Genomic DNA, 115,343 nt, shown 5'->3' on the forward strand with positions numbered 1-115,343 from the left:
TGGCCAATATTTATTGAAATATTATTATTCATGTTAATGGGTAGTGTTGATACCCTAATGCTTAGTAAGTATTCTGATCATGCAGTAGCCGCTGTAGGTGTTGCGTCTCAAGTCATGGGCTTAGTTACATTATTATTTGGTTTTGTAACTGCAGGTACATCAATATTAGTTGCTCAATATTTAGGTGCAAAAAATGAGTATAAAGCAAAAGAAGTTTTTACAGTATCTATGATTGCAAACTTTGGGATCGGTATCATCATTAGTATTTTATTATTCTTTTTTTCTTCCTACATTTTAAAATGGATGGGTCTAGATCCAGACTTAATCGTAAGAGGAAATTCATTTTTAGAAATCGTTGGTGCATTCATGTTCGTTCAAGCAATTATGATGACGATTTCGGCAACTTTACGTAGTTATGGTTTCACGAAAGATATGATGAAAGTCACTATTTTAATGAATATACTAAATGCAATCGGAAATTATTTTGTCATTTTTGGTCCTTTTGGTTTACCAGTTCTTGGTGAAGCAGGTGTAGCATGGTCTACTTCAATCGCAAGGATTATCTGTACAATACTAATTATTTATATTTTCATGAAAAGGATTGGCTTTATTTCATTTAAAAAAGTCCTACAATCTAAACCAATTCAGCACTCGAAAAATTTATTTAAAATCGGCGTGCCTGCGGCTGGAGAAAATATTTCATATAATGCCTCTCAAATCGTTATTACGATCTTTATTACAATGATTGGAACTGAGGCTCTGACAACTAAGGTATATGCACAAAATATTATGATGTTTATCTTCTTATTTTCAGTAGCAATTGGGCAAGGTGAACAAATTATAATAGGAAGACTAGTTGGTGCGAGAGATTTAAAAACCGCATATGAACACTGTATCCGCAGCCTAAAATTAGGAATCTGTATTTCGACTTTAATGGCTATTATCGCATCTTTATTCTCTAAACCGTTATTTTCAATCTTTACTGATAATGAACAAATTATCCACACAGGAACATTACTTTTAATTTGTACAATTATTCTCGAACCTGGTCGAGCTTTTAATTTAATCGTAATCAGTTCTTTACGTGCAGCTGGAGACGTGAAATTCCCCGTCATGATGGGCATTATATCAATGTGGGGCATTAGTATTCCGATCGCATACATACTAGGAGTTCACTTTAACCTTGGACTCATAGGCGTATGGATTGCATTTATTGCAGATGAATGGATACGTGGATTACTCATGCTTTGGAGATGGCGTTCAAAAAAGTGGGAATCAGCCTCATTCGTACAGAGTGAATCGGTAAGCGAAACCGTTCCTGCTTCAAGTTAATTTATTAAAAAAAGTAGAAATTGATATCATCTCAATTTCTACTTTTTTATGTTTTATTCTTCTTCTTTTAGTGATTGATCAAATGCTGCAGATACTTTTTCAAATTCTTCTTCTGTCTCAATATCAAAGAACTCGCCACTTTCTTCTACTCTTAAGAAGAAAACATCAATATCTTCATCACTCTCTTGTTCTACATCTTCAACTAAGCCAACTGCTATGTATTCTACACCTTCAATGTCAAGTGCACCTAGTACTTCATAGTCTTGTTCTTGATCATCTTCATAGCTTAATGTTAGGATTTCGCCTACTTCAATTTTTTCCATGGATTATTGTCCTCTCTATTTCTAGATTCATTTTACATAAAGTAAATCTAATCTTTATGTTCCCTAAGTGTATCAGATTCATACGAAAAGCTTAAATTTTATTTAGTGATTGTACTATTTGAATTCCATAGAGTTCCCAATACTGTATTCTAACGTACGACTTTCCCCATGTTCTGTTTGATAAGAAATTCTTATGAACGTATCTTCAAAAGCCTTTCTTATTTGTTCTTCACTAACTCCTTTTGAATAATACACAATTTCTCGATGATATGTTGAACTATCTCCCATTTTATAATAATTCCCAAACCAATAACGTTCTCCATCGATCGAATTGATTCTATATTTCCAAATAGTATGTTCTGGAATATTAACGTTTCGATAAGTAATTTGATTAGAATTTTTCATTTCAAAATAAAATACGATCTTCTTAAAATCATGAATTGAAGGATTATTTAATCCCATCGTACCCACTGCACTATATTCATTTTTCGTTAATTCTCTAACAATTATGTCCATTTTAATTTTCGGTTCGTAAGGTATATTGCTACATGAAGTTAATAAAACCAATTGAAAAAAAATAATAAAAGATGCGATGATTTCATTTATTTTTTTCAATTTAAACCCTCCTAATAAAAGTTTTTTTAAAAATGTAAAATTCTTAGCATTTTCTTTATCTCACATTAATATCTTTATAAAAACAAAGATTGTTATGAATCTATGAGTTTATTCATTTGGACAAGTTATGAAATCTATAAATATTGATTCAATCTATATTTTAGGAGGATATGTTAATGGCAAATTCAGTAATGATTCAAGAACAAACAGTCTCTAAGAAACAAACAAAATTGAGTTTATTTTTTAACCGTTTCACAAAATCAACTCTTCAAGAAAGTTCCCAAACGGCAATATTACATAACGAACTTCGAAACTTACAAAAGCAATTAGAATATAAAGAAATCAATTTTATCCATGCTGAACCTGAATATATTGATGTTGCTATTATGGAGCTTGAAGCAATTCGTTTAAAATATAGTATTACTGTAAGACAATTAAAAGACATTGTATCTCAAAAAGAAAAAAAATTCTCTGAGGCATAAAACGACAATCATATTGATTGCCGTTTTTTATTGAGTAAAGAGGTTTGAATCTTATTAAATACGAAAACAGAGACAAAAAGTTATACTGTCTCTGTTTTATCATTGGGTTTCATATTATTTAGTTTTCTCGTTCACTTTAAAATCAATTGGCGAGCTAATGTTATATTCTATTTGAACATTTTTACCATTCTTAACTGTTTCTACATAAAAGTCTGTCTTACCGTTTAATATGTAGTAACCATAAGGCAAGCGTTTTGTATCCATGATTTTCTTCATAAAATCAACATATTCTTTCGGGTCATCACCACTATAGCCCCCGCTCCCTACTTTGTATTCTTCTCGTAAAGGTCTTCCTTTTACAATTGTTGTTTTCACTAAAGGTTGATTCATCCCATACACAATATCATAATTTCTCGTTTTCTCTTTAAGATTAAAATAAAACGGTGATTCAGCATGATAAATTGTGACTTGCTCTTCATTTCCTACATATTCAAGTTCCAAATAGATTTTAACCTTTTCATCATTTGCATATTCTTGTTTTTCAGAAACAATGCGATAAATAAAATCCTTTACTCTTACCTCAGAATGATTATTCATTACATTGTAATTATCCAAAACTGACTCTTTTTTCTTTGTTTCCTGATTTGTTGAACAGCTTGATAATATAAAAATAAACACCACTGTTAATAACATAAATAATTTTTTCATACAGAACCCCCTCGTGATTACTTGCTACAATATTTTAATTGTATGATTCTGTTAAAAAAGATGATTTGATTTCATTAACAGAGCCAATTAAAAATATATAGTCTAATCAATTTCTAATTTTAGCAGAATAGAAAATATTCTAAAGGTACTTTCAACCTATTAAATAAATGGCCTCAATAAAAAAACACTTCTTCTTATTGAAAAAGTGTTTCGCTAAATCTTTATGAACTAATCTCATATCTTGTTTGATAATTTTTACGCCTTTTTGCAAATGAAACAAATAAAGTTAAGCATGGCAGAATCCATAAAAATATCGCATATGGTATATAGTCAAACAAATCCATATTAACAACGGTGCTACTCATAATGGCAAGTACATTCCAAGGGATCATTGCTGGAAAAAGCAAAGTTGTATCGCTCATAATTCGTGCCAGTTCTTCTTTACTATATTTATTTGACCAATGTGAAAGGAATGAACGACCAGTAAGAATAATTGGCATCGTTTGATTCCCGGCTATTATACAAATAAGCAGAGATGCAATTACAGTTTTAAAAGAATCTGACATCAAAGATGTTGATGATGAGAGCCATTTATCCAAGATGGGTTGAATTACATTTAAGTCTTCCAATAATGCATTATAAACGCCAGCAATTGCAATGAACAGTAGTAAACTATACATATGAATTAGACCTCCGCCTAATCCCTCAATTCCATACCAAAGTGCATGTACTTTCTCAGAAATAGAAATACCATGAAACATAGCTATAAAACTACTAGATAAAATACTGATAACATAAGAAATGATAATGTTTAATCTGAATAAAACAAGCAAGACTAACAGAATTGGCGGTATAAAATGAAGGAATGAGATTTTCTGTACGATCTCTAGTTCACTATGTATGACTGAAAGATTACTTCCATACCTAACATCCATCATGCTAAAAAACAATCCTGTCACTAAGATTGCTAAGATGGAAGTTAAAAGCAATGCTTTCCCTTGTTTTTTAACAGTTGTTTCTAATATATTGGCTAGCAATTGATGAGCACTTGAAAATGGTGAAGTTCGGTCTCCAACAAATGCCCCTGAAATAACAGCACCAGCCGTAATTTCTAAAGGTAAATGTAATAAAATTGCAGTACTCATTAAAGGTACACCTAAAGCACTTAATGTTCCGATTGATGAGCCGAGTATCATTGAAAAAATCATTGTTGTAAGAAAACAAAAAACAAAAAAATGATGTGGATTAATCGCTTGTAATGTAACAGAAACCATCGAGTTAATCGTACCAGACAAAAACCAAGACGGTAGCAAAAAGCTAATTAAAAATAAAATCATTAATACAATTTTTACTTTTCCGATTCCTTTATATCCTACTTTCAACATACGCTTAACATCATAACCTTTTTTTACGCTTAAATAGATTAAGAAAATTAGCCCGGGTAAAATACCAAAGACAAGTGAAAAATGTAATAAAACGGAAGTAATGATTCCAGATAATGTAATAAAAATAAGTAAACTTGCTTGCGTTACAGAGTATTGCTCCATTAAGTCTCCTTCTTTCAAAAAGCTTGCTTCCTTTATTATAATGATTGGAATGAATGCTTGTAAATTTTACAACGATTAAAATTCAATTAAAAAACACTAAATGCTTCTTCTATTCCTTATGCGAAAACTAAAAATAGAATTAGACAGAAAAAGTAGCCGACATGTAGAAATAGAAAAACGACTACACTCTTTATTTTTCTATACAGTAGCATGTACTTCAATACTAAACAATGTCCAAAAAGAATTAAAATTGATATTACCCATCCATATAAAAAAGCTTGTAGTAAATAAACATTCATACCGAATTTTTCACTATTTCTTGTTAGAGCTTCACGTAAAAAAGCAATGATATAAAATACCGACCAGTAATTAAAAAAAGCTACAATTACCAGCAAAAAAAGTATGGTTTGCGCATAGTGTCCGATCAACCATTTAAAAATCTTTCTTGACCACACATTTATCGCACCAGTTTTTTTGATCAATACAATCACTTCCTTTAAGCCTTAGCAAAGTTGTATTTTGGATTCCATTGAACAAAAAACTTATCTTATCGATTGATTTAACGAAAATATGATTCTATCAAATTTTAAAATGATGATATATCTATATCATCACGTAACGGCTTTATGAAAACTTAGACCCAACTTCTAAATTATATGTACTTAATACTGCACCATTCGATGTAATGTAAAATTTTTTTACAAAGCTAAAAAAAACAAATGATTGAAACGAAAACACATAATTTTCAACAAGAAAACCATCCTATTTAATGGAGGTGTGATGATGTCTGAACCAATACAATCTGGAAGCAAAAAACTACCTGATTTTAATGAATTGAATGATCGTTTGATTGCGGAACCTTCTAATACAGGACCAACATTAGTCATAAAAACCAATTTAGATCCAAAAGACTCAACTACCGATAATCCATATTTCCAACATGAGTCAAAATCAAGTAAGAAGCAATTTGAAGACTATTTTGAACAGTAAAGACAAAAATAAGCTGGCTACCAGCTTATTTTTTTTGATTAAAGCAGATTGAATTAATCGGAGTAGAACGTACATACTAAGAAAAATATGGGAATTTTTTGGCTCAAGAATTAGGAGGGATAGAATATGAGGACAGAAGAAAGACTTTCTATTTTCGCATTAGGTGGTGTAAATGAAATTGGAAAAAATATGTATGCCATTCAATATGCAGATGAAATACTTATTATTGATTGTGGTGGGAAATTTCCCGATGAAAGTTTATTGGGCATTGATCTGATCATTCCAGATATAACTTACTTACACCAAAATAAAGAGAAAATAAAAGGACTAATTGTCACACATGGACATGAGGATCATATTGGTGGTATTCCATACATATTAAAACAATTGAATTTGCCTATTTATGCTTCACCCTTAACACTTGGATTAATTGAAATTAAATTAAAAGAACATGGCCTGTTAAGTGATACAGAATTAAACATCATTCAATCTGATACTGTCCTCCAATTTAATGAAATTGGTGTAACTTTTTTCAAAACTAATCATAGTATCCCTGATTGCCTCGGTATTGTATTTCATACCCCTGAGGGAGTTGTTGTTCATACAGGTGACTTCAAGTTCGATTTAACGCCGGTTAATAATCAATACCCTGATATTCACAAAATGGCTGACATTGGAAGTAAAGGCGTATTACTATTGTTATCTGAAAGTACAAATGCCGAAAGACCAGGTTCTACTCCTTCAGAACGAATGGTTGGTGAACATATTGAAGAAGCATTTCATAGAGCAAAACGAAAAGTCATCATCTCAACCTTTGCTTCAAATGTCCATCGTGTTCAGCAAATTGTAGATGCCTCTATAAAGACGAATAGAAAGCTTGCGTTACTTGGAAGAAGCATGGTAAATGTTGTAACAGTTGCAATGGAAAAAGACTATTTAAGAATTCCTGAAGGTATGCTAATCGATGCACAAGAAATTCATCGTCTTGCACCAGAAAACGTTACGATTCTTTGTACAGGAAGCCAAGGTGAGCCTCTTGCAGCACTTGCTCGATTAGCAAGCTCAAGTTATCGAGATGTAGAAGTTCTTCCTGAAGATACTGTCATATTTGCCGCATCACCTATTCCGGGAAACGAACGAAATGTATCTCGAATTATTGATAATTTATACACCCTTGGGGCAAATGTAATTTATGGATCAGGTAGTTCAACAGGTATGCATGTTTCAGGCCATGCATATCAAGAAGAATTAAAACTAATGCTTACATTAATGAAACCAAAGTACTTTATCCCAATACATGGAGAGTTTAGAATGCTTCATCATCATAGTGCATTAGCAGAATCAGTTGGAGTAGAGAAGTCGAATATTTTTATCATCAAAAATGGTGATGTAGTAGATATCCAAAACTCTGTCGCATCCCAAACTAGAAAAATTCCTTCTGGTAATATTTATGTTGATGGAATGGGCATTGGAGATGTAGGTAATATTGTCCTCAGAGACCGCAAGCAATTGTCAGAAGACGGAATGCTCGTCATCGTGATTACCATCAGTAAAATTGAGAAGAAAATTATCTCTGGTCCAGATACAATTTCTCGTGGCTTTGTTTACGCGCGCGATTCTGAAAGCCTTATTAGAGAGGTCAATAAGCTTGCCAGCGATACTGTGAATGATTTACTTGATGCGAATACTCTTCAGTGGAATGTGATGAAACAAAATATAAAAAGATCCATTGGACAATTTTTATTTACAAAAACTAAAAGAAAGCCAATGATTCTCCCAATCATCATTGAAATATAAAAAAGAACTCCCTTGGATGTATTCCTTAAGGGAGTTTTTACTTTTTATGTTCTTTTAACTTAGATATAACTTCTAATAAGGTAAGATTCTCTTGTTTAAAATAATCATTCATCGGGCAAATTGTGCTTGCTAAACGATTTAAAACAAAAGGTATTGTAAATGTTTCAATTTTTAAATCCTCTGTTATTTCATCCCAATATAGAGGAGTGGCAACTGTAGCTCCCTCTCTCCCTCTTGCAGAGTATGGACAAATAATTGTTTTCCCTTTGGCATGCTGTACATAATCAATATAAAGTCTTGTTCCCCGATTTTTCTTAAACCGTTCAATTGTAAAATCATCTGGAAATTTCTCGATTAAATAATTCGCAATAAAACTAGTAAAGATCCTCGTTTCATCATAAGTTAATGAATGCTGTTTGATTGGGATATGAATTTGAATTCCTTTACTCCCAGATACCTTTGGATAGCTTTTAATCTGAAATGAATCAAAAATTAGTCTCATTTCCATTGCTGCCTTAATTGCTAATGGAAATGCCTCTTTATTTGGTGGGTCTAAATCAAATACAATTTCAGTTGGATCATTACTATCAAATGTTTGAAAGGGAATGTGAAATTCAATCGCTAGTTGATTCCCTAGCCAAAGAAGCGTTGAAACATCATTACAAATAATATAATTATTACCTTCTTGCTCCTTTGTTACGATAAAGCTTGGAGCATAGTCTGGACTATTCTTTTGAAAAAAAGACTCTCCTGGTACTCCATGTGGATACCTTATTGTAGTTAGCAATTTATTTTCTAAAAATGGAATCATATATGGAGAAATTTGGGCTAAGTATGAAAGATAGCCTTCTTTTGACAGAAGCGGGACACTCCAAATTGTCTTATCAAGGCTTGTCATAGTTAACTCAATATCTAGTGGCATATTCTTTAAAATTAAATGATCCCAAGTACAATCCTCCCATGAGTGCTGAAGTTGAAAAGATTTAAATGAAGGATCAATTAAACGATGATTTTCAAGCCCTTTAAAGTCCAGTTCAATGCAGATCCCTGGGTCAACAAATATCGTTTTTTTTTCTATATTTTTCTGATTATCAATAATCGCTTTTTTCAAAATTTCTTTTTCATTTTGATTTAAACCGTTTGTAAATGATCCGATTTCGATGATGTCATTGTGTATTTTTATACCAACAATAAAATAGTCTTTGTCTGATTGAAAACCTAAAATAAAGAAATAGCCACTATAAATAGTGTCATTATTTTTAGGAAATTGCTCTAATAAAAGTGTATGGTTCATAATGTAACTTCCTTTAATTTGTGAACTTGCATGTTTTTGGCTCTTGGTTAACAAAAGCTTGGATACTCGGTTGCCGTAATGAGTGACCTTCTGTCCATTCAATAAATTGTACTTTTACCGTTAATAAAGGATCTATCCATTGAATTTCTTTCACCCGCTTAGGTTGATTAGAAAACGGATTTTTTTCAATTTTTATTGCTTCAATGACTTTCGTTAGCTGTTTCCATTCAGCATGAGTCAGTTTTCCTGTTCCGACATGTCCGATATACCAAAATCGATCATCGTCATCATACAAACCGACTAGAATAGAATTCACGATGCCTGATCGATATGTAACCCCACCAATGACAGCTATAATATCTTTATAATTTTTTATTTTTTGCCAATCATTATTTTTTCCATCGATGATATATCGACTATTGAGTTTTTTGCAAACAATCCCTTCTAAACCATGCTGTTTTGACACCTCAAATAAAGCTTGATTATCGGTGTTAATCGGTACGACTTGAATCTGTTTGTTTGGTGTAATCACTGAAGAAAGTAACTCAAGTCTTTCCTTCAAGGATTTATCATTAACCCATTCACCGTTATAGTACAAAATATCAAAAATCATATAATATATTGGTACAGCTTCCATGACAAATTTCACTCGATCTAATCGTCTAATTCCATCTCTACGCATAACCTCATGAAAAGAAGGGTTTCCATTTTGATCTAAAGCAATGACTTCCCCATCTAAAATAATTGAATCGGCATTTGTATAAGAACGAATATTTGTTAACTCTGGAAAAGTATTTGTCCGCTCATTAAGTTTTCGATTATAAAGTTTGGTTTCCTCACCATTCCAGTAAGATAAGATTCTAACTCCATCCCACTTGATTTGTGATATCCAGTCTTGACCTTCAGGAATAGTATTTGAAGAAACTGGCTCGAATGGATGAATTGGAATGAGCTCCATTTAACTTGTAGCCTTCTTTGGTGCTCGCGTTTTTTTCGGTGCCGGCGTTTTCGTCGGAGTAGCTTGTCCTTTCGTTCGATCAATGCTAGCTTGTAATGCAGACATCAGATCAACTACATTTTTTTGTTCTGCTGCTGGCTGCTCTTGTTCAGTAGCAATATAGTCATTACTTTGTACTTTTTGATTAATTAACTGTTCTAAAGCTGTTCGGTAAGTGTCAGTATAATTCTCTGGATTAAATGTTGTTGTTAATTGCTCCACTAACATCATGCCTGCTTGAAGTTCCCGTTCAGATAATCCAGCTTTTTCAGGTACACCTCCAGGAATTCCTTCAATTGCTCTAATTTCATCTGGAAAATGTAAGGTTTCCAAAATAATTGCATTTTTATATGGACGAATAGCAGATAAATGTTGTTTACTTCTAATGGTTATTTTTGCAAGGCCAATCTTCTTACTTTTTTTCAATATTTCTGAAAGCAGAGCATAGGCTTTTGTCCCTCCCGAGTCGGGGCCAATATAATATGTTTTATCAAAATAGACTGGATCAATTTCAGCCAACTTAACAAAGTCTATAATCGAAACTGTTTTTAATTCAAACTCTTCTTTTAGCTTATTTATTTCCTCTTCTTTTATTTCAACAACTCTACCATTAGGTGTTTCAAATACTTTAATAATTTCATCAGAAGTTACATCGTCATCACAACTTGCTACCTTCTTATATGAAATAGGTGTTTTACAATCTTTATGATATTGACGAAATTTCAAATCCTTATCTTCAACAGCTGAAAATAGCTTAACTGGAATCGTAACTAATCCCATACTAATCGTGCCTTTCCATACGGTATGCATATCCTCACACCCCTTTTCATTTTTTATTATCTTTTGTTAAATGAAATGGTTTAATTCAACAAGTCGATTAGTATAAATTAATGTTTTAAAAAGTAGAATACAAAAGAATGTTAAAAAGAATAGGAAGTGTATTTTATTCAATGGAAAAGGATTTCACAGAGTTAGCAACGAGTAATTTTCATTATATGCCAATCACATCTGTATCAAGTGGAAAAGGCTCCTCACTTGCAGCTGATTTGTTTTACGAAACAATCCAAATCGTTAATATTTGTCTATTTGGCAATCCTGATGTTTCAAATGAATGGGTATTAATTGATGCTGGAATGCCAAAATCTGCCGCAAAAATAAAGGAATTAGCTGAAGAAAGATTTGGTAAACAACATAAACCAAAAGCGATTATTTTAACACACGGACACTTTGATCATGTCGGAGCAGTCACTGAACTTGTAAATGATTGGAATGTTCCAGTTTATGCCCATTCGTTAGAACTACCCTTTTTAACTGGTGAAACAAATTATCCTGAACCTGATGGATCAGTCGAAGGTGGCATGATTGCAAAATTGTCACCATTAATTTCCGAATGAAGCAATAAATTTAAAAAATTATGTACATTCTTTACCTGAAAATGGTGAAATTCCACATATGCCAGGTTGGAAATGGATTCATACTCCTGGTCATACACCTGGACATGTCTCATTTTTTAGAGATAAAGATAAACTACTAATCGTTGGTGATGCTTTTGTCACTGTAAGGCAAGACGAATTATATAATGTACTCATGCAAAAACAAGAGCTGAACGGTCCACCGAGATACTTTACAACAAATTGGATAGATGCTTGGAATTCAATAAAAAAACTCGAGGCATTAAATCCTTCAATTGCAGTAACTGGACATGGGTCACCTATGTTTGGTAAAGAGCTTGAAACCAATTTACATAATTTAGTGATAAATTTTGAAAGTATCGCAAAGCCAGATTATGGTCGTTACGTTTAATGAAAAAACTCCCTTAACTTTAGGGAGTTTTTCATTTTTGTTTTTTTATTTTAGCTATTCAAATCATATAAGCCAGAAGCATGTTCATTTGGCATATCTGGTAATTCAGGAACCGGGAATCCTTCAGGTGGATCCGTAACCATTAATTCCCCACCATTTCTACTTGGTGTTTGTCCATTAAAAATTTCTCCGATACGAGTTTGATCAAGTCTGAAATTGAACTGAGCATTATGATATCCCATTTCTACATACTTTCTACACTCAGGATACTTATTTATATCATAATTCGGTACAGGGAATAATTTACCCCAGTTTACTCCAAGTGTTTCCAAAGCTTTTGCAAATGCGTTTTGATGCGCATTATCACGTACAATTAAAAAACCTAAAGTTTCCCTCAAAGTTTGGTTAGAACTCATTTCATAAATTCTAGTTTTTTCTAAGACTCCCGTTGATTCAACTATAAGGTTATTTAATAAATCTGCAATTAAATTCCCATGACTATACACCCATGAGCCATTCCAAGGATTCCCACCAGCATCTACCGGTAAAGAAGCTTGGGCACCAGAAATAAAATGGTGAGGATTAGCATGTTTAACAGCTTCATCAAGCGGTGCACCATCTTGTCCTGCATTTCCCGGAGTAGATATGCCTGCACCGTTTAAAAGTTGATTGATTGTGTTTTGAACAAGTTCAACATGACTAATCTCCTCTAAAAATACACCTCTGATTAAATCACGATACTGCTTTGCTTTCCCTCTAAAATTTGAACTCTGAAAAAAGTATTGCATCATTGTTCTCATTTCACCGAATTGTCCACCTAATGTTTCTTGAAGCACTTTTGCCGCTGCAGGATCTGGTTTATCAGGTTTGATGATATTGATTAATTCTTCTTTGTAATAATACATTTATATGTTTACCTCTGTTCCTAATAATTTTGTTAACAAAATTATAATATGTAGTACAGTCTTATTTATCCGAGCAATAAATGGGAATTAATTTGTAAGAGCAATTGCTAATCAGTTTGTGATTTTATAGCTTAGGGTAAAATAATTGAAGAAAATACAGTTAAAAGGAAGATTCGAATGTGAAAAGAGAAAATACTTCAGAATATAGAAAACAAAATTTTTGGTCAGGGATACTGTTTGGACTTGGTATGGTTGCATTCATTGATGAAACAGCATTCCACCAACTACTTCATTGGCATCATTTTTATGACAAATCAACAACCTCCATTGGTCTTATTTCAGATGGGTTATTTCATGCCTTTAGTTGGTTTTCTACAATTTGGTCATTATTTCTACTTGCAGATTTACGTAGAAAAAAAGCTTTTTGGCTTAAACGGTGGATTGGCGGACTATTTCTCGGAGCAGGTCTTTTTCAACTTTATGACGGGACAGTTCAACATAAATTCATGAAGCTACATCAAATTCGTTATCATGTTGAAATACTTCCATATGATTTGACATGGAATATTACTGCCTTGATGATGGTTATTTTTGGTTTGGTGATTGTACTTAGAACAAGAAAATCTGAAGGTATGATTAAAAATGAATCATAGCCATGTAGTCCATTCACAAGTTGGGTTATTCTCCGTGGATCATTCTTACTGGATTATTTTTAATGTTAATGATTTACTGTTATGCTGCGTTTTTCGGTGGAAGCATTCATAAAAAATGGCCAAAATATCGTTATATCACATGGTTTTCAGGATTAACGTGTATCGCAATTGCTTTAGTAGGGCCACTTGCACATTCCTCTCATATAAATTTTGTTTCTCATATGTATGCTCATTTATTGTTAGGAATGCTTGCGCCATTATTTATTGCACTTTCTTTTCCTATCACACTTTTATTACGCACGATTAAGGTACAGCACGCACGTTACATATCTAGATTGTTAAAAAGTGAAATCGTGGTTTTTTTAAGTAACCCAATCATCGCATCACTGCTCAACATTGGAGGGTTGTGGATTCTTTATACTACCAATTTATATAGTTTGATGCATCAACATACACTACTTCATCTATTCGTCCATATTCACATTTTTCTAGCTGGGTATTTATTTACAATTTCAATCATTTATTTTGATCCAACACCACACCGCTATCTTTTCCCTTATCGTTCAATATGCATGATTCTATTTTTAGCCGGTCACGATATTTTATCTAAATATATTTTCATTCATCCTCCTAACTTTGTCCCAATTGAACAATCGCAAGTTGGTGGGAAAGTAATGTATTACGGTGGTGATTTAGTTGATTTGATCATTATTTTTATCCTTTGCCTTCAATGGTATAAAACATCCAATCAAAGAATTTTACTAATAAAAGGCCAAACAAATTAATGGTCAGATTTGGTATAAATAATTCCTCCTCTAGTGACAAAAAGTAATACTACATTCCTAAAGGAGGACTCGTATGAACAGAATTTTACTAACATTAACGACATTAATGCTCACATTACTGTTATCGATAAATGCATTTGCAGCTTCAGATTCAACAAATTTAGATCAAAGCTACGAAAAAAACAACAAACGTATTAATAGAGACTTTGATCATGATTTCTATGATCCAAATCATGTGATGGATGACAAAGATAACATATTAAATAACACGAAAAATGAATTTAACGACATGAAAAATGATGTAAATCGTAATGTAAATGAGTTGAATAATGGAACAATGAATAACAATGGTACATCAGATACAAACCGTTATTACGAAAGAACTGTTACGCCAAAACCTGTTGGAAATACATTAAATCCTGCAGACGATGATGTTCATATGAATTATGGTTGGTTAGGATTCCTAGCATTAGCAGCTCTACTTGGATTAATAGCATATTTTATGTTCCGAAGAAAAGAAAGAGTCGACTAATGTTAAAACCTTATTGGATTAGCCCAATAAGGTTTTTTAGATGTTTTAATAAATTAAGAAAGTTGTACATTTTCATAATGCTCAACTGTCGGGAATGGATCATAAAAATGATGTAATAATTTCCTCCATTCCTGATATTCCAGAGATTGTCTAAATCCAATTGTATGGTCTTCTAACGTATTCCACTTAACTAATAAAATATATTTCCCTTTAACTTCGATACATTTTTGCAATTCATGTCCTACATAACCATTCATTGAAGAAATGATTTTGGATGCTTTTTTAAATGCATCCTCATATTCTTCTTCCATCCCAGGTTTAACTGTCAATATACAGGCTTCTAAAATCATATCATTTCTCCTTTCATCGAAATTCAAAGTAAAGTTAATTTTTTTGAATGAAATCTTTATAAGTACTAATTTTCTTCTCTAACATGTTGTTTGTTTCTTCTAATGTTTTTAGCTGATTTTCAATTGAAATTTTATGTTCTTCTAACAATTTTAATCTTGCTAAAGAAGTTTGTTCTCCTTGAGTAAACAAATATGCATATTCTTTAATTTTCGAGATTGGCATTTGTGTTTCCTTTAATTTTAGAACAAACTGTAACCATTGGACGTGGTTAGTATGATATATTCTTTCTCCATTTTCATTTCGATCTGGAAGAATGATTTTTTCCTTTTCATAATAACGAAGCGTATGAGTACTAATTCCTAACATTTGAGATACTTCACTTATTGAATACACAAAAAACCTCCATCATTTTAAAATGAAACTCCAAAAAGATATATTGACTTAGAGTTTACTCTAACCAGTATAATAAATCCGTATCCGTTAGACAATTAATTTTATACAATATAAAAAATTCAGGAGGAAATAAAATGAAAAAATATACTGTTATTACAGGAGCTAGTTCAGGAATTGGATATGAAACTGCTCTTGCATTTGCTGAACGTGGAAAAAACTTAGTGATTGTTGCTCGTAGAACTGAAGAATTGGAGAAGTTAAAATTAGAAGTTAAAAAATTAAATGCTGACTTAGATGTAATCATTCATCCAACTGACTTATCTATCTCTCAAAATGCACATAAGCTATACGACAGCTTAAAGAATTTAGAAATCGAAACATGGATTAATAATGCAGGATTTGGGAACTTTGCATCAGTCGGTGATCAAAATTTAAATAAAATTGAAACAATGCTCCATTTGAATATTGAAGCATTGACAATCCTATCATCACTTTTCGTTCGCGATTATAGTTCTGTTGCGGGTACTCAGATTATTAATGTTTCCTCTGGAGGAGGATACACAATTGTAGGCGATGCGGTTACTTATTGTGCCACAAAGTTTTATGTAAGTGCATTTACTGAAGGACTTTCACACGAATTAAAGAGAAACGGTGCAAAAATGCAAGCGAAAGTATTAGCTCCTGCAGCGACTGAAACTGAATTCGCAAAAGTTTCCTATGATTTAGACCATGATGTTAACTACGAAGGGCTAATTCCTAAATACCATACAGCAAAAGAAATGGCAGGATTTATGCTTGATTTATATGATAGCGAAAAAGTAGTTGGAATCGTAGATGGTGTATCATACGAATTCGAATTAAAGGATCCTATCTATCCTCACGTTGTGAGAATGAGAGACTAAAAATAAAAGCTCAGAGTTCGTACTCTGAGCTTTTATTACATATATCAATTTTTTATAATGAGATTTCTCCCAACTAAATTTGCAGAAATCGGTTGTACCCCTAACTCTCTAACCCAAATAGATAATTGACCAATATGGTGAATTTCATGGGCAATAATATGCCTCACAATTTCACCTTTTGTGTACTCCCTTTTTGCCCATGATGCTTTTGCTGGAGTAACATCCATTTCACTCGACCATAATTGTAAAAATTGCTTACATTCTATTTGTAGCTCATTTGATAATTCTCTTACACTTTCTACTGTTTTATATTTATCAAAATCGAATTCGACATCTGGTTTTCCTTGAATACATCTGATCCAACTGTACTCTACATCTATAATATGAAGAAGTGTATGAAGTATATTGCCAATCCCACCAACACGTTCTTTTAACAATTCTTCATTCGGTAAAGTTTCACACAACTCCAACCACTCATTTCTTACTTGCCAATTATATTCAAAAAATGTATACATTTGTAATCTCCATTCATCTAAAGTGGGTTACCCGAAGCGACATGCCAATGTAGATGTTTCGAATCTTGGTAATTTCCAAGATTTGTTAAAACTCTACATGCTCCAGCATCTGAATTCACTTTCTCTGCTACAATTTTTATAACACTAAACATTTCTAGTAACAAATCTTGATCCTCTTCTTCGATCGTCAACAATGAAGAAATATGTTTTTTTGGTATGACAACAATATGTATTGGATAAAAAGGCTTCGTATGGTGATATGCTACTACTCTCTCTGTCTCATGAACAATGTTTACTTTGGTTTTACCACTTAATACTTCCTCACAATAAAAATCATTTCCGATTTTAATCCCCTCACTTCTTAAAAGATCACTATACAGGTTTATTCTTTCTATTTAAGAAAATACCTACTAAGGAATACATTCTAAAAGTGTACTAAAAATACTCTATTAAATTAACATATGACCTCCATCAATATGAAGAACGGTCCCCGTCACAAAATGATTCTTGATTAAATAATAAACACCCGAGGCAACGTCTTTTGCTTTGCCTACTTTCTCTACTGGGAGTTTACTAGCCATTCCTTCGTAAAATTGATTACGTGCTTCGTCCGACATTTTGCTACGCGATGGAGTATCAATGATGCCGGGTGAGATGACATTCACTCTAATTGGTGCAAGCTCTAGCGCTAATGTTTGACCAAGGCTGGCAACCGCTGCATTGACTGAGCCCAATACTGCTGAACCAACCATTGCTTTATAGGCAACGATGCCTGAGAATAATGTAATCGATCCGTCTTTTGTAAGATGCGGCGCACCGTATTTAACACATAAATACTGTCCCCAAAATTTATTATTAAACAATTGTCTGGCTACATCGACTTCTGTTTCAAGAAATAATCCACTTGTTGTTTCCGCAGCAGTGATGACTAGATGGTCAATCTGCCCTATTTTCTCAAAGAATGTTTTTACTTGAATCTCGTCTGTCACATCTAGCGTAAAAATAGTAATTTCTCCTTGCAAAGAGTCCTTCGCTTCTTTTAGCTTTTTTTCTGAACGACTAGCAATAATCACCTCTGCTCCTTTTTCTAAAGTAAGCCTGGCTGTTTCCAACCCAATACCTGAGCTACCTCCAATAATAACAATTCGTTTATTCGTTAACATCCATCATTCCCCCTATATAAATAGTCTTTTTTACTTAAAACATATTGTAATTCTAAAAAAACTACCCAACAAGAAGTGATATTTTATTCATATAGTTACTTTTTTGATAGTTTTGTATTATTAAAGGTCTCCAAAGAATAAAAAAAATGGAACATTTCTGTTCCATTTCAGTTTATAGACAAAGTACCAAAACTAAGAGATTTAGACTTAAATCGTAAGGCCAAAGCGCTTTAATTCAACAAATATTCCTTTTAAGCTTTTTCCTTTTTCAGTTAAGGTATATTCAACGCGAGGAGGTACTTCTGGGTAAACCTTTCTTTTTACAATTCCTTTTACCTCTAATTCCCTCAGACGAAGCGAAAGCGTCTTTGGACTAATCCCTTCTACCGACCTCATTAAGTCACTGAATCTTAGTGTTCCATCAATTAGTAAGTCTCTAATAATTAAAAAAGTCCACTTTGTCCCGATTACATCAAGAGTTTTAGCAATTGGACATTGAACTCCAATTTCTCCTTTAGTTAAAACAACAGGTTCTAATGTACTCATACATACTCTCCTATTTTTTTATTATTTTGGCTCTGTTAAAAAAGAATGTTGATTTCCATTCCAGGTACTTCGCTTTCCATGGGACGTGACGACCCTGAGCCTCCGGGTTCACACGATGTGGATCATGCATGCGTTACGACAGGACGTCGTGGTTTTTGCATGCCTACCTTGCTTGGCCTCCGGGGTCTCAAGTTTCCCGCATCTCCCATAGGAGTTTTCGCACCTTCCTTTCCAATTACACTCGAACCAGCTATTCTCATTTCATACTCTTAATGTATTTAGCTATAATCAACAATTAATAATAACAGAGCCATTATTTTATATAAAAATATTCACCATTTACTATTTACGATAAATTAGTTACTTTCAAAACACAATAAAAAAACCCACTTATGAATGTCATAAATGGGTTTTAAAGTCTTATAGTTTTTCGTAAGCCGCTTGATATTTCTGAATATCTCCTGCGCCCATAAAAATTAATACACTGTTTTTATGGTTTTGAAGATCAGCAATATTATCATCAGTTAATAGTTGAGCACCTTTAATTTTGCTTGAAAGGTCTTGGATTGTTAACGTTCCTTTTTCTTCTCTAGCAGATCCAAAAATATCACATAAATATACTTTATCTGCTTTTTCTAAAGTTCCAGCAAACTCAGTTAAAAATTTGCTTGTACGTGTAAATGTATGAGGTTGGAATACTGCAACAATTTCCCTATCAGGGTATTTTTGACGTGCTGCTTGGATCGTTGCCTGGATTTCAGTTGGGTGATGTGCATAATCATCAATTAGCACTTGATCCCCAAATCTTTTTTCACTAAAGCGACGTTTTACTCCACCGTATGTTAATAATCTTGCTTTAATAATTTCCACTTCTATCTCTTCATAATGACATAATGCAATTACAGCTAATGCATTAAGTATACTATGGTCACCATATCCTGTGATATCAAATGTCGCATAGTACGTATTACGAACAAACACATCAAATGTTGTACCATTCGTATGTTTTTCAATATTACGTGCTTGGAAATCATTATCTTCATTAAATCCATAATACATTACTGGCACTTTTGTATAAATTCTTTGAAGATGCTCGTCATCACCACATGCAATGATACCTTTTTTAACTTGATCAGCCATTTGTTGAAATGCATCAAATACATCGTCTACACTTTTATAATAATCTGGGTGGTCAAAGTCAATATTTGTCATGATGCAATAATCCGGATGATATGAAAGAAAATGACGACGATATTCACAAGCTTCGAATACAAAATATTCACTATCTTTCTCACCTTTACCAGTTCCATCTCCAATTAAGAAAGATGTTGGGCGCGCACCAGAAACAACATGCGCAAGTAAACCTGTTGTTGAGGTTTTGCCATGTGCTCCAGTAATAGCTACACTAGTAAATTTCTCCATAAATTCACCTAAGAATTTATGGTAACGAGCCATTGGAATTCCTTTTTCAATAGCAGTAGCAATTTCTTCATGAGTGTCAGGAAACGCATTACCTGCTATCACAAATTGGCCTTCATTAATGTTTTCTTTATCAAATGGTAAAATCGTAATATTTTTTTTTCGTAACTCATTTTCAGTGAAAAAGTGCTTCTCTTGATCTGATCCTTGAACATTAAAACCAGAGTCATGTAAGATTTGTGCTAATGCACTCATTCCAGTACCTTTAATTCCTACAAAATGGTAAACTGTCATATTAAAAGAACCTCCAAAATCGATCACTAATACAACGGCCTATCTCTTAGACAGTATATGTGTGAATAAAAGAAATGGCATCATTATTTTTTCAATTTGATGCAGTAATAAATCGCCGAGTCTAGTTATTGTTTTATTGATAACTAACTTATATTTTTACGCAAATAGTATTATAACACTTTACAAGCTATCCGACTATTCCTTTTCAGTTACACTAAAAGGAAATAGATGGGAAAAATTACTTAACCGTCAAGAAATACTTACACTATGAAACTGATAATCAGGTACTAATTCCTCAATCTCTACGTTTCATCTCTACTTTTTCAAGTCTAGTGTTTTCACGTAATTTACGCCCAGCTTTCGCTTGTGGTACTCCATTAAGCTCCACATTATCACCTGTAAAACCAATATTTACTTTTAGTAAACTTCCACCAACACCATATAAATTTACTGGCACACCTTGTTTTTCAAAGGCTAAAATTCTATCCACAGTAAAACCACCACTTACGACGATTTGGACATGTTGATAGCCTTCTTTATCTAGCGCCTCACGTAAAGCAAAAATTAATGGCGGATTTACACCTCTTGGATCAAATGTACCTAATAGTTCTGGGTTCGCGATAAAATATTGATCAATCATTGTTTTAGATGTATCAACACGAACAGCCTTTAATTTATTACCAAATTCTCGAGCCACTTTTAGCGCATCGTTTATGACATCATTATTATAGTCTACTAAGACAATTAAATCATCTTGCGGATAGACCTCAGTATATGCACGTGCAGCTTCCACTACATCTCCGTTATACATTTGAATTAATGCGTGTGGCATTGTACCCATACCTTCATTGCCCCACCATTCGTTCATTGCATGGGTCGCTTGTGCAGTAGCGCCACCTATAAAGGCAGCGTAACCATCACCAGCTTGTGTTGTAAAGTGGTCATCACGATCACCCATAAAGATAATCGGTTTCTTTATACCGGCTGATTTTGCTGAATGTTTTACATTATATACATTTGTTGCTACAGATGTACGTCTTGCTAAGATGCCATCAATAATTCCTTCTAGGAAGCCAAAATCAGCGTATTTACCTTGTACCGTTAATACCGTCTCAAACGGTTCTATTTTATCTCCATCTTTTAACGAATGTACAATTAGTTCCTCAGGATGGTCAGCAAATGTTTGTAATAGAGCAATAGCCTCATCTGTTCCACATAATACAGCATTTTCTCTTTGAAAAAATTGCATTGCAACTTCAGTTTCTGGCTTTTGTTTTCTAATAATCTCTCTCGTTTTTAAGAAATAAACTGCAGAAAACCATCCTTCACCAATACGCTCGTCGAATTTAAATGTTTGATTCGTTAAACGATTTATTTTACCTTTTAATTTTAAATCTAATTCTTTTTCCATGAATCTTCACCTGCTGATTGTATCGTTCTATTTTTCTAGTATGAGTCAAAAAAACTTTAACATTCGTTTCTTAGGGTTTTACTGCCATCAAATTTATTCCTCAGAATGAAATTGTTCCAACGTCATCAGAACATCACGAGGTTTGCTTCCATTTTGATTCGATACAATACCGTGGTCAAACATCAGATCAACTAATCTTGCTGCACGATTATATCCAATTCGAAAACGTCTTTGTAGCATTGATACAGAAGCTCCTTTTTGATCAATAACAAATTCAACTGCTTCTTCAAACAGTTCATCATCTACATCATGTGCGTCTGCTTTTGCTACAAGTTCTTCCTGATTAAATAAATAATTAGGTTTTTGTTGATCTTTCACAATTTCAACTACATGTTCGATTTCATCATCTGAAACATATACGCCCTGTAAACGAATTGCTTGAGATTTTCCATTATCTAAGAATAACATATCTCCTCGTCCAAGTAACTTTTCAGCTCCACCAATATCAATAATCGTTCTTGAATCAACTTGTGATGATACTGTAAAAGCAATTCGAGTTGGAATGTTAGATTTAATAATCCCAGTGATGACATCAACTGACGGTCTTTGCGTAGCAACTAGTAAATGAATACCACAAGCTCTAGCTTTTTGGGCAATTCGACAAATATAAGTTTCTACATCCCCTGGTGACACCATCATTAAGTCAGCTAACTCATCTATTACAATTACTAAATAAGGAAGCTCATCATTATATGCGCCTTTTTTCTTAGCCAAATCATTAAATCGTTTTATATCTCGTGCACCTGCGTGAGCAAATAAATCATATCGTCGATCCATCTCATCACATGCCCATTTTAATGCCGCTGTTGCTGCTCGTGCATCCGTAATGACTGGAGAAATCAAATGTGGTATATGATTATATGGCGCAAGCTCAACCATTTTAGGATCAATTAAAATTAATTTCACTTCATGTGGTTTTGCTTTATATAAAATACTAACTAAAATTGAATTGATACAAACACTTTTACCTGATCCAGTCGCACCTGCAATTAATCCATGAGGCATTTTAGAAATGTCTGCAAAAACTGGTTCTCCTCCTATATCAAGACCAAGTGCTACAGTTAAGGGTGATTCACTTTGTAAAAATTTGTCCTTGCTTACAAGCTCACTTAAGAAGACGGGCTTACTTTCTCGATTTGGTACTTCGATTCCTATTGCACTTCTTCCAGGTATCGGCGCTTCGATTCTAATATCACGAGCTGCTAAACTTAATTTGATATCATCTTGTAAATTGGTAATTTTATTAACTTTTACACCTGGGTCTGGTTGTACTTCAAATCTTGTAACTGTCGGGCCTTGTGTTGCCGCAATAACTTTTGCACCCACATTGAAATTTTGAAGCGTTTCTTGAAGTAATTCTTTTTGTGCTTCGACCCAATCACCGTCATTAAATTGTTCAACCGGTGGCTCAGCTAATAATCCGAGCTCAGGTAACTCATATAGGACTGGTGGCATAACTGGCTCTTCTTGATATTGGTTTGGTGTAGTTTCATTCGAGTTTACTTCTTCACTAATCGCTTCATCCGTTTGCTTTACGAAAGTATTCTCAACTATTTCTTCACATACCCTTTCATTTTGTAACGATTCTGTATTATCACCATTAGTTGAAGTCACTTCATACTTCGTTTCTGTATTGTCATCATTAGTTTGAGTCACTTCATACATCGTTTCTGTATTGTCATCTGTAATTGGACTCACTTCATACTTCGATTCTGCATTGTCATCTGTAGTTGGACTCACTTCATACTTCATTTCTGTACTGCCATCTTTTGTTGGAGTCACTTCATGCATTGTTTCTATATTGTCATCTGTAGTTGGCGTCGCTTCATGCATCGTTTCTATCTGTTGCTCTGAAGGACTTTCATTTACACTCTGATCAATATTATGCTGTTCAATTACGATTTCACTTTCAATTGAAGTTGCTGGATTTTCGTCAATTAGACTATGCACTTCTGTTTCTTTATTCACCTTTTCTAAAGTTGCAGCTGCTTCACTTTGCAGTTCACGTAGCTGTTTCATGATATGTGCCTTGCGTGAAGCTTCAACATCACTTCTCAGCATCATAACATTGAATGGGAAGTTTCGTTTTTTCTCCCGCTTTTCATCATTAGTTTTCTCAGGAGTAGTTTGGCTTTCTTGTGATGCTTCTTCTATCGAAGACTCACTAAGTTCTGTTTTATGATCATCTTGGAGTTGATCAGAAGTAGTTACAATCTCTTCTTCAATATAACTTTGTTCATTGACTACTAGATTTTCCATGTCTTCTGAGTCTTGAATTTCACTCATACTTTCTTCCGTCGTTTCATTTTGAACTTCTTCTTCACAATTTGAAACTTGCTCTATCTGAGTGCGAACTTCATTTTGAGTCACATAACCGTTCATTTTTACTAGTTCATCCGAAACGTACTCTTTTTTGTAAGAGTCGTTGCGTTCTACGTCTTCATTACTTTCTTCATCCCTTAATTCGTAAAAATCTTTGACTAGATTTGTAGAAACATTATTGGCGATGAACTCTGTTGCTTTTGGTTCTTCAATTTTTTCGTCAATTAAATGCACATCGGGATCAAGTGTGATCTCTATTTTAGACATGACTTTATCTTCTACGTTATTTTGAATTGCATTTTGTATTGTTTCGGAATTAAGGACTGTTTGAGCCGCTTTTTCCTCAATATTTTCTATTACCTCAGTCTCATTCATTTCATAATCCTGTGACTTGGCTTGAATTACATCTTCCACAAACTCTACATTTTGATTCTTAGAAAGAATTATGCTATTTTCTTCGCTTTCAATCGAATCATTTTGGTTTTGTTGCTTCTCATTAAATGTTTGATCTTGTTGGATTTGGTTAACTTCATTTTGAGACTGTACTTTTTCCTCTAAAGAGGCATCATCCCATTTTAATAATGGATCTGATATTTCTTCATTTGTTGAGCTATCAGGCTTTTGATAACCATAAATCGGTGAAATATATTCACTTGGTCGAAAAGGAGTTTTTCGTTTAGGTCGAAATACAATATCAACTTTCTCTTCCTTTTCAGGTATTGCTTTTTCTGTTTGTTGGGTCACTTCACTTATTGTGAAATTATTTTTCTGTTGTTTATACACAGATTGAACTTCTTCTCTATGTAATTGATTCTTTGAGTTCGTTGTTCCCTGCCAAAAATCTTCTCTTTGATTGTATGAATGCTGGTTTTTTTCTCTATTGGATTGATTCATTAAATGCGTTGAACTTTGCAAGAAATCTTCTCTTTTTTTGAATGAAGTCTGATTGTCTTCTCTATTCATTTGATTGCTTGGTTGAGAGGCACTATTTTGCCAGAAATCATAATTTTTTTGCTTTTGGAATACTGTGTCGACTTCGTGTTGTTCTTCTTTCACTATTACATCGTCATCTAATTGCAAGGGAAATCTGAAATTAGGACGTTCAAATTCATCTTGTTTTTTTATATCGATAGAGTGCGATTGTATTACTCTAGCATCAGATGGCTTTTCGTCAATCTCATTTTTCATTTCATTAAGGCTATCTCCCTTAAATAGACTCTTTAACCACTTTTTCATTATTCTCACTCTCTCTATTTCATTTCGTATCTTCTATTCTACCATGTGATATAATGACAAAAAACACAATATTATTACAAATTCTGCTTAATCTCATTTATTTCGATATAAACTTTTAGAAATCAATTAAATAATGACATATTTCATATTAAATTAGAAAATAGCTTCCTTAAAATAAGATAAATGTAATAAAAAAATGCTAGTTGCCCATTATAGGCACTAGCATTTTTAATATGTTTTAATTATTGATTGAAAGGTTGTCCTACTTCAGCGTCTGCCTCTAAAACTAGAATCCCTTTTTCTTGAGGAGCATTCGGTAAATCAAGTTCACGTGCAGAACAAATCATTCCAAATGAATCTACGCCACGTAGGTTTGCATCTTTAATCACTAATCCTGATGGCATAACAGCGCCAACTTTCGCAACAACTACTTTTTGGCCTTGTTCAACATTCGGAGCACCGCACACAATTTGCAATGTTTCCGTTCCAACATCAACTTTACATACATTTAATTTATCAGCATTTGGATGTTTTTCTTTTTCAAGAACATATCCAATTACGAATTTAGGGGATAAATCTAACACTAACGTATCAGTAAAGCCTTCTTTTGCTAATAATTCATTTAAAGTGTTTACTAATGGTTCAGTAATTGTAACGACTCCTTGTTCTTGTACATCAACGTATGAAGATGCTTGAAAAACATTAATAGCTACAGTTTCATTTGTATGTACACTATAAACACGGGCAATATTCCCTTTACGTTCTACTTTGCGATCTTCTGATGGAATTTGTTTTAAAGTGATTAAAAGCGTATCACCAATTCCTTCAAGATTATAAAAAATATTCACTGATTTCTTCCTCTCTACTGTTTCTTCTGTTTTCCTAAAATAAATACTGGTGTTAGCTTTTCATTTTCATAGGCAAATGAAAGTGATGTTATCGGAATTTTGCCACTTGCAAAGAAGCTCATATTCATTTGCGCCATTATATCATAACCTACGTTATTTCGAATGTCTGCAATAATTAATACATCTCCATGCGGGATTCCTAATAATAATTCACCTTTTACTTTTGATTGTATTTCTTTTAGAAATGTTCCATTTAATACTCTACTTGCATCATAGCCATCATTCGTACGTACAAAGTAAAATATGTTCTCAGCAACCGTATCTTCTTTTATATTAGCAGGCATTTTCCGCAAATTAAAGAGGGCCATTGTGTGAATCTGTTCTTTTGTATATCCAGATTTCGTTAATAGGTTTTCATCGATTAGTTGGTACGTTTTTTCTGAATCAATCGCATAGTAAACTCTTGTTTCGGCTGTATGTTCAGACGTGACAAATAAATTCCCTTCTTCTTTTTCTGTCGGAAAAGAGGTTGCACGAATGACTGGTAAAACTTGTTCTTCTAAAAACACAGTTTCAGAATGCATTGCAGCGAGAGCTTCTTCAACATAATAAATTAATTCTTCAAAAGCTGCTTCACCTTCTGATTCATATTTCGCAACCGCACTATTTAATGAAACACTCATCCCTTTTTGACTTTCTTTACCTTCAATGCGTAGATCTTCTTTTTCTCGATCATAAATAAAACGCCATTTTTCGTCTTTCAGTCGATTTTCAATCATTCTTTTGATATCTAACGTTGTTTTCTTAGCCAATTGAACTACCTTCCTTACTACGCTCTTAATCCAGCTAGGAACTCTTCAACTTGTTCCTTCGTTTTTCTGTCTTTATTTACATAACGTCCCATTTCTTCACCTTTATTAAATGCTACAAAGCTAGGTATCCCAAATATATCTAATTCTTGGCAGACCTCAATAAATTTGTCGCGATCTACATAATAAAAAGTAAAATCACTATTTTCATCAATAATTTCTTGGAAGAACATATCTAAAAATCTACAATCTGGGCACCAGTCTGCAGAAAATTGAAAAACGACATTTTCTCCTTGTCTTGCTTGTTCAAATTGTTCAACAGATGTAATTTTTTCCATTTTATTTTCTTCCCTTCATGTCTGGTTTTCTTATATTTTAACGTATTTTTATCGATATGCAAAAATGACGACTTATTCCTTTGTCTTACCATGACCAATCTGAAACTCATATTGGCCTAATAATAATTTAGAGATATGTTCAAAAATTTGAGTTCTCGTTATTTGACCGTTCGTAAAGATTCCCACTGCGCCTTCTTTACTTCGAATATCTTTTTCGTTTGTGTATGTTTCCATTATTTCTGAAAGCTCAATTCCAATTTGCAATTCTTTGATAAATTCCCTTGGTAATAATATTTTAGCGCCACTTGCTAAAATTGTTTCATTTTCATAAACAAGAGCACCCCAGTTACAAAGGAATAATCTATCATTTTCAATGATTACTCCACCTTCTAAACCAATTCCAATCTCTGAATTACCTTCACTTTTTGCATTATTTGCGCGATTAATTGCACCTTCCATTGTTTCATGGTCAGTCATCGGTTGATTTGATACGTTAGATGGGACGTTTTTTCCTATTACTTCAAAATGACGAAAAACACTTTTTACAGCTTCTACTTTAGTCGGATTTAGTGAACCAATCGTTATTTTCATAGTTGTGTCTCCCATTCGTTGTTTCTGTTTATGTTCTTTTACTCAGCTAAAAGAAGAGTGTTGAATTCCGCTTCAGGATGCTCGCTTTCCATGGGGCTGGCGCTGAGCCTCCTCGGAGAGACTCCGGGGTCTCAAGTGTCTCGCAACTCCCATAGGGGTCTTCGCACCTTCCATTCCAATTACTCTCGAACCTGCTATTCTCTGTACATACTCTAAATGTATTTAGCTATAATCAAAAAATTAATATTAACAGAGCCTAAAATAAAGTAACTATCTTGAAAGTCACTGTAAAGAAGATCGTAATATCCACCTCAGTTTGTTCTTTCCTTAAGACATTTGGCGAATTTACAAAGTCACTCTTGACATGCTAGGTCCCACTTTTCAAGTATCTCCTACTGGAACCGAGCACCTTATTTTCAAAATTAATTTCTTCTAATTACCCTTTTTACCATCCAAACGGACTCAATTACAGTTTTTCTCATTATTTCTCTTAATTAATCAGAAAAACTCACTCTAATAGAAAAGAAGCCCCTATTAGGCTTCTTCGTGTTTTGATAAATACAAAATACTTAGATTTTTTAGTAGTTACGTAATGTTTCTACTGTTGTTTTGTCAGTTAATTTTACAAGCTTAACAAGTAATTCTTTCGCTGCCATGTAGTCATCTACATGAATAATAGAAGCTGCTGTGTGGATGTATCTTGAGCAAATTCCGATTACTGCTGATGGAACGCCATCATTTGAAGTATGTACTCTTCCTGCATCAGTTCCACCTTGTGATACAAAGTATTGATAAGGAATATTATTTGTTTCTGCAGTATCTAAAATAAACTCACGTAAGCCTTTATGAGTTACCATCGTACGATCTAGAATACGTAAAAGAACACCTTTACCTAGTTGACCAAATTCTGATTTTGCACCTGACATATCATTCGCTGGACTAGCATCTAACGCATAGAATATATCTGGCTTAATCATATTTGCAGCTGTTTGTGCGCCTCTTAATCCAACTTCTTCTTGAACTGTAGCACCAGAATATAAAATATTTGGTAATTCTTCATTTTGAACTTCTTTTAATAATTCAATTGCAAGTCCACAACCGTATCGGTTATCCCATGCTTTTGCCATTATTTTCTTTTCGTTTGCCATTGGTGTAAACGGACAAACTGGAACGATTTGTTGACCAGGACGAACACCTATTTTCAAAGCATCTTCCTTATTATCCGCACCAATATCAATTAACATATTTTTAATATCCATTGGTCTAGCTCTTAATTCATCACTTAGTAAATGTGGCGGAATTGAACCAATCACCCCAATTACAGGACCTTGATCAGTCATAACTTGAACTCTTTGAGCAAGCAATACTTGGCTCCACCATCCACCAAGTGGTTGAAAACGTATCATCCCATTTTCAGTAATTTGAGTGACCATAAAGCCAACTTCATCCATATGACCCGCAACCATTACAGTTGGACCATCTTCAACACCACGTTTTACGCCAAAAATACTACCAAGTCGATCTTGTACTATTTCATTTGTGTATTTCTCTAATTCTTTTCTCATGAAGTGACGAACTTCATGCTCAAAGCCAGATGCGCCTTGTAATTCTGTAAGAAATTTAAAAAGTTGAAGAGTATCTTGATTCATATTTTCGTTCCTCTCTATAGAAAACATTTTATTTTCTTCTTTATTTTATCGAAAAATAGCATATAATACCAATGCTAATCATTGAAATGTTGACTCTATTTGACTAAGATTAGGTATAGATAAATTTTCACGTAAACTATTACATATTAGAGGTGGCATAAATGAAATTAAAACGTGTATTAATCGGTTTAGGGCTAGGGATTGCAGGCGGTCTATACTTACAGAAAAAACTCTCTTCACAGTATGTACCAGCTGAGAAAGCTTTAAAAACAATTAAACCAGTCTTCTTATCATATGGAAATGTAACTGGTACTTGGATTCATTCTGAACCTAAGTGGGCTGAGTTACCTGACTATGAGGGTGACGTGTACGAAGGTGGCTTCACGGTTGTTGAAGCTGATAACCATACAACTAATTATTCTTTCATCATTAATGCCGTTAACGGTGAACTAATTTCTGCTCAAATTGTATAATGAAAATTTAAACTAAAGCAAAATTTAGGCAAAAGCCCTTCATTTTTCGATCCATTCATCTATTATTAGAAATTGGATCCAAAATGAAGGGCTATAATTGCTGATTAGCCTTTTTGAATAGATTCTAGAATTTGCCCATCTGAATTCCACTTAACTGCTCTATACACATCGTCGTGATAAAAAGTAAACCATGAGTTTCTATTTAATCCTTCGTTCACCCACTTTTCTTTTGCATATACAGAAGTCATTGGATAATCATCATATGCCATAACCCATAATGGTGACTTATGAGCATGGGTTGGCATTAAATCACCCATATGTAATAATAATTCATTTTCAGTTTCGATTTTAATGATACTATGTCCATCACTATGGCCACCTGTATGAATGACCGTCAGTTCGTCTGTAACAGCATATTCATTTTCAAATGGTATAACTTGATTTTGAATAGCTTCCCAATTCTCTTTCCAATATGTATTAGCTGAACGAATATTAGGGCTTCTCATTTCATCCCACTCTATTTTAGATGTAATGATTTTGGCATTTAAAAAGACAGATTGGTATTCACCATTTACAAATTTCGTTAAACCACTAGCATGATCAAAATGCAAATGAGTCATAATGACATAATCGATATCTTCTACTGTTACACCATAATTTGATAAATGTTCTTCTATGCTTGAATCCTCTGTTACACCAAAGTTTCTTTTTTGTTTTTCATTTAATTTATTCACACCAATTCCGCTATCAATCAAAATATTTAATCCATTTGTTTGAATAAATAAAGGGTCTGTACGCAAAGGTATTTGATTTTGATCATTTACAACATATTTTTTTGACCAAAGAGCTTTCGGAACAACACCAAACATTGCTCCTCCATCTAATTGAGTATTTCCGCCATTCAACCACCGAATGACACAAGTTCCAATCTTCAATTGTTCCATGATTATCCCCTCCAGTATTTCTCATCTTTAGTATAACATTTTTCGAAATTACCTGAATATTACTTGTTTTACGAATCTATTGTATACTTTTGGAAGAGCTTTGCTTTTTTTAGAAGGTACATCATGAGTTTTCTATTCAACTATTTCATATTAAAAGCCGTTATCTGTTTGATATTTAAGGTTGGATTATTTTTCATTGCGTATTTTATCAGTCATTATTTTCAATTTAAAGACGCCAAAAAAATGAGAAATGCATTAAGTTATGATAAAGGTAATCAAAATTTTCTAAAACACATCTTCAAGATTATTATTGTCATTGTTGTTGAGTACATTGTTTCAGCACTTATTTGCTACTATTTTGATTTAGATTTTACTTCAACAGCGCCATTCGTTGGATTATTTATTTTAATTGCATTGCTATTGTTTAAATTCGCTCCAAGTGAAACAGGTGAAGTTTCTCCTGATGCTGGAGGATGGTTCGTTTAACAAGTCGTTCCTTCCCCACATGATTATTTCAGTAGTACTGGAATGACAGCCGTTATAGGTTCCATCGCTTTTACTTTATTTGAGTTTTTACAGATCCTAATATAAAAAAGGACTAGCATTGACAATAATTTGTCTTTGCTAGTCCTTTTTTATTTTCGATATGCCGCTTCTACTCTGTAAATTCGATTCCCTTTAGAAGAGAATTTTTCCTCATACTCAGTCATAATGTTTCCTTCAAATTCACTATTATGAAGATCTAAGCTTAAGAAATGAATTGTCATTCCGAAATTCGCCATACTCATGATTGAAAATTCGAATAATCCTTGGTTATCTGTTTTAAAGTGTATTTCACCATCAACATGTAAAATCTGTTGATACATTGATAAGAATGTTTTATACGTTAAGCGACGTTTTTCATGACGTACCTTTGGCCATGGATCAGAGAAGTTTAAGTAAACACGATCAACTTCTCCATCTTCAAAAAAGTCAGTTAGTTTTTGTGCATCAACATTTAAAAGCTTTAAGTTCGGAACTTCCGCTTCAATTAGTTTATCTAATGCATCTGAAATGACACTTGTATACTTTTCAATTCCAATATAGTTTATATGAGGATTCGCTTTTGCCATCTCAACCATAAAGCGTCCTCTACCTGTACCTACTTCAATGTGAAGTGGTTGTTCTTTTTCAAATACTTGCTTCCATTTCCCTTTTTGCTCAGTTGGATTTGGAATAACATAGTGAGCATATTGCTTTATTTGATCAGCCGCACCTGGCTTATGTCTTAAACGCATATTGTACACTTCCTTTCAGTTATCTAGCTCTTGGCATAAAATAAATGGCTTCAAATACGCCATTTTATTCTTCTTATAAAGTATTGAATGATATTTAAAGGTAAAAAAACAACCTTTAACTGTCCTTGTCTTATGCTTGTCGGGGCAGGGCGAGTCGTCTCCACTTTTCTTTTTTTCATAGAAAAAACCAAGCACTAATGGCACTCGGTTATTACGGGTATTGTATAAAATCATATTGTCTTACACAAACTATTTTAAGTGTACTTATTTAAAAAAGGATGTGGATATATGCCTTTAAATCATGAACATCAATTAACGATTTTAAAAGATATTTTAACGAATCATCAATCAGATTGCTGCGGTACCGTTTCAGAGTGTGAGCAACTTGAAAGATTAGTACAGTCATTATTAGCAAATGACCAAATTACTGATGATGTAAAAAGTAAGTTAAATGATGTTTATTACTACAGTCAATCTGGAAAATATTCATCAGATTTAGACCAACATATTACAAATCATCAAAATCAGCTTTCGCAATGGGTAACGGATATAGATTCGTTTTCTTAATTTTTGACAATTTCCGAGGAAATTTTTGTAAAATCAACTTAAGATTTTTTCAAGCAGACTTTCCATTTTAAGGGTCTGCTTTTCATTTTCTCGTAGAGTGTACCATTTGATCCAAATGATTGTTTGCGCTGCAACATACCACTTCATACGATTCATTAAATCCTCTGTATATCGAATGCCGTAGTTTCTAAGCCATTTGTCCCAATCCTTTTGTTCAACATAAGTAAACAAAAACATCCCGAGATCAAAAGCTTTATCAGCAATTATTGCTTCGTCCCAATCTATCAAATATAAATTATTCGTTTCAGTTAATAACCAATTATGGTGATTTAAATCACTGTGACAAACAACTAAGTCGTCTGGATTGAATGAAGGCATATTTTCCTCTAAGTATTCAATCCCTTTTACAATGATTTTACTTTGAGTAAATTCTTCAGTTAAATTCCCAACAATTGTTTGTAATAATTCTTGAGGTTCTAAAGGATGGATTCCAAGTTTAGTTAACATATATACCAATTCTTTTGAAGAATGAATACGATGCAAAAACTGAGCAACCCCTTTCGCAGATAACTCAAAGGGTTCTAAACTACGCGCAATAACCCATTCCTGGGCAGTTAATACATCACCATTTTCAAGTCTTCTTGTCCAAACTAACTTCGGTACAAAACCTGCTGCAGATAGTACTGCTAAAAAAGGAGAAGAATTTCGCTTTAGAAATAGTCTCTTATCTTTATTTTCAGCTATATACGCTTCACCAGTGAATCCACCAGCGGGCGAGATTGTCCATTCTTTTCCTAATATTTCTTGTATATGATCCATTTTTCTTCCGTTCCTTGTTGAAAAATATGTTTGAATTGGTATTTATTATTTACAGCAAAAAAGAAAGATAGCCTATTACATCTAGCCGTAATAAGCCATCTTAAACAAGTTTACATTGTTTGTTTAGAATCTGCAAGTAGTTGCTAATATTTTACTATTATGACCGTAGAAAGCGCAGGGATGTTCAATTGATTATGATCTACAACTTTCTGTTCAGTATCATATTTTTTCTTACCATCCCACAAATATACCCATCCCAATTCTTCTTGATTCATTGCAATTTTCATGTCATTCGTACCATTGTGGAATAGCACCATAATCCCTTGTACTCCATCAATCTCATAAATATCGGATACTTGATACCCAATTATATCTTGATGTAAGTTAATGGGTTTTACATGTCCTTGAATTTCTTCTTTTAAAGAAAATCGCAAACTTTTGAATCGTTTTCTAATACTGATTAGATCTTTAATCACCGAAATAGCATTTTTTTCACGCTCTGCTCTTGCCCAATCAATACTATTAATAGTATCTCCAGCATTATAGCTATTTTCTGTTCCCATTTTTGTACGAAAAAATTCTTGCCCACAATGAATAAACGGTACACCATAAGATAGAAGTACCAGACTAGTTCCAAGCAAATGTCTCTTTTTTAAGATGTCTTCACTTTCATTTGGATTTGAAAGTTGTAATCTGTCCCACATCGTATGATTATCATGTGATTCAACATAATTGATTGATTGGTATGGATGATTAAATAAAGATAAGTGATTAAATTCCCCCAAAGCTTCCAGTTAGTAAATCATCGAAAGAATCATTATTTCTTTTCCCTTGTACAAATCCAAATTCATTTATGGAAAATGTACTACCCTTCATTCCATCTCGAAACTTATCATTGAAAAAACCTATTTTCTTTAGTTTGTGACTTTGATGAATAGACGCTTTTTGAGTTGGATCCAAAGAGGTATTCAAGTCCCAACCTTCACCAAATAAAATAAGATCTGACTTTAAACTCAACAGCTCTTCTTCAATTTGATTCATTGTAGTCGTGTCCAATATACCCATGAGATCAAATCTATATCCATCGAGGTCATATTCCTTCGTCCAATAAATAAGTGAATGTAAAATATATCTTCTGGCCATCAATCGCTCAGATGCGAAATCATTCCCAACTCCTGTTCCATTTGATGGTAAACCGTTTTCATTTTGTCTGAAGTAATACCCCGGAACGATTCTTTCAAAGTGACTAGTTTGAAGATCATAAACATGATTGTAAACTACATCCATTATGATTCTAAGCCCAGCACTATGATAGGTAGATATAAGCGTTTTCAATTCATTGATTCTTACATAAGGATCTTTAGGTTCCTGACTATAACTACCCTCTGGTGCATTAAAATTCAAAGGATTATATCCCCAATTATAAGATTGAAATGGGTTCTCTTCATCTACTCCTTCAAAGTCAAAAATCGGTAGCAATTCAATATGTGTCACACCTAGACTACGAACATAATCAAATCCAGTAGGCATATTATTAAAAGTGGTTCCTGACTCAAAAAAACCTTCATAACACCCCTTCTTTTGTACCCCACTTAAAGGATGTGACGTAAAATCTCTAATACTCGCTTCATAAATAATACAATCTGTGTACCTTTCTATAGATGGACTAGTTGCTTTCTTAACCTTTATTGTCTTTGATAAATCAACTACTACACCGTGTTTACCATTAACAGTTACTGATTTTGCGTATGGGTCGACAGCTTCTCTCCAGATTAAATTTACACATACTAAAAATGTATAAACGTAGCCTTCACAATCTTCATTCAAAATGAATTCCCAAACTCCATTACTTTTTCGGTCCATATGATATTCTGTATATTTCTCATTTTCATCTGTCAGCAGATATACCCTTAATTTAACTTTAGAAGCAGTTGGAGCCCAAACTTTAAAAACCGTTGAATCTGTTGTATAAGTCGCACCTAGATCATTTCCCTCGTAAGCGTACTTTTCATCAAATTCAGTAGAATGGATCACTCCTCCCACTTGTAAATCTGTTCGCAAACCAAATTCATCTTCAATTTCATATGATTGATCTAATAAAAGGGTATTAGGTGAATGTACTGTATATTTAATAAATGATACAAACTCGACTCTTGAAGATACTGGTAGTCGAGTTTGATTATGTTCATGAACCAAATTAAAATAAGTATGCTCTGTCTGTTTGTTTGATTTGGGAATAATCATTGTTATTTCTTGAAATCCATCTATATAAGCTTCAAAAGCTCTTTTAATATGAAACAACGCTATTCACCATCCAATATTAATTGAAACGCTTTACTTTACTCTTTCTCTGACTCTTCATTCATTAAGTCGATATGATTAGTATATTCACAAAGAGCTAAAACGGACTTAGCAGCTTTTAATTGTCTTAACTTGATTGGTGAGGATTTTTTTAGAATGCCTTCATGCCATTGTTGATAATTTCTTCTGTCTATAATTTGGATATCTTTAGGTGGCTGTTGATAATCAATAAAACCATTTGTCGTTAACAATATTTTATGCACTGTACTCTCAATATTGTTTTTTAGATAGATTTGCTTTATTAATTTTCCCATTCGATTTAATCCGAACATTGGATTCACAATTTTCTTTTCATGCTTTAAAACTTTTTGCAGCCAAAAGTTCCCTTTGTCCGCAATTGTCACATGGTGTTCATCACCTTTTACGACTGAAATGCAATACGTATCGATAGGTCCAATAATGAGTATTTCTAATTCGATAGGAGCCTTGCCAATATATAAAACAGGACGATACATCACAAGCAGATTATCTGGAAACGATTGTAAAAAATATTTTAGTGTTTCATCATAACGTATTTTACGACCCGCTTCATTTTGATCTAAATCAATTGATGATGCCCATTTTAATTGAAAATCAAAAAGCTCGTCTAAAAATTTTTGTTTTAGCTCATCCTCTGAAAAATACTCATTAGCTACTTTAAAAATTTCTAAAATAGAGCTCATGTTATCTTCCTCGATTTGTGATGCCTCTTGTTCAAGTGTATCTGGCTCAATTCTTTTTCGTCTTCTTACTTTACTCAAAATTTTTGATAGAAAGGATTTTTCATCCTCGATAAAATCATTTACTTTTATCGGATCTAAATCTTCAATTTGAATTTGAGAATTATTTTCTTCGTCTGTAAACTCCCAATTGTTCGATTGCCATGCCCCTTTAATTTTCTCCCAATGCTCTCTTTTTAATAGAACGTATTGACTTGGATAGTGGTAGATATCTGCTTCATATCGTGATGGATAATCTAGTAATTTTATTAACTGAGCCATACTTTGTTTCCCCTTTGGTCATTAATCTTTCAATAACTTTATCATTTCAATCGGTTCATAACTTGGTTGTTTCGATGGATGAATTTTATATAACACAATTTCGTTAACATCAAATTCCACATTATTTTCATCCCATATTAAAGGAATCTCAAACTCCTTCTTAAAATGATCGTTGAACTTCTTAGCAAGGGTAATATGAGGACTATACGGTCTTTTTTCGGTTGCAAAACCGACAGTTTCACATGCTTTACTTACTCTTTTTTGACATTCTACTAGTTCATTACTTTTATTTACGCCACACCACCATACGCGTGGTTGTTTAGTGTCTCCAAATGTACCAAGATTTTGTAATTTGAGTGAAAAGCTATTAAAGTTCTTCAATTCTTCCTGTAATTGTTTCACAAGTTCATTACTTTTAGTATATGTAACTGGACCTAAAAATGACAAGGTAATGTGAAAGTCATCTTGATATGTCCATTTTTTAAAAGGTAATTGACCGTACCAGCTTTTAGAAAAACTACTCAACTTCTCTTTTATTTGCATCGGTAAAGGTACCGCTAGAAATAAATGTTCGCTCACTATGCAATCTCCTTTTTCGCATCAATCGTTGAATCTTTTTTGATATATTGCATTATTCCAACACCTATTAAACTTAATACGCCAAATAAAACATAAATCGCTTTTAGTGAAAATGCTTCTGATAAAAATCCACTGATAAACGTGCAAAACCATTCACCTAACCCTAATCCTAATCCTGCATAAATCGTAACTGCAGTTGCCTTTAATGATTCGGGTGCTTGCTCTCTTGTATACTGCAATGCAGCAGGGATAAAAAGTCCGACTGTTAAACCTTGCGATAAACACGATAAAAATACAATGATTAACGGAGGATTTGTAAAGTAAATAAACCATCTCAATGCAGAGACAATTGCTGTCAAAGTTAAAATATTATAGATACCATATTTAGAAATTAACTTTTTAGCGATTGGCATAAAAGGCGCTTCACTTCCAGCTGAAATTAAAAAAGCAATTCCTACTCCTGTTAATGTGCCACCTATTGATTGAATATATAAACCAAAGTAAGTATTATTTGCACTGATTGGACCAAATACAACAAATACAAAAACTAAGAATAATAAAAAGTTCTTTTTAGATAGCAAAACTGGTAAACCTTTTAATATCGATTCTCTCTGATTCGTTGGAACTGATTTAGGTAAGAAAAATGTGATACATAGACCAACTAAAATTAAAAATGAAAATATATAAAATATGATTGATAAACTGTAAATTTCAGCAAGACGCCCTGAAAATAATACAGCAATTGCAAAACCAATCGATCCAAATAAACGAATGGCACCGTAGTTTCCACCAATTTTTTGGACATAATTGAGTGCAATGCTATCTGATAATGGAATTAATGCACTTTGCGTTAATGAAAGTGCGATAACGATAAATAAAAGCATGCCAAATGATGTGATTGTTGAATAGAAAAGAGCTATTGCAATCGTGGATATTTGAGCAATAAGTAGCATTTTTTTAGGATTTTGAGTATAGTCACTTATCATTCCCCATAATGGTTGTGAAAATATGGCGACGATTGGCGTTAGTGACATTAATAATCCTATTTGTGAGGTTGATAGATCCAATTCAATTTTAAAATAAGAAGAAAGTAAAGGTCCTAGAGATCCAATTGCAAAAAACAAACAAAAATAATAAGCCATAAATATGTAAATAATACTTTTTTCACGTAAATTGTTCAAAATCATTTTCCTCTCAATTAACTGTGTAAACGAAAAAGTCTCACTACAGACCTTAACTATTTAAACATGATGAAAAAGGGAAAGTAATTAACTTCTTTCCCCAAGTTATAGACTAAGTACAAAAACTAAGAGATTCAGACTGACTGAAAACGCTTGTCTTTCGAGGCGCAAGCCGGATGAGGAGCGGAGTTACCTTTGACGGTAATGAGCACCGCAAGCAGGCGAAGCAACGAAGAAAGCGAGCGTTTGGCAGGCAGTCTGAAATCCCCCTTCTTTTATTATTTGACTAATTCAGCAATAGCCTGTGCGTAAATTGCTGTTGCTTTTAATAAATCCTCAATTTCAGCATATTCATCTTTTTGATGTGCTACTTCTGGCTTACCTAAAAATAGTGGTCCGAATGCAACACCTGCACTTAGAGAACGTGCGTAAGTACCTCCACCAATTGTTAATAAAGTAGCTTCTTCACCAGTTTGCTCTTCATAAACTTTTTGTAAAGTTTGAATTAATGGATGATCCTGTGGTACATGATGTGGTTTTGAATTTTTTAATTCTTTAAATTCAAATCCATACTTGTTACCACTTGTAGTAAGTGTTGAGATAACTGAATCAATTTCAGTTGTAACTGGATAACGTAAAGTACAACCAAATGTTCCACCTTTTTGATCTTCATATTGCATAATTCCTATATTGATTGTTAAATCACCCGTTATATCATCACTATATGCAACCCCAAGGTTTTTACCACGTGAGTCACCTTTAAAGTTTTCAACAATAAATTTGATAAAGCTTTCAGCGTGTTTATTCATACCAAATTGATTTAAGAAGCTTGCTAAAGCAATACCAGCGTTTTTCCCTTTATCAGGTTCCATACCGTGAACAGATACGCCTTCTACTGTAAGTACTTGATAACCATTTTCTTCGCTTATACTAGGTTTACAACCTAATTCACTAATATGACGATTAAAAGCGTCTACATCAAATTTTGGTCCTGAAATGATAGCTTTTGCATGGTCAGGTACCATATTTACACGTCTACCTGAAGCAAATGAAATTAATTTATATTCGCTTTCATTGTTTTCTTTAGATAGATCTTGGTTAAATTGAATATCTAAAATACCTTTTTCAGCATAGATGATTGGGAAGTCTGCGTCAGGTGCAAAACCCATTGTTGGCATTTCTTCTTTTTCAAAGTAATGATCTACACAGCGCCATTGACTTTCTTCATCAGTTCCTAAGATCATGCGAACACGTTTATTAATCGGTAAACCTAATTCCTTCACAATTTTCATCGCATAATAAGCAGCCATTGTTGGTCCCTTATCATCGATTGCACCACGAGCATATATATTTCCATCTCTAATAATTGCATCAAATGGATCGTGTGACCAACCGTCTCCAGCAGGTACAACATCTAAGTGACAAAGAATACCTACTAACTCTTCACCGCTACCCATTTCTAAATGCCCAGCATATCCATCTACATTTTTTTGCGTAAATCCATCTTTTTCACCTAGGTTTAACATGTATGTAAGTGCTTCGTTGATGCCTTTACCCATTGGTGCTTCTTTTGTAATAGTTGATTCATCGTAAACGCTTTCGATATTCAATAACTCAATCGTTTGATTTAGAAAATCGTCTTTTCGTTTTAAGACTTCTTCCATCCAATTAATTTGTGTCATAAAAAAACCTCCTTATATGTAGATATTCTATCATCTTCTAAAATTTAATCATAATTTCTTTATAATTGGAACGAAAAAAGAAGGATTATGACAATCTTTGTAGAATATATTACCTGAAACTCATTTAGTGATTACGTTTGCACAAATTTTCATTAAATTTTTGTATAATTTTCATAAATTTTGTTATGAATCTTCTGAAAAAGAGTACAATGAAAATATAGCTTAATCTAGTAATATATTTTTCAACCTGTTATGAGATCAATCTAGCGGTAAAAGGAGTGGTTTTTTGAATTCTGGAACTTCTCGAATGCTAACTCGTATTAAAGCCATCTACATGTATATTAGTGAAAATGGTACCGTTTCTACAAAAGACCTAGTGGAGGAGTTTGGTATAACACCTAGAACAATCCAACGTGATTTAAACATTTTAGAGTTTAATAATCTAGTTTATAGTCCTAGTAGGGGAAAATGGGCCGTAACAGGGAAAAAAGTAAAAGCAACTTCATAATTAAACGTAAAGAAAACACGTATCTTGATTGGTCTGACGTCTAATCAAGATACGTGTTTTTTCTACGCTATTTTTCTTCATTTACTGATCTTAGTAATTCAAGTTCCTCATCAGTTAATTCTCTATATTCACCTAACTCCAATGTTTCGTCTAACTTTAATGGTCCCATTTCTAACCTCTTTAAATAAGTCACTGTCTTGCCCACTGCTTCAAACATTCTTTTTACTTGATGGAATTTTCCTTCCATGATGACTAACTCGATTTCAGATTCTTGACCTGAAGTAAGAATTGTTAAGTAACCAGGTTTTGTTTCATAACCATCATCAAGTGTTACACCTTTTTCAAATGCTTTTATATCCTCTTCTGTAACAACTCCATCAATTGTAGCAAAGTATTTCTTTGGTACATGCTTTTTAGGTGAAAGTAATTGATGCGCCAATTGTCCATCATTTGTAATTAATAATAATCCTTCAGTATCCTTATCAAGACGACCTACAGGAAATGGCTCAAATATAATATCTTCATATTCTAATAATCCGATCACTGTTTCATGCTCTGAGTCCTCAGTTGAAGAAATAACACCTGGTGGTTTATTCATCATTAAATAAACATACTCTTTATACTCTACAACCTCACCATTAACCGAAACAACTTGATTGTCTAAATCGACATGCTCCTTAGGACTTTTTACAATATTATCTCCTATTTTCACAACACCTTTTTTTAATAATCCTTTTACTTCTTTTCTACTACCATAACCCATGTTTGCTAATATTTTATCGATTCTCATGATTTTACACCTAGTCTTTCTAATTTTGTTACAGGCTACGCTACATCTAGCAATTTCTTTCTGCCTGTTAGTCTTTCTCGCTACTCCGATAAGATAGCATCGTTTATGTAATACGAGTTGATTATATGATACCTCAACACTCTTTTTTAACAAGACTAATTTAAAAAAAGTGAACCATTTTCTTCAAATGGTTCACAATATGTGAATTATCCTCTTTTTCCTCTTTTAAATAAACGATTTGTAAGTCTAGTTCCTAATATAATTTCAAATAAGTTTAATTTATATGCAACGCCTAAATAAACAACTGCACCAACAGCAGCGCCAATTAAAACTAAAATCATTGAAACGAGTCTACCATCATTATATGTGAACCATATACCCAAAAATTGTTCGACTATAAATACTGCACCTGCCATAATGCCTGACAGAATAATCATAAATAGGATTCGTCTTAATACCCTATTAAAAGAAAAATTGGCGTATTTTTTAATATAATAGAAATTATAGCCGATAGAAAACATATAGCCCAATGCTGTTGCTAAAATCGCGCCTTTTGTTTGAAGTAGATAAATTAAAGGTACGTTAAGTGCGATTTTTATGATAACTCCATATATTAGACCTTTAATTGCATATCTTTGTCTGTCTAATCCTTGCAGAATTGCAACATTAACTGTAAATAAAGAATATAATAATGCAACCGGTGCGTAGAAACCTAGGATTATACCACCAAGCTGACTCTTTTCATAGAATGCGCTATACATCGGTTCCGCTAAAACTGAAATACCAACGACTGCTGGTAGTGTTAAAAAGAACACAACCTGGTATGTTTGCGTAATTTGACTATGTAATTTTTTATGATTTTTATTTACAAATGCTTCTGTTATTGCGGGTACTAATGTTAATCCAAAAGCAGTCGCAAGAGAAACAGGAATCATGACTAATTTGTGACTTGTAAATGAAAACATTACGTATGTTGATTCGGCAATTTCTTTTAAACCAATCGATTCCATTGTACGATTATATGTAAACTGATCAATAAGCTGATATAAAGGTATTGCTAGCCCAACAAATACATACGGAATTGAATATGAAAATAATTCTTTAAACATTTCCATATTGGTAGGATGAATATTCCCTTTTGATTTCGGAAGTAATTCGTCTAAATGAGTTTTTCTTTTTTTCCAATACCAAAATAAAATTAGTAATCCCCCAATTGCACCTAATGTAGCTGCAAAAGTAGAAAGCCCAATTGCTTGAGTAATTGTTCCACCAAAAACCTTCAGGATTAAGTAACTCCCAACTAAAGTAAATACAATTCTAACTACTTGTTCAAATAATTGAGATACAGTTGTTGGTCCCATAGACTGGTGCCCTTGGAAAAATCCTCTATATAAACTTTGAGAAGGCACAAATATTAAAGCTGTACTAACAATCCTTATTACTCCTACCACATCTTCAACACTATTTCCATGCGTATCCTTTGGAAGCATCAATGGTGCAATAATTGGAGCGATACAATATAAAACTAGGAAAGCTAAAAAGCCTGTACATATTAATAGTAGTTGACTAGCATGAAATAATCGTCTACTTGTTTCATATTCTTCTATTGCATTATATTTTGAAACGAACTTTGCTACTGCTAAAGGAACACCTGCAGTTGCGATACTAATGAATAATGTATAAGGAACATAACCATAATTATATAATGCAGAACCTTGCGTACCAACTAAAGCAAAAAACGGGAATGTATAAATCATCCCTAAAAATTTTATAAAAAAAGTTCCAGCAGTTAAAATAAAGGTACCACGTAGCAATTTTGAATCTGACATAAACTGCCTCCTACTAATTCGATCAAACTAACTAATCTATCTTACCATATTCATATAAAAAGAAAAAATTAAAAATAGGTAAGAAGTTGGAGCTTATATGAAATAATGTTATGCTTTATGAAACAATTTGTAATGAAAGTAGTGAAAAAATGAACTATGATGTGATTGTAATAGGTGGCGGCACGTCTGGATTAATGGCTGCCATTAGTGCCGCTGAAAAAAAGGCAAAAGTACTTTTGCTTGAAAAAGGAAGTAAACTTGGGCAAAAACTAATTATTTCAGGTGGTGGGCGTTGTAACGTAACAAATCGCTTACCTGTTGAAGAAGTTATTAAGCATATACCTGGAAACGGACGTTTCTTATTTAGTGCGTTTTCAATTTATAATAATGAAGATATCATTCAGTTTTTTGAAAACATGGGTGTTGCGTTAAAAGAAGAAGATCACGGAAGAATGTTCCCTGTTTCTAACGATTCCAAATCTGTTCTAGAAGCATTACTTCAAAAGTTAAAAAAACATCATGTTGATATTCAAATCAATAGAACTGTTAAAGACGTACTATATGAAAATGGTAAAGTTGTAGGGATTATGTTAAATGATCGTACAGTTATTAACACGAAAAGTGTAGTTCTTGCAGTAGGAGGGAAATCAGTTCCACACACTGGTTCTACTGGAGATGGTTATGCTTGGGCAAAGAAGGCTGGGCATACAATCACTGAATTATTCCCGACTGAGGTTCCTATTACTTCCTCTGAGGATTTCATTCAACGTAAAACTTTGCAAGGTTTGGCGCTAAGAGATATTGAATTAAGCGTTTTAAATCCAAAGGGTAAAAAAGTAATCTCACATAAGATGGACATGCTTTTTACTCATTTTGGTATTTCTGGTCCAGCAGCTCTACGTTGTAGCCAATTTGTGTATAAAGTGCAACAAAAATTCAATACAAAAAATGTAACAATGGCGATCGATATATTCCCAGATCAAAACGAAGAAAATTTATTCCAGGAGACAATGAAAATTGTAAAAAATGAACCTAAAAAAGCAATTAAAAATGTTTTAAAAGGTTTAGCACCTGAACGTTACTTACTATTTTTATTAGCAAAAAACGGGATAGACGAATCATCGCCATGTAATGAAATTAGTACGCTCAAAATAAGAGAGCTTGTCCAATCGTTTAAAGGTTTTTCATTTCTCGTTAATGGTACGCTATCAATAGAAAAAGCATTCGTTACTGGTGGCGGGGTGTCAACGAAAGAAGTTCACCCAAAAGAAATGTCTTCGAAATTAATGAATGGATTATATTTTTGTGGAGAATTATTAGATATTCACGGCTATACTGGTGGGTATAATATCACCGCTGCATTTGTAACAGGTAGACTAGCTGGTGCATCTGCTGCTGAATATGCAACTTTTTAATATATTTATAAACAAAGGACCGAACGAATACCATTTTTTCGTTTGGTCCTATCATTTTTTGAAAAGCATAAGATTTGATCATATCTTCTCTCAATTAATATGACTAAATTATTTTTAGCGTAATACTTCTCTAATTTTTTGTTTATTTTTAATAACTTTACCAGCGATTTTGCGATATATATCTCATGCTCTTCGTCATATTTATTTGTCTTTAACACAAATTCACCGTCCCTAAATTAAGGTCTTTCAGCGTACATTAGATGGTTCATGATGCAAATTGATTAATAAATAAAATCTACCGTCCTCTTCGACATAACCTTCTGCCAATTGGAAAGTCTGTTCCATTTCTTTAAAAAAGAATTTCCCAATTAAATATTTAGAGGAATACAATTCTATATATCCATCCTTAAACTTCCCAATCACTTTATCCGTAATATCAACTTTCAATGATTTTGGCAAATCAACCCCCTCCTTTCTAACTATGCAGACCTCAATGAAGAATATATGAGGTATTATTACAATATATGCTGAATCTCCAATTGTTAATCGTTTTAATGAAAAATAGACAGCCCTTTTTTTTAAGGGACTGTCTATTTTTAAATGGATTCACTAACTTTACGAAAGATCCTCTTCAAAAAATGCTTTCGAATATGCCACGACACCTTGAACGTTTTCAAGTGCACTTTCAGTTAATTCTAAAGCCATAAATACATCATTTGGAACCTCAAAGGGCGCTTTTATATTCCATAAATGTGCTGGCTTAAAACCAAATTTCGGATAATAATCTTTATGCCCTAAAACAATGACTGATTGATACCCTATATCAACTGCCTTTTTCCATTTTTCTGATACATCGGCTCAACAGAAACTGGCGCTAATGCTAAGGAATTTACTTTATTTCCATCATTCACTATTGTAATTTTTGATAACAAAACATGCCCAACTATTTCCTGATTCTTTTCAGCTACGATCGAAAGCGCTGGAATAAATGCATCTGATTTTCTAATCCTACTGACAAGTTTATGTTCAGTTTTATCACTAAATGTTTACTCTTTATTCTTTCTTATTTCTTTTTGAATTTTTCGGAGTGCTTTTTTCGAACCACGTTCGATATCATGCTCCATTTTTCTTGTTTTATAGTCAATAAACAATGTGTCCAAATCATACCCTTCTGGATATAATTCCGTCGCTTTTACCTCTAATGAAACACGCTTATCATTTACTTCTATTAATTCTCCATTATAATATACGATAACATTATGATAATTATCTATTTCTTTATATATTATTCCGAATTGATTGTAGTCTAGTAATTTTACACGATCTCCTTTATGGAAGACGTTCTTCACTTCTACCTTCTCTTTGATGACTTTAGGTTTTCGAAGCTTACTTTCATTTACTCTTTCTATATGGTACGCCTTATTTTCCATATATTCCTTAGCTCTTAGAAGTACTGTTTCTCGTATGTCCATTTTCCTCGAAATCCATAAAGCATTACTTTCCCCAGATTTTCCAATCATTAATTTATATAGTGGCTCCAATGTTTCATTATTAAATCTCATTGCTGCATTCATAAAATCACTATGCATTTCTGAAAAACGTTTGATTTCACCATAATGAGTGGTCGCAATTGTAATACAGCCCATTTGATAAAACTCTTCTAAAATTGAAATGGCAAGGGCAGCACCTTCATTCGGTTCAGTCCCACTTCCAATCTCATCAAATAGTAAAAGTGTACTATTATTTGATGCTTTCATGATTTCAGACAGGTTTTTCATATGAGATGAAAATGTACTTAGCGCATTTTCAATACTTTGATTATCACCGATATCAACAAAGATATTTTCAAATACCGAGATTTCAGTTTCCTTGCCTGCACACACGTGAAAACCTGACATAGTTGCCAATGTGATTAATCCAATTGTTTTTAATACGATCGTTTTCCCACCAGCATTCGGTCCTGTAATAATTAAACTCCTATAATTTGTGCCAATTTCAAAGTTAAGTGGTACAACATCTCCGGATAAAAGTGGATGTTTACAGTTCACTAATTTAATAAATCCATAATCATTTAACTTTGGCTCAATGCCTCCAATATGTTTGCTAAATTTCGCTTTTGCAAACACCATATCATACTGGCTAATCAATTCCATATTAATGTTTATGTGATAAATATTCTCTAAAATCATTCCTGATAGAGTAGCTAGAATTTGGTATTCTTCCATTGCCTCTTCAGCTTTTAAAATTGACAGTTCTCCATTTAATTTAGTAACTGTATTTAATTCCATAAAAACGGTTGATCCCTTGGATGAAGCTTCAACGACAGTTCCTGCTACCTGGTTTTTAAATGAGGCTTTAATTGGAATTGTAAAACGATCATCCTTCTTACTAATGAAGAAATCTTGTATATATTTCTTATTCGTACTACTATTTAAAAATTTATTTAAACGTTCTTTAATTTTCTCCTCAACTGTTTCAATATTACTTCTTATACGTCTTAATTCTTTACTAGCAGCGGAATCAACCATGCTTCCTTTAATTGAAAAATTAATTTCCTCTTCTACTTTTTTAAATTCAGTCATTGAGTTCGCATAAGATGCTAAAACTGGTGCAAAAAAGACTTTTTCAAGCATGAACTTTTTAATTTTCCTGCATCCTCTTAAAAAATCCGAAATGCTAACTAAATCACTTGGATCAAGAATCAAGCCTTTTTCAAGATTTTTGATCAGATTTTCTATATTTGAAACACCTAAAAATGGTACATGACCTTCTGCATCTAATATTGCCCTTGCTTCTGTTGTCTCATTTAAACGGTTTTTAACTACCTTTATGTTTGAGCTTGGTTCCAATTGATCAATCAATTGTTTTCCTAATCCACTAACACAATAGGATTTAATCATTTCCTTTAAATCATTATATTGTAACTTTTCGTAAGTCATCTTGTTCAATTTCTATTCTCCTCACCATGTCTTTTTTGATCATAAATGAAGATACCTACTCATTAGATTCCAATGAGAATTGTATTTAGTTTTCACCTTTTTAAAAGGACGTTTTCGTATGCACTGTTGCTAGAAGAATGCGTTGTTGATTACCACTCCAGGATACTCCCTTTTTTGTGGAGCGAGTGCTAAGCCTCCTTGGTGCGATGCAGGGTCTCAACCTTTCCGCATCTCCCAGAGGAGTCTCGCACTTTCCGTTGTAATCAACTTTTGTCTTTGTAGTTTTAAATCCAAAAAGCAACAATCTTTTTAGAAAAGTGCCTTTTAAAATAACTAAAAAAGCTGAGGAGATACCGCAGCTTTCTTTACATTACAAGGCGTGTGTAACTACCATTAAAATAAACTAATACAAAAAAGTATAGAGTTATCCTAACATAGTTACACGCTTTATAAAGTATAGTAGGTATCTTCATAGGTATTGAGAAATAATCCATGACAAAACTAAGGGATGATTATGTACAAAAATCCCCTTTATTACATCATGCTTATTTCATTAAATTTTTCCTATTTAGAACCTACCGCACTCACAAAAGCACCTCTATTATTTATTTATAGTGTTTTTCATTGAAATCTAACTAATTGAAATAATCATACTATGTGAAAAATGAAAAGTAAAGTTGAATTAGTTGTTAATCTAATTCACCTTCCCAGGCCATCATTCCACCTTCCATGTTGATTGCTTTATATCCAAGCTCTGTTAAATATTCACACACATTTTCGCTTCTTACTCCAGCTTTACAAATGAAGATATATTCCATTTCCTTATTAAATACATCTAATTTACTTGGTATTTCTCCCATTGGAATATGAATTGCTTCAGGGATTTTCCCATGTTGTACTTCATAATCTTCACGAACATCTACTAAAAAAAGAGTCTCACCTGCATCTAGGCGATCTTTTACTTCATTTGCAGAAATAGAATTCATTACTCATTCCTCCTTATTGTATGACACAATCTTAACAAGTTCTTATTATCTATGCAAAAAAGAATGATTATTTAACAAAATATGTCTGTTTTTAACGATAAACATTATATGTTATACTTTAATAAATTTTGAATAAATCTGTTAATTACAAGGAGAGAAAAATGAGTAAGAAGATTCTATTGTTTTTTGCAACAATTTTTATACTGACAGCAACTCTGCCAATACCCTCCACACAAGCCTCCATTAAGTCACCTACAGTATATAGTAATAAAGCAATTACCATTGTTGCTGAAACTGGCGAGGTTGTTTATTCAAAAAAAGGAAATTATAGAGATTTCCCTGCGAGTACAACAAAGGTTTTAACTGGATTACTATTATTAGAAAAATTAAAATCAACCGATACAATTACAATGACAAGCAGAAGTTTACAAGAGGAAAGAAGCAATGACCAAATCATTTTTAAATCTGGTGAAAAAATAACTAGAGACGAAGCGCTAAAAATATTAATGCTCAATAGTAATAATAATATAGCTTATGCAATTGGTCAGAGAATTAGCGGTAGTGTCTCAAAGTTTGCAGATTTAATGAACAAAAGAGCGAAGGAGCTTGGTGCAACTAACTCTCATTTTGCAAATGCAAGTGGTTTACCAAATTCAACTCACAAAACTACGGCATATGATTTAGCTATGATTACAAGAGAAGCTATTAAACAGCCTCTAATGGTTAAAGCGATGAGCCTAACAAAAACTTACGTAAAAACATCTCGTCAAAAAGTAGTTTTGACAAAATCTAGCCCTATTTACAGTAATCCAAACTTTTTAGCTGCAAAAACTGGCTATACAAAAGCAGCCAAAAATACATTAATCCAAGCAAATAAGAAAAATAATATCACTTTAATTCATGTTGTTCTCCGCTCGGATAAAGATAAATATTCAAATGATATAAAGCTATTAGACCAATATGCTTATAGCAAAGTTAAGAATATTAAAATTGTAGATCATTCAACATGGAAGACGAATGTAACAGTATTTAAACCAACGAATTGAAGGAAAAGTACAAGCTGACATTGTCATACCTACAGCTTTTTCATCATCAAGCTTTAAAACAATAATCATTCCAGATCCATTAAATTACGAGAATCTTTTTTCTACTGGAATCTTACCATTGCAAAATTTGGGACGAGTAGAAGTTTATCTAAAAAGTAAAAAAATGAAACAAACAAATTTTGTTTCTTCAAATGCATATACATTTAACGGAGATGATCTCGTCATACCTGCGAGTACACAAGCTAGTACATACTAGATGTAAAAAACAAGACCACTTAGTGGTCTTGTTTTCGTTTAGTTGAATCTTTCAGTTAACTTGGCCTTATTTTAATTCTCTTTAGATTTAATAAAGTTTATATTATATTTTTCAATTTCATTTAGATCACCATTATAAGTTGGATCTGGATTATACCATGACTTTGTTGAGAAATATTTATTTAAATCACTGGACTTAAAAATATATCCGTGTCTCGCATATATTTCATTTCTCGCTAAACTTAACTCATTTGTTGACAGCTTACCAAGTACCTCATCAGTTAATTTCATCGTGTTACTTTCAGGCAAAATATACTCTTTAGAAATTGGCTCCTTTTCAATAACCTTCGTTTGACTATTTGCAGGTTTCTTAGCTTTTTGTTTAGATGTTTTTTCAGATGCTTCTTCTTTCTTTTCATCTATCTTAGCCACTTTAGCTACCTCTGTTGAAACATTTTTTTTCGCTGTATTCCCATCCGTCATGATTTTTGGATATACATAAAAAATGGCCGTAGCCCCTAATATGATAACCCCAGCAATTAATATGAATATTGATAAATATCTTTGACCCCAAATTCCTTCAACATTTCTTTGTAATTTTCTATTATCCGCACGACTATTTTCACTTATGTATTTATTTTTAGCCACGTCTTTCACTCCTCTGATCTAAAATTAAATAAGTAGACCAAAAACATTATCAACCCTTTTCAACTCATTTCTGTTGATTTAATTAAAGTTTAATAGTTTATTAATACAATTGAAAACTCTATAAAATAAAGATTAATTTTGAAAGAAAAACTTACTTTACCAATATAATGCGAAGGTTTTGAAAGTCGGATACAAAATAAAACCCCTAATGCTCAATAAGGTTGCATTAGAGGTAAGCTGAATTCGTAATGTAATATCTAAGTATCATACAGCTTGCATTAAAAAGAAAAAATAGTTGCCGTAACAACTATTTTTCTTTTATTCTACTTATTTCGTTATTGTAAGTTGTTGATATTTATCCTTCTTATCTACAATCATTGCGCCAATTATTAAGAAGATTAATATACCTAAACAAACCATAATACTTACACGATTTTGTTCACTAAATGCAAATGCAACACAGCTGATGATTAATGCAATTGCTGTAAATGAAGTGATATATGGAAATCCCCATACTTTAAAATGAGGCATTGCAGCATATGTTTTGCGTAATTTTAGTTGTGCTAAACAAATACTAATCCATACTAAGGATACTGTAAATCCAGGGATTGCCATTAAATATCCAAAAACACGATCAGGTGAGAAGTAAGCAACAAAGGTACCGCCAACAAGAATAATTGCACTCAATATAACGCCATATAAAGGGACACCGTTCTTAGAGACATGTGAAAATAATTTTGGTGCTTCCCCTTCTGATGCTAAAGAAAACAGCATTCTTGTACATCCATAAATACCAGAGTTTGCTGCAGATAAAACAGCTGTAATTAAAACAAAGTTCATAATATGTGCTGAACCATTAAAACCAACTGTTGATAACACTTGAACAAATGGGCTTGTTTGATTACCAATTTCATTCCAAGGGATTAAGCCACAAATGATTAATATTGGAAGTGTATAGAAAATTACTATTCTCCAAATTACACCTTTAATGACTTTTGGTAAAACTTTCTCAGCATCTTTTGTTTCAGTTAATGTTAATCCAATTAGTTCCGAACCACCGTATGAAAAGATGACGATTAATAGAGCTGAAAATACCCCTGACCAACCGTGTGGGAAGAATCCGTCGTATTGAATATAATTTTGCATATAATTCGTATCATTACTTGGAATGATTCCAAATAAAATCCCTGCACCTAAAACAATAAATAAAACAATCATCGTTATTTTAATTCCTGCAAACCAAAATTCAAATTCTCCGTATCGCTTAACATTCATTAAATTAATCGCAACTATGAAAATAGCACTAATAAAGCTTAATGACCATAAAGACATTGATGGGAACCAATACTGAAGAAAGCTCCCAGCAGCAATTACTTCTATAACACATACTACTAACCACATGAAACAGTATAACCAACCGATAACAAAAGACACTTTTTTACCAAATGCTTTACGAATAAACCCTTTCATATTTAGCCCCGGGTATGCAATAGCCATCTCCGCAATTGCACTCATAACAACAAGCAGCAATAAACCTGCAAACAAGTAAGAAAAAATAACCGCTGGACCTGCTATTGATACTGTTTCAGAAGTACCTTTAAAAATCCCTGTACCGATTGCTCCTCCGAGCGCCATTAATCGTATATGACGTGGCAATAAACTTTTCTGTAATTCCATGATAATATCTCCTTCATATCTTATTAATTTATCAATTCATTCATTTCATAAATTCAATTAAGTCGATTTTAGTTATTTCAAATAAAAAAAATCGCCCCTGTCATTAACGACAGGGACGATTTACACCGTGGTACCACCCTAATTGCAGACTAATCATCTGCCTCTTCATTTGATTAACGATCGATTGACCGTCTTTCCCTTATAAAAGTTACCCATTATTTCGAAAAAGATGCTCCAGGATTGAAATTCACACTTATTTATATACTGATTCTCACCAACCATCAGCTCTCTGAAACATTGAAATAAGTATTACTAAATTCCTTTCATTGCACGTTCTATATTTAATTGTTTTGTATTCCCGAATAATAAAAAAGTCCCTACTGAATAGATCAGTAGGGACGAAAATTTCGCGGTACCACCCTAGTTGCAGACTATGTATCGGCCTGCCTCTCGACTTTGTTAACGATCATATTTGACCGTTTTTTCCTCTATAAAGATTAGCCTTTATTTCGAAAAAAATGCTCCAGGATTGAAATTCACCCTTATCTATGTACTGATTTGCACCTTCCATCAGCTCTCTAAAACAGTGAGATAAGCACTACTTATATTCCCTTCATTGCTCAATTATTCTATTAACTATTAAGACGTAGCTACGGTCCTTATTAAGTATGTTTTGAATTATAGATGTTACTCTACTATTCTGTCAACAGTTTATTTCGATATAATATTTTTTCTGTACTGGAAAACAGTATACGTAGTAAACATCAACAGAGAAAAAAGGACTGATCAATTAAGATCAGTCCTCCAGTTTGTAGACAAAGTACAAAAACTAAGGTTCAGTCCTTTTAATATTAATTAGCTACGATATTTACTAACTTACCAGGAACAGCAATAATTTTTCGTACTGTTTTCCCTTCAACTTGCTCTTTCACAGCCTCATCCGAAAGTGCAATTTGCTCCATTTGTTCGCGAGAAGCATCTTTGGCAACTAGTAATTTTGCTCTTACTTTACCATTGATTTGTACGACGATTTCGATTTCATCTTCTACTAATTTCGCTTCGTCATAAGCTGGCCATGTTGCATATGCGATTGAGTCAGTGTGACCAAGTTTACTCCAAATTTCTTCACCAATATGAGGTGCAACTGGAGCTAACAATTTAATGAATCCTTCTACCATATCTTTTGGTAATTGTTCTGCTTTGTAAGCTTCATTTATGAATACCATCATTTGTGATATAGCAGTATTGAAACGAAGTCCTTCAAAGTCTTCTGTTACTTTTTTCACTGTTTGGTGATAAGTTTTTTCAAGATTACTTACTGTTATGCCTTCAACAATTTTATCTGAAATTTGATCGTTATCAGAAACAAATAAACGCCAAACACGGTCTAAGAAACGACGTGAACCATCTAATCCATTTTCTGACCAAGCAATCGAAGCATCTAACGGTCCCATAAACATTTCATATAAACGTAATGTATCTGCACCATGACTAGCTACGATATCATCTGGGTTTACGACATTTCCTTTTGATTTAGACATTTTTTCATTATTTTCACCTAAGATCATTCCTTGGTTAAATAGCTTTTGGAAAGGCTCTTTAGTAGGAACTACGCCTAAATCATATAGGAATTTATGCCAGAAACGAGCGTAAAGTAAGTGAAGTACTGCGTGCTCTGCTCCACCGATATAAACATCAACTGGTAACCAGTGTTTTAATAAATCTGCATCTGCAATCGCTTCACTATTTGTAGGATCGATGTAACGTAAGTAATACCAACAGCTTCCACCCCATTGTGGCATTGTATTTGTTTCACGACGTCCTTTTTTACCTGTAACAGGATCAACTACATTTACCCATTCTGTAATATTTGCTAATGGTGATTCACCAGTTCCACTTGGGCGAATATCATCAGTTTTTGGTAGAATTAGTGGTAATTCTTCATCAGGAACAACTGTCATTGTACCGTCTTCCCAGAAAATAACTGGAATTGGTTCACCCCAATATCTTTGACGAGAGAACAACCAATCTCTTAAACGATACGTAACTTTTTTCTCTCCAGATTTTGAAGAGTCTAACCACGCTAACATTTTTCCGATTGCATCCTCTTTATTTAAACCATTTAAGAAATCAGAGTTAACATGTTTACCATCGCCAGTGTAAGCTTCTTTTTGAACATCTCCACCTTCAACAACTTCAACGATTGGTAGGTTAAATTTAACTGCAAACTCGTGGTCACGTTCGTCATGTCCAGGTACTGCCATAATTGCACCAGTACCATAGCTTGCAAGTACATAGTCAGCAATCCAAATTGGAAGCTTTTCATTGTTTACAGGATTAACTGCATATGCTCCTGTAAATACGCCAGTTTTATCTTTAGCTAAATCTGTACGCTCTAAATCACTTTTTGATTTGATTGAATCAATATATGCTTCAACAACTTCTTTTTGCTCCGTTGTCGTAATTTTATTTACTAGATCATGTTCAGGAGCTAATACTAAATAGCTTGCACCGAATAAAGTGTCTGGACGAGTAGTAAATACAGTAACTTTTTCATCGTATCCATCAACTTTGAAGTAAACTTCAGCACCTTCAGAACGACCAATCCAGTTACGTTGCATTTCTTTTAAGCTTTCTGGCCAATCAAGTTCTTCTAAATCTTCTAATAGTCTGTCTGCATAAGCAGTTATTTTTAAAATCCATTGTTTCATAGGACGACGTTCAACTGGATGCCCCCCGCGTTCACTCTTCCCATCGATAACTTCTTCATTTGCTAAAACTGTTCCAAGTGCTGGACACCAGTTTACCGGAACTTCATCAACATACGCTAATCCTTTTTCAACCATTCTTGAGAAAATCCATTGTGTCCACTTATAGTAACTTGGATCAGTTGTATTAACTTCTCGATCCCAATCATAAGAGAAACCTAGAGCTTGAATTTGATTTCTAAATGTATTGATGTTTTTTTCAGTAAACTCTGCTGGATCATTTCCAGTATCAAGTGCATATTGCTCAGCAGGTAAACCGAATGCATCCCATCCCATTGGATGAAGTACATTATACCCTTGCATTCTTTTCATTCTTGATAAAATATCCGTTGCAGTATAGCCTTCTGGATGACCTACGTGAAGACCCGCACCAGATGGATATGGGAACATATCAAGTGCATAAAATTTTGGCTTGCTTGTATCGTCAGTTGTTTTAAATGTTTTATTATCTAACCAATACGATTGCCATTTTTGTTCAATATTACGATGATTAAAACTCATATTATTGCCTCCTTTTTAATGATTAAATGGCTCGGCTGGCGGTATCACAGGTATTTTTATAAAAATAAAAAAATCCTCCCGTCCCAAAAAGGGACGAGAGGATTTCCCGCGGTACCACCCAAATTAATGTATATATACATTCACTTGTTTCCGTAACGTGGAACACGACATTCATTACTTGGTAAAAAACCGTTCACAAATGTGGCTTATGGGCGAGTTCATGATAAGAAGGGATTGACTTTCACCAGCCGTCAACTCTCTAAACCTCTTCACTTTCATTACTATTCCCAATCATTGCCGATCATTTAGATTTAATTTATACCATTTTATTATAACCAAGGAAAAAGGTCAATTATACATTGCCTATTTTATGAAGCAACAGTTTGTTCTTGTGCATTTATAACCTTTTTTGCAAATTTTTCATACAGTACAGAAAAAATCATACTGATTACTAAGAAGAAAACCAATACAGTAAATAATATTTTCATACTAAATGTATCTACTACTGCTCCTCCAAGTAAAGGACCAATCATTCGCCCGACTGTACCAGCACTATTTACGATTCCTTGATACATTCCTAACTTATCCTTTGGAGCTAGCATATTTGCAATTGTTGGAACTGCTGGCCAAACAAACATTTCGCCAATTGTTAAAATAATCATTCCAATCATAAACATTGAAAACTGCTCTGCTGTACTGACAAGAATTGTGGAAGCAATAAAAAATCCAATTCCAAACAACATTTGCTTTCTCATACTTGTAACGTATTTTCGAATAATTGTTGATACAATTGGTTGAGCTAAAACGATCAACGCTCCATTTACTGTCCAAAGAAGACTATAATTTGTTAATCCAATTTTCAAGTTAGACATTTCAGAAGCAATTGTCGTCTGCCATTGAACATACACTAGCCAACATAGAACATAAGAACAACAAACAATTAATAAAGCCTTCATTGATGGAGTTAGAGAAAACTTAGGCTTATCTTTCCCAACACTATCCTCTACCTTTTCATCCTTTGTTATTTCCATATTTCTAAATCCAATAGCAGCTACGAAAAAGAAAATAATATATAAGATCAAATTAGCTGTGAAAATATAATTGATATCGAAATCCGCTACGATCCCGCCTAAAGCAGTACCAATTGCAACACCTAAGTTTTGAGCAACATACAGTGCATTAAACGCTTTACGTCCACCCTCTGGCCAAGCAGCCCCGACCATTGCATACATAGATGGAAAGACAATTCCTACACCGAAACCTAATGTGATTAAGAAAAAACTATAAAATGACCATGAATGATTTATGACTAAACCTAATATTGAAAGAAAAGTAATAATGATACCTGTTAGAATTGACTTGTATCCCCCAAATTTATCAAAAAGCCAACCTCCGAGCATATTACCAAAAACGCCAGCCAATGAGTTAAACATTAAAATAAGCCCTGCTACTGACAAGGACTTTCCTAAATGTTCATGTATATATATCGCATTGAATGGCCACAAAAAAGAATTTCCTGTTACGTTTAAAATCATACCTATTAATAAAAACCAGAGTTTTTTTGGCATTCTGTACTCCCCTTTAAGCCGACCCTTTTTCTCTATATAACTTATTTATTGTAGAGGAGAAAATGTAACCTTTCAACTAAAAAAATTGGGGAATATTTTTCCTTTTAATATTTACTTAATTCAAGATTTAAAAATTCTGTTAAGATTATAATCAGAATGAAAGAAAAGAGGTCTTAGAATGGCATCATCTTTTAAAATTACTAAATATATTACATTTATTATTTTGACAGTAATCTATTATTTTATCATGCAGTATTTTAATTTATTGCCACATGATACTACGATTAGTTTTATCGGATTTGGCATAATGAGTATTATTCCATTTGCAATATTAGCAGTATTGTTAATTATTGATTTTAAAAATTTCAAAGCACAAGTTAGCGTGATTGGAGTAGCACTAATCACCATACTCCTTTTCATTGTTATTATTGTTTTGAACTCAAGACTTGGTGATGCTAGCGCTTATCGAAATATGATTGGTAAAGTCGAGAAGAAAGAATTTGTGAAGGATATGAAGGTTGCTGATTTAGATCAAATTCCAATCGTTGATCATTCATTAGCATTAAACATGGCAGATAAAAAATTAGGTGAAGTTCCATCTCTAGGATCACAATCAGACATTAACCGCTTAACACTTCAAGAAGTTAACGGGGTCATGTATTATGTTGGTCCATTAGAACATACTGGATTCTTTAAGTACTATAAAAATAAAATTGGCACAAAAGGATATTTAATGGTGAATGCTAGTAATCCAGATGATGTAAAATTAGTAACAAATTTAGATGGAAAGAAAATTCATTTACGTTATTTAGATAGTGCCTATTTTGGTGACGATTTAATGAGATATGCATTCCGTCATAATAAAAATATTGGTTTAAAAGACTATACATTTGAAATTGATGATAACGGGAAGCCTTATTGGGTTATTTCAAAATTTGATTATCATAAAATCGGTGGTGCAGAAGAAATTTCAGGTGTGATGGTAATCGATGCTCAAACGGGTAATACAAAAGAGTATTCTTTAAAAAATGCACCAAGTTGGATTGAGCGCATGTACCCTTCTGATACGGCAGTCGAACATTTTGATGATTGGGGAACGCTGATTCATGGTTATTTTAATTGGAGTGACAGGGATAAAATTGCAACTACAGAAGGAATTAAAGCAATTACAAACAATGGAAAGATGTATTTCTACACAGGCGTTTCATCAGTTGGTAGAGATGAGAGCTTAAGTGGTTTTACATTAATCGATACAAGAACTGGACACACAACAATCTACAAAATTTCTGGAGCAACTGAAAAGGCCGGCATGACGTCTGCAGAAGGTAAAGTCCAACAATTTAGATACAATGCAACCTATCCAACCTTAATTAATATACAAAATGAACCTACTTATTTTATGGCTTTAAAAGACAAAAAAGGCCTTATTAAAATGTATAGTATGGTAAATGTAAAAAACTACAATATTGTAGGTACGGGAAATACCCTCCAATCAACACTAAATAATTATATTGAAGGATTAGCTATGAAAGGATCCTCTGCAAACTTAAAGGATTCTGATATGTATCAAGAGATTGAAGGTAAAGTCAGCCGAATCGGATTAACCTTAAAACAAGGTGAAAGTATTTACGATTTAATGCTTGAGAAAGATGGAAGGATTTTCTCTGTTTCAACAGAAATTTCCCGTGAAATTGCACTTACGAAAATCGGTGACCCAGTAAAGATTTCATTTATCAAAGTTGGTGACACGAGCTATATTCTAGCAAAAACATTTGATAATAAAGCAATTCAATAATAAATAAAAGAAACTGCCTTTTTCAGACTGCCCGCCAAACGCTTGCTTTCTTCGTTGCTTCGCCTGCTTGCGGTGCTCATTACCGTAAAAGGTAACTCCGCTTCTCATCCGGCTCCTGAGCCTCGAAAGACAAGCGTTTTCAATCAGTCTGAATCTCTTAGTTTTTGTACTTTGTCTACAAAAAGAAACTGCCTTAATTAGGCAGTTTCTTTTTTGAATTATAATAGTTACTGTTTCGATCTTTGCGGTTGACCTTTTTTAGCATTACTTTGTTTTACTTTATCTACTGCTGAAAGTTCTCCTGAGAACTCAGTAATTGTAGCGTTTTTTGTTTTTTGTTCTGGATTATTACTTTTTGAACGGTTCTTTGCCATATTATAGTTCCTCCCAAGATACATATATTCACGAGTGTATTCTTGCATTTGTTTTCACCCTCTACCTAGTGCGGAGTTATGATCATTTGATGCTGCAATTGGACTAGTTGTCTGCGTAAACGATTAAACTCGTCTCGATTCTCTTGATTTGCTAATCGCTCTACTTGCTCAAGCTGTTGAATAGCTTGTTCAAGTTGCAGCTGTGCGTCTGAGTACTCTATATCATTATAATGTTCCTGTTTCATACCCTCTTCTAATTGTTGTACTGCATAGTCATAGGCTGCTTTTGCCTGCTTCACTTGTTCTTGTCCGAATGCACGATCTGTTATTGGCAAGATATTTCCTCCTTCAGACTTTACAAAGTAATATAAATGGGCGGCTTTTGGCTACCTCAAGGATAGTGTCTCCACAAGCAAGCAAACAAAGTACAAATATTTGTTTACAATATAGAGAGGTTTTTCCATTTGGTTTTCTAATGAGAGCATGATAAAATCGAGAATAGTGACTTAAATTAAGGGAGGGATGAGGAAATGACAAATAATAATCCTTTTCCATATACAATAGATCATAAAAGATATCATTCGTGGAATTATCATTTAAGACAGCAATTCGGCGAAAAAGTATTTAAAGTTTCCATCGATGCTGGCTTTGATTGCCCAAACAGGGATGGTACTGTTGCGTTCGGTGGTTGTACTTTTTGTAGTGCTTCTGGGTCAGGTGATTTCGCAGGTAACCGTGCGGAAGACGTTGTTACCCAGTTCCATAAAATCAAAGATAGAATGCATGAAAAATGGCAAAATGGTAAGTATTTAGGATATTTCCAAGCCTATACAAATACGCATGCCCCAGTAGAAGTTTTAAAACAAAAATTCGAACCAATCTTAGAACAAGAAGGCGTTGTAGGTTTATCCATCGCAACAAGACCGGATTGTTTACCAGATGACGTAGTGGAATATTTAGCAGATTTAAATAAACGAACGTATTTATGGGTTGAGCTTGGATTACAAACAGTTCATGAAAAAACAGCAAATATTATCAACCGAGCTCATGACTACAAAACCTATGTTGAAGGTGTCGAGAAATTAAGAAAGCATAATATCCGTATTTGTTCACATATTATTAATGGCTTACCTCTTGAAACACCTGAAATGATGATGGAAACTGCTCTTGAAGTAGCGAAACTTGATATTCAAGGAATTAAAATTCATTTACTTCATCTTTTAAAAGGGACAGCTATGATGAAGCAATATGAAAAAGGTCTAGTTGAATTTATGAACTTTGATGATTATATCAAGTTAGTCGTTGACCAGTTGGAGATCATCCCAAGTGATGTAATTGTTCATCGAATTACTGGTGACGGCCCGCCTGATTTATTAATTGGTCCAATGTGGAGCTTGAAAAAATGGGAAGTATTAAATGCGATAGATCGTGAATTTGAGCGTCGTAATAGTTGGCAAGGTAAATTTGCAAAAAATCGAGTGCAATTAACATGATTTTAGAACGAATTCTACCATATGCTCGAAAACTTCTTCAATTAGCTGTAAAAGAAGGAGATATCGCCATAGATGCAACAGTTGGAAATGGTCATGATACAACTTTTTTAGCTAAGTTAGTTGGAGAAACCGGACATGTTTATGGATTTGATATCCAAGATTTAGCTATACAAAATACGACTGAACGTATTCAAAAAGACAATTTATCTAACCAAGTAACACTCATTCAGAAAAGTCATTCCCATGTACTTAATGAGGTACCAGATCATTTACATGGAAAAGTAAAAGGTGCAATTTTTAACTTAGGTTATTTACCTGGTAGTGATAAAACAATTGTCACTGTTCCCTCATCAACAATTTCTGCGATTGAACAAATTCTTGAAATAATGGCACCTGAAGGAATAATCGTTGTAGTGATCTATCATGGTCATGAAGGTGGAGAGATTGAAAAAGATGCATTGATGGAATATGTACAAATTATTCCACAGGATCAAGCACATGTATTAACATATCGATTTTTAAACCAAGCAAACAATCCACCTTTTATCGTTGCAATAGAAAAAAGAGGTTAACGTCTTAAACTGTCTAGTTTTATTACTAGACAGTTTTTTTATGTAATTATTATTTTTGAAAATTTTTCTTAAAAAGTTGGGCACTATAAGAAAATAATAATTTGCAAAGGAGTTTTTAGAATGAAAAAATTGATTCTAGCTAGTGTAATGGTAAGTGCTTTAACTTTTGGTACAATTTCAGTAGGTGCACAAGAGGTTGATTGGTCTAAATTCAATCCAAAACATAATGAACCACAACATCACGGACACCCCCACCATCATGATAATAAGCATCATGAACTGTTAAACAAGCATAAAAAAGAAGTTGTTAAATATATCTCTAATTATGTAAATCAACCAGAAGCAAATGTGAATAAACTTGTAAATGAACAAAAGATTGAAATGCAAAAACTGATCTTTGTAGCTGTTGTTTCTAAACTGTCAAATCAACCAATGGAAAATATTATCGCTGCTAAAAAGGAAAATAAATCATTTAAAGATTTATTAAGTAAATATAATATTGATCATGAACAATTTCATAATGAAATGAAAAGAGTTCATGGAGATCTTTTTACTAGAATTGCACCAAAAAACTAAACATAAAGCATATCTTCAATTTTGTTTTGAAGATATGCTTTTTTTGTAATTTTGAAAAGACTTGATATACTGCGAACAAAAATTTAAAAAGCAACTACCTCCATTTTTAATTACTCTTTAATATAATTGCCTCGCATTTTCATTTATTTAGCCAATTCATTTAACCATGAAAACTTTAAGTTTCTTTCGACTTTTTTCGACATAGCGCATTACAACTCAAATATTACTTTAAAATAAAATACCGTAATAATAGTTTGATTGTAATGAAAACGTTTTCTGCATGTAGTCTATTCGCATTATATGCAACAAACCCCTTATGACAAATTGATTATCTCTTTTCATTATTTCACAATATGAAAAAACGAACATTAGACAAGCTTCGAGTTGTAAATCGAAATATTTTTTAAAAACTTTGTCTAATTTTTTGTCTAATTTTTAAAATAAGTCTGAATTAAAATGATATACATACAGTCTTTTTGTACAGGTTTTAGCTCTACTTATTTATTTTAAATAATTTCAGAATTTTCAATCTAAAATCCTTTAACTGTACAAAATGTTGTATTAATTAAATTAAACGGAGGTGTATCAATGTCATCATTTTTCGTAAAACGAAAATACTTAGTTGTTGCTATCTGGTTAGTACTTGCGATCGCACTAAGTTTCTTATCCCCTTCCCTATCTTCTTTAGTTGAAGAAAAAGGAACATTAAAGTTACCCTTGAGTACGCAAGTAATGAAAGCCGAACAAATCCAACTTGATCATGACATGGATCCGAAGAACAAAAAGAGTTTTGCTATTGTTTTTTACAGTAATGAAACATTATCCGACTCAGATAAAGACGCTGTAAAAGATGTTGCAAGTAATCTTGAAGATAATAAAGATTCAATCGGTCTTGTTTCTGTATCTAATTCAATTGACGAACCCGCTTTAAAAAATACATTAGAATCAAAAGATGGAAAAACAATCTTATTATCAGGTACGTTAAATATTAAAGATAAAAATTTAACAACTCTGTACAAAGAATTACAGTCATTGTCAAAAGTTGATGGGTTAGACAGAATTGTAACAGGTAAGATTTTCGTTGATGAACAAGCTAATTTACAAAATGAAGAAGGACTAAAAAAAGGGATTATCATTGCTGGTATTCTTGCATTAGTTGCTTCGGTACTGATCACACGTAAACCACTTGTCGTAGTATCTGCTGTTGTTCTAACTTTAGTTAACTATTTGGTAAGCGCTTCATTATATAGCTTATTAGTAGATAATGGTCAGCTACCGATTACGAATATTGCCCCACTTACTTTGGGCTTATTCTCATTTTTACTGAGTATAATCGCTACCTTTAGTTTGTACTATCGTTATGCTGGAATTTTGTTTACCCAAAAATCGAATGAACACTCACTCATTTTTGCATTATCAAATAAACAATATAGTTTACTAGTTTCACATGCTGTTTTTACATTATTAAGTATTGGATTACTAAATACAACATTTCAAATCACAAAATCTTTAAGTGCATTAATTGTTTTAGGTGTCGTATCTTACCTTGCTTCAATCACATTTTTACCTAGCCTATTTGCTGTATTTGGAAAAACACTCTCTATTCCAAATGGCAAAACAACAGGATTTGTAGGTTGGCAAAACTGGAATAGCTTAGTGGTAAGAAGAGGTGGTATTTTTACTTTAGTAGCTTTAATCATCATTGCTCCGATTGTCGGACTATACCAACAAAAGATTGCTTATAGTACAGTAGATGGTCTTCCAAATGAAGATGCCGCTAAAGGATCAAGATTAGTTGCAAAAGAATTTGGTGAAGGTAAATCTACACCACTGAAACTTGTTATCGAAAATACTGTGCCATGGAATACAGTAACAGGCATGACTACTATCGAAGCATTATCACGTAGTCTTTCACAAATGGATGGAGTAGAATCGGTAAGAAGTGCTTCTCGTCCATTTAGCAGTGAATTAGACCCATTAATGCTTGTTACACAAGCTGCTACTTTAAAGGATGGTATTGGTAAAGGAAATGATGGAGTTAATCAAATTCGTGAAGGACTTCAAGGAGCAAAGGATGAATTAGAAAATTCTTCTCCTAAATTAAAAGAAGCAACTGATGGTATTGATCAGTTAGTTACTGGTACAACAAAACTTGAAACCGGTGTTGGTAAATTAGAAGATGGTTTATCACAAATTGAAAATGGTTTAAGAAAAGGTTCTGTTGGTGCTGGTCAACTACATGACGGCTTAGGAACTGCAAAAGATAGTACAAAGAAATTAATAGCAGGAAGTAAAGAATTATTAACAGGATACAAAACAATTGAGAAGAATTTTAAAACTCTTTATAACGGTGTTAGTGATATTAAAATGAACCTTGCTAAAATCCAAGCCGGTATTCAAGGTTCTCAACAATTAGCTGCAGGTCTAGGTAAAAAGTATCCTGAAATTACTTCAGATACATATTACAAAGAACTACAAGGTACGCTTAAACTGTTAGATGATAGTTTAACAGAATTCATTACAAAAGTAGGTACAGCTGAACACGGTGCGGGATTACTTTTAGCTGGTCTTGAAAAAGCTAATGCAGGTATGGGTCAAGTAGTAGATGGCCAAACAAAATTAGTTGCTGGTTTAGAAAAACTGTACGCTGGTATGGGTGAATTAGAAAATGGTATTGAAAGAGCTGCTGACGGTCAATCATTGGTACTTAAAAATGTTCCTCAAGTTACAAATGGTCTAGGTCAACTAAAGGATGGTCAAGTTCAATTAGGTGATGGTATTGGTCTATTCGTTGATAAAGTTGGCGAACTGAAAGATGGTTTAGGTCAAACTGTCGGTGGGTTAAATCAGATTTATGATGGCTTAAATAGTGCACAGGGCTATTTAGGTGGTTTAACAACAAGCTTTAATCCAAGTTTAACTGGTTGGTACTTACCTGAAGAAGCATTAAGTAAACCAGAATTCCAAAAAATCTTTGATAACTATATGTCAAAAGATTCATTAGTAACAACGCTTGATGTTACATTTGAAACAACTCCAATTTCTAATGAAGGCACTAATTTAGTAGATCAAGCTAGAAAAACTGCTCTTAAATCATTGAAAGATCAAGGCTTAGAAGCCGCTAATTTAGCTTTAGCTGAAGATCCTTCAACAGTATATAGTTTAAAACCAATTATTACTGATGATTTAAAATGGTTAATTACTTATTCATTAATTGCAACTGTTTTATTATTAACAATTGCATATAGAAATATTTTCTATTCTATTATTTCAATTGGTGCAGCGGCGATCGTTTATATCACTGGAAATGCTTTTGCAGAACAAGTATTTATCCGACATTACGATCAATTAGGTCTGAAATTCCTAGTTCCAATTTTTGCAATCTACTTAGTCTTTGCTCTTGCTTGTACTTTATTAGCTCACTTATATGTTAATTCTTCTTCTGACACAGAAGAAAAAGAAGCTTTATTAGCAGGTAATATCGCAAGTATGTTTGCTGTTGGAGTTGTAGGAAGTGCAATTTTTGCAGGATTGTTATTTAGTAGTAGTTACCTATTTGTTCAATCCGCACTTGCTTCCTTAGTTGGATTTATTGGACTTACTTTCTTGGTGATCCCTGTTCTATATCCTATTTTCTCGTCTAAATTATTTACAACGAACAAATCACATACTCAAGTAGTGGAGAATAACGTAACCCTTTCAGAATAAGAAAAAAAGGATAGTAATGCAGAAATAATATCTGCTTTACTATCCTTTTCTATTTTCATTAATTCGTTTTTATAAAAAATCAGTAAAACCATCCTCATTAACTATATTGTGAACGGCGCAGTTTCGCATCAAGTATAAGATTACCAAAAGGAATAAATGCGACAACAAACGCTGAAATTGCCCACATGAAAGACCATCTAATTTTAAATGTGACATATGTAATTGTTATGACATATAAAACAAAAAAGAAACCGTGAAGTGAGCCGACTAAAGTCACAATTTCAGGTAAACCTGCGAAGTACTTAAGCGGCATGGCAATAAATAATAATACGAGTAATGATAAGCCCTCAATTAACCCCATCAATCTAAACTTTCCTATTGGTGATTTTAGCATACAATCTCCCCCTGATTGAACCTACTGAAAACATTTAAAACAGTCCTATTTTTAACACTACCATAAATTATCAGTTTATTTTTATAAATATGTGGCAAATTATTTACAAATCTCATACGTACCACTGTTATCCATTTAACTACTAGGATTTATCAAACTATTTTTTCAAAGGCAATATAATGATTTTCGTTCAAACCTTCTTATAGCCCTCCTTTCTTCCATCCTTCCTCTTTTGCAATTCTATCTTGTATTACTATTCAATCTTCGTTTATACTATACATATAATATATTAATTGAATGCAAACCTTGGAGGAGCCTGTCACATTGGGATAAGTATGTCTTTTACTTATCTTAATGTGGCAGGCTCTTTTTACGTACTGAAATTAGATTGGAGGAAACATTAATGCTTTATGTTCAATTAGCTATCATATTAATTGCCTCTAAATTGGCAGGTGATGTTAGTACAAAATTTGGTCAGCCCTCTGTTTTAGGGAAACTACTAGTTGGAATTCTGATTGGACCAGCAGTACTTGGTCTTGTTACAGAAACTGATACTCTTCATCAAATCAGTGAAGTCGGGGTCATCCTTCTTATGTTTATAGCGGGATTAGAGACTGATGTGAAAGAATTTAAAAGATCATGGAAGGCATCAACTTATGTAGGAATTCTAGGGATTTTACTTCCGCTTTGTATTGGTTATTTATATGGAATGATGATTCATCTATCGAACTTTGAGGCTATTTTTCTAGGGCTATTACTTTCTGCTACTAGTGTCAGTATCTCAGTTGCCACATTAAAGGAAATGGGGCAATTAAATTCTAAAGAAGGTGCCACAATACTAGGAGCTGCGGTAATAGATGATGTTCTTGTCATTGTTGCTTTGGCCTTTGTTATGAGCTTTAGTGGCGGTGATGTAAATTTATCTCTTATGCTATTAAAGAAGTTCGCATTTTTTATCATTGCCATTTTAGTAGGTTGGAAAGTCGTTCCTTGGATTTTAGTAAGATTTACAAAATTAAATGTATCTGAAACATTAATTTCAGCTGCATTAATTATTTGCTTTGTCTTTGCTATATTTGCTGAAAAAACTGGGGTAGCTGCCATTATCGGAGCATATATCGCTGGCGTTTCTATCTCAGTTACTGATTTTAAACATGCAGTTGTTCAGAAGGTTGAGACGATATCTTACTCAATATTTGTACCTGTATTTTTTACGTTAATCGGTGTATCAGTTCAGTTTGCTGGAATCACTACTTCAATTCCGATGATCATACTACTAAGTCTGATTGCGATCGCAACGAAACTAATAGGAGGTGCGCTTGGTGCTAAGCTAGCTGGCTTTAATCGTAAAAGTTCCTTAGGAATCGGTTCAGCAATGGTATCTAGAGGTGAAGTTGCACTGATTATCGCATCAACGGGATTAGCAAACCATTTATTAACTGATAAAATGTTTTCAATCATTGTAATCGTTGTACTCATTACGACAATCGTTACACCTCTACTGATGAAAATGTTCTTCACAGAAAAAAGCACTGACCTAGAAATTTCTGCATAAAGAAAAGTGAAGCATTACACCGAATGCTTCACTTTTTTACTGTTTGATTTTAACTCTTTTAATTTAAAGTACAATTTTGCGTTTCCATAGAAAAAGAATGAAGTGAATCCACCATTTTTAACAATTCCTCTTCTAATCTTTTTCATTTCATCAGGACCTGCCATTTTTTTATCTGCTAAATAAATCCCAAGCAATCCTTGATAAATCATGCGGTGAAAACGATAATCTCTTAAGTTTTTTAATGATTCATCACTTTTCGTTGAAAAATATTCGATTCGATTTAACATGACGTCCTTGGATGGATAATAACTACAGAAGTTTAAATCTCCGCCATCTTCATCTTCTTTCTGATCAATTACATAATCAAGTAAAATATGTAACCCTTGAACATATGGAAAGTAGCTGTTGTATACTTGTTCAAATAAATCTTTAGAAATTTTTTCATTAAATGAATACGAAACTAAACAAAAAATACCTAGCGTTGAACCTGCACATGCAGAGAACTCATACCATTCTAAATCTGGAAGATCTGCTTGATAATTTTCAAACCAATTTGTAAGTCTTGGAACACGTTCATCCATCTTAACATGCTTATGTATTTGCAATTTACAGTAATAATCTGCTAATTGTATTAAATAATCTTTAATATCACCGTAATACTGTGATTGTCTCAAGCTTTGATGGCATTTCTCTACTAGCGCATTTAAATAGCCACCATCTTCCTGCTCATCTCTAAATCGGTAATATTGTTGCTCTGACTTCTGACAAGTAACTGCATCAATCATCGATTCGTGCAATGCTTCAAAATCCTTAGGATCAAGTGAAGTACTTCGGTCACATAAATTATCTAAGTAATCACTAATAGTTTGATAGGCAACTATAAATTCAATAATTGGTTTTATGTTTTTTTCAGAAAGTAATGCTAAAATTGCCCCACCCTCACAATGGAACGTTTTTGTATCAATACTCATTAATGCTTGTTTTCTTAGTTCTGGATCTGGAATTCTACTCGCAAATTTTTTCCAATAATCTAATTCTTGGTGCACTAAAGGGAATACATTTTTGTAAACCTTTGGCATTAATTGAACTGGATTTTTAGGTAGTGACATTTTTTCACTCCTCCCTATTTTTCATTAATTACAAGTTAGTTAAATAAGTTTATACTCAGTATATAGAATATAAATTATGGAGGCATAGTATAAGTATGATATTACCATATAACGGGAAGCAACCCCAAATTGATTCAACTGCTTTTATCGCTTCAAATGCAACAGTTACCGGTTCTGTCACAATTGGCGCAAAAAGTAGTGTATTCTTTGGAGCAGTTATTCGTGGAGATGTTAACGACACAATCATTGGAAATGGTGTGAATGTACAAGATTTATGTGTACTGCATCAAAGCCCTAACTATCCACTAATTTTGGAAGATGGCGTTACTGTAGGACATAGTGTAATCTTACATAGTTGTACTGTTCGTAAAAATGCATTGATTGGAATGGGATCAATTATTTTAGATGGTGCAGAAATTGGTGAAGGTGCAATGATTGGTGCTGGCAGTTTAGTTCCAGGTGGCAAAGTCATTCCTCCAAATACATTAGCATTTGGTAGACCCGCTAAAGTCGTACGTGAACTAACTAAAGAAGACATTGATGATATGAACCGTATTCGAAGAGAGTATGTGGAAAAAGGACAATATTATAAAAGCGTTGAGTCAAATCATTCACCGCAAAGCTAAGAGACTTTTTGATAAGTCTCTTTTTTATTTTATCGATTTTTATTTCATAGCTCGTCCAATCCAATGTGGAAATTCACCAAACGCTATTATAAGGTCTGTACAAAAAGAAAATTTGGTTTTCTTAACATTTTTTTACACTTTTACATTGTTCATTTACAAAAGGTTCTAATGAAATCCATATTCCTTTTTTATAATTAATTTACAAATAACACTTATAATGAGGGATGAAAAATGAGCGCAATTCTTCAAAAGATTTATACATTCGAATGCCAATTGTTTTATCGCGTTAATTCATTATTCCAAAAGCGTTACTTGAATTTATTTTTTAGTACAATTACTCATCTTGGTGGTGCAACTTTTTGTATTGTGTCGACGTTAATCCTATTAATCTTCTCCCGTAATGAATTACATCAGGCCTCTATTTTGAGTGCATGTACGTTAACACTTAGTCATATACCTGTACACTTTTTTAAAAAATTTTATCCACGTAAACGACCTTATTTAAAGTTAGAAGGAGCGTTTGTCCCAAAACAACCTTTAACTGATTATTCATTCCCTTCTGGTCATACAACAGCAATTGTTTCGGTTGCATTACCAATTATGATTTATATACCGATTACTGCAATGATCATACTACCTATAATCGGGTGTGTTGCTTTCTCCAGAATTTATTTAGGTCTTCATTATCCTACTGATGTTTTTTGTGGTCTTGTATTAGGTACATCTACCACATTTATCTCACATTTTTTGCTTTATAACTTATGAGGGGGAGAAACATGAAAATCGCAATTTTTACCGACACCTATGTTCCTCAAGTAAATGGAGTGGCAAAAACATTAAATCGTTTCACAAACTATTTAAACGAAAACGGCCATACTTTTCATGTATTTTCGCCTGAAGATTGTGGAGCTGGTTCTACCGAGAATGTAACAAGATTAAAAAGTGTTCCTTTTAAAATTTATCCCGAATGTAAAATATCACTTCCTAATTTCTCTAAAATAAAGAAGAAAATAAAAGAATTTAACCCTGACATCATCCATGTTGCTACACCTTTTACGATTGGTTTGTGTGGTATTCAAATCTCAAAAAAACTGAATATTCCATTAGTTGCTTCATACCATACTAATTTTGATCATTATCTTCATTATTATAAATTAACCTATCTAGAAAGCTTTTTATGGAAATATTTAGATTGGTTTCATCGATCAACAAAAAAAATATTTGTACCATCAAAAGATACTTTACATCACTTAAATACAAAGGGCTTCAACAATCTTTCAGTTTGGACCCACGGAGTAGATTGTTCATTATTTAAGCCCGCTGAAGATCAAGAAGAAATAAAACAAAAATATAATATTACCTCCAAATATACTATTTGCTTCGTTGGAAGAATTGCACCAGAAAAGGACTTAGATACACTTACAAATATTATGAAATATTCTAAACAACGATTTGGAAATCAGCTAACTTGGGTCATTGTAGGAGATGGGCCTAAAAAAGAAGAAATGATGAAAAAAACAGGAACAAACCAAATCATCTATACCGGGTATTTACAAAAAAATGAATTAGCTGAAATTTATAGTGTAAGTGATGTAATGGTATTTCCATCAGATACTGAAACCTTTGGTAATGTTGTACTTGAAGCAATGGCAAGTGGCACACCTGTAATCGGTGCAAATGCTGGCGGCGTAAAAAATATCATTAGAGATTATTCAACCGGTATACTTTGTGAACCGAAAAATACATTGTCATTTTGCAGAGCAATTGAAGATTGTTTACAACAAACCAATATGTTAGATCGTATGTCAAAAAAAGCAAGAGACTATGCATTAACACAAGACTGGAACAGCATATTAAATGCTTTAGTAATGGAATACGAGGAAATTGTCACTCCTACCCTCTCTCCTATACTTTTCACTCAAAAAGCCTGAATTTCTCGGGCTTTTTATTTTTCACTCTAAAAAAGTAACTAGCTCATGCTCTATACTAGAGGGTCTTTTCAAAAGGTTGTGTTTTTTTAGAATTTGAAATTTTGAAGCCAAAAGTTGATTACAACTGATATGCAAGACTCCTGTGGGAGATGCAAGAAGGCTAAAGACCCCACAGCCAACCGAGGAGGATCGACTTTCGCTCCACTAAAAAGGGAGTATCCTGGAGTTGTAATCAACTAACGCATTCCTTTGGATAACATAGTTGATTGAAGCGGAACGTCTGAAAAAGATAACTTATGTGAATAATGCATAATTCATAAACAAACAATACATAGGAACTAATTATCTTCGTTACTAGGAGGACTCATAAATGAAGTCATCATCAAACAATAATCATATTCAACTTCATGGTTTTAATAATTTAACAAAATCATTAAGTTTCAATATGTATGATATTTGTTTTACAAAGACAAAAGAAGAGCGAGAAGCTTATATCCAATATATTGATGATCAGTACAATGCGGACCGTTTAACAAAAATTTTAACAGAGGTTACTCATATTATTGGTGCACATATCTTAAACATTGCTAAACAAGATTATGATCCTCAAGGTGCTAGTGTTACGATTCTAGTATCAGAAGGTCCGGTTGATAACCCATCCTCTGAAACTTATTCTGAATCACCTGGTCCTTTACCTGAGCTTGTTGTAGCAGCTTTAGATAAGAGCCATATCACAGTCCATACATATCCTGAATACCACCCGGATGATGGCATTAGTACATTTAGAGCTGATATTGATGTATCTACATGTGGAGAAATTTCCCCACTAAAAGCATTAAACTATTTAATTCATCAATTTGATGCGGATATTATGACAATCGATTATCGAGTTCGTGGTTTTACAAGAGATGTTAGTGGATATAAATTATTTATTGATCATGATATTAATTCAATTCAAAATTATATTCCACATAAAATCAAAGACATGTACCAAATGATCGATGTAAATGTGTTCCAAGAAAATATCTTTCATACAAAATGTAAATTAAAGCAATTTGATTTAGATAATTATCTCTTTGGCTATACAAAAGAAAAATTGGATCAAAATGAAATTCAAGAGATAGAAGAGAAAGTTAAATATGAAATGGATGAAATCTTTTACGGGAAAAACCTTTGGAATGGTCCTGATGTGGAGGAAATTGATGGATCACAATAAAACACCGCTTTTAACAGAATTAGTCCGCTATGCTAAGGAGGATATCACTAGCTTTGATGTACCTGGGCATAAAAGAGGAAACTCACTTGAAGAGTTAAGAGAACTTTGGAGTGATATGGCTCTTAAAATGGATGTAAATTCTTCTAAGCGTGTGGATAATTTATCGCACCCAACCGGTATTATTCAAGAAGCTGAAGCGCTTCTTGCTGACGCATTTCATTCAGATCATGCATATATGTTAGTTAATGGGTCAACTTCAGGCGTTCAATACATGATTATGAGTGCCCTTGAACAAGGTGACAAGATCTTATTACCTAGAAATGTTCATAAATCTGCAATTAATGCCTTAATTTTAGCAGGTGCTAAGCCCGTTTTTATTGAGCCTGAAATCGATTATGACTACGGCATTGCAAATGGCATTTCAGTTAAAGCAGTCATGCACGCCCTTGACTTAAATTCTGATGTAAAAGCGATTTTAATTATTAATCCAACATATTTCGGTGCAACGTCTAATTTAAAAGAAATCATTGATGTTGCACATTCAAGAAGTATTCCCGTATTGGTTGACCAGGCACATGGTGCACACTTTTCATTTCATCCAGATTTACCAGAGAATGCTGCATTATTAGGTGCGGACCTCGTTACGTTGAGTTTACACAAAACAGGTGGAGCATTAACTCAAGCTTCAGTTTTACTACATAACGATGGGATCATTACGAAAAATAGAGTTCGATCAACAATTAATTTATTTCAAACTACATCTGCCTCTTATCTGTTAATGTGTTCGATCGACGTAGCGCGTAAAAAATTATATTTAGAAGGAAAAGAGCGTTTTGAAAAACTCCTAAACTTAACTAGAAAAGCAAAACAGCAAATAAATGAAATGAATGGCTTACAATGTATAACCCGGGAAACATATCGCAATGGTATTGGTGTTTTCGACTATGATGAATTAAAGCTTGTTGTAAAAGTGTCAGACTTAGGCATGTCTGGCTTCAAGGTATACGATATGCTGGCAGATGAATATAAAATTCAAATTGAACTCGCAGAGCCAAATGTAATTTTAGCCATCATTTCTCTTGGCGATAACGAGGAAACAATTCAAAAACTGTTAGATGCTTTACAGGACATTAGTGACAGGTTTTATGGAACATTACCAAAGTTAGATACTGACATTAGTGTCGCCTTGAAGAACCCAAAAATGGTGATGACACCACGAGAGGCGTATTATCATCCGAAACGGATTATCTCAATTCATGATGCAAGTGGTTTAATTAGTGGTGAATCAATCATGATTTACCCACCTGGCATTCCTTTATGTATACCAGGTGAGCTTATTTCCACAGAGCTTATCCAGCATTATTTATACCTAAAAGATGAAGGTACCATCACAATTAATGATGATGATGATCCATATGTAATAAAAGTTGTAGATAGAAGTTTGGAGGAAAACTTAATGGATTTATGGTATACAGAAAATCACCAGGAAGATACAAAGTTTTCAATTAAAGTGCAAGAACATATGCACTCAGAAAAAAGTGATTTTCAACAAATAGACTTTTTCAGAAGCGAAACATTTGGAACTTTTTTCACACTAGATGGCTATATGATGGTAACTGAAAAAGATGAATTTATTTATCATGACATGATTACCCACATTCCAATGGCAGTGAATCCAAAAATCAAAAAAGTATTAATTATTGGTGGCGGAGATGGTGGTACTGCACGCGAAGTATTACGTTATCCTTCAATAGAAGTCGTCGACATGGTTGAGATTGACGAAAGAGTTGTTCGTTTATGTCAGCAGTACCTTCCGTTGACCGCTTCACAATTAGACCAAGATAAACGCTTAACACTATACTTTGAAGATGGATTAAAATTCGTACAAGAAGCAGATGATGGCTACTATGACTTAATATTAGTAGATTCAACAGATCCAATCGGACCAGGTGAAGGACTCTTCACGGTAGCCTTCTATAACAACTGCAAACGAGTATTAAGTGAAGAAGGTATACTAATTAACCAACATGAAAGTCCGTATTACGAAAGCTACGCACATGAAATGAAACGAGCACATTCAAAAATAAAAGAAACATTCCCAGTTTCAAAAGTATATCAATTCCATATGCCTACTTATCCATCTGGGCATTGGCTATTTGGATTCGCATCAAAAAAATACGATCCGATTAAAGACATAAAAGTAGACGAATGGAATGCTCTAGGTATCGAAACAAAATACTATAATACTGATCTCCATGTAGGTTGTTTTATGTTACCTACATATGTGAGAAAACAATTAGATAATGCAAAATAAAAAAGAAAAAAGCATCTATATTGATGCTTTTTCTTTTTTTATCGTTAAAGTGTCTCATCGCTCTTTGTTCCATTTATTGTAAAGCTAGCCGAAATATTGGCATTTAATGAATGGGCTACTGAACAATATTTATCTTTCGAAAGTTTAATCGCTTTTCTAACTTTTTCAACATCTAATTCTCCACCTAAAATATAGTGAAGATGTATATCTGTAAATCTTTTAGGATGCTCATCTGCACGATCACCGCTAACCTCAACTTCAAACGAGGTTAATTTTAATCGCATTTTTTCTATTATTAGTACGATATCAATTGCTGTACAGCCTGCAACTGCATTTAATAATAGCTCCACTGGTGTTGGTGCACTATTTTCCCCACCTAGAGACTCAGCAGTATCCATCTTTAATTCATGCCCCGAAGGCGTTATTCCTGAAAAAGCTAATTTACCATCCCATTTAATACTTGTGTGCATGATCAAATCTCCTTTTTCTACAGATAAATAATATCTAATACTATTCTCAATTATTTTACTGTTTTCTTATATAGCTTGCTACTTTAGAATGCGTTAGTCGTTTTAAAACATAAAAAGCATCAATCTGTTAGAAAACATTTATTTTATCTATTCAATCAATAATAATGTGAAGAATCTTTAGATTTTTGAGTGCTTTCTTCAATACTTTTTGCTGCAACTACTGTTTCAAATTGTTCTTCATTAATATTAGCATTTTAATCTAATAATACTAAATAAACTGCTCTGAAAAATTTCGGTTACAGGACTAATATATGTTTTTCACTTATACCTGTTTTAAAAATCAACATATAATTCTCATATTCCAATACTATTGTTTAGTAAAAGACTTGTTCATCCTCTTTTTGATTTCATACAAAATTTATTGTTCATCATAATATGTCATATGGCTTTTTGATTGTTTATAATAAGACATCCTGTCCTGTAAAGTACCAGTATGAAATTCAAACTTATGTCCATCAGGATCTGTAAAATAGATGGACTTTTTATCTCGTTCATCTCTTTCGCGGCTGGTCAGTATGTTTACATTTAGTTTTAATAATTTCTCATACATACTGTCAAACTCATCTTCGTCTATCGAAAAGGCTATATGTGTATATGAATGAGCAATTTCATTTCTTGGAATATTTCTTTCTTCATTTAACGCAAGCCAGATTCCATTCATATCAAAATAGGCAGTTGTTCTTCCTTTTACTAGTAGTTTTGCATCAAAAACTTTTTGATAAAATTCAATTGATTTCTCTAAATCTGAAACCGAATATAGAAAATGATTAATACCTTTTATCCCCACTGTAATCACCCTCTTTAATTTTCATACATTGATCCTTGTTCAGCGAATACACTAAGTCTGTCAAACTCTTTGATTAATTCTTCTTCTCGAATGAACCGTACTTTCCTAGCAATTTCTTTTCCATTAAAGAAAAACAAAATTGCTGGTACAGTGAATACTTGGTACTGACCTGATAACTCAGGAACCTCATTTGCCTTTGTATGTAGCAATTTGATGCTAGGATACGCTTTTATGAGTTCTTCAACAAGTGGAAATACTGCATCACAAACAGCGCAATTTAATCCGCTCACAAAGATGATGGCACTTTTATTCTGTGTGATAAAATTTTCTATCTCTTGAAATTTCTTCATATTTTGACCTCTATTTTATTTTTTTTTGACCTGATAATCATCTAAAAATATTAGACTAAATGTTAGAACGATGTTGATTCATCATACAACTTCTTCGTCCTTTTTTTAAAATTCATTATTCTATTTACATAATTTTACCATAATGTATACTGAGACTTATAAGTTTGAAATTACATAAAAAGGAAAAATAGGAGGAGATCGCTATGTTGAATAGACCTGAGGCAACAGAATTCCCTGCCAACTTTAAAGGCTATATCGACCTTGTACCTGAAGGAAATTTAATTGACATTCTATTAAACCAAATTGATGAAACCAAAAAGTTCTGCCAGACACTTACTTCTGAACAGGGGAATTATAAATATGCAGAAGATAAATGGACGATTAAAGAAGTACTTGGTCATATGGCTGATACAGAACGTGTAATGAGCTATCGTTTATTAGCAATTGCTAGAGGCGAAACTGCTAATTTACCTTCTTTTGATCAAAACGTCTATGCTTCTAATACACAATTCAATGAACTAGAATTACACCAAATCCTATTTGAATTATCTAATGTTCGTCAATCTACCCTTTCCTTACTTTCAACACTTTCTAATGAATCTCTGCAAAAAATTGGTTCGGTTAATCATGCTCCAACTACTGCTCGAGCAATGGCATATGTAATTGCTGGGCATGAGCTTCATCATTTAAACATACTAAAAGAACGCTATATATAAAAGGAAATACCACCGTACATATTACGGTGGCATTTTTTATTTATTCAAATGATATATCCTTTGTTTCTTTTAAAATAGCGAATCTCCCGCCACCAAGTATATCATTATGATGATTAATGATTTGAGAGGCTATTAGCTTACCATTATCAAAAGTACTATGTGCATCTTTAACTAAAATATTGTTGTACCCTTTACTAAAGGCACTTCTTACAGTTGTATCTATGCAAAACTCAGTTTGCATTCCGACAATGACTAATTTTTCTATTTGTAGTTTATTTAGTTCTTCCTGAAGATTCGTCTGGTAAAAAGAATCACATGTTCCTTTTTGCACAACGATATCAGTTGAACGGGGTTTAATTCTCTGATGTATTTCCCAAGTTGATGAACCTTCTTTATATTCAGAATCGTCTTCGGTATGCTGAATATAAACAATCGGCATATTTACTTCTCTTGCTTTTTCAACCATGCTAGTAATATTATCTAGTACCTTTTCTTCATTATGTAGCTTAAAATCAGGATAAGTAAACATTGCATTTTGAACATCTACGACTAATAATGCTGTATGATCATTCATCTTACTGTAATAAGGAGTACATTTCCCCCTATTACACTCACCTCCGTCCTTCATTTTTATTAGGCTAAGCCAGAAAACAATACACAATCATATCATCTTACATAATTATACTTATTGAAAGCTTTTAATTGACGAATTAGGCATAAAATAAAAAAAGAGACTGTAACAGCAAATGCTGTTACAGTCTCTTTTAATCATTAAAGACCAGCTTCAGTTTTTAAAGCTTCTGCTTTATCAGTACGTTCCCAAGGAAGGTCGATATCTGTACGGCCGAAGTGACCATAAGCAGCAGTTTGTTTGTAAATTGGACGACGTAGGTCAAGCATTTTGATAATTCCTGCTGGACGTAAGTCAAAGTTATTGCGGATAACTTCTACAAGTTTTTCTTCTGAAACTTTACCTGTACCAAAAGTATCAATTGCAATAGATACTGGTTTCGCAACACCAATTGCGTATGCTAATTGAACTTCAGCTTTATCAGCTAATCCAGCAGCTACGATGTTTTTCGCAACGTAACGTGCAGCATAAGCAGCAGAACGGTCAACTTTCGTTGCATCTTTACCAGAGAATGCTCCACCACCGTGACGAGCATATCCACCGTAAGTATCAACGATGATTTTACGACCTGTTAATCCTGCATCCCCTTGAGGTCCACCGATTACGAAACGGCCTGTTGGGTTGATAAAGAATTTTGTATTCGCATCGATTAACTCAGCTGGTACAACTGGTTTAATAACAAGTTCTTTAATATCATTTTCGATTTGTTCTTGAGTTGCTTCTGGACCATGTTGTGTAGATACAACAATTGCATCAATACGAACTGGTTTGTTGTTTTCATCATACTCAACTGTTACTTGAGTTTTACCATCTGGACGTAAGTATGAAACTGTTTCATTCTTTCTTACTTCAGTTAGACGACGTGCGATTTTATGAGATAAAGAAATTGGAAGTGGCATTAATTCAGGTGTTTCGTTTACAGCAAAACCGAACATTAAACCTTGGTCTCCAGCTCCGATTGCTTCGATTTCTTCATCTGACATGCTTCCTTCACGTGCTTCTAATGCTTGGTCTACACCTAAAGCGATATCAGCTGATTGCTCATCAATAGAAGTTAATACTGCACATGTATCTGCATCAAATCCGTATTTAGCTCGGTCATAACCGATTTCACGAATTGTTTCGCGAACGATTTTTGGGATATCTACATAAGTAGAAGTTGTGATTTCACCTGCAACAAGTACTAAACCTGTTGTAACTGAAGTTTCCGCTGCTACACGAGCATTTGGATCATTAGCTAAAATTGCATCAAGAATTGAATCTGAAATTTGGTCACAGATTTTATCTGGATGTCCTTCTGTAACTGATTCTGAAGTAAATAAACGACGTTGTGACATTGAGTCCCCTCCTAAATTGAATTGACGGATCTCTTTTTTCTCAACATAAGATTAGAAAAATGTTTTCCTATATCTTATGTTTCCCATTTAAGATAAAGATAACTCAGTGTTAATTACGAAATTGCCATCTGTATTTAAGTTTTGAGCAAAAAAAAAGCCTTCCTCTTATCCATATTGCTTGAGGAAAGGTTTAGTTATTTGCCTTTCGCTCTTATCGTCCAAGACAATAAATTGCCTTGCATCAGGTTCAGCACCTTTCACTTAAAGTGAGGTTGCTGGGCTTCGTAGGGCCTGTATCCCTCCACCTACTCGGGATAAGAGAGTATCCGTATGAAAAGTATCATATTAAAAATAAACTTTCTTGTCAACAATTTTCATCATACTTTAGACACATTTCACCATAAATAGAAAATCATCACACGATTTACATTCATTCCTATTAAATGGGTAATACCTAATAATATCTTTCATACAAGCTAATTTACACCTTTAAGTATACCGTTTTACTCATTTTAAAATTTTTAATAATTTCGTTACACATTTTTCCAACTAATAGTATACACTATTAAAATAAATGTGTTATACTATTTAACGAGATACCTACATGGCAGACAAATTATATTTAAAGGATGGTATTAGTATATGAAGACAGTTGATGTAAATATTGAATTGAATGAATTACTTTCAAGTAATCACATGTATAACCAGCTAAGCGTTTCTGAGCTAGTTGAAAAAGTTCTAACAAGACAAGAAGGTATTCTAACGTCAACGGGAGCAGTTAGTGTATCAACGGGAAAATATACTGGCCGTTCACCAAAAGATAAATTTATTGTAAATGAAGCATCTGTTGAAAACTTAATTGATTGGGGAACAGTAAATCAGCCAATCTCTTCAGATGTGTTCGAAAAATTATATAGTAAAGTACTTACTTACTTAAAAGATAGAAACGAATTATTCCAATTTAAAGGATTTGCTGGTGCTGATACTGGATATCGTTTACCAATCCAAGTTATTAATGAATTTGCATGGCATAATTTATTTGCTCACCAGTTATTTATCCGCCCTACTGAGGAAGAATTACTAACACATCAATCAGATTTTACGATTGTTTCTGCTCCAACTTTTAAAGCTGATCCAGTTGTTGACGGTACGAACTCAGAAGCATTCGTTATTATTTCATTTGAAAAACGTATTATTCTAATCGGTGGTACTGAATATGCAGGAGAAATGAAAAAATCAATTTTCTCAATTATGAATTTCCTATTACCACAGAACAATGTATTGCCTATGCATTGCTCAGCAAATGTTGGTAATGAAGGTGATGTAGCATTATTCTTCGGCCTTTCTGGTACTGGTAAAACAACACTATCAGCTGACGCAGACCGCAAATTAATCGGTGATGATGAGCATGGTTGGTCAGACAATGGTGTTTTCAATATCGAAGGTGGCTGCTATGCAAAATGTATTAATTTAACATTTGAAAAAGAGCCACAAATTTTCTCAGCGATTAAATTTGGGACAGTATTAGAAAACGTAGTCGTAAATCCTGACGGTCGCTTAGCAGATTATGACGATACTTCATTAACAGAAAATACACGTGCAGCATACCCAATGCAAGCAATTCAAAATATTGTTGAGCCAAGTGTTGCTGGACACCCACATACAATTATCTTTTTAACTGCTGATGCTTTCGGAGTATTACCTCCAATCAGTAAATTAACGAAAGAACAAGCAATGTACCACTTCTTAAGTGGATTTACTAGTAAATTAGCTGGTACTGAGCGCGGAGTTACATCACCTCAAGTAACGTTCTCAACTTGTTTCGGTTCACCATTCTTACCGCTTCCAGCTGTAGAATACGCAAAAATGCTTGGTGAAAAGATTGAAAAACATAATGTAAATGTATTCTTAGTTAACACTGGCTGGACTGGTGGAGAGTACGGAGTAGGTAAACGTATGAATCTCTCATATACAAGAGCAATGGTACACGCTGCACTTGAAGGAGATTTAAATTACGTTGAAACTACTCAAGATGAATTTTTCGGTCTTTCAATTCCTCAACATGTTCCAGGAGTGCCTGATCAAGTATTAGTTCCATCATTAACTTGGGAAGACAAATCAGCATATGAAGTTAAAGCGCTTGAATTAGTGAATAAGTTCAAAGAAAACTTTAAAAAATTCGAAGGCTTTGATGCTCAACTTGCTGAGCTTGGCGGTCCTTTAAAATAATATTAACATTGAAAGGTCTTCTAATCGAAGACCTTTTTTTGTGCTGTAAAAGTTTGAACAACATTAATTTAAATTTCTAGGTAAGAGAAGAGTGTTGAATTCCACTCCAGGTGCTCGCTTTCCATGGGCGTGCGGTGAGCCTCCTAGAAAAAGGTAGGCATGCTAAAACCATGACGTCCTGTCGTAACGCATGCATGACCCACATCCTGTGGGCCTCCTGTGGGGTCTCACCTTTCACGCATCTCCCATAGGAGTCGAGCACCTTACGCTCCATTCAACATCTTAAGATAACACTCTTATTTAGTAATAGTAACTTTCAATTTAAGTCATCAAAAAAAGTCTTCTAATCCAAGACCTAATTTTTTGCTGAAAAGGTAAAGAATTGGATTGATAAACCGATTTTTTATTTTGGTGTATATTTCTTTTCGTTTTTGTCATCGAACTTTCTGATCCACTCCATATCAATCGGTCCATTTATAACTTCATAATAGTTCCCAAAGATATGAACAACATCACCTTGTACATTAACGATTGCAACAGCTCCCCTAGAGTGGGTTATAAAAAAATCGAAAATTCCTTCTTCATTATCATTTAATCGTGCATTAAATGTTTCATTACTTATTTTTTTTAGGCGATATTGACTTAAAAACCTCATTAATTCATCGACTTGACCTTGATCTCTTGACACCCAATCCACTGCTCTTGTTGTATCTTCTAAAGAAATATCCTTTCGAAATGAAATTGATTCAAAATACCTATGCTTATAAGGAATTAAATCATCAAAGTTTCTCACTCGGTTCTCATTTATTGTTCGTAAAGAAATAAAAAATGATTAATGCTATGATACCAATTATTATGTATTTAAGTTTTTTGTTTCTCATTATTTCCCCTTGATTTTATGTATTTAGGTTCTGAAAAAGATGTGTGTTGAATTCCACTCCAGGTGCTCACTTTCCATGGGGCGTGAGTTGAGCCTCTTGGGCCCACAATGATGTGGGACTCAGCTTTCCCGCACTTCACATTAGGAATCTCATACCTTCTACAAGAGCTTTCAAATTTTTTAATGATGGAGCGAAGCCTTTTAAATTCATTGTTACGCTAGTTCCCCTATCTTCTTCTTTTAGGTGAATTGAGATGTTTTTGGAGTAGTTATACTAAATGTAAACTCTTCTAGGAATTGGATACTCTCAATCGTTAGAATCATGGTAACTTTCTATGTTAAATGGTTATGTCTACTTGGCATTAATGTGAAAGCCATTTCTTCACCAACGCTTAGGTTTGGTATTTCCCATGGTGATCCAGGTACGTACCATTTCGAAAGTTTGTCTTGATCTATGATTGCATTCCAGACTAGCTCTATATTGCTTTTAATCCAAATAAAACTCTGCCCCTCATTGTTCTCCACTTTCGTTCACCTTCTCTTACATCAACCTAATGTTTTTATAACCTTTTCAACCCTTTTTCGTTTCGTTTCTTTTTCAATTTCATTCGTTCTTGCGTTCAAAGTTATTATAAATAGTTGTTTATTTTTTTGGTCAATAATTGGCATTGCTCTTTCTGCTATAAGTACACTTTCCATTTATTTTATCATAGTGATTTTTATTTTTAGGCTCATTTCTAAAATTGATGCTTTGTGTAATTAATCATCACCATAGAACTATTCTTAAATAAACATTTCCATATTCACCCATTTTTTCCTATTGCATAGGCTAATGTATAGTATTTTATGCTAGGAGGGATTACATGAAAACTAAATGGCTATTAATCTTATTTTTATTAATTGCTTCTGTTTTTGGGGCTTGTTCAAAAGAACAGTCTAGTGATGGAAAGATAAAAGTCCGTGTTGCTGAGGTGACTCGTTCCCTGTTTTATGCTCCAGAATATGTTGCAATCAGTGAGGGAATCTTTGAAAAGCATGGTCTAGATGTTGAATTAACAACTACTTTTGGTGGAGATAAAACAATGACTGCCGTCTTGTCTAACGGTGCTGATATTGGGTTAGTTGGTCCAGAGACTACTTTATATGTATATGCTCAAGGTGCAAATGATCCAGTAAAAAGCTTTGCTCAATTAACGCAAACAGATGGAACTTTTTTAGTTGCGAGAAATCAAAAAGGTACATTTAATTGGGAGCAGCTGAAAGGTACAACATTCTTAGGTCAAAGAAAAGGTGGTATGCCACAAATGGTTGGAGAATATGTTCTCAGCAATCATGGTATCGAGCCTCATAAAGACTTAAAACTTATTCAAAATATTGATTTCGCTAATATTGCCAATGCTTTTGCATCTGGTACAGGGGAGTATGTTCAGTTATTTGAACCTACTGCAAGTATTTTTGAAAAAGAAGGAAAAGGAAAGATCGTGGCGTCGTTTGGTTTGGAATCTGGTAAGGTTCCTTATACAGCATTTATCGCCAAAGAAAGCTTCTTGAAAAAGAATGCTAAAACGGCTCAAAAATTTACTGACGCGTTGTACGAAGCTCAGGCGTGGGTAGACTCTCATTCGGCTGAAGAAATTGCACAAAGCGTTGCTCCATTTTTCCAAGACACTCCTTTAGATATAGCTACGAAAGTAATCGATCGATACAAATCTCAAAACTCATATTCTACTAACCCTATTTTAGAAGAAGATGAGTGGAACAATCTTCAAAAGATCATGAAAAATTCCGGAGAGCTACCTAAAGAAGTACCACATTCTACTTTAGTAGATACAAAATTTGCTGAAAAATCTACTAAGCAATAGTAGGTTATGCATATGAGTTATCTTACAGTTAATGAAATTTCACATGTTTTTCTATCAAAACAAAAAGCAAGTAAAATATTAGATAGCTTGACATTTAAAGTTGATAAAGGTGAATTTGTATCTATTTTAGGCCCAAGTGGTTGTGGAAAAAGTACACTTCTATCAATCATTTCATCTTTATTAACACCTTATGGTGGTTCAGTTCAGTTTAAAGGTCATCCTTATGACGTTAAAACTGGAGAAATTGGCTATATGCTTCAGCACGATTATTTGTTTCCTTGGAAATCAATAAAAGAGAATATCTTTCTAGGGCTAGAAATATTAGGGAAAGATTCTGAGGAAAATAAACTTCGTGCTTTAGAATTACTAAAAGAAGTTGGATTGGAAGGTTATGAAAATGCATACCCAAGGGAACTATCAGGGGGCATGCGTCAACGAGTAGCATTAGTGCGAACACTTGCTACAAGCCCATCTATTGTATTACTAGACGAACCTTTTTCTGCTCTTGATTATCAAAACAAAGTAAAACTTGAAGAGTTGGTTTTTCACTTATTTAAAAAATTAAATACGACTGCTCTATTAGTAACTCATGATATTGAAGAAGCTGTTGCAATGTGTGATCGTGTCATAACGCTAACGAATGTTCCTACGAAAATATCAAATATTTTTCCATTACCTGAAGAATTACGGAATAATTCACCATTTGAGGCAAGACAGCAATCACTATTTCCTTCTTATGTTTCTTCGATTTGGAAGGAGCTGGAGAAGCGTGAATAATGTAAAAGACGAGTTACAAGACTACCATGCTTACGTTATGAAAAAAAATCGCAGAAAGAAGCTATTCGTATTCTTCTTTCAATTCCTACTAATTGTATTGTTTTTTATTGCTTGGCAGCTATTAAGCCATAGACAAATAATCGACCCATTATTGTTTAGTTCTCCTACTAAAATATATGATTTATTTATTACGAAACTGCTTGATGGCACAATCTATCATGATGCCATGACAACAATTACCGAAACATTGATTGGCTTTGTATTAGGAACAATCATTGGAATCATACTTGCAATTGTTCTTTGGTGGTATCCTTTCGCTTCAAAAGTACTCGACCCATTCTTAGTAGTTTTTAATGCAATGCCAAAAGTAGCACTTGGCCCTATTATCATCGTTATTTTCGGTCCAACATATTCTTCCATTATTGCAATGGGGATTATTATTAGCTTTGTTATTACAGCTTTAGTTATTTATCAAGCATTTCAACAAGTAGATGAAAATTACATTAAAGTCATTAAAAGTTTTGGGGCTACAAAATCACAAGTCTTTAAAAATGTCATCTTTCCTGCTAGTATACCAACTGTCATTTCAACATTAAAAGTAAATGTCGGCTTGGCTTGGGTAGGAGTGATTGTCGGAGAATTTTTAGTTTCCAAAAACGGACTCGGCTACTTAATCGTTTATGGATTCCAAGTATTTAACTTCACCTTAGTTCTCATGAGCGTACTTATCATAAGCGTTTCAGCCGGTTTAATGTACATTATTGTTGAATATATTGAGAGAAAAACTGTAAAAAAATAGAAAAGTGGAGGCGACTGGTCAGCTCCGACAAGCATAAGACGAAAACCAGGAAAGGTGCTTTTTACCTTTACTGGTTTTTTGCTTATGACCTCGAGGATCTAAAGTATGGAGAATATGAACCTCAAAAAAAAATGCTCACTATTTCAGTGAGCATTTTTTTATTTTGCATCCTTAACAATTGAGTTCAAATAGCTTAAGCTGTGTGAAAATACTTCGTCACGCATAATGAAGCTAAATCGACGGTCTTTTTTAATGCTAGGTGGAAAATCTTTAAACAGAACAGGTCCATTTGTTTCAAAATAGTGCTGTTGGGTTAAAAGTTCTCCAATATTAGCAAAGTAAATGTTTTTAATAATTATTTTGTCTTTACCTGTTACACGATATTGACCAAGATAATTGATTGAGGAGACACTACCACCAGTTTCTTCTAATACTTCACGCACAGCTGCTTGTTCAGGTGATTCACCTTCCTCAACTTTTCCACCTGGAAATTCATATCCTCTTCTTTGGTGGTCGGTCAGTAGCCATTGATCTTTGTATTTACATATAACCCAAACATGTTTTGGATTTGGCGAGAATGGATGCTTTTCAAATGATAGTTCAACCGTGTTATGGTAAAAGTCTTTAAATGTATACATTTTAACCTTCCTAGATTCATACTTTGTTTTCCATTGTACTATGTCTATTAAAATGTTTCATCTATATTGAAACATTATTCGAAAAACAATATGAAATATTTGATTGACTTGCATATTCGACAGTATACTATATGATGATAGTATAATCATTAGGAGGTTATATAATGACTGGAGTTTATGTCGTTAGTGCAATCATAATTGTTGTTGTTTTTGGTGCATTTGTTTTGACTGTAAATAAAGGATACGGTGTTCAGCATAAAGTGGACAAACTTGATGATATAAAAGTAAAAAACAATCATGATGAAGATGTAAAAGAATAAATATAATAAATGAAAACAATATTAATTAGTTTTATAAAATTTTATCAAAAATGGATTTCCCCTGCTACACCTCCAACTTGTAGGTTCTATCCCACATGCTCACATTATGGTCTAGAAGCGCTTCAGACGCACGGAGCGCTCAAGGGGACCTATTTAACGACTAAAAGAATCCTTAAATGCCATCCATTGCATCCAGGGGGATATGATCCTGTTCCGGAGAAGTATACAAAAGATGATATCAAAGAAACTTGAGCAAATGGACAAGTAGCCTTTGATATCATCTTTTTTCTTTTATTTTTATTACTCAAGACTCTTTCAAAACTTGAATACCTTTTTACTTAGTTTTTTTATTCTCTCTTCATTCACAGTAATTCCTAACCCAACCCCATTTGGAACTTTAACTTTTCCATTTTCCAATTTTACTTCAGGATCGATAATGTCTTGTTCCCAATGTCTTGATGAAGCTGAAATGTCACCAGGTATTGTAAAGCCAGCTAATGATGCAAGTGCCACATTTTGTATTCTAGATATACCTGTCTCAATCATCCCACCGACCCAAACTGGCAAATTATTTTCAACACAATAATCGTGAATTTTTAATGACTCTGTTAAGCCCCCAACTCTGCCAGGTTTTATTGTAATTATCTTACAAGCCTGTAGAGCAAATGCAATTTCAACATCCTCCAGTGAATAAATGCTTTCATCTAAACAAATAGGTGTCGCTATTTCTTTTTGAAGGACTGCATGCTCCATAAAATCTCGATCGCCAAATGGCTGTTCGATCATCAATAATTTAAATTGATCTAATCGTTTTAGTTGTTCAATATCATTCAAAGTATAGTCAGAATTTGCATCAATCATTAATGAAATCGTTGGGAATTTATCACGGATTTTCGAAATCACTTCATAATCATTTTGCTTCGACACCTTTATCTTAAATCGTTCATAACCCTCTATTTGAAATCTCTCTATTTGCTGAAGCATTACTCCTGGGTCATTCATGCTGACAACAACTCCGACAGGAATCTCTTCTTTCATCCCACCTAAAGCTTTAGCTAATGAAATGTCTTTTTTCTTGGAAAATAAATCCCAACAGGCACCTTCTATCCCTGCTTTTGCCATCGGATTACCTTTGAAGATATTTAACCTCTCTGCAACCTCTGAAGGGTGAGTAAATACTTTGTTTAGAATGGTTGGGATCAAAAAGTCCTGCAAAATATGAAGTGATGTTTGAATCGTTTCTGCTGTATACCATGGCTCAGAAAACGCAACTACCTCACCGAACCCTACTGTTCCACTTTCATCAGTTAGTTTGACAATAATTGTTTCTCGATTTTCATAAAGACCATAACTAGTTTTAAAAGGTATTCTAAGCTGCTGTTCAATTAAAAATAACTCTACTTGCTGAATCAACATAATTTGTTCCCCTTATAGTAGCTTATGAAGCTCTCTTCTTACTAACTTGTTTGCAGCATTTCTTGGTAGACTCGAGACAAAGTGAATTTCTTTAGGTATCTTAAACTTAGCTAATTTTTTCTGGCAAAATTCAATCATTTCTTGCTCTGAAGGGTGATTATTTGATTTTGCTATCACAAACGCGATTGGAACCTTTCCCCAGGTTGGATCTTCCCTCCCAGTAACGCCAGCCTCAATTAAATCTGGGTGTGTTAATAAGATTGACTCAATTTCCGCTGGATAAATATTTTCTCCACCAGAAATAATCAAGTCACTTCGTCGGTCAACAACAAATAAAAAACCATCTTCATCGACATACCCTAAATCACCTGTATAAAAAAATTCCGAAGTATCATTTGTTTGTAGTTTATAATAACCTTTACTTACATTAGGACCTTTTACAACAATTTCACCGACAACTCCAGGAGAACACTGCTTGCCATTTTCTTGTATTTCTAGTGAACAACCAAAAAGTGCTTTACCCGCTGAACCGATTTTCGAAAGCATAAATTCTGGAGATAGAGTCGCAATCTGTGAACAGGTTTCAGTCATCCCATAAGTCTGATATACAGGCACATTGCGCTCTTGAGCTTTCTGTAAAAGTGGTATTGGCGCAGGACCACCTCCAAGTAACGCTGCTCTAATATTACTTAATCCTTCATTCATATCCTCAAAATTGAGCAAATCATTTAATACCTTCGTTACAACAGATAAAATTGTTATTTTGTATTGATTAATATAATTTAGTACAATCCCTGCTTCAGCTTTTTCCGCTAAAATAATCTTCATTCCGTATATGGCACTTTTATATACCGTAGAAAGTCCACCAACATGAAACATTGGTAAGCACACCAGCCATACGTCACTTTGATCTAATCCTAAGTTCAGGACTGATGCGATCGCACTACTCCAATGATTCCCATAAGATTGCAATACAGCCTTAGGAAATCCCGTCGTTCCGGATGTATACATCATAGTTGCAATCTCATCATGATTAAAATACTCACGAACGACTACATGTTTTACTTCAAATTGCTGTATATTATTCATTGCTAGTACACGGACTGCTGATGGAGGCGCTATGAAATTTTCATTTTCGACAATTAAAAAATTTGAATCACTATTTTGTATTTGATAGCTAATTTCATCTTCATTTAATCTAGTATTTAATAATATAGCAATTGCTCCAATATAGTGGATTGCATAGACAGTAACGATAAACTCTATGGAATTATTCATTAGTACAGATACATGCTTTCCTTTTTCAATACCAAAACTATGAAACCTTCCTGCAAGTTGTATGACTCTTTCATGAAGTTCTTTAAATGTAATTTCTTCTTGATCCGATACAACTGCAATTCGATTAGGTGTTAATCTAACTCGTTCTAGTAAAAAATTTGGAATTTGATTCATTTCAACACCTCCTAATAGAATCTTAATTCACAACATTCAAAAAAAGCTTGATGATTGCTCATCAAGCTTAAATCTTCTACGAATCAAGGGAAACGTGGGAATTGACCAAAATCAGGCTTACGTTTTTCTTTAAACGCGTCACGGCCTTCTTTTGCCTCTTCTGTAGTGTAGTAAAGTAATGTTGCATCCCCAGCTAACTGTTGAAGACCAGCTAGTCCATCTGTATCAGCATTCATTGCTGCTTTTAAGAAACGAAGTGCAGTCGGGCTCTTCTCAAGCATTTCTTCTGCCCATTTTACTGTTTCAGTTTCCAGTTCTTCTAATGGTACAACTTTATTTACTAAGCCCATATCTAATGCTTCCCCGGCATCATATTGACGGCATAAGTACCAAATTTCACGAGCTTTTTTGTGTCCAACAATACGAGCCAAGTAACCTGAACCATAACCAGCATCAAAGCTACCTACGTTAGGACCAGTTTGGCCAAATTTTGCATTTTCAGCAGCAATTGTTAAATCACAAACTACGTTTAATACATTTCCTCCACCAATTGCATAACCTGCAACCATTGCGATTACTGGTTTTGGAATAACGCGGATTAGACGTTGTAAATCTAATACGTTTAGGCGAGGAATGCGATCTTGCCCAACATATCCACCATGTCCGCGAACACTTTGGTCTCCACCTGAGCAGAATGCTTTTCCACCTTCACCAGTTAAAATAATAACACCAATTTTTTCATCATCTCTTGCCCATGCAAATGCATCTATCATTTCTGAAACAGTTAATGGTGTAAATGCGTTATGTACGTGTGGACGATTGATTGAAATCTTTGCAATTCCATTATATGTAGAATATAAAATTTCTTCATACTTTCTTTCTTGTACCCATTCAATTGTCATGACATTTCCTCCTTTTCACTTTTCAAAAAAAACTCACTTACTATTGTAGCAAATATTTCCGATTGTTCCACATGAATTGCATGTCCTGCACGTGGAATTTTTTTAATTTCACTATTTTTAAACTTCTCATTCATTTTTCCCATAATGAAACAAAACTTTTCATCATATTCACCACAAATCAATAATGAACGAATTTCCAATGTATCTAGTTGATCCCAAAGAGATGGCTGAATGCCTGTCCCCATTCCCTTTAGGCTGTTACTTAAACCGATTGGTGACTGCAGTAATCTACCTGCTCGAATCTTTTCTTGATGACTTTTTGATAATTGGTTTTGAGATGAAAACAAAGGGATGTTCTCCCAATACTCCACAAACGATTTGATCCCATTATTTAATAGGAGTGATGCCAACTGATGATCTTGTTTTATTCTCGATAATCTTTCCTCTTCCGAAGTAAGACCTGCTGTACAACTTTCTAATAACAGTGATTGAATTCTATGCCTAAAATTTAAGGCAAAGTAAAGCGCAAGCCTACCTCCCATTGAATAACCAAGAAGGTGTATGCGATCAATTTGTTTTTTAGTTAAAAAATCATCTAAATCCTTAGCCGCTTTTTCCATTACATAACGATCAGAATCTTCAGGAGAATCAGTTTCTCCGTGACCTAATAAATCAATTGCGATTACCCGAAAGTTTTGTTTCAGTTTTTTGATGAGTTCAGACCATGTTTTTTTCGTCCCAGTAAAACCGTGAAGTAAAAGAACAGTTTGGCCTTCTCCTTCTTCTATATACGAATAGTGAACGCCATTCAAAGTAATTTTAGAAACACCTTTTTCATTTCTCATACTCATTTTTTACAATGCTCCATACTTTTTGATGTAGCTCATAATTTTCCTTACGGTTAGTTAAAACTTCAATTACATGTAGTTTTTCATGTTTAAGCGCTAATGCATCTTCAAACTCAAACCAGCTTGAAACTTTTGTATGTACTCCTCCGAACAGTGCAGTAGCATGTTGAAAATCTAAACCGAGTGGTGTACCAAATAATGTCTCAAAATGCTTTTCTTCTTTAGATTGAGGTAAAAATGAAAAAATTCCTCCGCCATCATTATTCACTAATACAATTTGGATAGGAAGCTGGTGTAATTTTGCTAATACTAAGCTGTTTATATCATGATAAAAAGATAAATCACCAATTAATAGCGTAATATGCTCACCTGCTGCAGCCATTCCTAATGCGGTTGCAATCGTACCATCAATACCATTTACTCCTCTATTACATGCAATGGTAAGTTTTTTGTTTTGCGTATGCAAAAAAGTATCAATGTCACGAATCGGCATGCTATTCGAAACAAATATTGTACTATTTTCAGGTAGATTTTTAGCAAGTACTTGAACTATTTTTCCTTCAAACAACTCTTCAAAAAGCTCAGATTTCTGCAAACCTGATTTTGTTTTTTGATTAATTGTCTGCCATTTCATTAACCAATCATGATCAAATGACTCATTCAATTGAAAATCATGTAAAATTGCATGACAAAATTCTGTATCATTACATGAAATCATTTGAGTCGCTCTTAATGTCGGATCTCTCCATAAATCCCCTTCATCAATAACGATTATTTCGCAATTCTCCTGCTTTTGAACATACTGATTAAATGTTTTTGAAACAGGCATTGCTCCAAAACGAATGATGACCTCTGAATCAAGGGTATCAACATTCTCTCCAAAACGTAGAAATGTATCATATGTATCGATTGTCAGTGCTTTATCATTTATGAAAGTTCGACCATTCGAAAGTGGATCACACAGAACTGGATATCCTAATTTTTCGCCTAATTCTAAAATTGAATGAAGCGCTTTTTCTTCAACATAAGGTCCACAGATTAATAAGCCTTTTCTTTTTGATTGAAAAAGCTCATGCATTTGCTTAATTGTATCTTTTGAAATTGTAGCAAAGGATTCAGAAACGTTTGTATAAGCACGGTCCTGATGACGTTTTCCAGCTGAAAAAAGGTCCTCAATTTCAAAATTTGGAACCAATGGTTCTCTTAAAGGTATATTTACATGTACTGGCCCCTTAGGAGCAGTCATACATGAACGATACAATCTATTCATACTTGCGCGTGCATATTGATACATTGCTTCTGAAGCTTCAGGCAAAGCAAGCTCAATAAATTTTTTCACAAACGAACCATATAATCCGATTTGATTCATTGCCTGTGGTGCGCCGATATCCCTTAATTCATGAGGGCGATCAGCAGTTATGACAATTAAGGGAATTCTAGATTCTTTTGCTTCTGATATAGCAGGTAAATAATTTGAAGCAGCTGTCCCAGACGTGCAAATAAGAACAGTAGGTTGCTTCGTGCTTTTAGCAATCCCTAATGCAAAAAATCCAGCGCCTCTTTCATCAATCGCGATAAAAGATTTTAATTTTGGGTGCTCATTCACTAGCATCGCAATCGGTGTAGATCGTGACCCTGGACTGATAACTACGTTTTGAATATTTAATGCACTTAGTTCATCCACTAGTGAACCAATGTACTTTGATAGCGCTTCATTATCTTTCATTTCGTAACCCTCCTAATGCATTAAGCATCGGCAGAAACTTCACACCAGTTTCGTAAAACTCCTCTTCCGGTTTTGAATCTTGTACGATTCCACAGCCAGCATATAATTTCGCTTTATTTGCTTTCACTAATGCACTTCGTATTCCAACTGCAAAATCACCATTGCCATTTAAATCAATCCAACCAATTGGTGCTCCATACCATCCTCGTTCAATAGGCTCGAGCTCGCGAATTAGTTTACAAGCAACCTCCTTTGGAAATCCCCCAAGTGCTGGTGTTGGATGTAATGCTTGAATTAATTTGAAAATCGAAACGTGTTGTAAAATAGTTCCCTCGACTGGCGTAAAAAGATGCAATAAGCTTTTTGTTGCCATAATTCTAGGTGTGCTTGGTATCGTTAACTGATCACAATATAGTCGAAGTGTTTCTTTTATATAATTTACGACAAAAGCATGTTCGTCATTATTCTTCTTACTATTTAATAACCAATTAGCTGCCTCGCTATTTTCTTCTTTTGTTTTTCCTTTTGCAGCAGATCCTGCAAGGCACATTGAAGAAACTGTATTTTTCTTTTTTGCAATCAATCTTTCCGGCGTTGCACTGATAAATACAGTATCTTTTAGTTGATAGGTAATGACATAATTAACATTTCTTGTTGCTTCAAGTTCGTAAATTACTTTTGATGAATTTACTTCAGATGAGAATGTCGCATTTAATGTACGATTTAAAACAACCTTTTCCAATTGTTCATCTTTCATTTGTTGAATAGCTGTTTTCACACTTTGAATCCATTCATTTGGTTCAAACTCATCCTTTTGGATACATTCAGATTGAGTAAATGTTGGTTGTTTCATGCCGTATTGCTCTAAATAGTCATCGTATTGTTTATATTGACTTAACAAATCCTCTAAAGTAGTTTGTGCATTAATTTCATAATTAGATGTAATAAACGTCCCCTCTTGTGTAACGGTTATCATTAACTTTGGAACAAAGAAATGTGATGTACCAAATTCCTTCCAATCATGGTCATGTTTGTAAGTTTCAAAAAAAGAGAAACCCCCAAGAGCCAAAGGTCCAGTACCAAAGCAATTCTCTTGCTCGATATACACTTCCTCTCCAAAGCGTTTCCATTCTTTTTCTATTGCAGAATACTGTTCTTCTGTACTATGATGAAAAGGAACTAAAGTACCGATTCCTGTGAGAATTAACGAATTTTCTTGGTTTGACCAATAAAAGCGTTCAGTAAAACCCAATTTATGATAAAAATGGTAAACACTTAGGGGATGAATATTCATTATTTTATCCACTTTACAAATAAAGCGTTTTGAACAAGCTTTTGCCTTCTGAAGTGACTGCTCGAAGTAAGCGATCGATTCCAGTTGACCTGTTCTAAGCATAACAGTTCCCCCTAGCTTTAATATACGTAAATACATGATATAACTAAAGATACAACGATGAATGTAGACTGTCAATTTTATGAAGTTCGTCCATACTTTTTTAAACTAAAACGATCTACATTTTCAAATAATATAATTAAGGAGGATGTTAAATATGCAACCAACTATTCAATCTCCAACCTCCTCAACAGGTTTCCGAACATGGTGGAATTTATTAAGACCACATACATTAACCGCAGCCTTCATTCCTGTTGCGATAGGTTCAATATTGGCACATATTGATGATTCATTTCATACACTTTTATTTATTGCAATGCTTGTAGCAAGTTTATTGATTCAAGCAGCTGCTAACATGATTAATGAGTATTATGATTATAAGAGAGGTTTAGACCATGAAGGCTCAGTCGGTATTGGCGGAGCAATTGTAAGAGATGGAATTAAGCCCTCAACTGTATTACAGCTAGCTTTTACTTTTTTTGGTATTTCAGTCCTATTAGGTATTTATATATGTATGCAAAGCAGCTGGTGGATCGCAGTAATTGGAATAATTTGTATGACAGCAGCTTATTTATACACTGGGGGACCATACCCAATTGCTTACACCCCATTTGGCGAGTTAGTTGCTGGATTTTTTATGGGTGTTGTGATTATCGGAATTACTTACTATATCCAAGCTGGTAGTGTACCAACAAAAATATTGTTACTATCATTACCAACTTCAATTACAATCGGTGCAATATTAACAGCAAACAATATTCGTGACTTAGATAACGACAAGGAAAATGGACGAAAAACCCTTGTTATCTTATTAGGCAAAAAAAATTCAATTATTTTTATCGGTTCAATGTTTGTAATTGCATATGCTTTAGTTGTAGCATTTGTCATTGCAAAATTGATGACGCCATTTGTTCTTATTTCATTACTAAGCATACCTTTAGCAATTAAAGCAACTAAAGGATTTATTGGTAAAACTGAACCAATTGAAATGATGCCGGCAATGGCTGCTACAGCGAAGACAAATACAATAATGGGCTTTCTAATCGTAATCGGATTAATAATTGGAAATATTCTTTCCTAAGTAAGCCGATTCAATTCCTCAAAAAACTTAACTCATGTTTTCCTCCTTTTTGAACAAAATATGGATAGCCATATCCATTTATTGAAAAGGGGGAGCATGATGCTTTCACAAACACAACTTCAAACATTAAAATCCAATCTTTTAGAGCAGAAAAAACATATACAAGAGAGACTTGAAGACCCTGCGTTTACACCTTACTCATTAAGAGACTCTGTTGATGAGCTTTCTCTTGCAGATAATCACCCAGGTGATCTAGGTACAGAATTATTTGAACGTGAAAAAGATATTGCACTTCACGAACACCTAAGAAATGAATTAGCTGATGTTGAGGCTGCTTTACAAAAAATTGAAAACGGGACATATGGTATTTGTGAAGTAAGTGGTGAAGAAATTCCATTTGACCGACTAGAAGCACTCCCAACGGCTAAAACAATGATTGAACATGCTCATGATCAACATATTTCTAGTTCCAATAGAGAGTACGATCGTCCAATTGAAGAAGAAGTTCTAACTCCACCATTTGCTAGGGATAAAAAAGATCGATCAATGATGTTCGACGCCGAGGATTCATTACAAGCTGTAGAACGATATGGAAGCTCTCAGACGCCGTCAGATTTTGAATTTAACAATATTCAGGAATATGATGACACATACACTGAAAGTTATGAAAACGTCGGTTATGTAGAAGAGTTTGAGAATTTTATCGGAACAGATATCTATGGAAATAATCGAACAGTCTATCCAACAAAAAAACATGAACAATATGAAAGAGAACTAGATGATTATGAAGAACAAGCACTAAATGGTGAATTGGATAGCATTGATGCAAAGGACATAGACAAATATTAATCTTCACCTAAAACACGCATTTTTAGAATGCGTGTTTTTATTTAGTAAACGTCATCTTTACACTTTTCGTGGATTGGAGGAAATGAATAGATTACTAGTTTCATAAATAAAAAGGCACCCTACATGAGGATGCCTTAGACATGACAAAAATTATTTTTTGTTTACGTTAGCAGCTTGTGGTCCACGGTTACCTTCGATGATTTCGAAGCTAACTTCTTGACCTTCTTCTAAAGTTTTGAAACCTTCGCCTTGAATAGCAGAGAAATGTACGAATACGTCGTTTCCACCTTCAGTTTGGATAAATCCAAATCCTTTTTCGCTGTTAAACCATTTAACTTTACCGAATTCCATCGATAATACCTCCTAGAAATACATTTATACACTATTAAAACGTGCATAAAGAGGGATTAAGAAAAAGAACGTCATTGTCAATCAAGTTAAGATTGCTACAACATTGAAAGTGGTCATTACTTCTTTTCAAGACAAAGAAAAATATGAGCAGTACTAAAAATTTTGTAGTGCAAATGGATCGTTAATTTCTTACCTTCAAATGAATATGCAGTTAATAGTAATTTAAATATATCATATATAAAAATAAGCGTCAATGATACTAAATCTCATTTTCTGGTAAAATTTTTATATAATTCATACAATTTATCATTTAAAATATAGATAGATATTGTAAGGTTTTATTATGATTTTTTTCTGTTATATTAAGTCATAATAGAACACAGAACTATGTAAAATTTTGGTTATTTTTTTAATAAAAATCTAGAAATTAGTATTAAAAAAGTTGTATATTTATTCTTTAGGAGGAATGTAAAAATGAGAAAAGCACATGAAGTTACATACAAAATCCACGGACACGATATGCAGTTTGTTCAAGTTGAATTAGATCCAAAGGAAAGTGTTGTTGCTGAAGCAGGCGCAATGATGATGATGGATGACGGAATCGAGCTTGAAACAATTTTTGGGGATGGATCTCCACAATCGGGTGGTCTTTTTGGGAAATTAGTAGGTGCTGGTAAACGCTTAGTAACAGGTGAAAGCTTGTTCATGACGAGCTTTACAAATAATGCTAATAGTCTTAAAACAGTTAGCTTTTCTGCTCCCTACCCAGGGTCTATCATTCCATTAGACTTGCAGGAGTATGGAAATAAAGTGATTTGTCAAAAGGATTCGTTTTTAGCTGCTGCAAAAGGCGTTTCAGTTGGTATTGAGTTCCGTAAAAAATTAAGTACAGGTCTTTTTGGTGGAGAAGGTTTTATTATGCAAAAGGTTGAAGGTGATGGCCTTACTTTCTTGCATGCAGGCGGTTCAATTTATCAAAAAACGCTTCAACCTGGCGAAAAAGTAAAAATTGATACTGGTTGTATTGTTGCCTTTACTGGTGATGTAAACTATGAAATCGAATATGTTGGAAATGTAAAAACTGCACTATTTGGCGGTGAAGGATTATTCTTCGCTACATTACAAGGACCTGGAACGATTTGGGTTCAATCATTAACATTAGCAAGATTAGCATCAAGAATTGGTCAGTATTTACCTTCTTCTTCAAGCGGTGAAGGAAGCATCCTTGGAGGAATTGGAAACTTATTAGACGGTAATGATTAAATAAAAAAAGAAGATCCACTATAAGTGTAACGGGTTCTCCTATGGGAGAGAAAAATATAAATTAAATTGCCTAATGACAGACCAATTAACAAAAAAATGGTCTGTCATTTTTATTGTTAAATCAAGGTTTTCGTTAATTAAGACTAAAAATAGCAGTAAATTAGCATATTAATTAACATTGTCTCTGCTGATTTATGTGTTATTTTTATGATAAATCGGCTGTTGAAAACTATGCTATTTTTAAATAAATAGTTCTGTTAATATATAGCAAATGCCATTAGAGTATGAAAAGAGAATCGTAAGCTAGTGAGTGATTGGAATGGAAGGTACGAAGACTCCTATGGGAGATGCGGGAAACTTGTGACCCCGCAGGCTTGCCGAGAAGGCTCAGGGTCACACCCCATGGAAAGCGAAGTACCTGGAATGGAAATCAACAGTCTTCTTTAACAGAGTCAAATAAAGAAAAGAGCATTGACTGTTATATCAATCCTCTCAGTGTTATTTATCGTGTTAATTTGTTACGACATATACAGCAATTCATACCGTGAAAAATTGTTTTTCCTCCTAGAAGAGAACCCGTTACTAAAAGTGGATCTTCTTTTTTTTCAGTTAAAAATAGATATGATTGTGCTCATTTTGTTTGCTCTATCAATAGTTCTTCTTCATCACGGAATTTAAACGTAAAGGTTGGTGTATAGTCATATTTAAGCTTCATCTTATTAACACCATCTACATAAGTCATGATATTGTGACTTTTTGAAATCGAACCCTTATTGATCGCGAATGTTATAGCTTGCTGAACGTGTAAATATTCTAAATATAGATTTAGTGGCTTGATTTCAACTTTAAAAGGCGGACTGAGTGGGACAATATCATAAATATTAACAAATCTTATACTTTGTCGAACAAATTCATCATATTTTTCTTTGAATTGTTTATTTCCAACCTTTGGTGCTCCAAAACTATACACATTCGGAGTACATAAGTTTGTCATTGCTAACTCAAACCCAAATAAAGTAGCGAGAGAGCCACCTAAGCTATGACCTGTTATATATACTTTTTTATTGGTTGCTCTTTCTTTTACAATTTCTAACAATACTTCTCTACAAGATTTATAAATAGATAGAAATCCAGAATGTACACTACCACTGTTCATTGCATAAGGAAATAATTCTTGTTCAACCTTTAAATCCGCTAGCCAATCTAAGTCAGATTTTGTCCCTCTGAAGGCAATAATGAGTGAGTTTTCATTTTCAATAACATACCCAAACCACTCCATCTCAATAATTGCACAAGCTTTAAATCCACAAACTAGTGAGTAATTTGCTGGTACCATAAAATTCCCATCATTTTCCCACTGTTTATAAGTCTGTATACAACACTGTACTAATTCTAAAGCAAGATCGTAATCAACTGAAAGGAATTTCAACTTAACTCCCCTTTCTGTTTCCACTTTATGTGAAAAACCTCCTTAAAACAAAAAGGAGGTTAGGAATGATGAAAACTTCTTTGCTGTATATTCCAAATATCAGATGCATACTCACGAATTGTACGATCACTTGTAAAGAAACCTGATTTAGCTACATTATATAGGCTTTTAGTAGCCCACTCTCGTTTATTTTGATAAGAATGATTTATTTTCTCATGCGCTTTTACATATGATGAAAAATCTCTTAGCAAGAAATATTCATCATTATATGACATAAGTGAATCAAATATTTCTTCAAATTCAACTCTTGGTAATGGAAATAGTCCATAAAGTAACTGATCAAGAACTTTTTTTATACGAGAATCGTGGTGATAATAGTCACTACTTTTGTACCCACCATGCTGATAATAATTTAACACCTCATCAGCCGTCAGTCCAAACGTAAATATATTATTCTCACCAACTTCTCTTAAAATTTCAATATTCGCACCATCTAATGTTCCAATTGTTAATGCGCCATTCATCATAAATTTCATATTGCCAGTTCCTGAGGCTTCCTTACTTGCAGTTGAAATTTGTTCACTAACATCTGCTGCTGGAAAAATCATTTCTCCTAATGAAACTCGATAATTCTCAACAAATATGACTTTAATGAATTGATTAATATAACGATCATTGTTGACAATATTAGCAACAGAATGGATAAGCTTTATTATTTTTTTCGCGTAATAATACCCTGGGGACGCTTTTGCACCAAATATGAATGTCCTCGGATGCATTTTAAAATGCGAATCCTCTTTTAATCTATTATATAAATACATTATGTGAAAAACATTCAATAACTGACGCTTATATGCATGCATTCGCTTCACTTGAATATCAAAAATTGAATCCGTATCTAAAGCAATCCCATTAGTGTAATGAACATAGTTTTCTAATACTTCTTTTCTTTTTTTCTTAACTTGCATCAATTCATTTAAAAATGATTCATCATTTTCATATTTTAATAGATTATCTAATTGCGTCGGTTCATAGATCCAGTCATCACCAATTGAGTCCCTAATTAGACCACTTAACTCTGGGTTACATTGGAGTAACCATCGCCTATGAGTGATTCCATTGGTTTTATTATTAAATTTAGCTGGTTCATATTCGTAAAATAACTTCATTTCTCTTTGCTTTAAAATTTCTGTATGAATTTCGGCTACGCCATTAACACTTTTACTTCCCACAATTGCTAAATGGGCCATTTTGACAACTCCATGAGCAATTATCGCCATATTTTCTATACGATGCCAATCACCAGGGTATTTCTTCCACAACTCTTTGCAATATCTCTCATTAATTTCTTCAACGATCATATAAATTCTTGGAAGCAATGGCTGAAATAAATCAATTCTCCACTTCTCAAGCGCTTCTGATAATGTGGTATGGTTAGTGTATGAGATTGTTTGTGTTGTAATCTCCCATGCTTCATCCCAAGAGAGCTTTTCAATATCTATTAAAATTCTCATTAACTCAGGTATAGCCAATACAGGATGAGTATCGTTCACATGAATAGCAATTTCATGATGAAACTTACGAATATCACCATATTGTTCTTTATATGAATCTACTATTCTTTGTATACTTGCAGAAACTAAAAAGTATTGCTGCTTTAATCGTAAAATTTTCCCTTCGTCATGCGTATCATCAGGATATAAGAATTCCGAAACTGCTTCTGCTTCCCGCTTATATTTCATCAAAGATTTATTAGAAGAATGAGAAGAAGCTTCAGCACTCCACAGTCTTAAAGTATTTACAGTATTTGTATGGTAGCCGATGATTGGTAAGTCATAAGGAACAGCCTTTATTGCCTCAGCTCCATGTACACGAAACTCTAAACGATCTTTACTCTTAAATGCTTCAACTTCTCCTCCAAATAACACGTCAATTGATTGATCATCTCTTCTAACTTCCCAAACATTCCCATATTTAAGCCACTGCTCAGGAAGTTCAACTTGATACCCATCAACTATTTTTTGGTCGAATAGGCCATGTTTGTAGCGAATGCCACATCCATGACCAGGTAAATTCTGAGAAGCTAATGAATCTAGGAAACAGGCAGCTAATCTTCCTAGTCCGCCATTCCCAAGTCCTGCATCGCTTTCAAATTCCTCTAATGTAGCTAGAGATATTCCAAGATTATTCAAACCAGACTCACATAATTCTCTTAGTCCTAGATGAATTAAATTACTCTTCAAAAGTTTCCCTAAAAGGAACTCAATAGATAAGTAGTACACTTGTTTTTTTCGTTCCAAACGATACTGCTCACTTGTAGCCAACCAATCTTCGCTTATATATCCTCGAATCATTGTTCCAAGCGTTTCATATTGTTCTTGAATAGAACTTTCAGAAATACTTTTTCCATGCATACTTTCTAGTTTTTCTTTATAATTCCATTCAAACTCCTCCACACTAGAAAACATGGAACCACCTCGCCTTAAATGATTTACTTTTTAGATTGCAAGTATAGTTTTGTATACTCTTTTGCAGACTGCAACCAGCTTGAGTCTCGGTTCATTGCATTTTTAAGAACCGCTTTTCGATGTTGTTTTTGGTTATAAATAGTAAGCGCACGTTCGATTGTAAAAAGCATATCGTGTGCATTATAGTTACTAAAAGTAAAACCATTACCGCTCTTCGTCTTTTCATTATATGATTGGACCGTATCGTTTAGGCCCCCAGTTTCTCTAACGATTGGCACACAGCCGTATTTCATCGCGATCAACTGTCCTAATCCACATGGTTCAAATAAAGAAGGCATAAGGAATAAATCAGCACCTGCATAAATCTGATGAGCAAAATTTTCGTCAAAACCGATATAAGACCTTACTTTATCATAATAATTATGTTCCATCGCTTTAAAGAAATGTTCAAATTCCTCTTCACCAGTCCCCAAAATAATAACTTGCACATTGTGATCCATTAGTTGTGGAAATACATGCTGAATCAAGTCAATTCCTTTTTGACTCGTTAAACGAGAGACCATAGCTATAATTGGAATATTTTCATCCACTTGCAATGCTAATGATTCCTGTAATTTCGTTTTATTTTCAGCTTTCTTTTCAATTGTAAACTCATCATAATTCGTATGAATTTTTGAATCTGTTGCTGGATTATAAATCGTTTCATCAATCCCATTTACAATTCCAAATAATTTATGGTCTTGAGACCTTAGAAGACCATCTAATTGCTCTCCAAAAAACTCATGTTTAATTTCTTCTTTATAAGTTGGACTTACAGTTGTGACTATATCACTAGCAATAATGCCAGCCTTCATAAAATTGATACAATCATAAAATTTCAAATAATCATTGTTGAAATACACTTCATCGATGCCCAAAATATCATCCATTACCATTTTTGGGAAAACACCTTGGAATTGCAAATTGTGAATCGTAAAAACTGACTTTAAATCCGGATTTAAATCTTTTAGTGCACCATATTCCTTTATAAAAAATGGAATCATAGCTGTATGCCAATCATGGCAGTGAACAACATCAGGTATAAAATCTAGCTCGCGAATACATTCAATAGCTGCAATAGAAAAGAACGCAAAGCGCTCTCCATCATCGTATTGTCCATATAATTTATCACGATTAAAATAGTACTCATTATCAATAAAATAATAAGTCAATCCTTCAACCTGTAATTCATATAGACCACAATATTGATTTCTCCAGCCTAGTTTTACCTCAAGTTCTTTCACTAATTTCGCTTCTTCGCGATATTTAGCAGGGATTTGAGAATAAAATGGAAGCATTACACGTACATTCAAATTTAGTTTATTTAAATATTTAGGGAGGGCACCTGCAACATCTGCAAGCCCTCCTGATTTAACAAAAGGTACACATTCCGAAACAATATATAATACATTTACCACTGAATCAACGCTCCTTGGACTGAGCCTTTCTGAAGAACGATTGGCTCATTTAAACTCCCTTTCATTTCGACACCTTCTTCGATCCGTACATCTTTATCTAAAATAACGCCATCTAATATACAGTTATCTCCAATGATTGATTTTTGCATAACAACACAATTACGAATAATTGTATTTTTTCCAATTTTCACAGCACGAGAGATAATACTATTTTCTACTGTACCTTCAATTACACATCCATTAGCAACAATTGAATTTTTTACGACTGCTTCTTTTGAATATTTCGTAGGTGGTTCATCTTTTACTTTCGTAAAGACTGGATATGATTTTAAGAATAATTGATTCCAAACTTCTGGATTTAATAATTTCATACTGTTCTCGAAATAGTCCTCAATCGTCTGAATGATTGCTACTTGCTGTGGAATTTCGTATCCACTTAACATTACTCCATTATTTTTATCACGAACAACGTCCATGATTGTTTCGTATCCTTTTTCATGGAAGTTCTCAAATAGCTTCAACAATAGATCTTTTTCAAGGAAATAAATATTTAAAGATTTACCAAATTGCGTCAGCTCAGTAATTGCTGCATCTGTATCAATATGACGTTTTAAAATTGGTCTAAAATCTACAGAACAAATTGTATATGTATTTGCTACAACTACATACTTCTGCGTAGAACGCTGTAAAAATTGAATATGTTTTTCGATAAAATCAAACGTGCCAAATGCTCCATCAGTTGGTTCAGGTGTAAATATGAATAAGCCATCATGCTTTCTATTCAAATCCCAGTGCTTACCCGAACCTAAATGATCAATAATTGAACGGTAAGGCTGATCAGGAAATACCGCTACACTTGTAATTCCAGAGTTCACCATATTACTTAACATAAAATCAATTAAGCGATAACGACCAGCGTAAGGAAGCGTTGCAAGTGGTCGATGCTTTGTTAATGGTTTTAAAGATTCAAAATGTGTAGAAGCCTCAATTATACCCAGCATAGTTTGTTTCATCGAATACCCCTCTCAATCTATTATTCTTTATGAGGAATGAGCCACCTCTTATACTTCGTTTGTCACTAATATGACTTCTTCATATTCTTTTTCTGGACGTAATACTGAACCATCAGCTACCACCATACCCGGAGCGACAACCGCATTTTCTATTTTTACATCTTTACCTATTACACAGCCAGGCATGACAACTGAATCTTTTATAAAACTGCCTTCACCAATTGTCACTCCTTGGAATAATACAGAATGTGAAATATAGCCTTCTACAACACAACCTTCATTAATAAGCGAATCTTCAACAATTGCAGTAGGTGCAATATATTGTGGAGGTTGATTTGGATTCACAGAATAAATACGCCAATCACGGTCATAAATATTCAGTTCACTCTCTTCATTCAATTAAATCCATATTTGCTTCCCATAAGCTTTTTACTGTTCCTACATCCTTCCAATATCCTTGGAATGGATAAGCAACAATTTTCTTCTTTTCTTCTAATAAAAGTGGAATCACATCTTTACCGAAATCATTGCTTGATTCTGGGTTGCGATCATCCATTTCTAAAAATTCCTTTAAGACATTCCATTTGAAAATATAGATTCCCATTGAAGCTAAATTGCTTTTAGGAAATTGCGGCTTTTCATCAAATTCAATAATGTCCATATCTTCATTCGTATTCATAATTCCAAATCGACTTGCTTCTTCAATCGGAACTTCGATTACTGAGATTGATACATCAGCATCTTTTTCAATGTGATAATCTAACATTTTGCTGTAATCCATTTTATAAATATGATCACCTGAAAGAATTAACACGTATTCAGGCTGATATTGCTTAATATAGTTTAAGTTTTGATATATAGCACTTGCTGTTCCTGTATACCATTTGACACCAGATGCTTCTGAATATGGTGGTAGTACAGTAACTCCCCCATTCAAACGATCCAAGTCCCATGCACTTCCTATACCAATATATGAATTTAGTACAAGTGGTTGATATTGCGTTAAAACACCGACAGTATCAATTCCAGAATTTGTACAGTTACTCAATGTAAAATCAATTATTCGGTATTTTCCTCCAAAGGCTACTGCTGGTTTTGCTAATTCTTTAGTAAGGGAACTAAGTCTACTTCCCTTCCCCCCTGCTAGTAACATTGCTACGCATTTTTTCTGAACCATTGCTGCTAATCCCCTTTCGCATTTTAACTGGACGAATGATTGTAAAACTAAAAGCAGGTAGTGCGATTTCAATGCTATATGGTTGACCATGGAATGGAGTTTCATCGGTCTCAATAACCGAACGATTTATTTTGCTTTCTCCACCAAATCTTACATAATCACTAGATAAAATTTCTTTGTAACGATGCTTAAATGGTACGCCTATTCGATAAGATTCATAAGAAATCTCTCTGAAATTGCAAATGATAATAACATAATCATCTTTGTTTTTACCTTTTCGAATAAACGAGAAAACACTTTGTTCTGCGTTATTTGCATCTATCCATGAAAATCCATCCCAATGGTTATCAACTTCGTATAATGATTTATTTTTCTTATAGATTGCTAGTAATTCCTTAACATAATCGTTCATTTTTGAATGGTATTCATAATCTGATATCATCCAATCTAGTTGCTCTAGATCCTTCCATTCATCAAATTGACCAAATTCACTTCCCATAAATAAAAGCTTCTTTCCAGGATGAGCTAAGTAATACCCTAATAAAACTCTTAGTTGAGCAAACTTATCCTCATATTTTCCTGGCATTTTATTTAGTAAAGATTTCTTACCATGAACTACTTCATCATGTGAAAATGGCAAAACAAAATTTTCTGAGAAGGCATATAAGAATGAAAAAGTCATTCTGTCATGATGATGTTTTCTCTCAGACGGTTCTGTTTCCATATAGGTTAAAACATCATTCATCCAACCCATATTCCATTTAAAATTAAATCCTAAGCCACCCTCATATGTAGGAGCTGTTACTAAAGGCCAATCTGTAGAATCCTCTGCAATCATTAAAACTTGCTGATCATGCTCAAAGACTACTTCATTTAGTTTCCTTAAAAATGACACTGCAAAAGGATTCTCTTCTTTTTTATGTCCTTCTTTCCAATACAAAATATTAGCTACAGCGTCGACTCGGAAACCATCCACATGGAAGTTTTCTAGCCAAAATAATGCATTAGACAATAAAAAAGACCTTACTTCTGGTTTTGATAAGTCAAAATTCGCTGTACCCCACACTTCGTTCTCTCTTACATCATAACTTTCATATTCATATGTGGGTTCCCCATCAAACATGTATAAACCATGTGAATCCTTACAAAAATGACCAGGCACCCAATCTAAAATGACACCTATACCATGCCCATGACATTCATCAATAAAGTTCATTAATTCATGTGGATTACCATAGCGACTTGTCGCTGAGTAATATCCGACTCCTTGGTAACCCCAAGAACGATCGTATGGATGCTCAATAACAGGTAGCAATTCTATATGAGTAAAGCCATGTTCTTTTACATAAGGTACTAGCTCGTTAGCTAATTCAGCATATGTATAAAAATCCCCATTACTTTTCTTTTTCCAAGTACCTAAATGTACTTCATAAATTAAAACTGCTTCTTCATAAACTACTTTTTTTGATTTCTGTTTACGGTATTTTGAATCTTTCCACTTATATCCGGAAAGATCGTATACAACTGAGGCTGTGTACGGGCGAAGCTCACTATAAAATGCAAATGGATCACTTTTTAATAGAACTTCTCCGTTATTTGAAACAATCTCATATTTATAAATTGTTCCGTGCCCAATTTCAGGAATAAAAATTGTCCATATTCCTTCATTGTTTAATTTCTCCATTTTATGATTTGAACCATTCCAGTCATTAAAATTCCCGACAACTGAAACACACTTTGCATGTGGTGCCCATACTGTAAAATGTGTTCCTTTTTTATTCCCCTTCTTCCCTATATGTGCCCCAAAGCATTCATAGCTTTTGAATAGATTTCCTTCATGGAATAAATGCACATCAAATTCAGTTGGTCGTGTCAAAAGCAACATCCTCACCTCATTACAATCTTCTATATTCTTCTTGTTCTTAATATTCTACAAACATATATATTTCCCTTGTAATTATGCAAAAAAAATTCATAAACAAATATTGGAAAATGAATGTTCGTTCATGAAAACGTTGTCATAATTGACTTTGTCGTATTTATGTAATTTTTGTCGAATGAATAATGCAGAATAAATATTCACTATAAATCTGTTAATCCTTAAAAAAATTCGATAAATTGTTATTTACTATAAAATTTCATACATATTTATCATATTCAAAACAGGAAAACGATGAATTTAATAAATCATGTTGAAGATTGTCGGATTATAAAGAAGAAAATATTTTTGATATTTTTTGAAATGACCTTTGTGATTTGTATCGAATAGATAGATTATTAGATTTGAAGGTTTCATAGTTGAACATAGTTGAATTGCGCCCTAAATAAAGATCATTACCCCGTATTTTTGGAATATAAACCACAAAATTAATACTCATAAAAAAAGATCCTCATAAAGAAGATCTTTTTTTGGGTCTACAATTTATATAAAATTAGATTGTCAGGGACTGTTTTAAAATGTATGTTATTCGAGACATGAAGCCTGAAGCGGATCTTAATACCATTAACGCTAATGAGCACTATAAGCAGGCTAATTGTTACTATTCATTGTGCTGTAAAACCTTTGATTTTGTAGGTAATTTAATATCTAAAATAAGAAATACACTCACTAGAATGACAATAAAACCTACTAGCATCCCCATTGTAATCTTCTCATTAAGTATTAGAACACCCCAAATCATTCCGAAAACTGGAATTAAGAAAGTAACACTTAGTGTTTTTGTTTGGTCCTACATTTTCTATTAGGTAAAAATATAAAAGATAAGCAATGGCTGTACAAAACAAAGCTAATGCTATGACAGCTAATATTGGTATAAGTGAAAAGTTACTTGTTGTATTAGGAAGATTAAAAAACGTAAACGGAATCAAAAGAATTGATGCGGCAATTTACTGACCTGCTGCTAGTGATATTGGTGCTACATCTACAAAAGTCTTTTTAGCATATACGCCCGCAAACCCATATGAAATTGTGGATAATACCGCTAGTCCGATTGCAATGATTGTTTCTTTTGTGAATGGAATTGTACTCCACCCAACTAACAGAACTACTCCTAACACTCCTACTAATATGCCAAACCATTTTCTAGTACTAAGGCTTTCATTCATCCATCCCCATACAATGATAGCCGTGAATAGCGGCGTTAATGAATTAAGGATAGATGACATTGAAGCCGTTAAATGGAGTGCTGATGTTGCAATTAATGTAAAGGGAATCGCTGCGTTTAATGCACCAATTATTATATATTGTTTCCATCTCTTTCTAAAACCTAAAGACTTTCTCGTAATTACTAAATATAATACTAATGCCAGCGCAGCAATAGAGACTCTTCCTTCTATTGTAAGAATAGGTCCAAATATCGGTGCAGCAATTCGAATGAATAAGAAAGATGCTCCCCACAGAGCAGCCAGTCCAAATAAGGCGATTAACTCTTTAAATGACATCATTTTCCTTCCTTTCTATATTCCGTCGGACTGTATCCTGTATGCTGACGGAACAAATTCGAAAAATGGGAAGTACTCTTGAATCCAAGTTGAAATGCTATTTCTGTTACAGGAACTTCTGTGTGAAGCAGGTGTTCAATTGCATCAGACATTCTTAATTGTGTTGCATATTCTAATGGTGACAATCCAGTATTTCTTTTAAATAAACGCTGAAGATGATATTTGCTTACACCGACATGTTTAGCAAGTCGATCCAACGTGATTGAATGGCGATATTGCTCTATCTATATATTGTTTGGAGGAATATATAATCTCCTCTTCATTTGAATGATTCAAATCAGGACGGCATCTTTTACAAGGACGGAAACCATCTTCTATTGCTAATGTGGTAGTCGCATAAAATGAAATATTCTCTCTTAAAGGTGCTCTTGATTTACAGGAGGGCTTACAACAAATACCAGTAGATTTGACAGCATATATAAACAGTCCATCATACTTTTCATTACATTGAATAATTGCATCCCACATATCTTGATCACTTGGTAACAACACCATATCCTCACCTCACTCAATCTATTCACATTTTAGCATTATGAAATAATCTCTGCTTTCAATATCTTGCTTTGTAATTTTCATTTGAATTCATATCTTATAACACACTATTTTATTGAAACTCTAAATTTGATTTCATATTCTGCTTGTCATATTAGAAGTAAGATATATAACATATATTCTTAGACAATTAAAAAAGCTCAGTTACCTGTGTTATCACAAATAACTGAGCTTTAGATATGACCCGTACGGGATTCGAACCCGTGTTACCGCCGTGAAAGGGCGGTGTCTTAACCGCTTGACCAACGGGCCGTTAAAATGGCAGAGAAGAAGGGATTCGAACCCTCGCACCGCGTTAGCGATCTACACCCTTAGCAGGGGCGCCCCTTGAGCCACTTGGGTACTTCTCTATAATGGCTCCGCAGGTAGGATTCGAACCTACGACCACTCGGTTAACAGCCGAGTGCTCTACCACTGAGCTACTGCGGAACAATAAATAATATAATATATATGGTGGGCCTAAATGGACTCGAACCATCGACCTCACGCTTATCAGGCGTGCGCTCTAACCAGCTGAGCTATAGGCCCATAAATATTATATAAAAAAGCGGGTGATGGGAATCGAACCCACGACCGAAGCTTGGAAGGCTTCTATTTTACCATTAAACTACACCCGCGTAATGGGGCGACCGATGGGAATCGAACCCACGAATGCCGGAACCACAATCCGGTGCGTTAACCACTTCGCCACGATCGCCATAATGGTGCCGACTAGAGGACTTGAACCCCCAACCTACTGATTACAAGTCAGTTGCTCTACCAATTGAGCTAAGTCGGCATTACATTACTAAATATAAAATTTAAAATGGTGGCTCGGGACGGAATCGAACCGCCGACACGAGGATTTTCAGTCCTCTGCTCTACCGACTGAGCTACCGAGCCAATTTAAATGGCGGTCCCGACCGGGATCGAACCGGCGATCTCCTGCGTGACAGGCAGGCATGTTAACCGCTACACCACGGGACCAATTGGTTGCGGGGACAGGATTTGAACCTGCGACCTTCGGGTTATGAGCCCGACGAGCTACCAGACTGCTCCACCCCGCGATAATGTGGATACTAATTAGTTTAGTTCCATGAATATTAACTTGTTAAGACCATCCCAATCTCAGGATGTTTTTGCAAGTAGCAGCTCGATTGGTATGCTGAAGTTATTCCTTCGAAGCATATTCGTTCGTGCTCCACCCCGCGATAATGTGGATACTAATTAATTTAGATCCATGAATATTAATTTAATAAAATAAATGGAGGAGTAAGAGGGATTCGAACCCCCGCGGGCTGTTACACCCCTGTCGGTTTTCAAGACCGATCCCTTCAGCCAGACTTGGGTATTACTCCATATTTAGTGGTGGACCTTGTAGGACTCGAACCTACGACCGGACGGTTATGAGCCGTCTGCTCTAACCAGCTGAGCTAAAGGTCCTTAAAAGTAGCGGCGGAGGGAGTCGAACCCACGACCTCACGGGTATGAACCGTACGCTCTAGCCAGCTGAGCTACACCGCCATAATTTAATTTTTTTAAGTGGAGCCTAGCGGGATCGAACCGCTGACCTCCTGCGTGCAAGGCAGGCGCTCTCCCAGCTGAGCTAAGGCCCCGAAATGAAAATGGTCGGGAAGACAGGATTTGAACCTGCGACCCCCTGGTCCCAAACCAGGTGCTCTACCAAGCTGAGCCACTTCCCGTTTAGAATACAGGTAATCTTTTGCTTTTTGAATAATATGGCGCGCCCGAAAGGACTCGAACCCATAACCTTTTGATCCGTAGTCAAACGCTCTATCCAATTGAGCTACGGGCGCATATTAAAAATGGTACCGAGGGCCGGACTCGAACCGGCACGGGGTCAACCCCCGCAGGATTTTAAGTCCTGTGTGTCTGCCATTCCACCACCCCGGCAGCATATGTGGAGCGGAAGACGGGGCTCGAACCCGCGACCCCAACCTTGGCAAGGTTGTATTCTACCACTGAACTACTTCCGCATATATACTGTTTAAAAAGTAAATGGTGCGGGTGAAGGGACTCGAACCCCCACGCCATAGGCGCCAGATCCTAAGTCTGGTGCGTCTGCCAATTCCGCCACACCCGCATATTTTACTATAAAATGGTGAGCCATGAAGGATTCGAACCTTCGACCCTCTGATTAAAAGTCAGATGCTCTACCTACTGAGCTAATGGCTCAAAAGAGTGCCGACTAGAGGACTTGAACCCCCAACCTACTGATTACAAGTCAGTTGCTCTACCAATTGAGCTAAGTCGGCATATGGTGGAGGATGACGGGCTCGAACCGCCGACCCCCTGCTTGTAAGGCAGGTGCTCTCCCAGCTGAGCTAATCCTCCATCAAACCAAGCGACGTTCTACTCTCACAGGGGGAAACCCCCAACTACCATCGACGCTGAAGAGCTTAACTGCCGTGTTCGGTATGGGAACGGGTGTGACCTCTTCGCTATCATCACTTGATTCAATTTCTTGGGACAATAATCATTATACCAAAATACCAACTAAAGTCAATAACTTTTTGCTAATATTTTTTAACGATTGAATGATTTTTTGTACCCTCAAAACTAGATAATGTCATTATCAAACTTGTTAGTTAAGTCCTCGACCGATTAGTATCAGTCAGCTCCACGTGTCACCACGCTTCCACCTCTGACCTATCAACCTGATCATCTCTCAGGGGTCTTACTAGCTTAACGCTATGGGAAATCTCATCTTGAGGGGGGCTTCATGCTTAGATGCTTTCAGCACTTATCCCTTCCACACATAGCTACCCAGCCATGCTCTTGGCAGAACAACTGGTACACCAGCGGTGTGTCCATCCCGGTCCTCTCGTACTAAGGACAGCTCCTCTCAAATTTCCTGCGCCCACGACGGATAGGGACCGAACTGTCTCACGACGTTCTGAACCCAGCTCGCGTACCGCTTTAATGGGCGAACAGCCCAACCCTTGGGACCGACTACAGCCCCAGGATGCGATGAGCCGACATCGAGGTGCCAAACCTCCCCGTCGATGTGGACTCTTGGGGGAGATAAGCCTGTTATCCCCGGGGTAGCTTTTATCCGTTGAGCGATGGCCCTTCCATGCGGAACCACCGGATCACTAAGCCCGACTTTCGTCCCTGCTCGACTTGTAGGTCTCGCAGTCAAGCTCCCTTATGCCTTTACACTCTTCGAATGATTTCCAACCATTCTGAGGGAACCTTTGGGCGCCTCCGTTACTCTTTAGGAGGCGACCGCCCCAGTCAAACTGCCCACCTGACACTGTCTCCGAGCCGGATAACGGCTCTAGGTTAGAATTTCAATACAGCCAGGGTAGTATCCCACCGACGCCTCCACCGAAGCTGGCGCTCCGGCTTCTCAGGCTCCTACCTATCCTGTACAAGCTGTACCAAAATTCAATATCAAGCTGCAGTAAAGCTCCACGGGGTCTTTCCGTCCTGTCGCGGGTAACCTGCATCTTCACAGGTACTATAATTTCACCGAGTCTATGGTTGAGACAGTGCCCAAATCGTTACGCCTTTCGTGCGGGTCGGAACTTACCCGACAAGGAATTTCGCTACCTTAGGACCGTTATAGTTACGGCCGCCGTTTACTGGGGCTTCAATTCAGAGCTTCTCCCGTAAGGGATAACCCCTCCTCTTAACCTTCCAGCACCGGGCAGGCGTCAGCCCCTATACTTCGCCTTACGGCTTCGCAGAGACCTGTGTTTTTGCTAAACAGTCGCTTGGGCCTTTTCACTGCGGCTCTCCCGGGCTTGCACCCAAAAGAGCACCCCTTCTCCCGAAGTTACGGGGTCATTTTGCCGAGTTCCTTAACCATAGTTCTCTCGCTCACCTTAGGATTCTCTCCTCGCCTACCTGTGTCGGTTTGCGGTACAGGCACCTATTTCCTCGCTAGAAGCTTTTCTTGGCAGCGTAGAATCAGGAACTTCGGTACTATATTTCCCTCGCCATCACAACTCAGCCTTAACGATGTGCGGATTTGCCTACACATCAGCCTAATTGCTTGGACGCGCATATCCAGCAGCGCGCTTACCCTATCTTTCTGCGTCCCTCCATTGCTCAAACGGAAATCAGGTGGTACAGGAATATCAACCTGTTGTCCATCGCCTACGCCTGTCGGCCTCGGCTTAGGTCCTGACTAACCCTGGGAGGACGAGCCTTCCCCAGGAAACCTTAGGCATACGGTGGACGGGATTCTCACCCGTCTTTCGCTACTCATACCGGCATTCTCACTTCTAAGCGCTCCACCAGTCCTTACGATCTAGCTTCAACGCCCTTAGAACGCTCCCCTACCACTGATACCATACGGTATCAATCCGCAGCTTCGGTGATACGTTTAGCCCCGTTACATTTTCGGCGCAGAGTCACTCGACCAGTGAGCTATTACGCACTCTTTAAATGGTGGCTGCTTCTAAGCCAACATCCTGGTTGTCTAAGCAACTCCACATCCTTTTCCACTTAACGTATACTTTGGGACCTTAGCTGGCGGTCTGGGCTGTTTCCCTCTTGACCACGGATCTTATCACTCGTAGTCTGACTCCTATGGATAAGTCATTGGCATTCGGAGTTTGACTGAATTCGGTAACCCGTTGGGGGCCCCTAGTCCAATCAGTGCTCTACCTCCAAGACTCTAACACATAAGGCTAGCCCTAAAGCTATTTCGGGGAGAACCAGCTATCTCCGAGTTCGATTGGAATTTCTCCGCTACCCACACCTCATCCCCGCACTTTTCAACGTGCGTGGGTTCGGACCTCCATTCAGTGTTACCTGAACTTCATCCTGGACATGGGTAGATCACTCGGTTTCGGGTCTACGACCACGTACTATATCGCCCTATTCAGACTCGCTTTCGCTGCGGCTCCGTTTCTTCAACTTAACCTTGCACGGGATCGTAACTCGCCGGTTCATTCTACAAAAGGCACGCCATCACTCATTAACGAGCTCTGACTATTTGTAAGCACACGGTTTCAGGTTCTCTTTCACTCCCCTTCCGGGGTGCTTTTCACCTTTCCCTCACGGTACTGGTTCACTATCGGTCACTAGGTAGTATTTAGCCTTGGGAGATGGTCCTCCCAGATTCCGACGGAATTTCACGTGTTCCGCCGTACTCAGGATCCACTCAAGAGGGAACGAGGTTTCAACTACAGGGTTTTTACCTTCTTCGACGGACCTTTCCAGGTCGCTTCATTTACCCCGTTCCTTTGTAACTCCGTATAGAGTGTCCTACAACCCCAAGAGGCAAGCCTCTTGGTTTGGGCTATCTTCCGTTTCGCTCGCCGCTACTCAGGAAATCGCATTTTGCTTTCTGTTCCTCCAGGTACTTAGATGTTTCAGTTCCCTGGGTCTGTCCTCAGTACCCTATGTATTCAGGTAAAGATACTACTCCATTACGAGTAGTGGGTTCCCCCATTCGGAAATCTCCGGATCAAAGCTTACTTACAGCTCCCCGAAGCATATCGGTGTTAGTCCCGTCCTTCATCGACTCCTAGTGCCAAGGCATCCACCGTGCGCCCTTTCTAACTTAACTAATTTTAAAACTTAAATTA

Annotated in this window: 105 protein-coding genes, 22 tRNA genes, 2 rRNA genes, 3 pseudogenes, 1 riboswitch and 3 other annotated features (1 of these 136 running past the window's edge); of the genes and pseudogenes, 36 read left to right on the forward strand and 96 right to left on the reverse strand. The window is 34.4% G+C overall.

Annotated features, from left to right (window positions below):
* A protein-coding gene (locus ABID96_RS17065; RefSeq protein ID WP_192603043.1) for an MATE family efflux transporter crosses the window boundary here: on the forward strand, positions 1-1,332 show its 3' portion. 60 nt of this gene lie to the left of the window's left edge; the window shows 1,332 of its 1,392 coding nt (coding positions 61-1,392); its start codon lies off the left edge, out of view; the stop codon is at positions 1,330-1,332.
* Between the two features lie 53 nt (positions 1,333-1,385).
* Here ABID96_RS17065 and ABID96_RS17070 read toward each other — a convergent pair whose 3' ends face one another.
* Both ABID96_RS17070 and ABID96_RS17075 read right to left on the reverse strand, forming a co-directional pair.
* Positions 1,386-1,655 (reverse strand): DUF1292 domain-containing protein, encoded by a 270-nt coding sequence (locus tag ABID96_RS17070; protein ID WP_088002700.1) that lies wholly within the window; start codon positions 1,653-1,655, stop codon positions 1,386-1,388.
* A gap of 114 nt (positions 1,656-1,769) precedes the next feature.
* Positions 1,770-2,270, reverse strand: a complete 501-nt coding sequence (locus ABID96_RS17075; RefSeq protein ID WP_192603044.1) for a hypothetical protein — start codon at positions 2,268-2,270, stop codon at positions 1,770-1,772.
* A 176-nt stretch (positions 2,271-2,446) separates the two neighbouring features.
* Here ABID96_RS17075 and ABID96_RS17080 point away from each other — a divergent pair, with 176 nt between their 5' ends.
* Positions 2,447-2,752: a hypothetical protein gene (locus ABID96_RS17080; protein ID WP_192603045.1), complete on the forward strand. Its 306-nt coding sequence runs from the start codon at positions 2,447-2,449 to the stop codon at positions 2,750-2,752.
* Positions 2,753-2,866: 114 nt separating this feature from the next.
* On the opposite strand, the gene ABID96_RS17085 is transcribed toward ABID96_RS17080, so the two are convergent.
* Both ABID96_RS17085 and ABID96_RS17090 read right to left on the reverse strand, forming a co-directional pair.
* Entirely contained in the window at positions 2,867-3,460 is a 594-nt protein-coding gene (locus tag ABID96_RS17085) for a hypothetical protein (RefSeq protein ID WP_192603046.1), read from the reverse strand.
* A 221-nt stretch (positions 3,461-3,681) separates the two neighbouring features.
* Complete coding sequence (locus tag ABID96_RS17090) at positions 3,682-5,025, reverse strand: Na+/H+ antiporter NhaC family protein (protein ID WP_377896961.1); 1,344 nt, start codon at positions 5,023-5,025, stop codon at positions 3,682-3,684.
* Positions 5,026-5,790: 765 nt separating this feature from the next.
* Here ABID96_RS17090 and ABID96_RS17095 point away from each other — a divergent pair.
* Together ABID96_RS17095 and ABID96_RS17100 are read left to right on the forward strand one after the other, a co-directional pair.
* Positions 5,791-5,997, forward strand: a complete 207-nt coding sequence (locus ABID96_RS17095; RefSeq protein WP_192603049.1) for a hypothetical protein — start codon at positions 5,791-5,793, stop codon at positions 5,995-5,997.
* A 126-nt stretch (positions 5,998-6,123) separates the two neighbouring features.
* Positions 6,124-7,794 carry a ribonuclease J gene (locus ABID96_RS17100; RefSeq protein WP_192603050.1) on the forward strand — a complete coding sequence of 557 codons (1,671 nt, stop codon included), beginning with the start codon at positions 6,124-6,126 and terminating at the stop codon, positions 7,792-7,794.
* 37 nt (positions 7,795-7,831) lie between these two features.
* Here the strand turns inward: ABID96_RS17100 and ligD (ABID96_RS17105) are convergent, their stop codons facing one another.
* The 3 genes from ligD (ABID96_RS17105) to ku are packed head-to-tail and all read right to left on the reverse strand — an operon-like array spanning position 7,832 to position 10,895.
* Positions 7,832-9,088, reverse strand: a complete 1,257-nt coding sequence (gene ligD, locus ABID96_RS17105; RefSeq protein ID WP_192603051.1) for a DNA ligase D — start codon at positions 9,086-9,088, stop codon at positions 7,832-7,834.
* Between the two features lie 13 nt (positions 9,089-9,101).
* The gene (gene ligD / locus ABID96_RS17110) at positions 9,102-10,046 is read right to left on the reverse strand and encodes a non-homologous end-joining DNA ligase (protein WP_192603052.1); all 945 of its coding nucleotides are present in this window, start codon (positions 10,044-10,046) and stop codon (positions 9,102-9,104) included.
* Positions 10,047-10,895, reverse strand: coding sequence for a non-homologous end joining protein Ku (gene ku, locus ABID96_RS17115; protein WP_192603053.1), 849 nt, complete (start codon positions 10,893-10,895; stop codon positions 10,047-10,049). It abuts the gene before it with no gap.
* Positions 10,896-11,035: 140 nt separating this feature from the next.
* Here ku and ABID96_RS17120 point away from each other — a divergent pair.
* Positions 11,036-11,888 (forward strand): annotated as a pseudogene (locus ABID96_RS17120) (MBL fold metallo-hydrolase).
* A gap of 50 nt (positions 11,889-11,938) precedes the next feature.
* On the opposite strand, the gene ABID96_RS17125 reads toward ABID96_RS17120, so the two are convergent.
* A complete protein-coding gene (locus ABID96_RS17125; protein WP_192603054.1) occupies positions 11,939-12,793 on the reverse strand; it encodes a manganese catalase family protein in 855 nt (284 codons plus the stop codon).
* Positions 12,794-12,972: 179 nt separating this feature from the next.
* On the opposite strand from ABID96_RS17125, the gene ABID96_RS17130 reads away from it, so the two are divergent.
* The 3 genes from ABID96_RS17130 (at position 12,973) to ABID96_RS17140 (ending at position 14,763) form a co-directional block, all read left to right on the forward strand.
* Positions 12,973-13,446, forward strand: coding sequence for a DUF2243 domain-containing protein (locus ABID96_RS17130; protein ID WP_377896963.1), 474 nt, complete (start codon positions 12,973-12,975; stop codon positions 13,444-13,446).
* Between the two features lie 62 nt (positions 13,447-13,508).
* Positions 13,509-14,231, forward strand: coding sequence for a cytochrome c oxidase assembly protein (locus ABID96_RS17135; RefSeq protein WP_377896965.1), 723 nt, complete (start codon positions 13,509-13,511; stop codon positions 14,229-14,231).
* Positions 14,232-14,304: 73 nt separating this feature from the next.
* The gene (locus ABID96_RS17140) at positions 14,305-14,763 is read left to right on the forward strand and encodes a hypothetical protein (RefSeq protein WP_192603056.1); all 459 of its coding nucleotides are present in this window, start codon (positions 14,305-14,307) and stop codon (positions 14,761-14,763) included.
* Positions 14,764-14,816: 53 nt separating this feature from the next.
* Here ABID96_RS17140 and ABID96_RS17145 read toward each other — a convergent pair whose 3' ends face one another.
* Both ABID96_RS17145 and ABID96_RS17150 read right to left on the reverse strand, forming a co-directional pair.
* Positions 14,817-15,113: an antibiotic biosynthesis monooxygenase family protein gene (locus ABID96_RS17145; protein WP_192603057.1), complete on the reverse strand. Its 297-nt coding sequence runs from the start codon at positions 15,111-15,113 to the stop codon at positions 14,817-14,819.
* 34 nt (positions 15,114-15,147) lie between these two features.
* Positions 15,148-15,507 (reverse strand): MerR family transcriptional regulator, encoded by a 360-nt coding sequence (locus tag ABID96_RS17150; RefSeq protein ID WP_192603058.1) that lies wholly within the window; start codon positions 15,505-15,507, stop codon positions 15,148-15,150.
* Positions 15,508-15,641: 134 nt separating this feature from the next.
* On the opposite strand from ABID96_RS17150, the gene ABID96_RS17155 reads away from it, so the two are divergent.
* Positions 15,642-16,409 (forward strand): SDR family NAD(P)-dependent oxidoreductase, encoded by a 768-nt coding sequence (locus ABID96_RS17155; protein ID WP_192603059.1) that lies wholly within the window; start codon positions 15,642-15,644, stop codon positions 16,407-16,409.
* Positions 16,410-16,453: 44 nt separating this feature from the next.
* Here the strand turns inward: ABID96_RS17155 and ABID96_RS17160 are convergent, their stop codons facing one another.
* The 12 genes from ABID96_RS17160 to ABID96_RS17215 form a co-directional block, all read right to left on the reverse strand.
* Entirely contained in the window at positions 16,454-16,924 is a 471-nt protein-coding gene (locus ABID96_RS17160) for a DinB family protein (protein WP_192603060.1), read from the reverse strand.
* 17 nt (positions 16,925-16,941) lie between these two features.
* Positions 16,942-17,268, reverse strand: coding sequence for an HIT domain-containing protein (locus tag ABID96_RS17165; RefSeq protein WP_192603186.1), 327 nt, complete (start codon positions 17,266-17,268; stop codon positions 16,942-16,944).
* A gap of 105 nt (positions 17,269-17,373) precedes the next feature.
* Positions 17,374-18,087 carry an SDR family oxidoreductase gene (locus ABID96_RS17170; RefSeq protein WP_192603061.1) on the reverse strand — a complete coding sequence of 238 codons (714 nt, stop codon included), beginning with the start codon at positions 18,085-18,087 and terminating at the stop codon, positions 17,374-17,376.
* A 207-nt stretch (positions 18,088-18,294) separates the two neighbouring features.
* The gene (locus ABID96_RS17175) at positions 18,295-18,633 is read right to left on the reverse strand and encodes a winged helix-turn-helix transcriptional regulator (RefSeq protein WP_192603062.1); all 339 of its coding nucleotides are present in this window, start codon (positions 18,631-18,633) and stop codon (positions 18,295-18,297) included.
* A gap of 420 nt (positions 18,634-19,053) precedes the next feature.
* On the reverse strand, positions 19,054-20,346 hold the full coding sequence (murC, locus tag ABID96_RS17180; RefSeq protein ID WP_192603063.1) for a UDP-N-acetylmuramate--L-alanine ligase: 1,293 nt from the start codon (positions 20,344-20,346) through the stop codon (positions 19,054-19,056).
* Positions 20,347-20,641: 295 nt separating this feature from the next.
* Positions 20,642-21,757: a nicotinate phosphoribosyltransferase gene (locus ABID96_RS17185; protein ID WP_192603064.1), complete on the reverse strand. Its 1,116-nt coding sequence runs from the start codon at positions 21,755-21,757 to the stop codon at positions 20,642-20,644.
* 93 nt (positions 21,758-21,850) lie between these two features.
* Positions 21,851-25,375, reverse strand: a complete 3,525-nt coding sequence (locus ABID96_RS17190) for a DNA translocase FtsK (RefSeq protein ID WP_192603065.1) — start codon at positions 25,373-25,375, stop codon at positions 21,851-21,853.
* Positions 25,376-25,617: 242 nt separating this feature from the next.
* On the reverse strand, positions 25,618-26,223 hold the full coding sequence (ytpR, locus tag ABID96_RS17195; protein WP_192603066.1) for a YtpR family tRNA-binding protein: 606 nt from the start codon (positions 26,221-26,223) through the stop codon (positions 25,618-25,620).
* Positions 26,224-26,237: 14 nt separating this feature from the next.
* Positions 26,238-27,035, reverse strand: coding sequence for a DUF1444 family protein (locus ABID96_RS17200; protein ID WP_377896966.1), 798 nt, complete (start codon positions 27,033-27,035; stop codon positions 26,238-26,240).
* Positions 27,036-27,052: 17 nt separating this feature from the next.
* On the reverse strand, positions 27,053-27,370 hold the full coding sequence (locus tag ABID96_RS17205) for a thioredoxin family protein (RefSeq protein ID WP_192603067.1): 318 nt from the start codon (positions 27,368-27,370) through the stop codon (positions 27,053-27,055).
* Positions 27,371-27,442: 72 nt separating this feature from the next.
* Positions 27,443-27,961 (reverse strand): DUF84 family protein, encoded by a 519-nt coding sequence (locus ABID96_RS17210; RefSeq protein ID WP_192603068.1) that lies wholly within the window; start codon positions 27,959-27,961, stop codon positions 27,443-27,445.
* A gap of 578 nt (positions 27,962-28,539) precedes the next feature.
* Positions 28,540-29,610, reverse strand: coding sequence for a M42 family metallopeptidase (locus tag ABID96_RS17215; RefSeq protein ID WP_192603069.1), 1,071 nt, complete (start codon positions 29,608-29,610; stop codon positions 28,540-28,542).
* A 161-nt stretch (positions 29,611-29,771) separates the two neighbouring features.
* Here ABID96_RS17215 and ABID96_RS17220 point away from each other — a divergent pair, with 161 nt between their 5' ends.
* Complete coding sequence (locus ABID96_RS17220) at positions 29,772-30,083, forward strand: PepSY domain-containing protein (protein WP_192603070.1); 312 nt, start codon at positions 29,772-29,774, stop codon at positions 30,081-30,083.
* Positions 30,084-30,187: 104 nt separating this feature from the next.
* Here ABID96_RS17220 and ABID96_RS17225 read toward each other — a convergent pair whose 3' ends face one another.
* On the reverse strand, positions 30,188-31,027 hold the full coding sequence (locus ABID96_RS17225; protein WP_192603071.1) for a YtnP family quorum-quenching lactonase: 840 nt from the start codon (positions 31,025-31,027) through the stop codon (positions 30,188-30,190).
* A 123-nt stretch (positions 31,028-31,150) separates the two neighbouring features.
* On the opposite strand from ABID96_RS17225, the gene ABID96_RS17230 reads away from it, so the two are divergent.
* A complete protein-coding gene (locus tag ABID96_RS17230) occupies positions 31,151-31,513 on the forward strand; it encodes a hypothetical protein (protein WP_192603072.1) in 363 nt (120 codons plus the stop codon).
* 149 nt (positions 31,514-31,662) lie between these two features.
* Here the strand turns inward: ABID96_RS17230 and trmB are convergent, their stop codons facing one another.
* The gene (gene trmB / locus ABID96_RS17235; protein ID WP_192603073.1) at positions 31,663-32,304 is read right to left on the reverse strand and encodes a tRNA (guanosine(46)-N7)-methyltransferase TrmB; all 642 of its coding nucleotides are present in this window, start codon (positions 32,302-32,304) and stop codon (positions 31,663-31,665) included.
* Positions 32,305-32,592: 288 nt separating this feature from the next.
* Here trmB and ABID96_RS17240 point away from each other — a divergent pair, with 288 nt between their 5' ends.
* On the forward strand, positions 32,593-32,871 hold the full coding sequence (locus ABID96_RS17240; protein ID WP_088002602.1) for a YtzH-like family protein: 279 nt from the start codon (positions 32,593-32,595) through the stop codon (positions 32,869-32,871).
* A gap of 33 nt (positions 32,872-32,904) precedes the next feature.
* Here ABID96_RS17240 and ABID96_RS17245 read toward each other — a convergent pair whose 3' ends face one another.
* The 7 genes from ABID96_RS17245 to pepV form a co-directional block, all read right to left on the reverse strand.
* A complete protein-coding gene (locus ABID96_RS17245; protein WP_377896967.1) occupies positions 32,905-33,690 on the reverse strand; it encodes a phosphotransferase family protein in 786 nt (261 codons plus the stop codon).
* A gap of 143 nt (positions 33,691-33,833) precedes the next feature.
* Entirely contained in the window at positions 33,834-34,475 is a 642-nt protein-coding gene (locus ABID96_RS17250; RefSeq protein WP_377896968.1) for a hypothetical protein, read from the reverse strand.
* Positions 34,462-35,991: a type I pullulanase gene (pulA, locus tag ABID96_RS17255; protein ID WP_377896969.1), complete on the reverse strand. Its 1,530-nt coding sequence runs from the start codon at positions 35,989-35,991 to the stop codon at positions 34,462-34,464. Before pulA ends, ABID96_RS17250 begins: the two co-directional genes overlap by 14 nt.
* A 38-nt stretch (positions 35,992-36,029) precedes the next feature.
* Complete coding sequence (locus tag ABID96_RS17260) at positions 36,030-37,031, reverse strand: NERD domain-containing protein (RefSeq protein ID WP_192603075.1); 1,002 nt, start codon at positions 37,029-37,031, stop codon at positions 36,030-36,032.
* Between the two features lie 21 nt (positions 37,032-37,052).
* Positions 37,053-37,610: an RNA 2',3'-cyclic phosphodiesterase gene (thpR, locus tag ABID96_RS17265; protein ID WP_192603076.1), complete on the reverse strand. Its 558-nt coding sequence runs from the start codon at positions 37,608-37,610 to the stop codon at positions 37,053-37,055.
* Positions 37,610-38,791 carry an MFS transporter gene (locus ABID96_RS17270; RefSeq protein WP_192603077.1) on the reverse strand — a complete coding sequence of 394 codons (1,182 nt, stop codon included), beginning with the start codon at positions 38,789-38,791 and terminating at the stop codon, positions 37,610-37,612. The genes thpR and ABID96_RS17270 overlap by 1 nt, the downstream gene beginning before the upstream one ends.
* Positions 38,792-39,069: 278 nt before the next feature.
* Entirely contained in the window at positions 39,070-40,473 is a 1,404-nt protein-coding gene (gene pepV / locus ABID96_RS17275) for a dipeptidase PepV (protein ID WP_192603078.1), read from the reverse strand.
* Between the two features lie 307 nt (positions 40,474-40,780).
* Between pepV and ABID96_RS17280 the strand changes: the two genes are divergently transcribed.
* Positions 40,781-40,981, forward strand: coding sequence for a DeoR family transcriptional regulator (locus ABID96_RS17280; RefSeq protein ID WP_371870385.1), 201 nt, complete (start codon positions 40,781-40,783; stop codon positions 40,979-40,981).
* 67 nt (positions 40,982-41,048) lie between these two features.
* Here ABID96_RS17280 and ABID96_RS17285 read toward each other — a convergent pair whose 3' ends face one another.
* Both ABID96_RS17285 and ABID96_RS17290 read right to left on the reverse strand, forming a co-directional pair.
* Positions 41,049-41,771 carry a pseudouridine synthase gene (locus ABID96_RS17285; protein ID WP_192603079.1) on the reverse strand — a complete coding sequence of 241 codons (723 nt, stop codon included), beginning with the start codon at positions 41,769-41,771 and terminating at the stop codon, positions 41,049-41,051.
* Between the two features lie 206 nt (positions 41,772-41,977).
* Positions 41,978-43,600, reverse strand: a complete 1,623-nt coding sequence (locus tag ABID96_RS17290) for a putative polysaccharide biosynthesis protein (RefSeq protein WP_192603080.1) — start codon at positions 43,598-43,600, stop codon at positions 41,978-41,980.
* Positions 43,601-43,749: 149 nt separating this feature from the next.
* Between ABID96_RS17290 and ABID96_RS17295 the strand changes: the two genes are divergently transcribed.
* Positions 43,750-45,015: a BaiN/RdsA family NAD(P)/FAD-dependent oxidoreductase gene (locus ABID96_RS17295; RefSeq protein ID WP_192603189.1), complete on the forward strand. Its 1,266-nt coding sequence runs from the start codon at positions 43,750-43,752 to the stop codon at positions 45,013-45,015.
* 246 nt (positions 45,016-45,261) lie between these two features.
* Here the strand turns inward: ABID96_RS17295 and ABID96_RS17300 are convergent, their stop codons facing one another.
* The 4 genes and pseudogenes from ABID96_RS17300 to ABID96_RS17310 all read right to left on the reverse strand — a co-directional run bounded on the left by ABID96_RS17300 (position 45,262) and on the right by ABID96_RS17310 (position 48,940).
* Entirely contained in the window at positions 45,262-45,474 is a 213-nt protein-coding gene (locus ABID96_RS17300; RefSeq protein ID WP_158093307.1) for a DUF2553 family protein, read from the reverse strand.
* A 156-nt stretch (positions 45,475-45,630) separates the two neighbouring features.
* Positions 45,631-46,058, reverse strand: a pseudogene (locus ABID96_RS20835) (GNAT family N-acetyltransferase); the annotation flags it as partial.
* A gap of 3 nt (positions 46,059-46,061) precedes the next feature.
* Positions 46,062-47,963, reverse strand: coding sequence for an endonuclease MutS2 (locus tag ABID96_RS17305; RefSeq protein ID WP_192603081.1), 1,902 nt, complete (start codon positions 47,961-47,963; stop codon positions 46,062-46,064).
* 680 nt (positions 47,964-48,643) lie between these two features.
* Positions 48,644-48,940 carry a rhodanese-like domain-containing protein gene (locus ABID96_RS17310; RefSeq protein WP_192603082.1) on the reverse strand — a complete coding sequence of 99 codons (297 nt, stop codon included), beginning with the start codon at positions 48,938-48,940 and terminating at the stop codon, positions 48,644-48,646.
* Positions 48,941-49,101: 161 nt separating this feature from the next.
* Between ABID96_RS17310 and ABID96_RS17315 the strand changes: the two genes are divergently transcribed.
* Positions 49,102-49,986, forward strand: coding sequence for a D-alanyl-D-alanine carboxypeptidase family protein (locus ABID96_RS17315; protein ID WP_377896970.1), 885 nt, complete (start codon positions 49,102-49,104; stop codon positions 49,984-49,986).
* Between the two features lie 327 nt (positions 49,987-50,313).
* On the opposite strand, the gene ABID96_RS17320 is transcribed toward ABID96_RS17315, so the two are convergent.
* The 4 genes from ABID96_RS17320 to ABID96_RS17335 all read right to left on the reverse strand — a co-directional run bounded on the left by ABID96_RS17320 (position 50,314) and on the right by ABID96_RS17335 (position 57,403).
* Positions 50,314-50,889 (reverse strand): YARHG domain-containing protein, encoded by a 576-nt coding sequence (locus ABID96_RS17320; protein ID WP_192603084.1) that lies wholly within the window; start codon positions 50,887-50,889, stop codon positions 50,314-50,316.
* A gap of 327 nt (positions 50,890-51,216) precedes the next feature.
* Positions 51,217-52,566 (reverse strand): amino acid permease, encoded by a 1,350-nt coding sequence (locus ABID96_RS17325; protein WP_192603085.1) that lies wholly within the window; start codon positions 52,564-52,566, stop codon positions 51,217-51,219.
* A 108-nt stretch (positions 52,567-52,674) separates the two neighbouring features.
* Positions 52,675-52,902: a binding site (T-box leader), on the reverse strand.
* Positions 52,903-52,957: 55 nt separating this feature from the next.
* Positions 52,958-53,192, reverse strand: a binding site (T-box leader).
* Positions 53,193-53,417: 225 nt separating this feature from the next.
* Positions 53,418-55,835, reverse strand: a complete 2,418-nt coding sequence (leuS, locus tag ABID96_RS17330) for a leucine--tRNA ligase (RefSeq protein WP_192603086.1) — start codon at positions 55,833-55,835, stop codon at positions 53,418-53,420.
* A gap of 86 nt (positions 55,836-55,921) precedes the next feature.
* Positions 55,922-56,139: a binding site (T-box leader), on the reverse strand.
* 64 nt (positions 56,140-56,203) lie between these two features.
* Positions 56,204-57,403: an MDR family MFS transporter gene (locus ABID96_RS17335; protein ID WP_192603087.1), complete on the reverse strand. Its 1,200-nt coding sequence runs from the start codon at positions 57,401-57,403 to the stop codon at positions 56,204-56,206.
* A gap of 178 nt (positions 57,404-57,581) precedes the next feature.
* Here ABID96_RS17335 and ABID96_RS17340 point away from each other — a divergent pair, with 178 nt between their 5' ends.
* Positions 57,582-59,198, forward strand: a complete 1,617-nt coding sequence (locus ABID96_RS17340) for a cell shape-determining protein (protein WP_192603088.1) — start codon at positions 57,582-57,584, stop codon at positions 59,196-59,198.
* A gap of 227 nt (positions 59,199-59,425) precedes the next feature.
* Here ABID96_RS17340 and ABID96_RS17345 read toward each other — a convergent pair whose 3' ends face one another.
* Both ABID96_RS17345 and ABID96_RS17350 read right to left on the reverse strand, forming a co-directional pair.
* The gene (locus ABID96_RS17345; protein WP_142283130.1) at positions 59,426-59,572 is read right to left on the reverse strand and encodes a glycogen biosynthesis protein GlgD; all 147 of its coding nucleotides are present in this window, start codon (positions 59,570-59,572) and stop codon (positions 59,426-59,428) included.
* A 65-nt stretch (positions 59,573-59,637) separates the two neighbouring features.
* The gene (locus ABID96_RS17350) at positions 59,638-59,901 is read right to left on the reverse strand and encodes a DUF2524 family protein (RefSeq protein WP_088002995.1); all 264 of its coding nucleotides are present in this window, start codon (positions 59,899-59,901) and stop codon (positions 59,638-59,640) included.
* Between the two features lie 201 nt (positions 59,902-60,102).
* On the opposite strand from ABID96_RS17350, the gene mnmL reads away from it, so the two are divergent.
* From mnmL to ABID96_RS17370, 4 genes are all read left to right on the forward strand, one after another.
* A complete protein-coding gene (gene mnmL, locus ABID96_RS17355; protein WP_088002543.1) occupies positions 60,103-61,065 on the forward strand; it encodes a tRNA modification radical SAM protein MnmL/YtqA in 963 nt (320 codons plus the stop codon).
* Positions 61,062-61,637, forward strand: coding sequence for a tRNA 5-(aminomethyl)-2-thiouridylate-methyltransferase MnmM (gene mnmM, locus ABID96_RS17360; RefSeq protein ID WP_192603089.1), 576 nt, complete (start codon positions 61,062-61,064; stop codon positions 61,635-61,637). Before mnmL ends, mnmM begins: the two co-directional genes overlap by 4 nt.
* 120 nt (positions 61,638-61,757) lie before the next feature.
* A complete protein-coding gene (locus ABID96_RS17365) occupies positions 61,758-62,213 on the forward strand; it encodes a hypothetical protein (RefSeq protein ID WP_192603090.1) in 456 nt (151 codons plus the stop codon).
* A gap of 588 nt (positions 62,214-62,801) precedes the next feature.
* A complete protein-coding gene (locus ABID96_RS17370) occupies positions 62,802-65,921 on the forward strand; it encodes an MMPL family transporter (protein WP_192603091.1) in 3,120 nt (1,039 codons plus the stop codon).
* Between the two features lie 97 nt (positions 65,922-66,018).
* On the opposite strand, the gene ABID96_RS17375 is transcribed toward ABID96_RS17370, so the two are convergent.
* The gene (locus tag ABID96_RS17375) at positions 66,019-66,315 is read right to left on the reverse strand and encodes a DUF3817 domain-containing protein (protein WP_192603092.1); all 297 of its coding nucleotides are present in this window, start codon (positions 66,313-66,315) and stop codon (positions 66,019-66,021) included.
* 403 nt (positions 66,316-66,718) lie between these two features.
* Here ABID96_RS17375 and ABID96_RS17380 point away from each other — a divergent pair, with 403 nt between their 5' ends.
* Entirely contained in the window at positions 66,719-67,870 is a 1,152-nt protein-coding gene (locus ABID96_RS17380; protein ID WP_192603093.1) for a cation:proton antiporter, read from the forward strand.
* A 14-nt stretch (positions 67,871-67,884) separates the two neighbouring features.
* On the opposite strand, the gene ABID96_RS17385 is transcribed toward ABID96_RS17380, so the two are convergent.
* Positions 67,885-68,979, reverse strand: a complete 1,095-nt coding sequence (locus ABID96_RS17385; RefSeq protein ID WP_192603094.1) for a tetraprenyl-beta-curcumene synthase family protein — start codon at positions 68,977-68,979, stop codon at positions 67,885-67,887.
* Positions 68,980-69,074: 95 nt separating this feature from the next.
* Between ABID96_RS17385 and ABID96_RS17390 the strand changes: the two genes are divergently transcribed.
* From ABID96_RS17390 to speE, 5 genes are all read left to right on the forward strand, one after another.
* Positions 69,075-69,605: a gamma carbonic anhydrase gene (locus tag ABID96_RS17390; protein ID WP_192603095.1), complete on the forward strand. Its 531-nt coding sequence runs from the start codon at positions 69,075-69,077 to the stop codon at positions 69,603-69,605.
* 231 nt (positions 69,606-69,836) lie between these two features.
* Positions 69,837-70,370 carry a phosphatase PAP2 family protein gene (locus ABID96_RS17395; RefSeq protein ID WP_192603096.1) on the forward strand — a complete coding sequence of 178 codons (534 nt, stop codon included), beginning with the start codon at positions 69,837-69,839 and terminating at the stop codon, positions 70,368-70,370.
* Positions 70,371-70,381: 11 nt separating this feature from the next.
* On the forward strand, positions 70,382-71,536 hold the full coding sequence (locus ABID96_RS17400; protein ID WP_192603097.1) for a glycosyltransferase family 4 protein: 1,155 nt from the start codon (positions 70,382-70,384) through the stop codon (positions 71,534-71,536).
* Between the two features lie 370 nt (positions 71,537-71,906).
* Positions 71,907-72,752 (forward strand): adenosylmethionine decarboxylase, encoded by an 846-nt coding sequence (speD, locus tag ABID96_RS17405; protein WP_192603098.1) that lies wholly within the window; start codon positions 71,907-71,909, stop codon positions 72,750-72,752.
* A complete protein-coding gene (gene speE, locus ABID96_RS17410) occupies positions 72,739-75,066 on the forward strand; it encodes a polyamine aminopropyltransferase (RefSeq protein WP_377896972.1) in 2,328 nt (775 codons plus the stop codon). The genes speD and speE overlap by 14 nt, the downstream gene beginning before the upstream one ends.
* A 44-nt stretch (positions 75,067-75,110) precedes the next feature.
* Here the strand turns inward: speE and ABID96_RS17415 are convergent, their stop codons facing one another.
* The 3 genes from ABID96_RS17415 to ABID96_RS17425 all read right to left on the reverse strand — a co-directional run bounded on the left by ABID96_RS17415 (position 75,111) and on the right by ABID96_RS17425 (position 76,733).
* The gene (locus ABID96_RS17415) at positions 75,111-75,536 is read right to left on the reverse strand and encodes an OsmC family protein (RefSeq protein ID WP_088002508.1); all 426 of its coding nucleotides are present in this window, start codon (positions 75,534-75,536) and stop codon (positions 75,111-75,113) included.
* Between the two features lie 418 nt (positions 75,537-75,954).
* Complete coding sequence (gene fosM / locus ABID96_RS17420) at positions 75,955-76,383, reverse strand: FosM family fosfomycin resistance protein (RefSeq protein WP_192603099.1); 429 nt, start codon at positions 76,381-76,383, stop codon at positions 75,955-75,957.
* Between the two features lie 14 nt (positions 76,384-76,397).
* Positions 76,398-76,733: a thioredoxin family protein gene (locus tag ABID96_RS17425; protein WP_192603100.1), complete on the reverse strand. Its 336-nt coding sequence runs from the start codon at positions 76,731-76,733 to the stop codon at positions 76,398-76,400.
* A gap of 203 nt (positions 76,734-76,936) precedes the next feature.
* Between ABID96_RS17425 and ABID96_RS17430 the strand changes: the two genes are divergently transcribed.
* The gene (locus tag ABID96_RS17430) at positions 76,937-77,449 is read left to right on the forward strand and encodes a DinB family protein (protein ID WP_192603101.1); all 513 of its coding nucleotides are present in this window, start codon (positions 76,937-76,939) and stop codon (positions 77,447-77,449) included.
* Between the two features lie 40 nt (positions 77,450-77,489).
* Here the strand turns inward: ABID96_RS17430 and ABID96_RS17435 are convergent, their stop codons facing one another.
* Positions 77,490-78,023: a cysteine hydrolase family protein gene (locus ABID96_RS17435; protein ID WP_192603102.1), complete on the reverse strand. Its 534-nt coding sequence runs from the start codon at positions 78,021-78,023 to the stop codon at positions 77,490-77,492.
* A 197-nt stretch (positions 78,024-78,220) separates the two neighbouring features.
* The gene (gene metK / locus ABID96_RS17440) at positions 78,221-79,417 is read right to left on the reverse strand and encodes a methionine adenosyltransferase (RefSeq protein WP_192603103.1); all 1,197 of its coding nucleotides are present in this window, start codon (positions 79,415-79,417) and stop codon (positions 78,221-78,223) included.
* Between the two features lie 208 nt (positions 79,418-79,625).
* Positions 79,626-79,738: riboswitch (SAM riboswitch) on the reverse strand.
* Between the two features lie 321 nt (positions 79,739-80,059).
* On the opposite strand from metK, the gene pckA reads away from it, so the two are divergent.
* Positions 80,060-81,646, forward strand: a complete 1,587-nt coding sequence (gene pckA, locus ABID96_RS17445) for a phosphoenolpyruvate carboxykinase (ATP) (RefSeq protein ID WP_192603104.1) — start codon at positions 80,060-80,062, stop codon at positions 81,644-81,646.
* A gap of 403 nt (positions 81,647-82,049) precedes the next feature.
* On the opposite strand, the gene ABID96_RS17450 is transcribed toward pckA, so the two are convergent.
* From ABID96_RS17450 to ABID96_RS17460, 3 genes are all read right to left on the reverse strand, one after another.
* Positions 82,050-82,439, reverse strand: a complete 390-nt coding sequence (locus ABID96_RS17450) for a hypothetical protein (RefSeq protein ID WP_377896974.1) — start codon at positions 82,437-82,439, stop codon at positions 82,050-82,052.
* 420 nt (positions 82,440-82,859) lie between these two features.
* On the reverse strand, positions 82,860-83,051 hold the full coding sequence (locus ABID96_RS17455) for an SRPBCC family protein (protein ID WP_192603106.1): 192 nt from the start codon (positions 83,049-83,051) through the stop codon (positions 82,860-82,862).
* 21 nt (positions 83,052-83,072) lie between these two features.
* Positions 83,073-83,225: a hypothetical protein gene (locus ABID96_RS17460; RefSeq protein ID WP_192603107.1), complete on the reverse strand. Its 153-nt coding sequence runs from the start codon at positions 83,223-83,225 to the stop codon at positions 83,073-83,075.
* 164 nt (positions 83,226-83,389) lie between these two features.
* Here ABID96_RS17460 and ABID96_RS17465 point away from each other — a divergent pair, with 164 nt between their 5' ends.
* Genes ABID96_RS17465 through ABID96_RS17475 form a run of 3 tightly spaced genes read left to right on the forward strand, consistent with a single transcriptional unit; the run spans position 83,390 to position 85,964 of the window.
* Positions 83,390-84,388 (forward strand): ABC transporter substrate-binding protein, encoded by a 999-nt coding sequence (locus ABID96_RS17465; RefSeq protein WP_192603108.1) that lies wholly within the window; start codon positions 83,390-83,392, stop codon positions 84,386-84,388.
* A gap of 12 nt (positions 84,389-84,400) precedes the next feature.
* Positions 84,401-85,165 (forward strand): ABC transporter ATP-binding protein, encoded by a 765-nt coding sequence (locus tag ABID96_RS17470; RefSeq protein ID WP_192603109.1) that lies wholly within the window; start codon positions 84,401-84,403, stop codon positions 85,163-85,165.
* Entirely contained in the window at positions 85,125-85,964 is an 840-nt protein-coding gene (locus ABID96_RS17475) for an ABC transporter permease (protein ID WP_483301166.1), read from the forward strand. The genes ABID96_RS17470 and ABID96_RS17475 overlap by 41 nt, the downstream gene beginning before the upstream one ends.
* Positions 85,965-86,122: 158 nt before the next feature.
* On the opposite strand, the gene ytkD is transcribed toward ABID96_RS17475, so the two are convergent.
* Complete coding sequence (gene ytkD, locus ABID96_RS17480) at positions 86,123-86,602, reverse strand: RNA deprotection pyrophosphohydrolase (protein ID WP_088002484.1); 480 nt, start codon at positions 86,600-86,602, stop codon at positions 86,123-86,125.
* A 164-nt stretch (positions 86,603-86,766) separates the two neighbouring features.
* On the opposite strand from ytkD, the gene ytzI reads away from it, so the two are divergent.
* Positions 86,767-86,922 carry a YtzI protein gene (gene ytzI, locus ABID96_RS17485; RefSeq protein WP_088002481.1) on the forward strand — a complete coding sequence of 52 codons (156 nt, stop codon included), beginning with the start codon at positions 86,767-86,769 and terminating at the stop codon, positions 86,920-86,922.
* 9 nt (positions 86,923-86,931) lie between these two features.
* Positions 86,932-87,174, forward strand: a complete 243-nt coding sequence (gene yidD, locus ABID96_RS17490; RefSeq protein WP_192603110.1) for a membrane protein insertion efficiency factor YidD — start codon at positions 86,932-86,934, stop codon at positions 87,172-87,174.
* A gap of 63 nt (positions 87,175-87,237) precedes the next feature.
* Here yidD and menC read toward each other — a convergent pair whose 3' ends face one another.
* The 6 genes from menC to ABID96_RS17520 all read right to left on the reverse strand — a co-directional run bounded on the left by menC (position 87,238) and on the right by ABID96_RS17520 (position 94,662).
* On the reverse strand, positions 87,238-88,338 hold the full coding sequence (gene menC / locus ABID96_RS17495) for an o-succinylbenzoate synthase (protein WP_192603111.1): 1,101 nt from the start codon (positions 88,336-88,338) through the stop codon (positions 87,238-87,240).
* Positions 88,339-88,350: 12 nt separating this feature from the next.
* Entirely contained in the window at positions 88,351-89,790 is a 1,440-nt protein-coding gene (locus ABID96_RS17500; protein ID WP_192603112.1) for an o-succinylbenzoate--CoA ligase, read from the reverse strand.
* Between the two features lie 83 nt (positions 89,791-89,873).
* Complete coding sequence (gene menB / locus ABID96_RS17505) at positions 89,874-90,692, reverse strand: 1,4-dihydroxy-2-naphthoyl-CoA synthase (RefSeq protein WP_192603113.1); 819 nt, start codon at positions 90,690-90,692, stop codon at positions 89,874-89,876.
* A complete protein-coding gene (gene menH, locus ABID96_RS17510; protein ID WP_377896975.1) occupies positions 90,689-91,543 on the reverse strand; it encodes a 2-succinyl-6-hydroxy-2,4-cyclohexadiene-1-carboxylate synthase in 855 nt (284 codons plus the stop codon). The genes menB and menH overlap by 4 nt, the downstream gene beginning before the upstream one ends.
* Positions 91,527-93,266, reverse strand: coding sequence for a 2-succinyl-5-enolpyruvyl-6-hydroxy-3-cyclohexene-1-carboxylic-acid synthase (gene menD, locus ABID96_RS17515; RefSeq protein ID WP_192603114.1), 1,740 nt, complete (start codon positions 93,264-93,266; stop codon positions 91,527-91,529). Before menD ends, menH begins: the two co-directional genes overlap by 17 nt.
* Positions 93,256-94,662 (reverse strand): isochorismate synthase, encoded by a 1,407-nt coding sequence (locus tag ABID96_RS17520; protein ID WP_192603115.1) that lies wholly within the window; start codon positions 94,660-94,662, stop codon positions 93,256-93,258. Before ABID96_RS17520 ends, menD begins: the two co-directional genes overlap by 11 nt.
* 145 nt (positions 94,663-94,807) lie before the next feature.
* Between ABID96_RS17520 and ABID96_RS17525 the strand changes: the two genes are divergently transcribed.
* Both ABID96_RS17525 and ABID96_RS17530 read left to right on the forward strand, forming a co-directional pair.
* Complete coding sequence (locus ABID96_RS17525; RefSeq protein WP_483301171.1) at positions 94,808-95,740, forward strand: 1,4-dihydroxy-2-naphthoate polyprenyltransferase; 933 nt, start codon at positions 94,808-94,810, stop codon at positions 95,738-95,740.
* 99 nt (positions 95,741-95,839) lie between these two features.
* Positions 95,840-96,589 (forward strand): TraR/DksA C4-type zinc finger protein, encoded by a 750-nt coding sequence (locus tag ABID96_RS17530; protein ID WP_192603117.1) that lies wholly within the window; start codon positions 95,840-95,842, stop codon positions 96,587-96,589.
* A 150-nt stretch (positions 96,590-96,739) separates the two neighbouring features.
* Here ABID96_RS17530 and ABID96_RS17535 read toward each other — a convergent pair whose 3' ends face one another.
* Positions 96,740-96,940 carry a cold-shock protein gene (locus tag ABID96_RS17535; RefSeq protein ID WP_088002455.1) on the reverse strand — a complete coding sequence of 67 codons (201 nt, stop codon included), beginning with the start codon at positions 96,938-96,940 and terminating at the stop codon, positions 96,740-96,742.
* A gap of 474 nt (positions 96,941-97,414) precedes the next feature.
* Here ABID96_RS17535 and ABID96_RS17540 point away from each other — a divergent pair, with 474 nt between their 5' ends.
* Positions 97,415-98,203, forward strand: a complete 789-nt coding sequence (locus ABID96_RS17540) for a TIGR00266 family protein (protein ID WP_192603118.1) — start codon at positions 97,415-97,417, stop codon at positions 98,201-98,203.
* Between the two features lie 631 nt (positions 98,204-98,834).
* On the opposite strand, the gene ABID96_RS17545 is transcribed toward ABID96_RS17540, so the two are convergent.
* The 35 genes and pseudogenes from ABID96_RS17545 to ABID96_RS17715 form a co-directional block, all read right to left on the reverse strand.
* The gene (locus tag ABID96_RS17545; RefSeq protein WP_192603119.1) at positions 98,835-99,656 is read right to left on the reverse strand and encodes a lipase family protein; all 822 of its coding nucleotides are present in this window, start codon (positions 99,654-99,656) and stop codon (positions 98,835-98,837) included.
* Positions 99,657-99,691: 35 nt separating this feature from the next.
* Entirely contained in the window at positions 99,692-102,100 is a 2,409-nt protein-coding gene (locus tag ABID96_RS17550; RefSeq protein ID WP_192603120.1) for a glycogen/starch/alpha-glucan phosphorylase, read from the reverse strand.
* 23 nt (positions 102,101-102,123) lie between these two features.
* A complete protein-coding gene (gene glgA / locus ABID96_RS17555; RefSeq protein WP_192603121.1) occupies positions 102,124-103,557 on the reverse strand; it encodes a glycogen synthase GlgA in 1,434 nt (477 codons plus the stop codon).
* Positions 103,551-104,570, reverse strand: a complete 1,020-nt coding sequence (locus ABID96_RS17560; RefSeq protein ID WP_088002440.1) for a GlgC family sugar phosphate nucleotidyltransferase — start codon at positions 104,568-104,570, stop codon at positions 103,551-103,553. Before ABID96_RS17560 ends, glgA begins: the two co-directional genes overlap by 7 nt.
* Before the next feature lie 48 nt (positions 104,571-104,618).
* Positions 104,619-105,747: pseudogene (locus tag ABID96_RS17565) on the reverse strand (glucose-1-phosphate adenylyltransferase).
* Complete coding sequence (gene glgB, locus ABID96_RS17570; RefSeq protein ID WP_192603123.1) at positions 105,695-107,632, reverse strand: 1,4-alpha-glucan branching protein GlgB; 1,938 nt, start codon at positions 107,630-107,632, stop codon at positions 105,695-105,697. Before glgB ends, ABID96_RS17565 begins: the two are co-directional and overlap by 53 nt.
* A gap of 655 nt (positions 107,633-108,287) precedes the next feature.
* Positions 108,288-108,428: a hypothetical protein gene (locus ABID96_RS17575; protein ID WP_377896976.1), complete on the reverse strand. Its 141-nt coding sequence runs from the start codon at positions 108,426-108,428 to the stop codon at positions 108,288-108,290.
* Positions 108,403-108,615 (reverse strand): EamA family transporter, encoded by a 213-nt coding sequence (locus ABID96_RS17580; RefSeq protein WP_377896977.1) that lies wholly within the window; start codon positions 108,613-108,615, stop codon positions 108,403-108,405. The genes ABID96_RS17575 and ABID96_RS17580 overlap by 26 nt, the downstream gene beginning before the upstream one ends.
* Before the next feature lie 18 nt (positions 108,616-108,633).
* Positions 108,634-109,188: a DMT family transporter gene (locus tag ABID96_RS17585; RefSeq protein WP_377896978.1), complete on the reverse strand. Its 555-nt coding sequence runs from the start codon at positions 109,186-109,188 to the stop codon at positions 108,634-108,636.
* On the reverse strand, positions 109,188-109,445 hold the full coding sequence (locus tag ABID96_RS17590; protein WP_377896979.1) for a helix-turn-helix transcriptional regulator: 258 nt from the start codon (positions 109,443-109,445) through the stop codon (positions 109,188-109,190). Before ABID96_RS17590 ends, ABID96_RS17585 begins: the two co-directional genes overlap by 1 nt.
* Positions 109,429-109,743 carry an Ada metal-binding domain-containing protein gene (locus ABID96_RS17595; protein ID WP_377896980.1) on the reverse strand — a complete coding sequence of 105 codons (315 nt, stop codon included), beginning with the start codon at positions 109,741-109,743 and terminating at the stop codon, positions 109,429-109,431. The genes ABID96_RS17590 and ABID96_RS17595 overlap by 17 nt, the downstream gene beginning before the upstream one ends.
* A 237-nt stretch (positions 109,744-109,980) precedes the next feature.
* A tRNA-Glu gene (locus ABID96_RS17600) sits at positions 109,981-110,052 on the reverse strand.
* A gap of 7 nt (positions 110,053-110,059) precedes the next feature.
* Positions 110,060-110,150: transfer RNA gene (locus ABID96_RS17605), tRNA-Ser, on the reverse strand.
* A gap of 4 nt (positions 110,151-110,154) precedes the next feature.
* Positions 110,155-110,229, reverse strand: a tRNA-Asn gene (locus ABID96_RS17610).
* A 22-nt stretch (positions 110,230-110,251) separates the two neighbouring features.
* Positions 110,252-110,328, reverse strand: a tRNA-Ile gene (locus ABID96_RS17615).
* Between the two features lie 18 nt (positions 110,329-110,346).
* Positions 110,347-110,417, reverse strand: a tRNA-Gly gene (locus ABID96_RS17620).
* 4 nt (positions 110,418-110,421) lie between these two features.
* Positions 110,422-110,497: transfer RNA gene (locus tag ABID96_RS17625), tRNA-His, on the reverse strand.
* A 5-nt stretch (positions 110,498-110,502) separates the two neighbouring features.
* A tRNA-Thr gene (locus tag ABID96_RS17630) sits at positions 110,503-110,578 on the reverse strand.
* A 28-nt stretch (positions 110,579-110,606) separates the two neighbouring features.
* Positions 110,607-110,682: transfer RNA gene (locus ABID96_RS17635), tRNA-Phe, on the reverse strand.
* Positions 110,683-110,690: 8 nt separating this feature from the next.
* A tRNA-Asp gene (locus ABID96_RS17640) sits at positions 110,691-110,766 on the reverse strand.
* 3 nt (positions 110,767-110,769) lie between these two features.
* A tRNA-Met gene (locus ABID96_RS17645) sits at positions 110,770-110,846 on the reverse strand.
* A gap of 198 nt (positions 110,847-111,044) precedes the next feature.
* Positions 111,045-111,137 (reverse strand) — tRNA-Ser (locus ABID96_RS17650).
* A gap of 8 nt (positions 111,138-111,145) precedes the next feature.
* Positions 111,146-111,222, reverse strand: a tRNA-Ile gene (locus tag ABID96_RS17655).
* Between the two features lie 7 nt (positions 111,223-111,229).
* Positions 111,230-111,303 (reverse strand) — tRNA-Met (locus ABID96_RS17660).
* A 19-nt stretch (positions 111,304-111,322) separates the two neighbouring features.
* Positions 111,323-111,395, reverse strand: a tRNA-Ala gene (locus ABID96_RS17665).
* Positions 111,396-111,405: 10 nt separating this feature from the next.
* Positions 111,406-111,482: transfer RNA gene (locus ABID96_RS17670), tRNA-Pro, on the reverse strand.
* A 37-nt stretch (positions 111,483-111,519) separates the two neighbouring features.
* Positions 111,520-111,596, reverse strand: a tRNA-Arg gene (locus ABID96_RS17675).
* Positions 111,597-111,606: 10 nt separating this feature from the next.
* A tRNA-Leu gene (locus tag ABID96_RS17680) sits at positions 111,607-111,693 on the reverse strand.
* An 8-nt stretch (positions 111,694-111,701) separates the two neighbouring features.
* Positions 111,702-111,776 (reverse strand) — tRNA-Gly (locus ABID96_RS17685).
* Between the two features lie 23 nt (positions 111,777-111,799).
* Positions 111,800-111,883: transfer RNA gene (locus ABID96_RS17690), tRNA-Leu, on the reverse strand.
* Positions 111,884-111,899: 16 nt separating this feature from the next.
* Positions 111,900-111,975: transfer RNA gene (locus ABID96_RS17695), tRNA-Lys, on the reverse strand.
* A gap of 7 nt (positions 111,976-111,982) precedes the next feature.
* A tRNA-Thr gene (locus ABID96_RS17700) sits at positions 111,983-112,055 on the reverse strand.
* A 3-nt stretch (positions 112,056-112,058) separates the two neighbouring features.
* Positions 112,059-112,134: transfer RNA gene (locus ABID96_RS17705), tRNA-Val, on the reverse strand.
* 5 nt (positions 112,135-112,139) lie between these two features.
* A 5S ribosomal RNA gene (rrf, locus tag ABID96_RS17710) occupies positions 112,140-112,255 on the reverse strand.
* Between the two features lie 129 nt (positions 112,256-112,384).
* A 23S ribosomal RNA gene (locus ABID96_RS17715) occupies positions 112,385-115,324 on the reverse strand.
* Between the last annotated feature and the right edge of the window lie 19 nt (positions 115,325-115,343).

Source organism: Gottfriedia sp. OAE603, assembly GCF_040543965.1.
In the GTDB taxonomy this organism is placed as follows: Bacteria; Bacillota; Bacilli; order Bacillales; family Bacillaceae_G; genus Gottfriedia; species Gottfriedia solisilvae.

What these genes read in the sequence shown, in the direction of transcription:
- ABID96_RS17070 (WP_088002700.1), bottom strand. Translation starts at nt 1,655, where the DNA reads ATGGAAAAAATTGAAGTAGGCGAAATCCTAACATTAAGCTATGAAGAT.
- ABID96_RS17080 (WP_192603045.1), top strand. Translation starts at nt 2,447, where the DNA reads ATGGCAAATTCAGTAATGATTCAAGAACAAACAGTCTCTAAGAAACAA.
- ABID96_RS17085 (WP_192603046.1), bottom strand. Translation starts at nt 3,460, where the DNA reads ATGAAAAAATTATTTATGTTATTAACAGTGGTGTTTATTTTTATATTA.
- ABID96_RS17095 (WP_192603049.1), top strand. Translation starts at nt 5,791, where the DNA reads ATGTCTGAACCAATACAATCTGGAAGCAAAAAACTACCTGATTTTAAT.
- ABID96_RS17100 (WP_192603050.1), top strand. Translation starts at nt 6,124, where the DNA reads ATGAGGACAGAAGAAAGACTTTCTATTTTCGCATTAGGTGGTGTAAAT.
- ligD (WP_192603051.1), bottom strand. Translation starts at nt 9,088, where the DNA reads ATGAACCATACACTTTTATTAGAGCAATTTCCTAAAAATAATGACACT.
- ligD (WP_192603052.1), bottom strand. Translation starts at nt 10,046, where the DNA reads ATGGAGCTCATTCCAATTCATCCATTCGAGCCAGTTTCTTCAAATACT.
- ku (WP_192603053.1), bottom strand. Translation starts at nt 10,895, where the DNA reads ATGCATACCGTATGGAAAGGCACGATTAGTATGGGATTAGTTACGATT.
- ABID96_RS17125 (WP_192603054.1), bottom strand. Translation starts at nt 12,793, where the DNA reads ATGTATTATTACAAAGAAGAATTAATCAATATCATCAAACCTGATAAA.
- ABID96_RS17135 (WP_377896965.1), top strand. Translation starts at nt 13,509, where the DNA reads ATGTTAATGATTTACTGTTATGCTGCGTTTTTCGGTGGAAGCATTCAT.
- ABID96_RS17140 (WP_192603056.1), top strand. Translation starts at nt 14,305, where the DNA reads ATGAACAGAATTTTACTAACATTAACGACATTAATGCTCACATTACTG.
- ABID96_RS17145 (WP_192603057.1), bottom strand. Translation starts at nt 15,113, where the DNA reads ATGATTTTAGAAGCCTGTATATTGACAGTTAAACCTGGGATGGAAGAA.
- ABID96_RS17155 (WP_192603059.1), top strand. Translation starts at nt 15,642, where the DNA reads ATGAAAAAATATACTGTTATTACAGGAGCTAGTTCAGGAATTGGATAT.
- ABID96_RS17160 (WP_192603060.1), bottom strand. Translation starts at nt 16,924, where the DNA reads ATGTATACATTTTTTGAATATAATTGGCAAGTAAGAAATGAGTGGTTG.
- ABID96_RS17170 (WP_192603061.1), bottom strand. Translation starts at nt 18,087, where the DNA reads ATGTTAACGAATAAACGAATTGTTATTATTGGAGGTAGCTCAGGTATT.
- ABID96_RS17175 (WP_192603062.1), bottom strand. Translation starts at nt 18,633, where the DNA reads ATGAGTACATTAGAACCTGTTGTTTTAACTAAAGGAGAAATTGGAGTT.
- murC (WP_192603063.1), bottom strand. Translation starts at nt 20,346, where the DNA reads ATGACAGTTTACCATTTTGTAGGAATTAAAGGTACTGGAATGAGTGCA.
- ABID96_RS17185 (WP_192603064.1), bottom strand. Translation starts at nt 21,757, where the DNA reads ATGGAAAAAGAATTAGATTTAAAATTAAAAGGTAAAATAAATCGTTTA.
- ABID96_RS17190 (WP_192603065.1), bottom strand. Translation starts at nt 25,375, where the DNA reads ATGAAAAAGTGGTTAAAGAGTCTATTTAAGGGAGATAGCCTTAATGAA.
- ABID96_RS17205 (WP_192603067.1), bottom strand. Translation starts at nt 27,370, where the DNA reads ATGGAAAAAATTACATCTGTTGAACAATTTGAACAAGCAAGACAAGGA.
- ABID96_RS17210 (WP_192603068.1), bottom strand. Translation starts at nt 27,961, where the DNA reads ATGAAAATAACGATTGGTTCACTAAATCCGACTAAAGTAGAAGCTGTA.
- ABID96_RS17215 (WP_192603069.1), bottom strand. Translation starts at nt 29,610, where the DNA reads ATGAATCAAGATACTCTTCAACTTTTTAAATTTCTTACAGAATTACAA.
- ABID96_RS17220 (WP_192603070.1), top strand. Translation starts at nt 29,772, where the DNA reads ATGAAATTAAAACGTGTATTAATCGGTTTAGGGCTAGGGATTGCAGGC.
- ABID96_RS17225 (WP_192603071.1), bottom strand. Translation starts at nt 31,027, where the DNA reads ATGGAACAATTGAAGATTGGAACTTGTGTCATTCGGTGGTTGAATGGC.
- ABID96_RS17230 (WP_192603072.1), top strand. Translation starts at nt 31,151, where the DNA reads ATGAGTTTTCTATTCAACTATTTCATATTAAAAGCCGTTATCTGTTTG.
- trmB (WP_192603073.1), bottom strand. Translation starts at nt 32,304, where the DNA reads ATGCGTTTAAGACATAAGCCAGGTGCGGCTGATCAAATAAAGCAATAT.
- ABID96_RS17240 (WP_088002602.1), top strand. Translation starts at nt 32,593, where the DNA reads ATGCCTTTAAATCATGAACATCAATTAACGATTTTAAAAGATATTTTA.
- ABID96_RS17245 (WP_377896967.1), bottom strand. Translation starts at nt 33,690, where the DNA reads ATGGATCATATACAAGAAATATTAGGAAAAGAATGGACAATCTCGCCC.
- ABID96_RS17260 (WP_192603075.1), bottom strand. Translation starts at nt 37,031, where the DNA reads ATGGCTCAGTTAATAAAATTACTAGATTATCCATCACGATATGAAGCA.
- pepV (WP_192603078.1), bottom strand. Translation starts at nt 40,473, where the DNA reads ATGACACAAATTAATTGGATGGAAGAAGTCTTAAAACGAAAAGACGAT.
- ABID96_RS17280 (WP_371870385.1), top strand. Translation starts at nt 40,781, where the DNA reads ATGCTAACTCGTATTAAAGCCATCTACATGTATATTAGTGAAAATGGT.
- ABID96_RS17285 (WP_192603079.1), bottom strand. Translation starts at nt 41,771, where the DNA reads ATGAGAATCGATAAAATATTAGCAAACATGGGTTATGGTAGTAGAAAA.
- ABID96_RS17290 (WP_192603080.1), bottom strand. Translation starts at nt 43,600, where the DNA reads ATGTCAGATTCAAAATTGCTACGTGGTACCTTTATTTTAACTGCTGGA.
- ABID96_RS17295 (WP_192603189.1), top strand. Translation starts at nt 43,750, where the DNA reads ATGAACTATGATGTGATTGTAATAGGTGGCGGCACGTCTGGATTAATG.
- ABID96_RS17310 (WP_192603082.1), bottom strand. Translation starts at nt 48,940, where the DNA reads ATGAATTCTATTTCTGCAAATGAAGTAAAAGATCGCCTAGATGCAGGT.
- ABID96_RS17315 (WP_377896970.1), top strand. Translation starts at nt 49,102, where the DNA reads ATGAGTAAGAAGATTCTATTGTTTTTTGCAACAATTTTTATACTGACA.
- ABID96_RS17325 (WP_192603085.1), bottom strand. Translation starts at nt 52,566, where the DNA reads ATGGAATTACAGAAAAGTTTATTGCCACGTCATATACGATTAATGGCG.
- leuS (WP_192603086.1), bottom strand. Translation starts at nt 55,835, where the DNA reads ATGAGTTTTAATCATCGTAATATTGAACAAAAATGGCAATCGTATTGG.
- ABID96_RS17335 (WP_192603087.1), bottom strand. Translation starts at nt 57,403, where the DNA reads ATGCCAAAAAAACTCTGGTTTTTATTAATAGGTATGATTTTAAACGTA.
- ABID96_RS17340 (WP_192603088.1), top strand. Translation starts at nt 57,582, where the DNA reads ATGGCATCATCTTTTAAAATTACTAAATATATTACATTTATTATTTTG.
- ABID96_RS17345 (WP_142283130.1), bottom strand. Translation starts at nt 59,572, where the DNA reads ATGGCAAAGAACCGTTCAAAAAGTAATAATCCAGAACAAAAAACAAAA.
- mnmL (WP_088002543.1), top strand. Translation starts at nt 60,103, where the DNA reads ATGACAAATAATAATCCTTTTCCATATACAATAGATCATAAAAGATAT.
- mnmM (WP_192603089.1), top strand. Translation starts at nt 61,062, where the DNA reads ATGATTTTAGAACGAATTCTACCATATGCTCGAAAACTTCTTCAATTA.
- ABID96_RS17365 (WP_192603090.1), top strand. Translation starts at nt 61,758, where the DNA reads ATGAAAAAATTGATTCTAGCTAGTGTAATGGTAAGTGCTTTAACTTTT.
- ABID96_RS17370 (WP_192603091.1), top strand. Translation starts at nt 62,802, where the DNA reads ATGTCATCATTTTTCGTAAAACGAAAATACTTAGTTGTTGCTATCTGG.
- ABID96_RS17375 (WP_192603092.1), bottom strand. Translation starts at nt 66,315, where the DNA reads ATGCTAAAATCACCAATAGGAAAGTTTAGATTGATGGGGTTAATTGAG.
- ABID96_RS17380 (WP_192603093.1), top strand. Translation starts at nt 66,719, where the DNA reads ATGCTTTATGTTCAATTAGCTATCATATTAATTGCCTCTAAATTGGCA.
- ABID96_RS17385 (WP_192603094.1), bottom strand. Translation starts at nt 68,979, where the DNA reads ATGTCACTACCTAAAAATCCAGTTCAATTAATGCCAAAGGTTTACAAA.
- ABID96_RS17390 (WP_192603095.1), top strand. Translation starts at nt 69,075, where the DNA reads ATGATATTACCATATAACGGGAAGCAACCCCAAATTGATTCAACTGCT.
- ABID96_RS17395 (WP_192603096.1), top strand. Translation starts at nt 69,837, where the DNA reads ATGAGCGCAATTCTTCAAAAGATTTATACATTCGAATGCCAATTGTTT.
- ABID96_RS17400 (WP_192603097.1), top strand. Translation starts at nt 70,382, where the DNA reads ATGAAAATCGCAATTTTTACCGACACCTATGTTCCTCAAGTAAATGGA.
- speD (WP_192603098.1), top strand. Translation starts at nt 71,907, where the DNA reads ATGAAGTCATCATCAAACAATAATCATATTCAACTTCATGGTTTTAAT.
- speE (WP_377896972.1), top strand. Translation starts at nt 72,739, where the DNA reads ATGGATCACAATAAAACACCGCTTTTAACAGAATTAGTCCGCTATGCT.
- ABID96_RS17415 (WP_088002508.1), bottom strand. Translation starts at nt 75,536, where the DNA reads ATGCACACAAGTATTAAATGGGATGGTAAATTAGCTTTTTCAGGAATA.
- ABID96_RS17425 (WP_192603100.1), bottom strand. Translation starts at nt 76,733, where the DNA reads ATGAAGAAATTTCAAGAGATAGAAAATTTTATCACACAGAATAAAAGT.
- ABID96_RS17430 (WP_192603101.1), top strand. Translation starts at nt 76,937, where the DNA reads ATGTTGAATAGACCTGAGGCAACAGAATTCCCTGCCAACTTTAAAGGC.
- ABID96_RS17435 (WP_192603102.1), bottom strand. Translation starts at nt 78,023, where the DNA reads ATGAATGATCATACAGCATTATTAGTCGTAGATGTTCAAAATGCAATG.
- metK (WP_192603103.1), bottom strand. Translation starts at nt 79,417, where the DNA reads ATGTCACAACGTCGTTTATTTACTTCAGAATCAGTTACAGAAGGACAT.
- pckA (WP_192603104.1), top strand. Translation starts at nt 80,060, where the DNA reads ATGAAGACAGTTGATGTAAATATTGAATTGAATGAATTACTTTCAAGT.
- ABID96_RS17460 (WP_192603107.1), bottom strand. Translation starts at nt 83,225, where the DNA reads ATGGAAAGTGTACTTATAGCAGAAAGAGCAATGCCAATTATTGACCAA.
- ABID96_RS17465 (WP_192603108.1), top strand. Translation starts at nt 83,390, where the DNA reads ATGAAAACTAAATGGCTATTAATCTTATTTTTATTAATTGCTTCTGTT.
- ABID96_RS17470 (WP_192603109.1), top strand. Translation starts at nt 84,401, where the DNA reads ATGAGTTATCTTACAGTTAATGAAATTTCACATGTTTTTCTATCAAAA.
- ABID96_RS17475 (WP_483301166.1), top strand. Translation starts at nt 85,125, where the DNA reads ATGTTTCTTCGATTTGGAAGGAGCTGGAGAAGCGTGAATAATGTAAAA.
- ytkD (WP_088002484.1), bottom strand. Translation starts at nt 86,602, where the DNA reads ATGTATACATTTAAAGACTTTTACCATAACACGGTTGAACTATCATTT.
- ytzI (WP_088002481.1), top strand. Translation starts at nt 86,767, where the DNA reads ATGACTGGAGTTTATGTCGTTAGTGCAATCATAATTGTTGTTGTTTTT.
- yidD (WP_192603110.1), top strand. Translation starts at nt 86,932, where the DNA reads ATGAAAACAATATTAATTAGTTTTATAAAATTTTATCAAAAATGGATT.
- menC (WP_192603111.1), bottom strand. Translation starts at nt 88,338, where the DNA reads ATGTTGATTCAGCAAGTAGAGTTATTTTTAATTGAACAGCAGCTTAGA.
- ABID96_RS17500 (WP_192603112.1), bottom strand. Translation starts at nt 89,790, where the DNA reads ATGAATCAAATTCCAAATTTTTTACTAGAACGAGTTAGATTAACACCT.
- menB (WP_192603113.1), bottom strand. Translation starts at nt 90,692, where the DNA reads ATGACAATTGAATGGGTACAAGAAAGAAAGTATGAAGAAATTTTATAT.
- menH (WP_377896975.1), bottom strand. Translation starts at nt 91,543, where the DNA reads ATGAGTATGAGAAATGAAAAAGGTGTTTCTAAAATTACTTTGAATGGC.
- menD (WP_192603114.1), bottom strand. Translation starts at nt 93,266, where the DNA reads ATGAAAGATAATGAAGCGCTATCAAAGTACATTGGTTCACTAGTGGAT.
- ABID96_RS17520 (WP_192603115.1), bottom strand. Translation starts at nt 94,662, where the DNA reads ATGCTTAGAACAGGTCAACTGGAATCGATCGCTTACTTCGAGCAGTCA.
- ABID96_RS17525 (WP_483301171.1), top strand. Translation starts at nt 94,808, where the DNA reads ATGTTAAATATGCAACCAACTATTCAATCTCCAACCTCCTCAACAGGT.
- ABID96_RS17530 (WP_192603117.1), top strand. Translation starts at nt 95,840, where the DNA reads ATGCTTTCACAAACACAACTTCAAACATTAAAATCCAATCTTTTAGAG.
- ABID96_RS17535 (WP_088002455.1), bottom strand. Translation starts at nt 96,940, where the DNA reads ATGGAATTCGGTAAAGTTAAATGGTTTAACAGCGAAAAAGGATTTGGA.
- ABID96_RS17540 (WP_192603118.1), top strand. Translation starts at nt 97,415, where the DNA reads ATGAGAAAAGCACATGAAGTTACATACAAAATCCACGGACACGATATG.
- ABID96_RS17550 (WP_192603120.1), bottom strand. Translation starts at nt 102,100, where the DNA reads ATGTTTTCTAGTGTGGAGGAGTTTGAATGGAATTATAAAGAAAAACTA.
- ABID96_RS17560 (WP_088002440.1), bottom strand. Translation starts at nt 104,570, where the DNA reads ATGAAACAAACTATGCTGGGTATAATTGAGGCTTCTACACATTTTGAA.
- glgB (WP_192603123.1), bottom strand. Translation starts at nt 107,632, where the DNA reads ATGTTGCTTTTGACACGACCAACTGAATTTGATGTGCATTTATTCCAT.
- ABID96_RS17575 (WP_377896976.1), bottom strand. Translation starts at nt 108,428, where the DNA reads ATGATTTGGGGTGTTCTAATACTTAATGAGAAGATTACAATGGGGATG.
- ABID96_RS17585 (WP_377896978.1), bottom strand. Translation starts at nt 109,188, where the DNA reads ATGTCATTTAAAGAGTTAATCGCCTTATTTGGACTGGCTGCTCTGTGG.
- ABID96_RS17595 (WP_377896980.1), bottom strand. Translation starts at nt 109,743, where the DNA reads ATGGTGTTGTTACCAAGTGATCAAGATATGTGGGATGCAATTATTCAA.